This window comes from Bacillus sp. TH22 (genome assembly GCF_016651015.1).
In the GTDB taxonomy this organism is placed as follows: Bacteria; Bacillota; Bacilli; order Bacillales; family Bacillaceae_G; genus Bacillus_A; species Bacillus_A mycoides.
In genome coordinates this window covers 2,825,906-2,940,129 of sequence record NZ_JAEKER010000001.1, presented here as the reverse complement: position 1 = coordinate 2,940,129, position 114,224 = coordinate 2,825,906, and the positions used below count along the sequence as shown (strand labels likewise).

Below are 114,224 nucleotides of genomic sequence, written 5' to 3'. Positions count from 1 at the left end.
GCGGACTTGAATTAGTCGGTGTTGGTTACCGTGCTCAAAAACAAGGTGATAAACTTGTTTTAAGCGTAGGTTATTCTCATCCAGTAGAAATGACTCCAGAAGCAGGACTTGAAGTTGAAGTACCTGTACCAACTAAAATCGTAATTAAAGGTATCGACAAGCAACGTGTTGGCGAATTTGCTGCTAACATCCGTGCTGTACGTGCTCCTGAGCCATATAAAGGTAAAGGTATTCGTTACGAAGGCGAAGTTGTTCGTCGTAAAGAAGGTAAAACTGCTAAGTAAACCCGTTAGGTGAAAGAAAGGAGTGACAAGAATGATCACTAAAGCTGCTAAAAATGCGACTCGTAAGAAAAGACATGCACGTGTACGTGCTAAACTTACTGGTACTGCAGAACGTCCACGTTTAAACGTGTACCGTTCTAACCAACATATTTACGCTCAAGTTATTGATGATGTAAATGGTGTAACATTAGTAAGTGCATCTACTCTTGATAAAGACCTTGCTCTTAACGGTACTAGCAATACTGAAGCTGCTACGAAAGTTGGAGAATCAGTTGCTAAGCGTGCTGTAGAGAAAGGCGTTAAAGAAGTAGTATTTGATCGCGGTGGTTACTTATACCATGGCCGTGTTAAAGCTCTAGCTGAAGCTGCTCGTGAGGCTGGATTACAATTTTAATGGTCAAAGGAGGGAAAATTGATGCAACGCATTGACCCAAGTAAATTAGAACTTGAAGAACGTGTAGTTACGATAAATCGTGTCGCGAAAGTTGTTAAGGGTGGTCGTCGTTTCCGCTTTGCTGCACTAGTTGTAGTTGGCGATAAAAACGGTCATGTTGGATTCGGTACTGGTAAAGCACAAGAGGTACCAGACGCAATCCGTAAAGCTATCGAAGACGCTAAGAAAAACCTAATCGCTGTACCATTAGTTGGTACAACAATTCCACATACAATCAACGGTCATTTTGGAGCTGGTGAAGTATTCTTAAAACCTGCTGCTGAGGGTACTGGTGTTATTGCTGGTGGACCTGTTCGTGCGGTACTAGAATTAGCTGGTGTACAAGATATTCTTTCGAAATCTCTTGGTACTAACACACCAATCAACATGATTCGCGCTACTGTGAACGGATTAAGCGAACTTAAGCGCGCTGAAGATGTTGCAAAATTACGCGGTAAATCTGTAGAAGAGCTACTAGGTTAAGGAGGGAAAACAAATGGCGAAAAAGTTAGAAATTACCCTCACTCGTAGTGTAATTGGTCGTCCACAAGATCAACGTGCGACGGTAGAAGCTTTAGGTCTTAAAAAGTTGAATTCAACTGTAGTTAAGGAAGAAACTCCTGCTATTCTTGGTATGATCAACAAAGTTTCTCACCTTATCTCTGTAAAAGAAGCTTAAGGATAACTCATTAATATAAGGAGGTGCCTGGGAATGAAACTTCATGAATTAAAACCTGCAGAAGGTTCTCGTAAAGTACGTAACCGTGTCGGTCGTGGTATCGGTTCTGGTAACGGTAAAACTGCTGGTAGAGGTCATAAAGGACAAAACGCACGTTCTGGCGGCGGTGTTCGTCTTGGCTTCGAAGGTGGTCAAACTCCACTATTCCGTCGTTTACCAAAACGCGGCTTCACAAACATTAACCGTAAAGAGTTTACTATTGTAAACTTATCAACGTTAAATCGTTTTGAAGATGGTACAGAAGTAACACCTGAATTATTGCTGGAAACTGGCGTTATCAGCAAGTTAAACGACGGTGTTAAAATTCTTGCAAGCGGAGCAGTAGAGAAAAAATTAACTGTTAAAGCGCACAAGTTCTCTTCAAGTGCTAAAGAAGCAATTGAAGCAGCTGGCGGATCAGTTGAGGTGATCTAATGTTTCGTACAATCTCCAACTTTATGCGCGTTGCTGAGATAAGACGTAAAATATTATTCACTTTAGCGATGTTAGTCGTATTCAGGATTGGCACGTTTATCCCAGTGCCATTTACAAATGGAGACGTACTGAAAGCACAAGATCAATTAAATGCCTTAGGTATCCTAAATACATTTGGCGGTGGCGCCTTGAAGAACTTCTCCATCTTCGCGATGGGAATCATGCCGTATATTACAGCATCCATCATCGTGCAATTATTGCAGATGGATGTTGTTCCTAAATTTTCGGAATGGTCGAAGCAAGGCGAAATGGGCCGTCGTAAACTAACGCAATTCACGCGTTACTTTACAATTGTTCTTGCGTTTATTCAGGGGTTTGGTATGTCAATCGGTTTTAACGGTATGGTAGGTGGGCAATTAATTTTGAATCCAGGTTGGAGCACTTATTTATACATTGCTACGGTACTGACTGCTGGTACTGCATTTTTAATGTGGTTAGGTGAACAGATTACATCTAAAGGTGTAGGTAATGGTATTTCCATTCTTATCTTTGGTGGTATTGCCGCAGCGATCCCAAGTGTTATATCTCAAGTGTATCAACAACAGTTTCAAAATATCGGAGATCAATTGTTCATGAGTATCGTTAAAGTTGCATTGATTTTACTAGCTGTGCTAGCAGTTATTGTTGGTGTTATTTTCATTCAACAGGCTGTTAGAAAGATCCCAATTCAATACGCGAAGCGTGTAACAGGAGGGAATGGGAATCATGCTGGAGCACAAAACACTCATTTACCACTTAAGGTAAATAGTGCGGGTGTTATTCCAGTCATTTTTGCTGTTTCATTCTTAATTACGCCTCCAACTATTGCACAGTTCTTCCCGAAACATGATGTATCGCAGTGGATTATTGCAAACTTTAACTATTCTCACCCAGTGGGAATGATCATATATGTTGCGCTCATTGTAGCCTTCACATACTTCTATGCATTTGTTCAGGTTAATCCAGAGCAAATGTCAGAGAATCTAAACAAGCAAGGTGGATATGTTCCAGGTATTCGTCCGGGTAAGAATACAGAACAATATCTAACAAAAATCTTGTATCGTTTGACCTTTGTGGGATCAATTTTCCTAGCAGCGATTGCAATCTTACCAGTTATCTTTACGAAATTGGGAAATCTTCCTCCATCTGCACAGATTGGTGGAACGAGTATGTTAATCGTTGTCGGCGTTGCTTTAGAAACAATGAAGCAGCTAGAAAGCCAATTGGTAAAACGCCATTACAAAGGGTTTATCAAGCAGTGAGTAAGTGGGAAGAACTGTCTTCCCTACATGCTCATGTACTGAGGGGGAACAAGGATGAACTTGATTTTAATGGGGCTTCCTGGTGCTGGTAAAGGTACACAAGCCGAACAGATTGTTGCCAAGTATAACATCCCTCACATCTCAACAGGAGATATGTTCCGTGCAGCTATGAAGGCTGAAACTGAACTTGGTTTACAAGCAAAATCTTTTATTGATAAAGGTGCGCTTGTTCCAGATGAAGTTACAATTGGAATTGTTCGTGAACGTTTAAGCCAAGAAGACTGTATTAAAGGCTTCTTATTAGATGGTTTCCCACGAACTGTTGCACAAGCATCAGCTCTTGAAGAGATTATGAAAGATCTTGGCAAAAAAATCGACTATGTTTTAAACATTAATGTGGATTCAGGATTGTTATTAACACGCCTTACAGGCCGTCGCATTTGTAAAGAATGCGGTGCAACTTACCACTTAGAATTCAATCCGCCAGCAAAAGCTGATGTGTGCGATAAATGTGGTGGCGAATTATATCAACGCTCTGATGACAATGAAGAAACTGTAGCAAATCGTTTAGATGTAAATATTAAGCAAACAAAACCTTTGCTTGATTTCTACGAGGAGCTTGGCTACTTACAAAGCATTAATGGTGAGCAAGATATCAATAAAGTATTTGCTGATATCGATGTTCTCATCGGAGGCTTAGCGTAATGATCATCTGCAAAACTCCTCGCGAGATAGAAATCATGCGAGAAGCTGGCAGGATCGTTGCTTTAACTCATCAAGAGTTGAAACAACATATTACTCCAGGAATTACAACGAAAGAGCTCGATCAAATAGCGGAAAAGACGATTCGAAAATATGGTGCTACGCCATCTTTTAAAGGATACAACGGATTTCCGGGGAGCATTTGTGCTTCTGTAAATGAAGAGCTTGTACACGGGATTCCAGGGAAGCGTAAGCTCGAAGAGGGCGATATCATCAGTATCGATATTGGTGCGAAATACAATGGGTACCATGGAGATTCTGCATGGACGTATCCAGTTGGAAACATTTCTGAATCTGTTCAAAAGCTACTTGATGTCACAGAAAAATCGTTGTATCTTGGTCTAGAACAAGTAAAACCAGACGAAAGATTATCAAATATCTCGCATGCGGTTCAAACACATGCTGAAGAGAATGGGTTCTCGATCGTTAGGGAGTATGTTGGTCACGGAATCGGGCAAGACTTACATGAGGACCCTCAAATCCCGCACTATGGTCCACCAAATAGAGGCCCTAGATTAAAGCCGGGAATGGTCATCTGTGTTGAGCCGATGGTGAATCAAGGAAGACGATATGTAAAAACACTATCTGATGACTGGACAGTGGTAACGGTAGATGGTAAATGGTGTGCCCATTTTGAGCACACGATTGCTCTTACAGAAGCAGGATACGAAATCCTTACCACTTTATAAGTAGCTGGCTCTCCGGGATTTCAGAGCAGTGTAAAATGTTACTGATTTGAAGAAGGGAGAACTATTGAATGGCTAAAGATGATGTAATTGAAGTCGAAGGTACCGTTCTTGAAACGTTGCCAAATGCTATGTTCAAAGTAGAATTAGAGAATGGGCATGTCGTATTGGCTCACGTTTCTGGTAAAATCCGTATGAACTTCATTCGTATTTTACCAGGAGACAAAGTTACGGTAGAATTATCTCCGTACGATTTAAATCGTGGTCGTATTACGTACCGTTTTAAATAATATAGCACTCCGTAATCTTTAAGGAGGTTCGAGACATGAAAGTAAGACCGTCAGTTAAACCAATCTGCGAAAAATGTAAAGTTATTCGTAGACGTGGAAAAGTAATGGTTATTTGTGAAAACCCTAAACATAAACAAAAACAAGGTTAATCAGAAGGAGGTGCATTCAGAATGGCACGTATCGCAGGTGTAGATATTCCTCGTGACAAGCGCGTTGTTATTTCTTTAACTTACGTATTCGGCATTGGTCGCACAACTGCTGAAAAAATTATTACAGAAGCTGGTATTTCTTCGGAAACACGAGTTCGTGATTTATCGGAAGATGAATTAGGACGTATCCGTGATATCATCGATCGTATTAAAGTTGAGGGAGACCTTCGTCGTGAAGTATCTCTTAACATTAAACGTCTAATGGAGATCGGTTCTTACCGTGGTCTTCGTCACCGTCGTGGTTTACCAGTTCGTGGTCAAAACTCTAAAAACAATGCTCGTACACGTAAAGGTCCACGTCGTACAGTAGCAAATAAAAAGAAATAATAAGTAAAGGAGGTTGAACTAACAATGGCACGTAAAACAAACACTCGTAAAAAACGTGTGAAAAAGAATATTGAAGCTGGTATAGCTCATATTCGTTCTACTTTCAACAACACAATCGTAACACTTACAGATACTCATGGTAACGCACTTTCTTGGTCTAGTGCTGGTGCACTTGGTTTCCGTGGATCTCGTAAATCTACTCCATTCGCTGCGCAAATGGCTGCTGAAGCTGCTTCTAAAGTTGCAATGGAGCATGGTTTAAAAACTTTAGAGGTTACTGTTAAAGGTCCTGGTGCTGGTCGTGAAGCTGCAATTCGTGCTCTTCAAGCGGCAGGTCTAGAAGTAACAGCAATTAGAGATGTTACTCCAGTTCCTCATAATGGATGTCGTCCACCAAAACGTCGTCGTGTGTAATTTTTCTGTATAGAATTTTCCCTTTTGTCTATAATGGATATGATGCATTATCGAGAAATTTCGTACAGAAACATCGCTTGTTGTGCACAATCGGGAACTGCCTAAGGGGGACTTTCGGTTAAACAGAGGTTCTTCCTTTGTTTAACCGGGGTTTCGACGTTTTGAAGGAGGGTTTAGTTAATGATTGAAATCGAAAAACCGAAAATCGAAACGGTTGAACTTAACGAAGATGCTAAGTATGGCAAATTCGTGATTGAACCGCTTGAGCGTGGATATGGTACTACTTTGGGTAACTCCTTACGTCGTATTCTTTTATCCTCACTCCCTGGTGCCGCTGTAACTGCTATCCAAATCGATGGCGTTTTACACGAATTTTCAACAGTTGAGGGCGTAGTAGAAGACGTTACGACGATGATCTTAAACTTGAAAAAGTTAGCTCTTAAAATCTACTCTGAAGAAGAGAAGACGTTGGAAATCGATGTACAGGGCGAAGGTATTGTCACAGCTGCTGATATTACTCACGATAGTGATGTTGAAATCTTAAATCCAGATTTACACATTGCGACGTTAGCAAAAAATGCGCATTTCCGCATGCGTTTAACTGCAAAGCGTGGCCGTGGGTATACGCCAGCTGATGCAAATAAAAGCGAAGATCAACCAATAGGAGTAATTCCTATTGATTCTATTTATACTCCAGTATCACGTGTGACTTACCAAGTGGAAAAGACACGTGTCGGACAAGTGGCTAATTATGATAAGCTTACGCTTGATGTATGGACGGATGGAAGCATCGGGCCAAAAGAAGCTATCTCTTTAGGTGCCAAAATCTTAACTGAGCATTTAAATATCTTTGTTGGTTTAACTGACGAAGCACAAAATGCTGAGATTATGGTCGAGAAGGAAGAAGATCAAAAAGAAAAAGTTCTTGAGATGACTATCGAAGAACTAGATCTTTCTGTTCGTTCTTATAATTGCCTAAAACGTGCAGGAATTAATACTGTACAAGAGCTTGCGAACAAAACAGAAGAAGATATGATGAAAGTTCGTAACTTAGGACGTAAATCCTTAGAAGAAGTTAAACATAAACTTGAGGAATTAGGTTTAGGTTTACGTAAAGACGACTGAGGATTTAAACCCATCAACAAAGGAGGGAACTACGAATGGCATACAGAAAATTAGGCCGTACAAGTGCGCAACGTAAAGCTATGTTACGTGATTTAGCTACTGATTTAATTATCAACGAGCGCATCCAAACGACAGAAACTCGTGCAAAAGAACTTCGTTCTGTAGTGGAAAAAATGATCACTTTAGGTAAACGCGGAGATCTTCATGCTCGTCGTCAAGCAGCAGCTTTCATCCGTAATGAGGTTGCTAACGCTGAGACTGGTCAAGATGCACTTCAAAAATTATTCGCTGATGTAGCTCCACGCTATGCTGAGCGCCAAGGCGGATACACTCGTATTGCAAAAATTGGTCCACGTCGCGGAGACGCAGCACCAATGGTAATTATCGAGTTAGTATAATGATGATTAAAAGGGCAGGACAGTTCTTTTCAAGTAACTGGTCATGGCCCTTTTTTTTTAAGTATAAAAATAGGCTAACTTGATGAAAGAAAGGGTGCCTTGTATTGAAAAAAGAGAAACTTCGGACAGAAAATATATCATTTCAATATCCTGGGGCAGCCTCTTATGCATTAAAAGATGTTTCGTTTTCCTTATATGAAGGAGAATGGGTATCTGTTATTGGACAAAATGGTTCAGGGAAGTCTACACTTGCAAAATTATTGAATGGCTTATTTTTACCGGAATCAGGGAAAATTACTTTAAATGATACAATGATTTTATCAGAGGAAACAGTATGGGATGTTCGAAAGCAAATTGGCATGGTATTTCAAAATCCAGATAATCAATTTGTTGGAACGACAGTACAAGATGACGTTGTATTCGGCCTAGAGAACATCGGAATGCCAAGGGAGCAGATGATAGAAAGACTAGAACAAGCTCTGCAACTTGTCCGTATGGAAGATTTTTTAAATGAAGAACCCCATTCATTATCTGGTGGACAAAAGCAGCGAGTCGCAATAGCAGGTGTTCTAGCACTTCAACCATCTATTTTAATACTAGATGAAGCAACTTCAATGTTAGACCCTCAGGGGAGACGTGAAGTAGTAGAAACGGTCAGACAACTTGTTGATCAAAAGGGTATTACGGTATTATCGATTACGCACGATTTAGAAGAAGCGGCACAGTCAGACCGTATTATTATTTTGAACAAGGGAGAAATATTAGAGGAAGGTACTCCAGAGCAAATTTTCAAATCCTCTCATATGCTCCAAGAGATTGGATTAGATGTACCTTTTTCGGTGAAAATAGCAGAATTATTAAAAAGAAATGAAATTCACTTGCAAAATACGCATCTTACAATGGAAAGCTTGGTGAACGAACTTTGGAGATTACATTCCAAAAAGTAGAACATCGTTATCAATATAAAACTCCATTTGAAAGACGCGCACTTTATGATGTAGACGTGTCGTTTCCAAGTGGGGGCTATTATGCCATTATCGGTCATACTGGTTCAGGTAAGTCGACGATGATTCAACATTTAAATGGTTTATTGCAGCCGACAAATGGTACGGTTCAAATTGGTGAACATTTAATTTCAGCAGGGAAGAAAGAGAAAAAGCTTAAGCCGCTACGAAAAAAAGTAGGGGTTGTCTTTCAGTTTCCAGAACATCAACTATTTGAAGAAACAGTTGAAAAGGACATTTGTTTTGGACCGACTAATTTTGGTGTATCTGAAGAAGAGGCAAAACAAAAGGCGAAAGATGCGATCCAGCTTGTTGGATTGGACATAGAGTTATTAGCACGTTCTCCGTTTGAATTAAGCGGTGGGCAAATGAGGCGTGTTGCAATAGCAGGCGTACTTGCGATGGAACCCGAAGTGCTTGTATTAGATGAACCTACAGCAGGGCTTGATCCAAAAGGACAGCACGAGCTCATGGAGATGTTTTACAATTTGCATAAGGAACAGGGGCTTACAGTCATTCTTGTTACCCATAATATGGAGGATGCCGCTAAGTATGCAGATCAAATAGTGGTCATGCATAAAGGAACGGTCTTTTTGCAAGGAAGAGCAGAGGAAGTATTTTCATATGCTGATGAATTAGAACAAATCGGTGTGGATCTTCCAATGTCTTTAAAGTATAAACGTGCAATTGAAGAGAAGTTTGGTATTTCAATTTCGAAGGCTACCTTATCTTTAGAGGATCTTACTCATGAAGTTGTACAGGTGTTACGAAAAGGTGGTCATGAATCATGCAGCAGTTGATTATTGGGAGATATATTCCAGGTCAGTCACTCATTCATCAACTTGATCCTCGTACGAAGCTGTTGATTGTCTTTTTATATGTATTTGTTGTTTTCTTAGCAAATAATGCGATTTCATATGGATTTTTATTTTTATATGCACTCATTGCTTTATTTTTTGCAAAAGTGCCGATTCGTTATATACTTTCGGGCTTAAAACCAATTCTGTGGATTTTTCTTTTTACATTTTTCCTGCATATTTTTACAAATAAAGAAGGGGAAGTACTATTCCAGCTTGGTTGGTTTTCGATACATGAAAAAGGATTAGAGCAAGGGATATACATTTCTATACGATTCTTCGTTATTATTTTGATGACGACATTATTAACGTTAACGACGACACCTATTGAAATTACAGATGGGTTGGAGACGTTATTAAAGCCGTTCAAGCGTATAAAAGTTCCTGTTCATGAAATCGCATTAATGATGTCAATTTCACTACGTTTTATCCCGACATTAATGGATGAAACGAGTAAAATTATGAAAGCACAAGCGTCACGTGGCATTGATTTCGCCGGGGGACCGATAAAAGATAGGATGAAAGCTATTATCTCACTACTCGTTCCATTATTTATCAGTGCTTTTAAGCGTGCAGAGGACTTGGCGATTGCGATGGAATCTCGTGGATATAAAAGTGGCGAAGGACGTACTAAATTTAGGCAACTACGCTGGAAAATAAGTGATACAGTAACAATTGTAAGCTTACTTTGTTTAGCTTGTATTTTGGCATGGGTGCGGTCGTAATGGAGAATAGAGAAATGGAAAGAATAAAATGTACAGTTGCATATGATGGCATTCATTTTTGTGGTTACCAAATTCAACCACAGCATCGGACTGTTCAACAAGAAATAGAGAAAGCATTGCAGAAGTTGCATAAAGGAGAACTTGTTCGTGTGCAGGCATCAGGCAGAACGGATTCTACCGTTCACGCCAAAGGACAAGTGATACACTTTGATACACCTTTGTCTCTTGAAGAGTGGCAATGGAGTAATGCTTTAAATACAATGTTGCCGGATGATATTATTATCAGGCAGGTAGAGAAGAAAACAGAAGAATTTCATGCACGTTACGGTGTCGAGAAAAAAGAATATCGCTATCGTGTATTATTATCAAAGACTGCGGATGTATTCCGTAGAAATTACGTATATCAATATCCATATCCGCTCGAAATAAACTCTATAAGAAAAGCGATTCCTTATTTTATTGGAACGCATGACTTTACTTCTTTTTGTTCGGCAAAAACTGACAAAAAAGATAAAGTGCGAACAATTTATGAAATTGAATTAATTGAGCAAGACGATGAATTAATTTTTCGCTTTGTAGGTAATGGATTTTTATATAATATGGTCAGAATTATTGTTGGTACGTTACTTAGCGTAGGTCAAGGAAAGCTTGATCCGGATAGTATTCCAGAGATTTTAGCGAAACAAAATCGCCAGTTTGCTGGAAAGATGGCTCCAGGTCATGGACTTTACTTATGGCAGGTAAACTATAACAACTAATCCTGGTGTAACATTTGCTTGACATTAGAAACTCAAAAGTATATCATAACATATGGTATTGTTTCTAAAACCACGATTAGCCCCGGAAGGAAATCGTGTTTAAGATAAACAATAGATTTTTTCTATGGAAAAGATAACGAGGAGGGAAACACATGCGTACGACTTTTATGGCAAAAGCTAACGAAGTTGAGCGTAAATGGTATGTGGTTGATGCTGAAGGTCAAACTTTAGGTCGCCTATCTACTGAAGTAGCATCCATTTTACGTGGTAAACACAAACCAACATTTACACCACACGTTGACACGGGTGATCATGTAATTATTATTAACGCTGAGAAAATTCATTTAACAGGTAATAAATTAAACGATAAAATTTACTACCGTCACACTAACCACCCAGGTGGACTTAAGCAAAGAACAGCTCTAGAAATGCGTACAAACTACCCTGTACAAATGTTAGAGCTTGCAATTAAAGGCATGCTTCCAAAAGGACGTTTAGGACGTCAAGTGTCTAAGAAATTAAACGTGTATGCTGGAGCAGAGCATCCACACCAAGCACAACAACCAGAAGTTTACGAACTTCGCGGATAATTAATTAAAGGAGGGCTTACTTTGGCACAGGTTCAATACTATGGCACTGGACGTCGTAAGAGTTCAGTAGCGCGCGTACGCCTAGTTCCAGGCGAAGGACGCGTTATTATTAACGGTCGTGATTTTGAAAACTATATCCCATTTGCTGCATTACGTGAAGTAGTGAAACAACCTCTAGTTGCAACAGAAACTTTAGGTAACTACAATGTACTTGTAAACGTAAATGGTGGTGGATACACTGGTCAAGCTGGTGCTATTCGTCACGGTATTTCTCGCGCTTTATTAAAAGCTGATCCAGAATACCGTCTAACATTAAAACGTGCGGGTCTATTAACTCGTGACGCACGTATGAAAGAGCGTAAAAAATACGGTCTTAAAGGCGCACGTCGTGCACCTCAGTTCTCAAAACGTTAATTTTTGCGAACTAAAAACCCCAACCATTTTGGTTGGGGTTTTTTTATGTTTAATTCTTCTTTTGTAATTTTTTTAGCTTGGAATATTTTAGTGCTACCGTCCTACGTATGCTTCTTCTTTAGAAGTTTAGACTAATACGTATTAGGGAGGTTTATAAGTACTATGAATGTCATTATCAGCTTACAAGAAAAACAAAAAGAAAAGCAGTTAAAATACGAGCGGAAGATGCTGCGAGAATTATCATTAAAAACATTGCGTTTAAATATTCGTGATGCCTTTCAGATGCAAGAACTTCATCGTCAGTATGAAGATTATTGCATTGAACTAGGGATAGAATCTTATTTATTAGGAGCGAGATACAGTAAATTTGGTTATCATGGCGAATCATTCTTTGATGTGAAATATAGGGCTTTAGAAGAAGAACAACAATTAACTGAAACGCTATTTCAATTTTTAACGAGTATGACTATACGTGAAATTAAGTTGCAAGACGAGGAATTGCTTTTTGAATCTTGCCAGCAGTTTATCGGCTTGTGGTGGCAGGAAGGCTATGAAAAAGGCGAAAGAAGATATCGATTAAAGCTACACTAAGACAAGCATAAACTTTCCTCTTGTCCCATATAAGTAATTAGAGGGACTAGCTGGAGGAGGAAAGGTATGAAGAGAATTCGAATTATCTCTTTTGCGCTCGCTGCGGTTATTTTGTTTTTTTTAGTTAAACAAGAATTTCAAATTACAAAATCGTGGCGAGCTTGGAATTTACCCTTATCAGGGAAAGTGATTGTGCTAGATGCTGGGCATGGTGGGCCAGACGGAGGGGCTGTTGGTGGAAAGGATATTGTAGAAAAAGATATTACACTTGAGATTACAAAAAAGGTACAAGATTATTTACAAGAACAAGGTGCTTTAGTTATTTTAACGCGTGAAGGAGATTATGATTTAGCTAATAAAGATACAAAGTCATATAGTAGACGTAAAGCAGAGGATTTAAAAAAGCGTGTTGAGATCATTAATAAGCCTGATGTAGATTTTTTTGCGAGTATTCATTTAAATGCCCTAACTAGTAGTGGATCTAAGGGCGCACAAACGTTCTACTATCGTTCTTCGATTGAAAATGAACGGGCTGCGAAATTTATACAAGCTGAATTGAGAACAAGCTTAGAAAATACGAATCGTTCTGCTAAAACAATTCCTCACGTGTATTTATTGAAGTATGCCAAAACACCAGGTGCTTTAATTGAGGCTGGCTTTTTATCGAATGTGAATGAAAGATATATGTTAAATTCGGAGAAATACCAACAAAAAGTAGCTGCTGCAATATATCGCGGTATATTACGTTATTTTACGGAAAAAGGAAATCCTCCAGAATAAGGAGGATTTTTTCGAGTTTCTCTCGTTAACGAAGTTTTCCGAAAATATGTTATACTGGAAATGTAAACGCATTTATTTCAAAAATAAAGAGAGATAAATTTAATTAACAATACGTTATTTTTCATACAGGGGGCTGGGCTAATTATGGTAACAAAAGAGCAGGTAGTGGAAGCATTGGAAGGGATTGTAGATCCGTTTATACATAAAACGTTAAAAGAAACAAATGCAATTAAAGAGGTGACAGTCAAGCCTGAGAAGGAACATGTAAGTGTTAAAATTGCAATTGTAAAGACGGGTACAGCGGAACAAATGCAGTTGCAGTCTGGAATTGTAAAGTTAGTAAAAGAACTTGGAGCAACAACAGTTGGACTTCGTTTTGCAGAATTTACAGAAGAGGAATTAGCTCAGTTTGCACCACCGCAAGAGGAAGAGAAAAGTGAATCCTTATTATCACCGAACTCAAATACAACATTTTTAGCAGTGGCAAGTGGAAAAGGTGGAGTAGGGAAATCAACTGTTTCTGTTAACCTTGCAATTGCTTTAGCTCGTTTAGGCAAAAAGGTTGGTATCATCGACGCGGATATTTACGGTTTTAGTGTACCGGATATGATGGGTATAGAAAAACGTCCAATCGTAAGAGGTGATAAGATAATACCAGTGGAGCGTCTAGGCGTGAAAGTAATCTCAATGGGATTCTTTGTAGAAGATAACGCACCTGTTATTTGGAGAGGACCGATGCTTGGGAAAATGTTAAATCACTTTTTCACAGAAGTAGAGTGGGGTGATTTAGATTACTTAGTATTGGACCTACCACCAGGTACGGGTGATGTTGCTTTAGATGTACATTCGATGTTGCCGGCTTGTAAAGAGATTATTGTAACAACGCCGCATCCAACAGCGGCATTTGTAGCAGCGCGCGCTGGAGCCATGGCTTTACGTACAGAACATAGTATTCTTGGTGTTGTTGAAAATATGGCGTATTTTGAAAGTAAAGCAACTGGTGAAAAAGAGTATGTGTTTGGAAGAGGTGGAGGAGATAAATTGGCTACGGAACTCCAAACGGATATACTTGGCCGAATTCCACTTCAACAACCTGATTGGAATAAAGAGGACTTTGCGCCTTCAGTATATGAAGATACACATACAACGGGTCTCATTTATCGTACGATAGCTGAGACAGTTATTGATAAAACAGCTGTCGCGCAAAACTAAAGTAGTAATGAGTGGACAATATATACATTGTCCACTCAGTGCTATAATTTTTATTATTGTTCTTTGTTCCCATCTTGAGAACCGCCTTCACCACCTGCGCCTTTCTTATCAGACCCACCTTTTTCGGCTTTTTGTACACCTTTACTAATGATGTCAATCATCTTAGCTTGGAAGAGAGGACTTTCGGCAGTTTCAGTTAGTACTTGCTGTAAATATTGACGATATTCTTTACTCTTCATTGTTTGTAACATAATTTTCTCTACTTCAGGATTTTTCATAATCTCTATAACACCTGATTGGTATTCAGGATCTTTTAGTAAAGTTTTCATTAAGTTTGTTTGTTCTTTTCCCATACTTTTAGCAAATTTCGATGAGAACTCAGGGTCTTTAAAGAGCTTTTCCCAGAATTGTTGCCCTTTTTCAGATACCAGTGCATCTTCAATCGTTTTCTTTACTACTGTTTCATCTAGTATGAGTGCTTGTTTCATTTTTTCATCAGTTAATACATCTTGGATCGCTTTTTTTCCTTGATCGGTTTTTAAAATATCAACAATCATTTTTTTTGTTTGATCATAATCAAGTTCGGATTTTGCTTCTTTTTCTTGTGCACATGCCGCTAGTGCTATAAATAGAAAAGAAGAAATCAAAACGAGCAGCATCCGTTTCATAAGTTGGAGCTCCTTTCAGCAAAGTTCTCTTTTTTTAATATAAATCTCTTTAAGGAATTTATACATTAACATGGCTAGCTTTTTGAAATTGTCATTGTTACAATTTAATTAGAAATATAAGAATAATGGGGGATGTGTTGTGAATAGCCGCAAGTGGGTACGACTATTTTTTAAGACGTTGTTTCTTGGTGGGATTAGCACAGTCTTTGTTGGTTTTGTTTTAGAGTGGGACAAGTACGCTAAATTTTTTCAAAATTTCGACGGAAAAGAGATTTTAGCAATTTCCTTTTGGTTGATGGGCGTAGGATTTATTTTTAGTGTTATAAGTCAAATGGGGTTCTTTGCGTATTTAACGATCCATCGTTTTGGATTAGGGATGTTTCGGTCATCTTCTTTATGGAATACAGTGCAACTGTTCTTTATTGCGTTCGTATTATTTGATTTCGTTTATTTAAGGTCAGTACTTGTTGCAAATGGGGAAGTTTCATTAGGGAATAACATACTTGTTGCTGGGATGTTATTTGTGTTTGGGGCAATTGTCGCTTATATAAAGAGTAAAGAAACGAATAAAAAAGCATTTGTTCCCGCTCTGTTCTTTATGGTTGTTGTAACAATTCTTGAATGGGTACCAGCGCTCCGGATTAATGATACGGATTGGTTATATTTAATGGTGATACCACTTTTATTATGTAATTCATATCAGTTACTTGTATTGCATCGCTTAATTGGACAAAAGAGTAAGTCAGCTTAATGAGGAGAGTGGATTTTTAATTATCCAGATTCTTATCGTCTGTAAATGCTAGGATAAAAAAGCTCTGCTATCTTAACAAAAGATAGCAGAGCTTTTTATGTGTGAAGAACCGTGTAGAAAGGAACTACTTAATATCTTCACTTTTTGTACTTGTGTTGGAAATAAGTTGTGATACAGATGTTTGTTCATATCCGTCGCTCTTTAATTTTTGTAAGAGTAATGGTAAAGCCTTATTTGTTTGAAGGGCAGAATCAGAAGCATGTAATAAGACGATATCTCCACCCTTTAAATTGCTAGAGACTGTGGAAATGATTTTATTTACGCCGGGATTTTTCCAGTCATTTGAATTGTTACTCCAATGAACGATGGTGTATCCGAGTGATTCCGCTATTTTAAGAGTTGTTTTGTTAAAATCGCCACTAGGTGGACGTAATAGCTTGACTTGTTTTACGCCAAGTTTCGTAAAAACATCTTGTGCCCGCAAAAGATCTCGTCGTATTTCATTTGCTTCTAGTGAAGTGTAGGATGTGTAATTATAGCCCATACTACCAATCTCATGTCCATCTTTCATGATGCGTTCGACAATATCAGGGTGTCTTTCAGCCCATGCAGCAGAGAGAAAGAAGGTTGCATTCTTAATTTCTCTTTCTTTGAGTGTATTAAGGATTGGAATAGCTTTTTTGTCCCCCCAACTAATGTCAAACGTGAATGCAACTTGTTTTTTTGCAGTGTCCCCTTTGTAAATCACTTTAGGGCCAGTAGCAGTTGAAAAAGCAGATTCATGTGAATATGTTTTTAAAAAGAGTAGCCATGCTGTAAATAAGGAAAGTACGATTATTAAGCTAATGTGTTTAAATGTTCTTTTACTCGTAATAAAAAAGAAAAACATAATATTACGCCCCTTTGTCCAATCCTTTTCAGTTACATATATGCTTTAAATTAAAAAAAGAGAACAAGGGATTAATATCGTAAGTGGTGGATATAATGAGGGATAGAATTTTGTTTTTTGATGATACATTATTGATAATTGAAAATGAGTGGGGCGTTTATCGGTACACGTAAGGAGTTATTGGGGTGATAATTTGCTTGGGATTATGTTGACGAAGGAAGAGAAAAAAGAAATGGAATACATACTGAAGAGAGAGTTAGAGGAACTTTTATTTGATTTTGAAGATGAGCGTATACATAGCGTTGTAAAAAAGGCGATGGAAGAAAGGTATAAAATCATTTTTTGTTTATTTCGGAGAGTTGCTAATAGGGAAGAATGTATTCGTTATGTAAGAAAAAGAATTTTTTATTAAAAAGTATTGACGTTAAGAATAAGTATATGATAAATTAATAAACGTCGCTGATGCAGAAACGCAGAAAACGGCAAAAAAGAAATTGAAAAACTTAGTTGACATCGAAAAATGAAGATGTTAACATAAGGAAGTCGCAAATGAGCGACCAAGTAGTTCTTTGAAAACTGAACGAAACAAACAACGTGAACGTCAATTTTTATTTTTAGATGCTAGACAAACTAACTTTATTGGAGAGTTTGATCCTGGCTCAGGATGAACGCTGGCGGCGTGCCTAATACATGCAAGTCGAGCGAATGGATTAAGAGCTTGCTCTTATGAAGTTAGCGGCGGACGGGTGAGTAACACGTGGGTAACCTACCCATAAGACTGGGATAACTCCGGGAAACCGGGGCTAATACCGGATAATATTTTGAACTGCATAGTTCGAAATTGAAAGGCGGCTTCGGCTGTCACTTATGGATGGACCCGCGTCGCATTAGCTAGTTGGTGAGGTAACGGCTCACCAAGGCGACGATGCGTAGCCGACCTGAGAGGGTGATCGGCCACACTGGGACTGAGACACGGCCCAGACTCCTACGGGAGGCAGCAGTAGGGAATCTTCCGCAATGGACGAAAGTCTGACGGAGCAACGCCGCGTGAGTGATGAAGGCTTTCGGGTCGTAAAACTCTGTTGTTAGGGAAGAACAAGTGCTAGTTGAATAAGTCGGCACCTTGACGGTACCTAACCAGAAAGCCACGGCTAACTACGTGCCGACAGCCGCGGTAATACGTAGGTGGCAAGCGTTATCCGGAATTATTGGGCGTAAAGCGCGCGCAGGTGGTTTCTTAAGTCTGATGTGAAAGCCCACGGCTCAACCGTGGAGGGTCATTGGAAACTGGGAGACTTGAGTGCAGAAGAGGAAAGTGGAATTCCATGTGTAGCGGTGAAATGCGTAGAGATATGGAGGAACACCAGTGGCGAAGGCGACTTTCTGGTCTGTAACTGACACTGAGGCGCGAAAGCGTGGGGAGCAAACAGGATTAGATACCCTGGTAGTCCACGCCGTAAACGATGAGTGCTAAGTGTTAGAGGGTTTCCGCCCTTTAGTGCTGAAGTTAACGCATTAAGCACTCCGCCTGGGGAGTACGGCCGCAAGGCTGAAACTCAAAGGAATTGACGGGGGCCCGCACAAGCGGTGGAGCATGTGGTTTAATTCGAAGCAACGCGAAGAACCTTACCAGGTCTTGACATCCTCTGAAAACTCTAGAGATAGAGCTTCTCCTTCGGGAGCAGAGTGACAGGTGGTGCATGGTTGTCGTCAGCTCGTGTCGTGAGATGTTGGGTTAAGTCCCGCAACGAGCGCAACCCTTGATCTTAGTTGCCATCATTAAGTTGGGCACTCTAAGGTGACTGCCGGTGACAAACCGGAGGAAGGTGGGGATGACGTCAAATCATCATGCCCCTTATGACCTGGGCTACACACGTGCTACAATGGACGGTACAAAGAGCTGCAAGACCGCGAGGTGGAGCTAATCTCATAAAACCGTTCTCAGTTCGGATTGTAGGCTGCAACTCGCCTACATGAAGCTGGAATCGCTAGTAATCGCGGATCAGCATGCCGCGGTGAATACGTTCCCGGGCCTTGTACACACCGCCCGTCACACCACGAGAGTTTGTAACACCCGAAGTCGGTGGGGTAACCTTTATGGAGCCAGCCGCCTAAGGTGGGACAGATGATTGGGGTGAAGTCGTAACAAGGTAGCCGTATCGGAAGGTGCGGCTGGATCACCTCCTTTCTATGGAGAATTGATGAACGCAGTTCATCAATAAACGTTGACTTGTTTTGTTTCGTTCAGTTTTGAGAGAACTATCTCTCAAGTTTAAATGTATGTTCTTTGAAAACTAGATAACAGTGTAGCTCATATTTTTTTTAGTTTGGTTAAGTTAGAAAGGGCGCACGGTGGATGCCTTGACACTAGGAGTCGATGAAGGACGGGACTAACGCCGATATGCTTCGGGGAGCTGTAAGTAAGCTTTGATCCGAAGATTTCCGAATGGGGAAACCCACTATACGTAATGGTATGGTATCCTTACCTGAATACATAGGGTATGGAAGACAGACCCAGGGAACTGAAACATCTAAGTACCTGGAGGAAGAGAAAGCAAATGCGATTTCCTGAGTAGCGGCGAGCGAAACGGAATCTAGCCCAAACCAAGAGGCTTGCCTCTTGGGGTTGTAGGACATTCTATACGGAGTTACAAAGGAACGAGGTAGACGAAGCGACCTGGAAAGGTCCGTCACAGAGGGTAATAACCCCGTAGTCGAAACTTCGTTCTCTCTTGAATGTATCCTGAGTACGGCGGAACACGTGAAATTCCGTCGGAATCTGGGAGGACCATCTCCCAAGGCTAAATACTCCCTAGTGATCGATAGTGAACCAGTACCGTGAGGGAAAGGTGAAAAGCACCCCGGAAGGGGAGTGAAAGAGATCCTGAAACCGTGTGCCTACAAATAGTCAGAGCCCGTTAATGGGTGATGGCGTGCCTTTTGTAGAATGAACCGGCGAGTTACGATCCCGTGCGAGGTTAAGCTGAAGAGGCGGAGCCGCAGCGAAAGCGAGTCTGAATAGGGCGTTTAGTACGTGGTCGTAGACCCGAAACCAGGTGATCTACCCATGTCCAGGGTGAAGTTCAGGTAACACTGAATGGAGGCCCGAACCCACGCACGTTGAAAAGTGCGGGGATGAGGTGTGGGTAGCGGAGAAATTCCAATCGAACCTGGAGATAGTCTGGTTCTCCCCGAAATAGCTTTAGGGCTAGCCTTAAGTGTAAGAGTCTTGGAGGTAGAGCACTGATTGAACTAGGGGTCCTCATCGGATTACCGAATTCAGTCAAACTCCGAATGCCAATGACTTATCCTTAGGAGTCAGACTGCGAGTGATAAGATCCGTAGTCAAGAGGGAAACAGCCCAGATCGCCAGCTAAGGTCCCAAAGTGTGTATTAAGTGGAAAAGGATGTGGAGTTGCTTAGACAACTAGGATGTTGGCTCAGAAGCAGCCACCATTTAAAGAGTGCGTAATAGCTCACTAGTCGAGTGACTCTGCGCCGAAAATGTACCGGGGCTAAATACACCACCGAAGCTGCGAATTGATACCAATGGTATCAGTGGTAGGGGAGCGTTCTAAGTGCAGTGAAGTCAGACCGGAAGGACTGGTGGAGCGCTTAGAAGTGAGAATGCCGGTATGAGTAGCGAAAGACGGGTGAGAATCCCGTCCACCGAATGCCTAAGGTTTCCTGAGGAAGGCTCGTCCGCTCAGGGTTAGTCAGGACCTAAGCCGAGGCCGACAGGCGTAGGCGATGGACAACAGGTTGATATTCCTGTACCACCTCTTTATCGTTTGAGCAATGGAGGGACGCAGAAGGATAGAAGAAGCGTGCGATTGGTTGTGCACGTCCAAGCAGTTAGGCTGATAAGTAGGCAAATCCGCTTATCGTGAAGGCTGAGCTGTGATGGGGAAGCTCCTTATGGAGCGAAGTCTTTGATTCCCCGCTGCCAAGAAAAGCTTCTAGCGAGATAAAAGGTGCCTGTACCGCAAACCGACACAGGTAGGCGAGGAGAGAATCCTAAGGTGTGCGAGAGAACTCTGGTTAAGGAACTCGGCAAAATGACCCCGTAACTTCGGGAGAAGGGGTGCTTTCTTAACGGAAAGCCGCAGTGAATAGGCCCAAGCGACTGTTTAGCAAAAACACAGGTCTCTGCGAAGCCGTAAGGCGAAGTATAGGGGCTGACACCTGCCCGGTGCTGGAAGGTTAAGGAGAGGGGTTAGCGTAAGCGAAGCTCTGAACTGAAGCCCCAGTAAACGGCGGCCGTAACTATAACGGTCCTAAGGTAGCGAAATTCCTTGTCGGGTAAGTTCCGACCCGCACGAAAGGTGTAACGATTTGGGCACTGTCTCAACCAGAGACTCGGTGAAATTATAGTACCTGTGAAGATGCAGGTTACCCGCGACAGGACGGAAAGACCCCGTGGAGCTTTACTGTAGCCTGATATTGAATTTTGGTACAGTTTGTACAGGATAGGCGGGAGCCATTGAAACCGGAGCGCTAGCTTCGGTGGAGGCGCTGGTGGGATACCGCCCTGACTGTATTGAAATTCTAACCTACGGGTCTCATCGACCCGGGAGACAGTGTCAGGTGGGCAGTTTGACTGGGGCGGTCGCCTCCTAAAGTGTAACGGAGGCGCCCAAAGGTTCCCTCAGAATGGTTGGAAATCATTCGTAGAGTGCAAAGGCATAAGGGAGCTTGACTGCGAGACCTACAAGTCGAGCAGGGACGAAAGTCGGGCTTAGTGATCCGGTGGTTCCGCATGGAAGGGCCATCGCTCAACGGATAAAAGCTACCCCGGGGATAACAGGCTTATCTCCCCCAAGAGTCCACATCGACGGGGAGGTTTGGCACCTCGATGTCGGCTCATCGCATCCTGGGGCTGTAGTCGGTCCCAAGGGTTGGGCTGTTCGCCCATTAAAGCGGTACGCGAGCTGGGTTCAGAACGTCGTGAGACAGTTCGGTCCCTATCCGTCGTGGGCGCAGGAAATTTGAGAGGAGCTGTCCTTAGTACGAGAGGACCGGGATGGACGCACCGCTGGTGTACCAGTTGTTCTGCCAAGGGCATAGCTGGGTAGCTATGTGCGGAAGGGATAAGTGCTGAAAGCATCTAAGCATGAAGCCCCCCTCAAGATGAGATTTCCCATAGCGTAAGCTAGTAAGATCCCTGAAAGATGATCAGGTTGATAGGTTCGAGGTGGAAGCATGGTGACATGTGGAGCTGACGAATACTAATAGATCGAGGACTTAACCATATAATATGAAGCTAATGTTATCTAGTTTTGAAGGAATATATATTTAAAATTCCTTTTGACATTCTCAAAAGAATGTGTATAATGATAAAAGTCTGGTAATGATGGCAGAGAGGTCACACCCGTTCCCATACCGAACACGGAAGTTAAGCTCTCTAGCGCCGATGGTAGTTGGGACCTTGTCCCTGTGAGAGTAGGACGTTGCCAGGCTTATATTATTCCGCAGTAGCTCAGCGGTAGAGCTATCGGCTGTTAACCGATCGGTCGTAGGTTCGATTCCTACCTGCGGAGCCATTATGCTTCCATAGCTCAGCTGGTAGAGTACTTCCATGGTAAGGAAGAGGTCACCGGTTCAAGCCCGGTTGGAAGCTTGGGAAAAGTTTTGTTTTTTTTTTGGCCCGTTGGTCAAGTGGTTAAGACACCGCCCTTTCACGGCGGTAACACGGGTTCGAATCCCGTACGGGTCACCACTTTTGGAGGATTAGCTCAGCTGGGAGAGCACCTGCCTTACAAGCAGGGGGTCGGCGGTTCGATCCCGTCATCCTCCACCATATATTTTTAAATGTCGGAGGGGTAGCGAAGTGGCTAAACGCGGCGGACTGTAAATCCGCTCCTTTGGGTTCGGCAGTTCGAATCTGCCCCCCTCCACCATTTTCTTTAAAATAACCTGAGAGGGTTTATTTTTTTGAAAAGATAACCATACTAGTAAATATTAATGGGCTATAGCCAAGCGGTAAGGCAACGGACTTTGACTCCGTCATGCGCTGGTTCGAATCCAGCTAGCCCAGCCATTTACGAGCCATTAGCTCAGTTGGTAGAGCATCTGACTTTTAATCAGAGGGTCGAAGGTTCGAATCCTTCATGGCTCACCATTTTCGCGGAAGTAGTTCAGTGGTAGAATACAACCTTGCCAAGGTTGGGGTCGCGGGTTCGAATCCCGTCTTCCGCTTAATTACTAAGGGGCCTTAGCTCAGCTGGGAGAGCGCCTGCCTTGCACGCAGGAGGTCAGCGGTTCGATCCCGCTAGGCTCCATATAAATAGGAAAAGCTTACATCAAATGATGTAAGCTTTTTTTGTGTTTAAATTCCACTCAAAAAGGAAACTTTTCCGTATATCGTTTAAAATGAAAAAAAGGGATTGAATAAGGGGGGATAATTATGAAAGTTGTCATTGCATCGGATTCATATAAAGAAAGCCTGAAAGCTATAGAGGTATGTGAAGCTATTGAAAGGGGCTTTACAGCAATTTTTCCTAAAGCAGAGTATGTTAAAGTACCAATTGGAGATGGAGGCGAAGGAACGGTTGAATCTCTTGTTGGTGCTACAATGGGGGAAATTATATCACTTAATGTGACAGGGCCGCTTGGGGAGAGTGTGCAAGCCTATTATGGTATGTCTAAGGATAAGGAGACAGCATTTATTGAAATGGCGGCAGCATCAGGATTACAACACGTTCCAATTGAAAAGAGAAACCCACTTATTACAACGACAAAAGGGACAGGTGAACTGATATTACATGCATTAGATCAAGGAGCTAAACACATTATTTTAGGGCTTGGAGGAAGTGCTACAAATGATGGTGGGGCAGGTATGTTGTCTGCTTTAGGCGTAGAGTTTATTAATAGGAAAGGTGAAGTAATTGAGCCCTCTGGAGGAGCATTGCATTTGATTACTGCTCTTAATCTTTCTCGTATGGATACACGTTTGAAGGATATAAAGCTAGAAGCAGCATGTGATGTCGACAATCCATTAGTTGGACCAAGGGGAGCGTCTTTTGTATTTGGGAGACAAAAGGGTGCGAATGTAGAGATGATGAAAGAGCTAGACGGGAATTTAAAACATTATGCTAATATACTTAAACAGTACGTATCTTTTGATGTGTCCCTAATACCTGGTGCAGGGGCAGCTGGAGGAATGGGAGCCGCTGTCGTTGCAGTACTAAAGGGACAGCTAAGAAAAGGGATTGAAATTGTATTAGATTATACAAATTTTGATAAGTGTATAGAGGGTGCCGATCTTATTGTAACTGGTGAGGGAAGGATAGATGAACAAACAGCTTATGGAAAAGCTCCTGTTGGTGTCGCGAAGCGGGCGAAATGTCGTCATATTCCTGTAATTGCTATTGGTGGATCTGTATCCTCGAATTATACGACTGTTTACGAAAAGGGAATTGATGCAGTGTTTAGTATTACGGCTAGCCCAATGACATTAGAAGAAGCATATAAAGCTGCAGAAGAGAATATCGAAATGACAGCAAAAAATATTGCAGCAGTGTGGAAACTAGCATCAGAAAAACGCTTCTAAGTGTAGAAGTGTTTTTTAAATTCAGTTATTTGAGGATATTTTGTGTAATTCTAGGTATTGATGGAGAAAGGCACGGATAAAAATATTAGCTGATAGAAAAGTTAGTTGGTTCATTAAGTTAACTTTATACATAGAATAGTTTAAAAATCGGGAATCCAACGTAAATATAAGTGAATAAAATGTATATCCATGCAGAAAAATGTCGAGTTGAGTCAGACTATATAAAAGATTTAAAATATTTAGTGAAGGCATAAAAGGGGGATACTATCTATGAAAAAAGAAATCTCAGTTATTGGAGTTCCAATGGATTTAGGACAGATGCGTCGCGGGGTTGATATGGGACCAAGCGCAATCCGTTATGCAGGGGTAGTTGAAAGAATTGAACAAATTGGATATGACGTAAAAGATATGGGAGATATATGTATAGAGAGAGAAAAAGAAGTAGATGAAAATACAAAGTTACGAAACCTTACTCAAGTTGCAACTGTATGTAATGAACTAGCGACTAAGGTTGATCATATTATAGAAGAAGGTCGTTTTCCACTTGTATTAGGCGGTGATCATAGTATTGCTATCGGTACGCTAGCTGGCGTGGCGAAACATTATAAAAATTTAGGTGTTATTTGGTATGATGCACACGGTGATTTAAATACAGAAGAAACATCACCATCTGGAAACATTCACGGTATGTCACTTGCTGCAAGTTTAGGTTATGGACATTCTTCACTTGTAGATTTATACGGGGCATACCCGAAAGTAAAAAAAGAGAATGTTGTAATTATAGGTGCACGTGCATTAGATGAAGGAGAAAAGGACTTTATTCGTGAAGAAGGCATTAAAGTATTTTCAATGCATGAAATTGATCGTATGGGTATGACGGCTGTTATGGAAGAAACAATTGCGTATTTATCTCATACTGACGGTGTTCATTTATCATTAGATTTAGATGGGCTTGATCCTCATGACGCACCAGGAGTTGGAACACCTGTAATTGGTGGTCTATCTTATCGTGAAAGCCACTTAGCGATGGAGATGTTAGCAGAAGCTGATATTGTTACATCTGCTGAATTTGTTGAAGTAAATACAATTTTAGATGAGAGAAACAGAACAGCAACAACAGCGGTTGCTTTAATGGGTTCTTTGTTCGGTGAAAAACTAAAATAAATGTAAGAAAAGCAACTGAGAAGTTGCTTTTTTTATTTGAAAATAGGCGTATAATAATGACTTATATTATACTGTAGGATAAGAAAGTTTGACATCTTACCAATTTAAGCTAAAGGGGGGGCGTTTGTAATTGTCGTTTGGTTCATGTATGGTATAATTAACTAGTTGTTGGAAATACATACAGATAGAGCATAAAATAATATTTCAATATATGGATAGAATTGCTCGTAAGTAGGAGGAAGGGTTAGCATGCCTTTTGAAGATACGACCATTTTGAAATATCTTAGTACGGCATTAGATATTGCTGTTGTATGGTTTATTATATATAAGCTAATTCTTATAATTCGGGGCACGAAGGCTGTGCAACTTTTAAAAGGTATTACAGTTATTATTGTCGTCCGGATGATTAGTATTTTACTTGAATTGCATACGCTATATTGGCTAACGGAACAAGTATTAACGTGGGGATTTTTAGCCGTTATTATTATCTTCCAGCCAGAATTGAGAAGAGCACTTGAGCAGCTAGGACGGGGTAGCTTATTTTCGCGTGTGGGAAATCAGGGGGAAGATGAGCCTGAAATTGTTGCAACAGCGATAGCTAAAGCAACGGAATATATGGGAAAACGTAGAATTGGTGCACTAATTACTTTGTCAAAAGAGACTGGGATGGATGATTATGTAGAAACGGGTATTCCGCTAAATGCAAATGTATCATCGGAATTACTCATTAATATTTTTATCCCTAATACCCCTCTTCATGATGGAGCAGTAATTATGCAGGGAAGTACAATTAAAGCAGCAGCATGTTACCTTCCTTTATCAGAAAGCCCATTTATTTCTAAGGAGTTAGGAACTAGGCATCGCGCTGCAATGGGAGTTAGTGAAGTCACCGATAGTATTACAGTAGTTGTGTCGGAAGAAACAGGCCAAATTTCTTTAACGAAAAACGGTGAGTTACATCGTGATTTGAAGACAGAACAGCTGAAGGACATGTTGTTAGCAGAATTTAGTGGGAATGAAAAAACGACTTCTTCGTCTTTATGGAATTGGAGGAGAAAGCGTCATGGATAAGTTAATGGAGAATCATTGGTTTTTAAAAGGAATCTCATTACTATTGGCGTGTATGCTTTTCATGTCAGCAACTTTAACTGAAAAAAATACGACATCGAGTATATTACCTTTCGTAAATGAAACGAAAGAAACATTAACTGATTATCCTATTACCCTGAAGTATGATGAAGAGAAATATATTGTAAGTGGTATTCCATCAGGTGGAGTTAAGGTGAAGTTGGAAGGTCCAAAATCAGCAGTTGCTACAGCAAAAGCAAAAAAACAATTTGATATATCAGTTGATTTGCGAGATAGTCAAAAAGGAACCTATGAAGTTTCTTTAAAAGCGAACGGGCTTCCAGATGATGTGAAGGGGACAGTTCAGCCAGCAACAATCAAAGTTACTCTTCATGAAAAAGCGAGAAAATATGTTCATGTAGACTTAAAATTATCAAATGAGGATCAGATGCCAGCGGGTGCTACTCTCGAAAAATCAAACATTAAACCTGATACTGTTGAGGTAGTTGGGACGAAAGAAGAAATCGAAAGTATTTCATCTGCTAAGGCGTATATTGATTTGAAAGGTGTTAATAAAACTGTTACAAAAACACCCGAAGTTACATTATACAATAAAGAAGGAAAACGTTTAAATGTAAGAACAAGTCCATCTAAAATTAGTGTAACGTTGAATGTGGCGACGCAAGCTACAGCAAATAACGTCGAAAAAACAGTTCCTTTAACATATTCGAAAAAAGGGAATTTACCAGAAGGTTTAGCTGTTACAAATATTAGTGTTGAACCAAAAGAAGTAACGATAGCAGGTCCAAAAGACATTTTGGATAATATACAATCTATAGAGGGGGTCGAGGTAGATTTTAGTCAATTGACGGATTCTACAACATTCGATGCCTCTGTTTTATTGCCAAAAGGTGTAACAAGTGCAAAACCAAATCAAGTGAAGGTTTCCGTAGGGGTACAAAAGGTAAAACAAACGAAAAGTAAAACTATTGATGGTATCCCGATTCAAAAAAGTGGAATTCCGAATGATGTTACTGCGCAGCTACTTTCGCCACAAGATGGAAAGATAAGCGTTGATATTTCAGGAGAAGCAAGTATAGTAGATAAAATAACAGCTGCTCAAATAACAGCGGCGATTAATCTGCAAAATGTATCTCCGGGGACGAAAGATGTTTCTATTCAAGTGAGTGGTCCTGGTAATATTTCGATAGAAGCAAAACAAAAAAGTGCTAAAGTCACAATTGTGAAGAAAGAAAAGCCGGATAAAGAAGTACAGGGTAATATTGAACAACCAGATTCAAAAAACAATCAAGAAAATCAAACTGAAAAACCAAAAAATCCTGAACCAGATCCAGAAAAGGATCAGGAAAAAGATAAAGAAAAAGAAAAAGAAAAAGAAAAAGAAAATGGCCAAGAAACGAGCCAAGAACCAACAGTAGATAATCAAAAAGAGAACGAAAAAGGAGCGAATAATAATGGGTAAATATTTTGGTACAGACGGAGTACGCGGGGTTGCAAATAAGGAATTAACACCTGAATTAGCTTTTAAAATAGGACGTTTTGGCGGCTATGTATTAACAAAAGATACAGATCGTCCAAAAGTAATTATTGGCCGTGATACACGTGTATCTGGACATATGCTAGAAGGAGCTTTAGTAGCAGGCCTATTATCAACTGGAGCGGAAGTAATGCGCCTTGGTGTTATTTCTACACCAGGTGTGGCTTATTTAACAAAAGCTTTAGGGGCGCAAGCAGGTGTTATGATCTCTGCATCTCATAACCCAGTACAAGATAATGGAATTAAGTTCTTCGGTTCAGATGGATTTAAATTAACAGATGAGCAAGAAGCAGAAATTGAAGCGTTATTAGACAAAGAAGTTGATGAGCTACCACGTCCAACAGGTACTAACCTTGGACAAGTGAGTGATTACTTTGAAGGTGGACAAAAATATTTACAATACATTAAACAAACTGTAGAGGAAGATTTCTCTGGTTTACATATTGCTTTAGATTGTGCACATGGTGCTACATCTTCTTTAGCTCCATATTTATTTGCAGATTTAGAAGCTGATATTTCAACAATGGGAACTTCACCGAACGGTATGAATATTAACGCTGGAGTAGGTTCTACACATCCAGAAGTGTTAGCTGAATTAGTAAAAGAAAAAGGTGCTGACATTGGTCTTGCTTTTGATGGTGACGGAGACCGTTTAATCGCAGTAGACGAAAAAGGAAACATCGTTGATGGCGATCAAATTATGTTTATTTGCGCGAAGTATATGAAAGAAACTGGTCAATTGAAACATAATACAGTTGTTTCAACAGTTATGAGTAACTTAGGTTTCTACAAAGCGCTTGAAGCAAACGGTATTACAAGTGATAAAACAGCAGTTGGTGATCGCTACGTAATGGAAGAGATGAAACGTGGTGGATATAACCTGGGCGGAGAACAATCAGGTCATATTATCTTACTTGATTACATTACAACTGGTGATGGAATGTTAAGTGCACTTCAACTTGTAAACATCATGAAAATGACGAAAAAACCATTATCTGAGCTTGCAGGTGAGATGACAAAATTCCCACAATTACTAGTAAACGTTCGTGTAACAGATAAAAAACTAGCATTAGAAAATGAGAAAATTAAAGAAATTATTCGTGTTGTAGAGGAAGAAATGAATGGAGACGGTCGTATTCTTGTTCGTCCATCTGGAACAGAACCACTTATTCGTGTAATGGCAGAAGCACCGACACAAGAAATTTGTGATGGGTATGTACATCGTATTGTAGAAGTTGTGAAAGCTGAAGTTGGCGCTGAATAATTAGCTGGTTTTATTTAAAAGGAGCACAAAAAGTGCTCCTTTTTCATATGTTTTATAGACAATGAAAAAAATTTCATTGACGATTTATATTGTTTGTTATACGATGGTCTTGTTCTTTTTCTCAAAGGAAATATTGTAAATTATAAAAGCGCCAGAACTACAAGTAGTGTAGTTGACGAGGTGGAGTTTATCGAGATTTCGGCGGATGACTCCCGGTTGTTCATCACAACCGCAATCTTTTACTTAAAACATTAAGGTGACTTAGTGGACAAAGGTGAAAGTGTGATGAGAGAAAAGGAACGGATGAATACTAGCTGTATAAGTATATACGGACTTTAACCCAATCGAGAGGAAGGTGAAAGCCGTTACAAGCTTACAGGGCTAGCAATATGTAATCCGTTTTTTTAATATAAATAAATGGTATCGGACTATGTCGTTACATGTTCGCAAAGCAGTGTAAGCATTTGTAACGGCGACTAAACATGTGTGGAATCGTAGGATTTATTGGAGAGCAAGATGCAAAGGAAATTTTATTAAAAGGTTTAGAAAAGCTAGAATATCGCGGATATGATTCAGCAGGTATTGCAGTACAAGCAGAGAACGGTGTTGTTGTATACAAAGAAAAAGGCCGTATTGCAAAACTTCGCGAAGTCGTAGAAGAGAACGTAGCAGCAAGCGTGGGAATCGGTCACACACGCTGGGCTACACACGGTGTTCCAAGCAAACTAAACGCGCATCCGCATCAAAGTACATCAAAACGCTTTACACTAGTTCATAACGGTGTAATTGAAAACTATGAGTTAGTGAAAAAGGAATATTTACAAGATGTAACGTTCGTAAGTGAAACAGATACAGAAATTATCGTGCAACTTATGGAACAACAAGTAAGTACAGGACTAAGTGTAGAAGACGCGTTCCGTCAAACGTTATCTCTTTTACATGGTTCTTACGCAATCGGACTACTTGATGCTGAAAATCCAAACATGATTTATGTTGCTAAAAACAAAAGCCCGCTATTAGTAGGTGCTGGTGATAACTTTAATGTTATTGCAAGCGACGCTATGGCGATGTTACAAGTTACAGATCAATTTATCGAGTTAATGGATAAAGAAATGGTAATCGTAACAAAAGAAAGCATTACAATTAAAAACTTACAAGGTGAAACGATTGAACGTGCACCGTTTACAGCGGAATTAGACGCAAGTGATATTGAAAAAGGAACGTATCCTCATTTCATGCTAAAAGAAATCGACGAGCAACCACTTGTAATCCGTAATATTATTCAAAAGTACCAAGATGAAAATGGCGAAATTGAATTAGATCAAGATATCCGTAACGCAATTTTAGATAGCGATCGCATTTACATCATTGCATGTGGAACAAGTTATCATGCAGGTCTTGTTGGAAAGCAATTCATTGAGAAATTTGCGAAAGTACCAGTTGAAGTACATGTAGCAAGTGAATTCTCTTACAACATGCCATTATTAACAGAAAGACCATTCTTCATTTACATTTCACAAAGTGGTGAAACAGCTGATAGCCGTGCAGTACTTGTGCAAACAAATGAAATGGGTCATAAAGCATTAACAATTACAAACGTACCTGGTTCTACGCTTTCTCGTGAAGCTGATTATACACTTCCGTTATATGCGGGACCAGAAATCGCAGTTGCATCGACGAAAGCATACACAGCACAGCTTGCAGTACTTTCAATCTTAGCGGCTGACATTGCAAAAGCAAAAGGTGAGGTTCTTGATTTCGATTTAACACATGAATTAGGACTTGTAGCAAATGCAATGGTAGTACTTTGTGATCAAAAAGAAGAGATGGACGCATTAGCAAAACAATTTTTAGCAACAACGCGTAACTGCTTCTTCATCGGACGTAGCGTAGACTTCTTCGTAGGTTTAGAAGGTGCGTTAAAACTAAAAGAAATCTCTTACATCCAAGCAGAAGGATTTGCTGGAGGAGAATTAAAACACGGTACAATTGCCTTAATCGAAAACGGTACACCAGTTATCGCACTTGCTACACAAGAGCACGTAAACCTTGGAATTCGTGGTAACGTGAAAGAAGTAGTAGCACGCGGGGCTAACCCATGTATCATCTCAATGAAAGGCTTAGAAATGGAAGGAGACAGCTTCGTATTACCAGCTGTACACGAAGCACTAGCACCGCTAGTAGCAGTTATTCCATTCCAACTTATCTCATACTACGCAGCGCTTCATCGCGAATGTGACGTTGATAAGCCACGTAACTTAGCTAAATCTGTTACTGTTGAGTAGGAGATTGGTAGAGTAACTAGATTATTGTAAATTTAAAATAAAGTCACGACGTTTATAAAAAAGTTGTGAAGCTTTGCCCCTTTGGATATGATTATCTAAAGGGGCATTTTTGTGTCGAAAAAAAGAACATCTAAAATCGATAAGTGGATTAAAGAGGGGCAAGGAACTGGCAGTGGGAGAGATTATCAGCCTTGTCTTGAAATTCAAGATGATCCCTCATTAGATCGGTCAGTGGGATTTAAAAAGTATAAAAACCGGCAGACAGCATGAGGTTTTATCGGATTTGGGACGGAACTACTTTTATTTAACTGAATTTTCTGTTGTTATTTCGGATATTCGTTGATGGAAAAAAACACTGATTAAAGTTTCACTTTATTGAACAAATTAGATTACTAGACATTACAAGGGGGTTTATTAATGAAGGTGAAAGAAAAAACATATTTAAGTATAGAAGAGATTATTTCATTACCAACCTTATCAGGTGCAAATATAAGTGATGACGGCAAAGGCGTAGCATTTGTTAAGAAGACAGCTAACTGGAAAGACAATACATATAGGAATCATATATGGATATATGAAAAAGATAAGGAGCAGAGTTACCTATTAACAACTGGGGATATAGATAGTATACACCCATTATGGTCCCCAGATTCTAGGGATATCGCATACCTTAGCCCAGTTGATGACGGAGATAATAAGAAAAATCAAATCTTTGTTAAGTCAATAGATGGTTATAGTGAGTTACAAATTACTGATGAGAAAGAAGGGGTCAGTACATTCAAATGGGGGCCTACTGGTAAAGGTTTTTATTATGTTGCACAGTCAAAAGAATGTGAGGAAATAAAGAAACGTAAGGAACTATATGGGGATTTCCAACATATAGGTAAGGAACATCAGAATAATTGTTTATATTACATTGAAATAGAAAAAGTGATACAAAATGATAAAGAGGAACGCGAGATTAGCGGTGTTTATCAATTAACTGATGGTAAGGATTTTCATATCCATGAATTTGATATTTCAAATGATGGGAAAAAGGCTGTATTTATGGCTACACCAAGCTCAAATATGGGAGATTATATGAATGGTGATCTATACATATTAGATATTGAAGCTGGAGAACTACAAAAGATGAATATAGATAAGTTGTTGGGAGGGAGCGTTTGCTTTTCTCCTGAAGGCAGCAAAATATGTTACTCAGCAAGCATAAGAGAGAAGGATTACTATAGAAACCATATACAAGAAAGTACATTAGAGATATATGATATGAATACTGGAGAGGTAATTCAGCCTCTAACAAACTTTGATAGTACGGTTATGCCATTACAGTGGACAGATAAGGGGATTTTAATTAGATGGCAGGATAAAACTAACTATCGTATTGGATTGCTATGTGAGGATGGCACTGTGGAAATGTTAAGTGACAAAGTAGATGGCTTTATAATGGATGCTTCTATAACAAGGGATGGAAATCATATATCCTATAGTAAGGCTATAACAAATGAAACCTTTGAAATCTATTTAGACAATAAAAAAATAACGGATGAAAATAGCTTTTTTAAAGGGAAGCTGAAAAGTAACAGGGAAATAATCTCATGGAAAAGTAGTGATGGTTTTGAAATAAAGGGTGTTTTATCAACCCCAGTAGATTTTGATGCCAACAAAAAATATCCCTTATTAGTAGTAATCCATGGTGGTCCGGCTTGGGCATCTTTTCCGATATTCTCAGACTGTTTTAATGAGAAATATCCGATTGAGCAGTTTATCGAAAAAGGCTTTATAGTTTTAGAGCCAAACTATAGAGGAAGTTCTGGCTATGGTAATGAGTTCTTAAAAGCCAACTATAGAAAACAGGGAATTGCTGACTACGATGATGTTATATCTGGAGTGGATAAACTAGTTGAGCAAGGGATTGCAGATAAAGATAGAGTAGGGGTTATGGGATGGAGCAACGGGGGATATATATCAGCTTTCTGTTCTACATTTAGTAATAGATTTAAAGCTATTTCAGTTGGAGGTGGAATTACTAACTGGAGTACCCATTATGTGAATACAGATATACCTTACTTTATTAGAATGCATTTAGGAAATACTCCATGGAATGATCCAGAGATATATACGAAAACATCACCAATGACGTATATTAAATCAGCCTGTACGCCTACCTTAATCCAACATGGCGAAAAGGATGCAAGGATTCCAACTTCCAATGCATATGAGCTATATCAAGGGTTAAGGGATATGGAAGTTGATACAGAATTAATTATTTTTAAAGGAATGGCATATAGTTCTGATCAGCCAGGAATTAATGTGGCTATTATGAAGCAGAATTTGATGTGGTTTTCACACTATATTCTTGGAGAAAGTATGAAAGGTTTTAGGGTTTTATAATGGCTTGTTTTAGTCTTTAAGCTTTTTAGCTGTCTGAAATAAAGTCGTACACATTTATCCGGTTATATATGATTGAGCTTAACATTTCGGATAAGGCAAACTGTGAAATATTTTGGTGTAAATGAGAAAAGAGCCTGAATGTAGGCTCTTTCCTTATTTATATTTAAAAGATGAACTATTCTTATGCAGTTTTACTTAATTTATATGCTTCACGGTTATTTTTTTTGAAAAGTTTTGGGAAAACATAACCATCTAATCCAATACGTCCAGCATTATGTCCTGCAACTAAAATGAACATAGTTAAAATAAGTAGGTTTGGGTTTACACTAACAGTTCCGCTTAATAAAAATGAAAGGTTCATTATGATGCCGAAAAATGCAGCTGTTTTTGTTAATCCACCTAAAATCAAACCTAGACCTACTAAAATTTCTCCCCATTGAACTAAAAAGCTAAATAGGTCTGCGTTTGGAAGAACAAAATGTTGAAGAAAATCTGCCCACCAACCTTGTACTGCAGGGTGGTCACCTGATGCTTGAGCGATAGCTCCTTTTAGAAAACCACTTGCATCAAAAGACTGTCCAAAAACTTTTCCTATTCCAGCAGCGAGCCATGCATATCCTATGTAAAGTCGTAAAAATAATAATATGAAAGTAGCGCGTTTATCAGTTCTTAAAAAATTGATAACCATTGAAATCCCTCCAATGTATTGTATTTACATGTTTATTATATATCCATTGTGAATAAATTCACAATGAAGGAAATGTGAACAAAGATAGGTTAGGAGTAATTGTTTTATTTTTTGTAACATTTCATCTATTTTGCTAGACTAATAATGGAGATATATCAAAAGGAGGCAAAGAATAGATATGTGGATGAACTTGTAATGATTAGAAATTAGATAGATGAATTTTTCTCTCGTAAGTGAGGGTTTATTTAGCTATCTGTAAATCATTCAAGGAATGCATATTTAGCTTGTACATCCCCTTTGTAAGGATAGATGCCTATGTGGGGAAATTTATATCTCTTATATAAAATATGCGTCCTTTAAACTTGGAGGAGTATATGATGAATCAATTGAAAAATAAAGTAGCTGTTGTTACAGGTGTTAGTCGTCTAGACGGTATAGGAGCAGCTATTTGCACGGAGTTAGCAGAGGCTGGATACGATATATTTTTTACGTATTGGACAGAATACGATAAAGAGATGCCTTGGGGCGTTGATAAAAATGAACAAATACAATTAAAAGAAAAGTTGATACAAAACGGTGTCAAAGTATCGAGCATGGAGTTAAATCTAACTCAGAATGATGCATCAAATCAGCTTATAAATAAAGTTACTGAACAATTAGGGTACCCCCATATATTAATTAATAATGCAGCATATTCTACAAATAATGATTTCTCTAATTTGACTGCTGAAGAACTAGATAAGCACTACATGGTAAATGTTCGTGCGACTACATTGTTAAGTAGTCAATTTGCCCAAGGTTTTGATAAGAAATCTGGTGGTAGAATTGTGAATATGACGTCGGGACAATTTAAAGGACCTATGGCAGGAGAATTAGCGTATGCAACAACGAAGGGAGCAATTGACGCTCTTACTAGTACGTTGTCAGCGGAAGTGGCCCATTTAGGGATAACAGTGAATGCAATTAATCCAGGTCCAACTAGTACAGGATGGATGACTGAGGAGATAAAGCAAGGATTAAGACCGATGTTTCCTTTCGGCAGAATTGGTGAGCCAAAGGATGCAGCAAGACTTATTAAGTTTTTAGTGAGCGAAGAAGCCGAATGGATTACAGGGCAAGTTATTCATTCAGAAGGTGGATTTAAGAGATAATTTTATAATTAAAAAGAAGGTATCTCATTTCAATGAGATACCTTCTTTTTAATCTTTCTTCAATCTTCGTGCAACACCATTCCCTAAAGACTGTAATCCTTGAACGAGGATAATCAAAATAAAGACTGTTGCATACATTACTTCAGGTTCGTAGCGTAAATGTCCGAATCGATATGCTAAATCACCAAGGCCGCCAGCACCTACAAGTCCGGCCATTGCTGTTGCACCGATTAAGCCGATCGTTGCGATTGTTAATCCAAGTACGAGAGACGGGCGAGCTTCTTTAACCATAACGTGCCAAATGATTTTTAAAGTAGAGACTCCCATTGCTTGATATGCTTCAATGACACCGCGATCCACTTCTAATAAAGCAGTTTCCATTAAACGGGCAATGTAAGGGGCTGTGAAGACAACAAGTGGTACGATAACACCTTGCACGCCAATGGACGTTCCCATTAGAAACTTTGTAAAAGGTAAAATGAAGAATAATAGAATGATAAATGGAAGAGAACGAATGATATTAATAACTGTATTAAGAATAGGATAGATAATTTTATTTTCTCGCTGTCCACCAGGTCTCGTTAAAACAAGTGTGACGCCGAGTGGTAATGCAATAAGAATAGAGATAAGTAGTGAAATAGATGTCATTTGAAATGTTTGAATTGTTGCTTCCCATATTACGTTACCCCACTCATCCAAAAAGGACTTGTTTCCCATAATCTGTTCTACCTCCTTCTACGATGATCCCTTGTTCTTGTAAAAATGATAAGGCACGGTGTACTTCACTTTTTTCACCTTGCATATGAACGGTCAGTTTCCCATATGCCTCATGTTTTAACTGCGTAATATTGCCTGATAAAATATTCGGATATACGTGGAAACGTTTTGTAGCGACAGCTAACGCTGGTTCTCCTGAAGCGGTTCCTATAAATGAAAGTGTTACGATTTCCCCGGTGCTTTGTAGTTCTTTCTGTACCTCTTCTGGAATTTTAGCTGCAAACGCGCTATTTACAAATTTCTTCGTAGTTACATGTTGTGGATTTGTAAAAATGTCCTTCACTGTTCCACTTTCAACGACAGATCCATGTTCCATTACAGCAACTTGGTCACAAATACGCTGGATGACATTCATTTCGTGTGTAATTAGCAAAATCGTAATTCCGATTTCTTCGTTGATCTTTAATAATAAATCAAGAATAGAATCGGTCGTTTCTGGATCTAATGCGCCCGTTGCTTCATCACTTAATAAAACTTCAGGCTCATGAGATAGTGCGCGAGCGATCGCTACACGTTGTTTTTGACCACCAGATAATTCACTTGGATAGGCATCTTTTTTATTAAAGAGATCAACAATGCGTAAATACTTTTCTACCCTTTTTTCAATTTCATTTTTGGGAAGACCAGATAGACGTAAGGGTAGTGCAATGTTTTCATAAACGGTAACGGTTTTAAGTAAATTGAATCCTTGAAAAATCATGCCGATTTTTTGTCTCGCCTTTGCTAGTTCTTTTGTCGATAAGGTTGTTAAATCTTGTTCGTTTATAATGATATTTCCTGTCGTTGGTTTTTCTAATAAATTTACACAACGAATTAATGTACTTTTACCAGCGCCGCTATATCCAATGATTCCAAATACTTCTCCCTTTTTTACTTCAAGGGAAGTTGGTTTAAGGGCCTCAACATTCCCTTTTTTTGTTGAGAATACTTTGGAGACGTTTTTTAATTCAATCATTATAGTCAACTCCTACCAAGACGGTAAAACAGAACCATCGAATTTTTTCTCAATGAAATCTTTTACTTCTTTAGATTGATAAGCTTTCTTCAATTTATTTACAACTGCATCATCTTTATTTTCAGTACGAACAACGACCCAGTTCACATATGGTGAATCTTTTCCTTCGCGGAAAATCGAATCTTTTGCTGGACTTAATTTTGCACCTAATGCAAAGTTTGTATTAATCGCAGCTGCTTTCACTTCACTTAGCTGCGTTGGTAATTGAGATGCCTCTAATTCAACAATCTTTAAATTTTTCGGATTTTCAATTACATCTTTTGCAGTCGCTTTTTCTGTAGCTTTTGGATCCACTTTTAAAACCCCTGCTTTTTCAAATAGCTTTAAAGCACGAAGCTCATTTGTTGGATCGTTTGGGACAGCAATTGCGTCGCCCTCTTTTAGTTCTTTTACATCTTTTAAGTTTTTAGAGTATATGCCCATAGGGAATGTTACTGTGGAAAATACTTCAGTTAATTTCATATTACGTTCAGCTTTAAATACGTCTAAATAAGATTTAGTTTGGTAGCTGTTTACATCGAGACTTTTTTCATCTAAAGATACGTTTGGCGCTACATAATCATTAAATACCTTTACATCAATTTCGAGACCATCTTTTGCTGCCACTTCTTTTACCTTTTCAAAAATTTGTTCATGCGGTCCGCCTGTTACGCCGACAGTAATCTTTTTCTCATCTAATGCTTTTACCTCTTTATCAGAATTAGCACCACATGCACCTAACAATAATACCGCTCCACTTACAATACTTAATAACACCTTTTTCATCTATAATTCCCCCTTAATATACGTTCCAAAATAAAAAGCACCTCTCAAAAATAAGAGAGGTGCCGAATAGACGAAATAGGTTCCTCTCTTATCTTCCAAAACGAAAATCGTTCTGCAGGAATTAGCACCTTAGCTTATACGTTATAAGCTCGGTTGCCGGGCATCATCGGGCCAGTCCCTCCGCCACTCTTGATAAGAGTATGTGTATGTAGTTTTTTAATATGGTACTAATAGTAAATCTTACAAAAAGAATTGTCAATATTATTTTCAGAATATATTTTATTTTAAGGTAATCGAAACGTTCCCTTTTTTATGTCCCTTTTCCACATACATATGAGCTTCAGCAATTTCTTCTAATCGGTAAGTTCTATCAATAACGGGCTTTAGTTTTTCCGTTTCGACTAGTTTTTTTAATAGAATCATATCCTCTTTACTTACCTTGGCCATCATTCCATTAACAGATACATATTTTCCATTGGGTGTTAATGTATTTGTACAAAGGGATTTTTTATACTTCCCAACTGCATCAAATATAATATCGTAGCATTTGCCTTGCTTAGTAAAATCTTCTTGCGTATAATCAATTACTTTATCAGCTCCTAAAGATTGCACGAGTTCAAAATTTGAATTACTACAAACAGCCGTAACGGTCGCGCCGAAATATTTAGCAAGTTGTACAGCAGCTGTTCCTACTGATCCGGAGGCACCATATATGAGCACTTGTTGCCCTTTTTTTATACGGCCCTTTCTCAGGAAATGTAATGCTGAAGTTCCACCAAAAGGAATAACTGCCGCTTCTTCATACGTCACATTGGTAGGTTTTAATGTTATTAATCCACTTTCATGTACGCATGTGTACTCGGCATAACCACCGAGGTTTAGTTCTGTTAATGCAAAAATTGGATCACCTTTTTTAAATTGAGTTACATCTGTTCCTACTTCTTCGATTTCACCGGATAACTCTACGCCGAGTACAGGTTTTCTCGGTTTTCTGAAACCTAATATGATCCGCATAGGAATCCAAAATAAGAGGGGGCTATTAAAGCCGCGTATTCTACAATCTCCAGTCGTTACACTTGTTGCGTGAATTTTAATTAATACTTCGTTCTTTTTAGGTGTAGGTTTCTCTATATTTTGAAGCTGAAGAACGTTAGGTGGTCCATACTGTGTGCAAATGATCGCCTTCATAATGACCTCCTGAAATGAGTTGTTGTTATTTACATCATATTTAAAACCTTCATTAAACATGTCGCTATATAGCGAATAAAGATTAAAAATTATATAGATTTCGTAGGAAAAGAGGTGATATTATTTTGGGAAAGGGGGCGACATTATGAAAAAAACTATTATTATTTCAAGTTTAGTGCTTGCAATCAGTCTAGGGGTAGGGTGTAGCAATGAGAAAACAACAAAGACTGATGAACCGAAAAAAGAAGCCATGCAGAAAGAAAAGGAATTAGCAGCGAAGGGTGTTTTCAAGAAAACGAACGAAGCTTTTAAAAATGAAGAAAATGTAACGATGACATATGAGGTAGGGATAAAAGCTGAGGGAACAGAGATGGATATATTAAAGGCTAAGATGCAATTAGAGCCAAAGACAAAGAATTCTCGTTCTGAAATGAATATTTCTGGTACAGATGTTGTAGTGTATACTGTGGATGGTAAAGTTGCTGGTGAGGTGAAAAACCCTAATACAGGAGAAGTTATAACCGTACCAGAGGAGCAATTAAACGCTGGTGGAATGAAAGCGACTCAAGATATTATAGATAATTTAGAAGTACCAGCAGTAGTTTTAGATAAAATGAAGATGGAGAAAAGCGGAGATAAATATAAACTGAAATTTACATTAAAAGGGCAAGAAACAGAAAGTATGTTAACTAGCATGGATGAAACGCAGAAGAAAATGTTACAAGCACAAAATGCGAAGATAGAAGAAGTGGATGCAGAATATATCATTACAAAAGATTTTAAATATGAATCAGCAAAGATAGACATGATTATGAGTAGTAACGGCAAGGATAAAGCACATATTATTACGAACGCAAAATATACGTCGTACGAAAAGTTTGACCCAATACAATTGCCGGCAGCAAAGTAACAGTTTTGATCAGGGGGGACCTAAAATAAGGTGCCCTCTCTTTTTTATACTTTCTTCTTGGGAAAATAGGTACAATATGAAGAGGGAAAACTGTGGAAGAGGAGAGTGTCATTTGAAAAAAAGAAAGATAGTGGTGGTCATTGTAGCTTATACAGTGTTGCTTGCGACATCTATAAATACATATAAAGAGCAACTAGAGCATCCTATTATGAGCGATGTAGGAAAGTTGCTTCCAACGAAAATTAAACGTGTTGAAAATGCTGAGGATGAACGTTCATTAAAACAGTTAGTGCAAGATGCAAATGTTTCTGGAGAGAAGATTTCTATTGCAGGTATGCAACATAGCCAAGGTGGGCAGACGTATTATCCGAACGGTACGATGCTTGATATGAAAGGGTATAATGAAATATTAGAATTCGATCCGGAGAAGAAGAGGATTAGGGTACAAAGCGGTGTCACATGGAATGACATTCAAAAGAAAATCAATCCATATGGTCTTGCAGTTCAAGTAATGCAATCTCAAAATATTTTTACTGTGGGTGGTTCATTAAGTGTAAATGTACATGGGCGTGATATTCGTCATGAAGCATTGATTGATACAGTAGAGTCGTTCAGATTGTTAATGGCAGATGGTACGGTGCGTAATGTAAATAGAGAAGAAAATGCTGACTTGTTTCCATATGTAATTGGGGGATATGGATTATTTGGTGTGATTTTAGATGTGACGCTACAGTTAACAAACGATGAATTGTATGAAACGCATACGAAAGTACTAGATTATAAAGAATACTCTTCATACTTTAAGAATAAAGTGCGAAGGGATGAGAATATACGTATGCATTTAGCACGTATTTCTGTTGCCCCAAATTCATTTTTAAAAGAAATGTATGTAACAGATTATGTACTGGCAGAAGATCAACAGAAGCTGGGAGAGTACAGCAAATTAAAAGAAGAAAATATTATAGCTGCGCCGAAATTTTTACTTGGGTTATCACGTTATAGTGACTGGGGAAAGGGCGCATTTTGGGATATACAAAGAAGTTATTTTGAACGTACAGATGGTAAGTACGAAACTCGAAATAACGTAATGAGATCTGATAGTGCTTTTATGGAATACGATAATCCAAACTTGACCGAAGTTTTACAAGAGTACTTTGTACCGATAGATGGTTTTGCAGAGTATATAGATGATTTGCGAAGCGTTTTAAATGAAGAGGAATTAAACCTTCTTAACATTACAATCCGCTATGTAGAAAAGAATGAGAATGCGGTGCTATCTTATGCGAAAGATGATATGTTTGCGCTTGTGCTTCTAATTAATCAAGGGCGTTCTGAAGATGAAATAAAGAAAACAAAAGTGGTCATTCAAAAGATGATTGATGTTACGTTAAAGCATAATGGAAGTTATTATTTACCGTATTATTCTTATCCGGAAAAGGAGCAACTAAAGAAAGCGTATCCTCGCATAGAAGAATTCCTTCAGAAGAAGAAGGAAGTAGACCCAGAGGAAAGGTTTGTGAATTTATTTTATAAGGAGTATAGCAAATGACATATAGAAGATTTGTAGCCTCACAAAGCATTATTATGATGGCAGGTAGTATGGTATTTCCTTTTTATATACTATTGCTTCGAAATGTAGGAAATAGTTTCTCGCAATTTGGCTGGGCGTACGGCTTATTTGCCTTAACTTCAGCTCTAGTATATCCGTTAGTTGGAAGAATCTCTGATAGGGTAGGTGATAGAAAGTTATTAATTATATATGCATGGTCCATGGCTATATTAATGCTTTTTTTCCCTATTGCAACAGAAGTTTGGCATGTATACATTCTCCAAATTTTAATGGGTATTTTAGGTGCTGTGCAGCGTAATACGGAGAAGACATCGTTAGCACGAAAGGTAGAACAGAAAAAAGCTGGTTATGAGATTGGAAAATATCATGTGTGGACATCGGTTGGAGGAGCAGTAGCAGTTATTGCAACGGGATATTTAGTAGATTTCTTTACGATTGGCACCATTTTTTATATAGCATCTATTTTATATGCAGTGAGTGGAATTGTATTAAGTAGCAAAAAAATATAATCATACCCATTTTTACCTGATTACCCTTTATTTGTTATACTTATGGAGAAGATAAAAGAAAAGGGGACATTGCCTTTGATGAAATTTATAGTTTTAGCTATTCTCACTTTGTTTTTGATTCCATGGACTAGAAGCGGTAATAAAATTCGCGCGGTGGATAAAGGAGGAAATGAGAAAGTTGTAAAGGGTAAGAAATCATCTATTTTAGTTATTCCTGTTTTATTTTGGATAGGTATTGCAATCTATGAATATTTCTGGCTAATTGATGATCGAGCAGATTCTATTCTTACTCATTATTCTGTTGCAGTAGCGATTTTAATTGGTCTTGTTTTATTCTCACAAGAGCAGGTAGGGAAATTAGAAGGTACGCTAAAAGGACTTCTAATGTTCGTTTTACTCGCAAGTTACGGCTATTTTGGTTATTTGCACGATATAGTAATCTCGCAAAAGAAATATGATTCGGTCGTGAAGGTAGAGAAAGATATTTCAGAGCCATTTACTGAAAATGACCAACCGTTTACAGTTCCGCCTAAAACAGCGGAGAATAAAATGAAAAAGGTATTTGGTGATATTCCGAAAGTGGCTTATTTTGAGCTAGGGGAATTAACGCCACAAATGGTAAATGGTGAAGCCTTGTATGTAGCACCGATAGAAGTTTCGGGATTTTTTAAAGCACGTAAAGCGGAAACAATTCCAGGTTACGTAACAATGTCAGGTACAAATCCTGATGCGGAAGCGAAATTACATCTTGGATATAAAATGAAGTATGTACCAAGCATGTTTTTCGGTAATAAATTAGAACGTGTCGTTCGAAAAGCAGAGCCAGATTTAGTTTTTAAAGGGAAACCAAAATTTGAAGTTGATGATAAAGGAAAACCGTATTATACAATGACATACGGTGAGTTTATTTCAGGAAGATCAGGGTTTGAAGTAGAAGGCGTTGTCGTTGTTGATGCACAAACAGGTGATGTGAAACGATATGATAAAGGGAATGCACCTAAATTCGTTGATGGTGTATTAAATCATGAAACAGCATCTACGTTAAATACGTACTTCGGAAAATATATTCACGGATTTTGGAATACGAAATTCTCACAAACTGACATGAAGATGCCGACTGAGTGGGGGACGAAGGAAGGCGTTACGCCAATCTTCGGGAAGGATGGTAAATTGTATTACTTTACAGACTTTACCTCTCCGAAAGAAGGAGTAGATTCTGCTCTCGGTTACTCATTAGTTGATGCACGTACAGGAAAGTTGTATTACTATAACGGAAAAGAAGTGAAGGGAATTATGGACGGTTCGGCTGCTACAGAAGTAGTGGATAATTCCTTTAAGAGAGAGAAATGGCATGGAACAATGCCGGTTATTTATAACGTATATGGTAAACCTTCTTGGATTGTACCGGTTATTGATGACGGCGGATTAGTACGTGCTCATACTGTCATATATGCTTCTAATGCAAAAGTGTTTGCAACAGGTTCAACGCAAAAAGAAGCACTTGAGAATTATAAAAATGCGCTGAGCGGAAGTGGTGATTCATTTAGACCGACTTCAAATGGGAAAGAAGCGCAAAAAGAAGGTACTGTACAACGTGTGTATAAAGAAAAATCAGGTGAAAATACGATTGTGTACGTACTATTAGAAAACGAGCAAAAAGTATTCATGGTACCGGCGAAGAAATTCCCATATGCAATGTTTACAGAAGTAGGAGATCCAATTCAAATCACATATTTAGACACAGGAGAAATGATGGCATCTGTATCTAAATTTACAAATAGTAATTTGAAAAAGTAAAGCGATAGAGATTCTATCGCTTTTTTTACATTATTAAACAGGAAAATACGGTATACTTGACGTATATTCATGTTGTAACTATAATTGTTACGATTAAGTGTTTATATGAAAGGGTGAATGGAAAAAGTGAATGGAGTTAATCACGAAATATATAAACCTGTAAAGACAAACAGGTTATGGATGATTCTTGTATTAGGGACACTTACGGCAATTGGGCCATTATCTATTGATATGTATTTGCCTTCTTTACCAAAGTTAACGGATGATTTACAAACGGGTGCATCCCTCGCGCAGCTTACATTAACTGCTTGTCTGCTTGGGCTTTCAGTAGGGCAGTTATTTATTGGTTCAATTAGTGACATTTACGGAAGACGCAAACCTCTTATTATCGCTCTTATTATTTATGTTGCTTCTTCTTTACTTTGTGCTGTTGCACCATCTATTTGGAGTTTAGTGCTTTTACGTTTCTTACAAGGTGCTTCAGGATCTGCTGGTATCGTTATATCACGTGCAATGGTACGTGATATGTATTCAGGTTCTGAAATGACGAAGTTTTTCTCATTACTTATGTTAGTAAACGGGGCAGCACCTATTTTGGCACCGATTATTGGAGGGCAATTATTACAGTTTACATCATGGCGCGGCGTTTTTATCGTTCTTGGAGTAATTAGTGTATTCATGCTAATATCAGCTACTTTCGTATTACGTGAAACATTACCTCCTGAAGAAAGAGAGACAGGTGGATTATCAGGAACGCTGGCAACATACGGAAAGCTTTTGAAAGATCGTTTATTTATGGGATATGCATTGTCGCAAGGATTAGTAACAGCTGCAATGTTTGCTTATATTTCTGGTTCACCGTTCGTGTTGCAAAATATATACGGGGCATCACCACAACAGTTTAGTTTGTTCTTTGCGATTAACGGTATTGGTATTATTATTGCTAGCCAAGTTACTGGCCGCTTAGCAGGGAAAGTTAATGAGAAAACTTTATTTGTTGCTGGTATTATTATTGCGGCTGTTGGCGGTCTATCATTACTACTTACAATCGCACTTGGAATAGGGCTAATCGGTGTTTTATGCTCGCTATTTCTTGTTGTATCAAGTGTTGGGGTTGTATCAACAACCGGCTTCTCGTTAGCGATGAGAAATCAAAAACAAGCAGCAGGAACAGCATCAGCTTTACTAGGTTTATTACAGTTCATTTCAGGAGCACTTGTTGCACCATTAGTAGGTATTGGTGGAAGCGATACAGCACTTCCTATGGGTGTTGTTATAGCTCTTTGTGAAATTGGTGCTGTATTATGTTATCTATTTATGGCCAGAAGAAGTGAGAAGCAGTTTGAACTGCAACAAAATAAAAAGTTAGAAGCTTAATACAAAAGAGCTGATTCAAACATTTCTTTGAATCAGCTCTTTTTTTCATTTCTTTGAAATAACTCATACATATTATTCATGATTGCATCATATAAGAAAGCAAGTTTATCCCATACCCAGCGGTTACTGTCGACCTCTTTCTCCCCGCAATCAATAATATCAGTATGATCTGTAATTCTATATGCCCTCTCAACGATAATAGGAGCAATCTTCGGTATGCGTGGAATTTCTTTTAAGACATCTGCAAAATTTCCAATGTAGACATGACCGATAATCTCGATTGTTAAAGATTTATCGGATATATTTAGCACAGTATGAAATTGATTTATATGTTGTTTCTTTAAATATTGGGCCAGCTTAAATGGAGCATGCTTCTTCTTTAATACACGGCGAAGGCTCTCTGTATTTTCAATATGAAGTGACTTTTCGCGAATAAGGACGCGAATATCTTCGCCCATAAAGGGTATTGTATTGTACATTGATGATTCTCCTTACAAACTGAACTACGCTTACTTTATGCATATGTAAGTCTAGCATGGTTTGTTCTCTATGTGTGCTTACAGTTTTGTAAGGTGATGCAAAAGTTATTTGCATAAAGTGACGATACTGTGACAAAAATGTTGGTATGTATATTAAGATATCGTCTTAAGTGTAAAAAGTGGGGCGTTCTCGGTATAATAACAAGTGGAGATAAAAGAAACTATAATTAGTAGTAGCTGTAGATAAAAGGAGAATTCGAGATGAAGAAGGTTTTGGGTATTGCTGTAATGGGAAGTATGATCCTTCTAGCAGGATGTAATGGAAATAAAGATACGAAAGAACCGAAAGAAAAGGTAGAGCAATCCACTGAGCAAACAGAAGAAATGAAAGAATACAGCGCAGTACATGAAAAATATGATGCGAAAATAAATAAAGAAATTAATAAGGCGTTACAGTTATTTGAAGTGGCAAAAGAAAAGGGCGGTAAGGAAATAACGAATGCTACATATAAAGAAGATGTGCAAAAGGTAACAACGAGCATGTTAGAAGATATTGATAATATACGTAAAGAAATTCGTGTTCCAAAGTCGAAAGAGCAAGAACATGAGGTATATGTTGGTTTCTTGAATGAATCGGAACAAGCGATGAAAAAATTACAGAAGTTAGCTAAAGAAGAAGATTCATCATTAATTCGTGATATAGAAATTAATTTTGCAACAGCATCGACATACTATAAACGTTTTCAAACAGAAGCGAAAAAATAACCTTGCGCATGCGCAAGGTTATTTTTTCTTTTTACCATCTCCGTCTTCATCCTCGGATACTAATACCTTCTGTTCTTCGTGAAATTCTGAAATTGTTTGGCCAGTAATATTATCGAATGGAGTGTAAAAAGAAGTGATGCTTTTCTTTTTAATGAAGAGTTTATCCCGCATTAACGGGCAGTAAGACCCCCACCTCAAAGTTCAGTGAAAGCAAAGAAGTTAGGTAGGGGATCAACTGCCCGTAAAAGCCCGATTGGTGAGGGCTGATAATCAGTGGGGGATGAACAAAACCCCCACTGATTAAAGTTTCACTTTATAGAAGCCGATGATGACAAGTACAAGTATTACGATTGTTAATGGTAATCCTATAGTAGCAAGAAGTAAGGGATCCATCTTATAACGCCTTTAATACAATTTCTTTTTATTATAAGCGAAAGATTGTAATTTCAATAACTAATATAACAGAAAACTGATTTTTCTAAATATATCCAATTTGATTGACTTTTCATTTTTTCAGAATTATAATTCGAAATATACAATTTGAACCAAATAATAATATAGCAATTTACTTATCCAGAGAGGTAGAGGGACTGGCCCTATGACACCTCAGCAGCGGGTTCTGTAACAGGAACACCGTGCTAATTCCAGCAAGCAAGTCTTGAAAGATAAGTGATGGGCCTTCGTTTATTAAGCCTTGATCTTATTTTTTAAGATCAAGGCTTTTTGTGTTTTAAGAATTAGAGAAGGAGTAATGGCAACAAATATGCCAATAAAACAAAGTAAATTCATTTGTTTAGGGGGTTATTGAAGTGTATGTTATTAAAAAACTATCGGTTATGGTATTCACGCTATGGGTCATTACGACAGTAACATTTTTAATTATGCATATTATTCCAGGTGATCCATTTTCATCAGATGCGAAAATCTTTCCTGAAGAAGTAATACAAAACATGAGAGCGAAGTATCACCTTGATGAACCGTTATGGAATCAGTATGTTGCTTATTTGGATGGGGTAGTTCATTTTGATTTTGGCGAATCTGTTCAATCGACAGGTCAAGGTGTATCGGAAATTATAACAACTGGTTTTGGACCATCGGCAATTATTGGTTTACAAGCACTTGTTATTTCATTGTTAGTCGGAATTGCCGCAGGTACATTTGCCGCGCTATATCATGGGAAAGTGATTGATTATAGTGTGAGCTTGCTTGCGATTCTCGGTATTTCTATTCCTAGTTTTATTTTAGCACCACTATTTATACAAGTATTCGCCATACAATTTGAATTACTACCAGTGGCGTCTTGGGGAACATTTGAGCATACTGTATTACCCTCCTTCGCATTAGCGTTAGGACCAATCGCAGTTATTACAAGATTTGTTCGCTCTAATATGATTGAAGTGTTGCAGAGTGATTATATTAAGCTAGCGAGAGCGAAAGGTATACCAATTAAGAAAATCATTATAAGACATGCTCTTCGAAATGCGATTGTTCCGGTACTTACATTTGTTGGCCCATTAATGGCTGGACTTTTAACAGGGACTTTCGTTATTGAAAAAATCTTTTCAATTCCTGGTTTAGGAAAATATTTTGTAGACAGTATTTTCAACCGAGATTATCCGGTGATTATGGGAACAACCATTTTCTATAGTGCGCTATTAATTGTATGTATTTTTATTACAGATATCATTCATCGTATTGTTGATCCGCGCATTCGTTCTATTACTTAAGGAAGGTGATGTTTAAATGGGGGCTTATGAAATTAATGACCAGTTATTAACGAATGAAGAGAAAAAAGAATTAACGATAAATAAAGATCAGCAAACGATTAGCCGGAAAAAGGAAGTGTTTCGCAAGTTTATATCAAACCCTATAGCAGTTTTAGGGGCAGTGACGTTATTACTAATTATTGTTTTCTCGCTTATTGGCGAAAGTTTAACGCCATTTACTGCGAGTGAACAAGTAAAAGAAGCAACTAATTTACCGCCTAGTGGTGAGCATTGGTTCGGAACAGACGATTTAGGGAGAGATATTTGGGCGCGTACTTGGGCTGGTGGGAAAATTTCATTAACAGTTGGATTGGTAGCAGCAGCTCTTGATATAGGGCTTGGTGTACTTATCGGTGGCTTTAGTGGATATGTGAGAGGACGTAATCGTCTTGGAACGTTAATTGATGAGTGGATTATAAGAGGGATTGAAGTATTATACGGTATCCCATATTTACTGATTGTTATTTTACTATTAATCATTATGAAACCAGGACTTTTTACAATTATTATAGCTCTTGCGTTAACGGGATGGATTGGCATGGCACGTCTCATTCGGGCGCAAGTACTTTCATTGAAACAAAGAGAATTTGTTATTGCAGCAGAGCGATTAGGTACACCTCATATGAAAATTATATACGGACATTTAATTCCAAACTTAACAGGGATTATTATCGTAAATTTATCATTTACAATTCCAGCAGCTATTTTCTCAGAATCATTTTTAAGTTTTATCGGACTTGGAGTACAATCACCAGCAGCGAGCTGGGGCACGATGACAAACGATGCACTCGGGACATTACTAAGCGGAGAGTGGTGGCAACTTTTCTTCCCGGCAATCATGATTGCACTCATCATGTTCGCATTTAATGCGATTGGTGATGGTTTGCAAGATGCGATTGATCCGAAAATCGTAAAACGTAATCGAAAGGAGAAAAAACATGGCACGAATCTTATCTTTAGAAGACGTAACGTTGGCCGTTGAAAAAGAGAATAGTAAGCAAGCAATTGTGAAGCATGTTTCCTTTTCTATTAACGAAGGTGAAATAGTTGCACTTGTCGGAGAAAGTGGTTCAGGGAAAAGTGTTACAGCACAATCAATTATCGGCTTAAATCAAGAATCGATTCATATTGATGATGGAAATATATCTTTCCAATCAAAGGAATTAACGGATTTACAAGAATCAGAATGGAATCAAATTCGCGGGAAAGATATTTCCTTTATCTTTCAAGACCCGCTTTCATCTTTAAATCCGACGATGAAGGTTGGAAGACAAATTACAGAAGTAATTGTGCAGCATGAAAAGAAATCGAAAAAAGAGGCAAAAGAAATTGCAATTAACTTACTAAATGATTTAGGGATACATGAAGCAGAGAAACGCTTTGAACAATACCCGTATCAGTTGAGCGGAGGTATGAGGCAGCGTATTTGTTTAGCAATTGCATTTGCTTGTCACCCGAAGCTCGTTATTGCAGATGAACCTACAACAGCATTAGATGTAACGATTCAAAAGCAAATTATGGAGTTGTTAAAAGAAAGAAAGGAAAAACGAAATACGAGTATTTTATTAATTACACATGATTTGGCACTTGTACGTGAAGTAGCTGACCGAGTAGTAGTTATGTACGGGGGACGTGTTGTTGAAAAAGGAACGATTCAAGAAGTAATTGGCTCACCTAAGCACCCTTACACAAAAAGTTTATTGCAAGCAATTCCGAATATGGATGATTCAGAAAAGGTACTTAGAGCAATTGAGGGAACAACACCTTCAATTGAAACGTTAAATAGTTTTGGATGCCCGTTTGTGAATCGTTGTCCTGTAGCGATAAAAGAATGTATTCATCGCTTCCCAGAGAGAACAACATATTCTGAGGAGCATAGTTCACATTGCTGGCAGCATATTCTGGAGCATAATAAAGCGAAATCAAAAGAGAGGGTGAATGCCTCATGACGACAGATTTAATTACTGTAAAGCAAGTAACGAAAACGTATGGAAGTAAAAATAAAGAAATCGCAGCGTTAAAAGGTATATCACTTTCTATCCCAAAAGGAACAACGCTTGGCATTATTGGAGAAAGTGGTTCTGGAAAGACAACACTTGGTAAGCTCATAGCTGGGATCGAGCGTCCAACGTCTGGTGAAATTGATTATAACGGTCAAGTTGTTCACAAGCTGAAGTCAGCTCATAAGCGGGATTTCTTACAGAAAGTACAGTTCATTTTTCAAGATTCCACAGCTGCATTAAATCCGCGCTGGAAAGTACGCGATATTGTAACAGAAGGCTATATTTCATTCGGTTTAGGCGATAAAGGATTGAAAGATAAGGTCGCAGGTGATGCACTAGAGCGTGTTGGATTAGATAGACGATATATTGATCGCTATCCACACGAATTTAGCGGAGGACAACGTCAACGTATTGCCATTGCAAGAGCGCTATTATGTGAGCCAGAAGTATTAATCCTTGATGAACCAATTTCAGCATTAGATGTTTCACTGCAAATCCAAATTGTACATTTACTGCAAAAGATTCAAAAGGAACAAGGCTATACATATTTATTTATCGCACATGATTTACCGATGGTTCACTATTTATGTGAAAAAGTGGCTGTCTTATACAAAGGAGAACTTGTTGAATTTGGATATACGGACGAAGTATTCCGTAATCCACAACATTCTTATACAAAAACATTATTAGCATCAACACCAAAAATTTCAGGTTAAAGGAGAATGTAGGATGAAGAAGTTTTTATTATTTGTCATTATGACTGTTTTAGCAATAACTTCTGTTGCTTGTGGTAAGAAAGAGACGCAAAAGGCGAGTGCTGGTAAGGGAGAAGGGGATCGATTAGTAACGAATATTAGCAGTGATCCGTATACGCTTGATTCTGCCATTGCGACAGATAGCACGTCAGGTTATGTAATTGGACATTTATTCTCAAGCTTATATACGCAAGATAGTGATGGGAAATATCAAAATGAATTGGCAGAGAAAGAAGAAGTAAATGCAGATGGAACTGAATATACAATCCATTTAAAGAAAGATATTAAATGGTCAGATGGTTCTCCTATTACAGCAAATGATTTTGAATTTGCATGGAAGCGATTATTAAACCCGAAAACGGGTTCTATGAATGGGACAGAAATGTACTTTATTAAAGGAGCAGAGGCATATAATACTGGAAAAGGTGAAGAAGGACAAGTTGGTATTCAAGTCGTTGATCCTCAAACATTAAAGGTAACACTTGAGCACCCAGTTGCTTCTATTAAACAAAAATTAGCAAGTTCATTATTTATTCCATTATCTAAAAAATCAATTGATGATAATAATAAATTAAAAACAGATCCAAAAGAGTTAATTACGAACGGACCATTCACGTTAAAGGAATGGAAGCATAACCAAGCTATTACAGTACAAAAAAATAAAGAATACTATGATAAAAAGGTAACATTAAAAGAAATTGAGTTTCGTATTATTCCAGATTCTAAAACAGCGTACCAATTGTACAAGTCAAAAGAATTAGATTTGCTAAGTAGCTTACCACAAGAGATGATTGAAAAAGAAAAAGGAAACAAAGAATATAAGCGTGTTGCAGGATTCTCATCTTATATTTATTCGTTTAACGTAGAAAAAGAGCCGTTTACAAATGCAAAGGTACGTAAAGCATTTTCATTAGCGGTTGATCGTAAGTTTATCGTTGAAAAACTGTATAAAAATAATGCACAAGAAGCATATGCTTTTGTTCCAGAAGGAGCAAAAACACAAGGTGGTCGTGATTTCCGTAAAGAAAAAGGTGATTACGTAAAATTCGATTCAGCAGAAGCGAAAAAATTATTAGAAGAGGGCATGAAAGAGCAAGGTTGGTCTACATTACCTGAAGTAACATTAAAATTCACTACAGATACACAACATAAAAAAGTAGCAGAAGCAATGCAAGAAATGTTTAAGAAAAATCTTGGTGTAGATATTAAATTAGAAAATAAAGAGTGGAAGAGTTACATCGACACATATAAGCAAAGTGATTTCCAATTAGCTTATATGGGATGGGGCGGCTCTCTATTGGATCCGATTACTAAACTAGATTTATATGCAGGTGATGGTCCAAACAACTATGCAAAATGGCATAATAAAGAATTTGATGCTTTAGTAAAAGAAGCAGAAGTTGAACAAAACGAAGATAAGCGTTTTGACTTATTGCATAAAGCAGAAGATATTATGTTTGATGATACACCATTAATCCCAATTATTTTCCCAAGCTCTTCGTATTTACAAAAATCATCAGTATCTGGCGTTCAATTCATTATTGGTTCTAGTCCAGAACTAAGATACGTAAAAATTAAAAAATAAAGAAGTAGGCAATCGCCTACTTCTTTATTTTATTTCTCTTTTATATTCTTTTTTCGTTCCATCAGAGAATATAACTTCTAAAGCGAATTTTTGGTAATCTTTATCAAGTTTGAACACGTTTACTACTTGATCAATTACTTCTTGGTCAGGAGTATCTTTATCAAATTTTAATTCTTGTAGAAGTGGGCTTAATTTTGTAATAGCCTCGTCGCCTGTTAATTTTACATCTGCTTTATGGTCTTCAACTTTTGCTTCCATTTTTTTATCGGCTGCTACATTTTTATAATCAGCTTCGTAGTCTTTCTTCGTATCTTGATAGTCTGCTTTTAAATCAAATTCATTAAAGTTTAGTTTTAAATCTGCAGGAGTCTCATTTTTTGCTTCTTCAGTCGTTTTCTTATTAGAAGTTGTATCTTCTTTTGCAGGAGCTTTACATCCTGTTAATGCAGGTACTAGCATAAGAGCTAATAAAATTGATAGTAAAATTCTCATTATAAATTCCTCCTTATGTAACTTCTTTCTATACAAGTTTTTCCTAATTTTATGTAATTATGTATGTGTTGAAAATAAATTATTTTCTCATAGCTTTAAGGGTAAACGCGCAATTTAAATCAAAAATGATTTGTATGTATATGGTAAATTAAAGTTATAAGGAGGTACTGAAATGCATGAAGAATATAAAGAGATGATAAAAAAAGCAATCGAATATATAGAGAATCATTTACATGAAGAGCTTACAACAGAAAGAGTGGCATTTCACGGTGCAGTATCGATGTACCATTTTCATCGTATTTTTCAAAGTTATATTGGGATGAGTGTAACGGATTATGTTCGTAAGAGAAGATTAACTCATGCTGCACAGGCTTTAGTATCGACTGAAAGAGCAGTCATTGATATTGCAGTGCAATATGGCTTTTCCTCACAAGAGGCATTTACTAGAGCTTTTAAAAGAATGTTTCAATTACCACCAAAAAAATATCGAAAGTATTTCCAGTCATTTTATATAGAAAGAGAGGGCGTTTCAATGGAAAAAGGTATACCAAAAGGATGGGTATTCAGCGGAAGTCATCCGGCTGAATATGAAATGGGTTTAGATTACGAAGTTGTTCATCAAGGAAAAGTATCTGCATACATAAAAGCAAAAGAGAACGTTACGCATGGAGGCTTTTCAACATTAATGCAAATGTTCCGAGCGGATAAATATGTAGGTAAGAGATTACGTTTAACAGCATTCATTAAGAGTGAGAATGTAAAAGATTGGGCAGGATTGTGGATGCGAGTAGACGGAAAAGATACAGAGCCTATTGCTATGGATAACATGCAAAATCGTCCAATTAAAAATACGAATAACTGGCAATCATACTCCGTTGTACTAGATATAAAAGAAGAAGCACTTGGTATTGCATTTGGTGTTTTATTATCAGGAGAAGGCTGTGTGTGGCTAGATAGTATTCGTTTTGATGAAGTTGATGAAAAAATTCCATCAACAGATCTAGCAGAAAACTTTTATGAAACACTCCTAGAAGAGCCGGTGAATCTGCAATTTGAAGAAATAAAAAATTAAAAAGTAAGGAGAAAAGATATGCTCAAATATGTAAAACTAATAAGTATTAGTTTAGTAGTATCGTCTTGTATTATGGGAATCAACTATTTAATTAGCTATCTTTGGTCAGGGCATATACCTTCTTTGACGTGGAGAACATATTTGATGTTTGTGTTTATATTTATGATGAGTTTTGGTTCAATACAAAAAGAGAGCTATGAAGAGAGTTGATAATCGTCCTTTTATTCTTCTTAGTATTAATACATATGTATTTATCACTGCATTGGAAAAACAGGTTTGCCGTTTGGGATTATTTCCCGCAACATATGCAGCAAATGGTTATTATACAATAATATTCGGCGGAGTTAGTTTGGAGAAAAACATTATTTCATTATTACTTATTATACTAGTTACACAATTGGTAGCGGGAATCACTATAGGTATAAAAGGAATAGTAAAGAGGAGAAGTTCTGTAGTTAAAGAAGCATAAAGTAAAAAAGGTATCCTTCGTGGGATACCTTTTTTACTAGCGTTTATTATTTTACAACTTCTGTCCACTTGTAGTTAAATTCACCGCCGAAGTCTGTTGTTACAAGTCCTTTAATAAATCCGCGTTGTAGGTAAGAACGGCCTTGTTGGTATAAAGGAGCAACAGCACCATCTTGTAATAAGATTTTTTCAGCTTGCTTCATTGCTTCCCAGCGACCTTTTTCATCACCAGCTAAATCAGTTTTTACTTTACGAATAAGCTCGTCGTACTCTTTGTTAGAGTATTTATCGAAGTTATAAGCACTATCTGTTGTGAATAGATCTAAGAATGTAATAGGATCTGCGAAGTCAGGGCCCCAGCCATCAATTCCGATTTCGTAATCACCACTTAATAGTAGTTTTAACTGTTGTTTACGTGGTTGAGGTTTTAAAGTCACTGTTAATCCATCTAGATTCTTTTCTAGTTCACCTTTTAAATATTCGCCAGTCTTTTTAGCTAAAGCATTATCGCTTGTTAATAGTTCAATTGTTACTTTGTCAGTACCAAGTTCTTGTTTCGCTTTTTTCCAGTTTTCTTTCGCTGTTTTCACATCATCTTTGACTAAATTTCCATTTTCTTTACGGAAGTCATTACCGTCTGGACTTTTTGCGAATTTCGCAGGAACCATTCCTTCTGCTGGGATTGCACCGTTATTTAAAATTGTTTCTACGTACGCTTTTTTATTCATTGCTTCGTTAATAGCGAGGCGTGCATGTTGATTTTTTAATACTGCATTTTTCTGATTTAGTCGTAAGAATTGGATACCGACTTCAGCGCGTTCCTTGAAGTTGGAATCGTTCTTATACTTATCAACAAACTCCGCAGTTAAAGCAACACGATCAATTTGTCCTGAATCATATAAGTTAACTTCTGTAGATTTATCTTTAACGACATTGAAGTTGATTTCTTCTAGTTTTACAGTTTTAGCATCCCAATAGTTAGGGTTCTTCTTCAATTGGAAGCTTTGTTCATGTTTCCAGTTATCTAATGTGAAAGCCCCGTTGTAAATTAAATGATTCGTTTCTAAACCGTATTTATCACCTTGAGATTTTAAATACTCTTCATTGATTGGTAAGAATGTTGCAAATGTCGTTAAGCTTAAGAAGTAGGGAACAGGGCGGTCCAGTTGTACTTCTAAAGTTTTATCGTCAAGAGCTTTAACGCCTAATTGATCGATTGCTGCTTCTTTTTGGTTTATTTGTTTCGCATTTTTTATATCAAAGAATAAGAATGCATATTCAGCAGCTGTTTCAGGGTTAACGGCACGTTGCCAAGCGAAAATAAAATCTTTTGCTGTAACAGGAGTACCGTTTGACCATTTCGAATCACGAAGATGGAATGTATATTTTGTTTTATCGGGACTAATGTCAACTGACTCAGCGACACCAGGGATTGGTTTATTATCTTCTCCCATTGCATACAAACCTTCAAAAACATTTCTCATTACATTCATGGATTCCCCATCTGTCGCTTTTGCAACATCCATTGTTGGAATTTCTGAAGCAAATGATAAGTTAATCGCTTGTTTATCAGGTGCTTTATCGTTCGCTTTTGCTCCGCCTGCATTATCTTTATTTCCCCCGCAAGCAGTTAGTAGTAGACTTGCCCCTAAAACAGATGCAACAACAGGTACAACTTTTTTCTTCATTGTTCTTTCCTCCCTAAATGTGTTGTTCGTAACGTCATAATGTCCATGTCTTGAAGTGTAGCTATAGAAGAAGAGAAAACCTATTATAAATATGTGTATATAGGTAATCGGGTGTTCTATATGTATATACATGTTGAACTATAATCTATCGTTATATGTTTCAACTTAGTAGACATTACATTTTGATGGTGAAATATTTTGTTTATTTTATTATTTAGAATATTAACACTGGAAAGAACTATATGTCAATAATAAAAAGTGGAGTGTTAATTTCTTGGAATAATATATTGAAAAAGCAGATTTCCTCATATTAGGGAATCTGCTTTTAATATATTTTACTAAAAAAACAATGGGTGTGGGTGGGAACACGATGATCCAAGTTGCATTTTATCCCGCATTAACGGGCAGTAAGATCCTCACCTCAAAATTCAGTGAAAGCAAAGAAGTTAGGGGGGATCAACTGCCCGTAAAAGCCCGATTGATGAGGGCTGATTAAAGTTTCACTTTATTTTTCAATTTTTGCCCATTTGAAGTTTAATTGACCAGCAAAGTCTACTTGCACAATGCCTTTTACAAAGGATCGCTCTAAATAAGATTCGCCTTTTTGGTAAAGAGGAGCGATAACAGAGTCTTTAAACAATATTTTTTCTGATGCTAGTAACGCTTCCCAGCGAGCTTTTTCATCACCAGCCAAGGTAGTTTTAACTTTTTCAATTGTGTCATCAAACTCTTTATTAGAGTAATGATCTAAATTGTAAGGGTTATTCGTCGTAAATAGTTCAAGGAATGTAATTGGATCAGCAAAGTCAGGGCTCCAACCGTCAATTCCAATCTCGTAGTCACCTTTTAATAAGAGTGAAACTTGTTGTTTACGTGGTTGCGGTTTTATATTTACCGTTAAGCCATCTAAATTCTTTTCTAGTTGTCCTTTTAGGAACTCACCAGTTTTCTTCTCAAGGTCACCATCACTTGTTAATAATTCTAATGTTATCTTTTCAGAACCAAGTTCTTTTTTTGCTTTCTTCCATAATTCTTGTGCAGATGTTGTATCAACTTTTGTTAAATCGCCGTTTGCAGTACGGAAGTCTTTTCCATCAGGCCCTTTTGCAAAGTTTTTCGGCACGAGACTAAAGGTTGGTGTAGAGCCATCATTTAATAACGTATTTACAAAAGATTTTCGATCAATTGTTTGATCGATTGCTTGGCGTGCAGAAACGTTTTGAAGTACTTTGTTTTGCTGATTCATACGTAAAAACTGTACCCCTACGTTCGGACGTTCTTTAAAGTTAGCATCCTTTTTATATTTATCAACGAAGTCAGATGTTAGTTTTATACGGTCTAATTGTTTGGATTCGAATAAATTTACTTCTGTTGATTTCTCTTTCACAACGTTGAAATTGATTTCTTCGAGTTTGACATTATCTTTATCCCAATAGGTAGGGTTTTTCTTAAATTTAAAGCTTTGTTCATGCTTCCAATCACTTAGTGTAAAAGCTCCGTTGTACAAGATTTTGTTATCTTCTAAAGCGTACTTATCACCTTGTGCTTTAAAGAATTCCTCGTTGATTGGTAGAAATGTTGGGAACGCCGTTAAGCTAATAAAATACGGAACAGGGCGCTCTAATTCTACTTCAAACGTATGGTCATCAACTGCTTTTATACCAAGTTGATCGGATGGGAGTTCTTTGCTATTAATTTTTTTAGCGTTTTTAATATCCAGGAATAAAAAAGCATATTCAGAAGCTGTTGCTGGATCGACAGCTCTTTGCCAAGCAAAGACAAAATCTTTCGCTGTTACAGGTGTGCCGTTCGACCATTTTGAATCTCGTAAATGGAATGTGTATTTCGTTTTATCAGCACTTACTTCATGAGATTTCGCAACGCCAGGAACAGGTTTATTACCTTCACCAAGATTGTATAAACCTTCAAATACGTTTCTCATTACTTGACCAGAATCAGTATCTGTAGCACGAGCCGTATCCATTGTTCGAATCTCAGTAGGTGAAGATAAGTTTAAAACTTGCTTACTAGGTGCCTCATCTTTTGCATTTGCTCCGCTCGCTTCGTTTTTATAACTACCGCAACCAGATAATAAAATACTTACTCCTACAACTGATGCAATACCGGGTACAAACTTCTTTTTCATTTGATTTTCCTCCTAAATAGTTAATAAGATTGGATGATGATGAGGGAAATGAAAAACAAAAAATCCCTCTTTTCGTATTGAGAAAGAGGGATTTTTACGTACAAGTTATGCACCCGTATATAAACGAAGTCCCTCATTCTATCTTTCAAGCACAAAGCTTGCAGGAAGTGGCACAGTATTCAAAATGAACCTGCTGCCGAGGTTTCAAAGGGCCAGTCCCTCCACCTCTCTTGATACAATGAGTAAACAAATAAATTTTATTAATTTTTGTGTTTCTTTGATAATTCAAAATCTTACACCTTAGATAATGAAGTGTCAATCAAATGGAATGTAGTTTAAATTTTCAGTTTTATTAAAAATAAAAAAACCACTGCATATGGCAGTGGTTTCCCTACTAGAAGTTAAAGTTATCTGGATCTGGACCAACGCGATGATTTTCATTTAAAGCTTGAATTGCTTTCATATCATCCGAGCTTAATTCAAAGTCAAAGATGTTTGCATTTTCAATAATGCGGTGCTCTTTAATAGACTTAGGGATTGTTACAACTTCATTTTGTAGATCCCAACGTAAAATAACTTGTGCAGTCGATTTATTATATTTCGTAGCGATTTCTTGTAATGTTGGGTGATTAAGTAGCTGCCCCTGCATTAATGGTGACCAAGCTTCAAGCTGGATGTTATGTTCTTTACAGAAGGCATGTAATTCTTCTTGTGCTAAACGTGGGTGGTATTCCACTTGGTTAACCATTGGTTTAATTTCTGCAATTTCAAATACGTCTTGCAAATGGTGAATATGGAAATTACTCACACCGATAGCACGAACACGACCATCTTTATAAAGCTGCTCTAAAGCTTTCCATGATTCAGTGTATTTTCCTTTTACAGGCCAATGTACTAAATATAGATCTAAATATTCTAGACCTAATTTTTCTAATGTAGTTTCAAATGCTTGTAGTGTTGACTCGTAACCTTGATCACTATTCCACACTTTTGAAGTGATGAATAACTCTTCACGAGGAATACCAGATTCTTGAATTGCCTGTCCAACGCCTTCTTCGTTTTTATATATCGCAGCAGTATCGATACTACGGTATCCATTTTTTATAGCTGCTTTTACAGAATCAATTACTTCTGTACCATCTTCAACTTTAAAAACACCCAAGCCGAACCAAGGCATTTTCACGCCGTTATGTAATGTTGTACAGTCGTTTAAACTTGTTAAAGTCATATTAATTCCCCCTAGCTTTTTTATTGGTCGCTTCAACTGCTTGTTGAATGACTTCTGAAAAATTATTTTCATATAGAACTTTTAAGCCTTCAGCCGTTGAACCTCCTGGTGTTGTTACTTGTTCGCGGAGCATAGCTGGATCCTGATTTTGCTGGAGCATAGCGGCAGAGCCAGCAATCATTTGAATGACAAGGTGTTTTGCTGTTTCCTCATCAATACCATAGCTTTTCGTTGCTTCAATTAAACCTTCAGCAAAGTGATAGAGAAAAGCGGGTGCACTACCAGTAACTGCGGTAAGTTGGTGAACTTCCTCTTCGGTACAAAACTGTGAGGTACCGATACCTTTTAAAAGAAGTTGTAACGTTTTTTGATGTGTTTCATCTACAGAATGTCCCGTCGTATATAAGGAGATAGACTTTCCAATCCCAGCAGCTGTATTTGGCATAATCCAAGCAACAGGTGTCCCTTGGGGAAGTCTTTCTTCTAGATAAGATGGTCCGATTCCGGCAGCAACTGTCACGACAAATTGATTAGTTAGAAGAGGGGATAGATCCGCTAATAGCTGTTCATGTGCGACAGGCGGCATTGCTAAAACGATTGTATCTACAGATTTAATATGCTGTTTCCAATCTGTTGTAATCGATAGATCATATTGAGTTTGTAATTGCGTTAGTTTTTCTATGTTACTTCGGTTGGAAACAATAATTTCTTCGATGTATTCTTTACTTGTTGTAAGTAGTCCAGCAAATATAGCTTCTGCCATACGACCGGCACCAATAAATAAAATTCGATGTTTATTAGGCATATCCTTTATTCCTTTCTGATGAGAATATGTTATAAAAAACGATACCATTTTTAAGAGAATTTTGTAAAAAGAAACGGCTTATCGTAAGTGGAATAGATGAGTGGCGAGTTTTACAGGAGAAAATTTATAGTAAGTATAAGAGTTATTTCTTATACTGTTGATAGGGAGTTTATTACATATCTGGGGAGAGATAAATATGGTTAGAAGTCCACTTTTTTTACTCATTTCTAGTATTATTTGCATATTAGTTGGATTCTATATCCGATCAAGTTATATTGAAATTTTCGCATCGGTTATGGGGATTATTAATGTTTGGTTACTTGCAAGGGAAAAGGTATCAAACTTTTTATTTGGGATGATTACAGTTGCGGTATTTCTGTATATTTTCACTACACAAGGCTTATACGCAATGGCAGTATTAGCAGCCTTCCAATTTATATTTAATGTGTACGGTTGGTATTACTGGATTGCGCGTAGTGGGGAGGAGAAGGTAAAACCGACAGTTCGCTTAGATTTGAAAGGATGGATTATTTATATACTTTTTATTTTAGTTGCTTGGATTGGTTGGGGATATTATCAAGTCCGTTATTTAGAATCGACAAGTCCATATTTAGATGCTTTAAACGCTGTATTAGGATTAGTAGCTCAATTTATGCTGAGCCGAAAAATCTTAGAAAATTGGCATTTATGGATTTTGTATAACATATTTAGCATTGTGATTTATATTTCAACGGGCTTATACGTCATGTTAGTATTAGCTATTATTAATCTATTTTTATGTATCGATGGCTTGCTAGAATGGAAGAAAAACCATAAAGAGCGAGAATGTGTAAATAATTATATTTAGAAAATAATTGTAATCAAAAACCCCCCTGAAGCATATACGTTTCAGGGGGGTTAAATATAGTGTGAATTTATGCTTTTGTCATACCAAGCAATACAGCGCCGCCGATAATTAAAACACTACCTAGAGCAATAAAGATTAATTGACGTTTTGTTTTCTTTTCACCTAAGAAGACAATCGCACCGAATGTTGAGATAACGATTCCAGTTTGAGATAATGGGAAGCTTGTCGCTACTCCGACACGTGGTAATGAAAGAAGTAAGAATAAGTTTCCTGTTCCCCAAAGTAAACCAGATACAGCATTACGAATTGCATATTTGTTAAATGGTTTATGTTTAGACGTCAGTACAACCGCACCAACGAACATACCAACTGCCTGTGGTAAAATAGCAGACCAACCATCGATATTATACCAACGAATAATAATTACATATACAAGATAGCCGAAAGTAGAAACAATTAAAGTAAGAAGTCCCTTTTTCAATTGTCCTGGTGGCTGTGCATTTTCTTTATCATCTAGTGATGTGAATACTACACCAACTACGATTAATAGGATTGCAATCGTTCCCAGAACAATCGTTGTAGTAGTAGTCCACTCACGAAAAGCGATAACTCCAAAGATAGAAGTTGCAACAAGTTGCATACCAGTAGAAATAGTTACAGTAGTTGAAACACCTAGTTTTTCAACTGTTTTTAATTGGTTTACTTGTCCTAAAGCCCAGAATAAACCTGAAATAAAGCCAACAATCAAGACTGTCATTGTTAAAGTTGGTTGAGTAAATACATACATAGTTGTTGCGAAGAATAGAGCACCGATTGTCATACCTACCGTTTGGCTATATGCACCACCGCCCATTTTTACGCTTACTAATAAGATGTTTCCCCATGCGATTGCAGGAAGAAGCGCTAATAAAATGTCCATTACAAGACTCCCTTCGGTTTTCTATACCAATATAATTACATAGCGTTCTAACGATCGGTAATGCCCCACTAATAGAGTAGAAGATTACCGATCGCTAAAACAGGATGAAGAATTTACGATATAAATGCGTTTTCATTTCTTCATTTTTTGAAACACTTTCATATAATAACAGGAAATTACCTATTTTAGAAAGTGAATTCAAATAAAATGTATATTTAAATAAGGGAAAAAATTCAGTTATTATTTAGGTCATTTTATTTTTCGGGAAATAAAAAAAGCAGCTTTTGTCGAAAACTGCTTTAGGAAGTGGTAATTCGCTTGTTAATGATTTGAATACATAATAAAAATAGTAATGACATGCTAATTGTTATGATGACAAGAGTCCAAGCGAGTTGCATATTACTTGCATCAATAGCCATATAAATTGCAGTTGGAATCGTTTGTGTTTTGCCAGGTATATTTCCTGCAAACATTAAAGTAGCACCAAATTCCCCGAGTGCGCGAACGAAGCTTAAAATCATACCGCTAAGTAGCGCGGGGAATGCAAGTGGGAGTGTAACGTGTAGAAAAACTTGATATTCACTCGCACCAAGGTCGCGCGCACCATCTTCAATTTGCACATTCGCGATGGAAAATCCTGTTTTTGCTGATTGATACATGAGCGGAAATGCAACGACTGTAGAAGCAATGATAGCAGCAGTAGATGTAAACATAATGGACTGCTGAAATAATGATTCAATCCACTTTCCAATGGGACTGTTATTTCCAAAAATGATAATTAGAAAAAAGCCGATAACAGTTGGTGGAAGCACCATTGGTAATAAGAAAATAGTTTCTAGTAGTACTTTATATCGCCACGAGGAGCGCGCTAATGCTCGTCCAATAATCGTTCCTAAGATCGTAACGATAATGGTGGCGCATGCAGCTACTCGCAAGGATAGAAAGACAGGTGACAAAATTGTATCAAAGCTCATAGAAATTATGGCAGGATTGTAAATCCATATTTCTTAAAGATAGATTGTGCATCTTTTGATTGCAAATACTCATAGAATGAAGTCGCCTCTTTCTTATGCTTAGATTCCTTTATAACACCTAAAGGATAGTGGATTGGCTCATGAGAATTAGCCGCTACCGCCTCTACAATTTTCACCTTGTCTGAAACGAGAGCGTCTGTTTTATATACAATACCAGCATCAACATTACCTGTTTCTACATATGTTAACACTTGGCGAACATCTTTTGTAAATACGATTTTATTTTGAACGTCATTCCAAAGATTTTCATGTGTGAGAGAAGCTTTTGCATATTTTCCTGCAGGTACAGATTCGGGTGTACCAAGTGCGATTTTCTTGATTTTCGCATCCTTTAAATCTTGAAATTTTGTAAGAGAACTATCTTTTGGAACGACTAGAACTAGTTCATTTCCAAGAAGGTTTTTCCCTTCTTTTTCATTAATGAATTCTTTTTTAACAAGGGTTTGGAATTTATCTTCTGCTGCAGAGAAGAATAAATCAGCAGGTGCACCTTGTTCGATTTGTTGTTGAAGTGCACCAGAAGCACCGAAGTTAAAAGAAAGTTGAATAGTTGGTTCTTTCTCTTTATATTGTTTTTCAATTTCTTTTAGTGAATCTTGTAAACTTGCAGCCGCTGATATAGTCAGCTCCACTGATTTTCCCTCTTTAGCAGCTGACTTTTCTTCGCTTGAACAAGCTGCACTGAATATAAGAAGAAAAGAAAGTATAAGTACCCCAATGGATCGTAATGTAAATTTGTTCATAAAAAATCCCCCTTCGTTTACTAAACTAATTATAACTAATTATAACTAATTATAACTAATTATAACTAAATATAACTAGTTATAATTGAATATAATTTGAACGATATAGTTGTTTTTAAAAACTAGGAGAAATATTCTTTTCTTTGTTACAATGAAGGAAGAAAGTGAGGAATCGTCTATGGATCATCATTCCTACACAACGGAAGAAGTAGCAAAGCGATTAAAAGTATCAAAACTAACTGTATACGACTTAATTAAAAAAGGAGAACTGCCTTCTTATAGAGTTGGTAGACAGATGCGCATTGATGCAGCTGATTTAGAACAATATATAAAGCAAATGAAAACAGGGAAGGTACAATTTACTCCTGTAAAGAAGGACGAAATTAGTAGTTCGAATACACGCATCATTAGTGGTCAAGAACTAACGTTAGATATGTTGGCAAAGCATATAGAAAATCGATTGCCAAATTTTAATATATTGAGAGCGTATCAAGGTAGTTTAACGAGTTTAGTGAAGATGTACCAAGGAGAAGGAAGTGTCGTTAGTTTACACTTATTTGATGGTGAAACGGGTACATATAATGTTCCTTACGTAAAACGTATTTTAGTTGGACAACCATATATTATGATGAATTTATTAGCAAGAAATGTTGGGTTTTATGTGCAAAAAGGGAATCCACAAAATATAAAAACATGGGCTGATTTAGCTCAGTCATCTATACGATTTGTAAATCGAGAAAAAGGTTCTGGTATTAGGGTGTTAGTGGATGAGCAATTGCGAATTCAAAAATTAAGTAAAGAAGATATTAACGGGTATGAATGGGAAGAATCGAATCACCTTGGCGTTGCCTCGCAAGTCGCGAATGGAAAAGCTGATATTGGGGTAGGATCAGAAAAGTTTTCCCAAATTGTGAACGTAGACTTTATTCCAATAATGAAAGAGCAGTATGATTTAGTACTTCTGAAGAATAAAGAAAATGAGGAACTTATTGAGGTTATAAAAGAGGTTTTGCAATCTGAAGAGTTTCACAATGAATTAAAAGCAATTGGTGGATATGATATAAGCAAAACAGGCCAAATTATATATGAAACAAACTAAAAGGCTGCTTGTCTATAAGACGAGCAGCCTTTTCTATATATAAAGGGGTTGGGGGAAACAAAGTGTTAAATAAGACTTTGAGCAAGTGCATAAATGAATGCAGTAAGAAGAGTAGCTCCACTTGCAAGTCCGATAAAGTGAAACTTTAATCAGTGAGGGCGGGGTATCCCTCGTTGATTATTAGCCCTCACCAATCGGGCTTTTACGGGCAGTTGATCCCAAACCTAACTTCTTTGATTTCGCTGAATTTTGAAGTGGGAGTCTTACTGCCCGTTAATGCGGGATAAAGTCTGATTTGTTGAAAGTAATGTTGTTCATTATAATCTCTCCTTATTTGTTTAATGTAGTTGCAACTGCTTTTGCATCGACAAGTGCGGATAGCACCATGCCCATTGTATTGAAAAATTTGTTTGATTTCATTTTGTTCATCATGCGTATCCGCTCCTTTTCGAATTGTTGTTGCCCTGCTTTCTGTCTTAATTATATGAAATATGGCTGCCTGCAACTATCGAATTAGCTTACGGGAGGATTACACTTTTGTAAGAAAAAAAGACATTCATGTAAGAATGTCTTTTAAAGCATATTGATATGATGATGTGCTTCAATTGTTTTTAAAAAGCTTCGCATCGAATTGGTCATGTAACTATCTTTACGGCGTATGAAAACAGTTGAAATACTACCATATTTCTCCGGAATTGGATGACAGTGTACTTTACCTGCTGTAGAAAGGTGCTGCACCGCAGACTGGGGGACGAGTGTAATCCCAAGACCGAGCGCTACGCTATTTAATATAGTTTCTAATATGTTAAACTCCATAATTCTTTTTGGTAACAAACCTTCATCTTTAACCCATCGTTCAAGCTTGGAACGGTATCCACATCCTTGATTAAAAACGAGTAGGGGCGTCGTAGTAAATTCCTCTATATGAAAAGCTTTATTTTGTGTAACAAGCATTAATTTCTCAGTACTAACATCGTATTGTTCAATTAGTGGATGTTTAATAGGACCTGATATAAAGGCGCCATCTAATTGATGATCGAGTACTTCTCTAATAAGCTCTTCCGTTATACCAGCTTGTAATGATAAATCGACATTTGGATAGCTTTTGTAGTAAGAAGACAAAATGGTAGGCAATGTACTGACTGTTTCGACTGTACCAATTTTTAATATGCCAGATGGTGTTTCACTATCTAAAAACACTTGTTTTAGCTCTTCAACATCTTGCAAAATTTTATGAACGTAAACGAGCATTTTTCTTCCTTCAGCTGTTAAAGTCATGCCTCGCTTATGACGGTAAAAGAGAGGTGTTTTCAGCTCGTTTTCTAATTGTTTAATACGTGCGGTTACATTTGATTGTACATAATTTAATTCCTTTGCTGCGCCGCTTACACTACCGCGGTCGGCAACGCTCTGGAAGATTTGTAAGTCTCGTAATTCCATTTTATGCTCCTCCTTGATGTTAACTATCATTATAAATGATAGTTAACATCATTTTGAATCATTTTACGTGATATATTTTTTCTTTTACAATTCTCTTTGTGCAAATAGAAAGAAGCGGGGGATTGTGGTGAGAAAAGGTCAAATGATAATAGGTGCTTTGGCATGTTTAATTGCAAGTATGTCATGGGGAGCGATGTTTCCGGTTGCTGATCATGCTCTAGAATACATAGATCCATTTTATTTTTCGTTTATTCGTTATGGAGCGGTAGCAATTGTATTGATTGCATTATTGCTAATGAAAGAAGGAAAGAAGGCATTTCGCTTAGAAGGAAGAGGAAAGTTACTCGTCTTTTTTGGAACAATGGCTTTTACCGTATATAATGTATTAATTTTTCTAGGACAAATGTTAATGGGAAAATCAGGTGTGATGGTAGCTTCTATTATGGAGGCGCTTATGCCGATGATTTCAATTTGTATTTTATGGGGATATAAAAATATAAAGCCGAAGAAGTATATGATAACGAGCATGATTATCGCGTTTGTAGGGGCTATATTTGTTATTACGAAAGGTGATATGAGTTTCTTTTTAACATTGAAAGATAACATGTTTTCGCTAGCATTTATATTTGTTGGTGTTGTAGGATGGGTAATTTATACGATGGGTGGTCAAACGTGTAGCGATTGGTCAACATTACGCTATTCTACTTTGACATGTGTATTGGGTACAACTGTCACAGGAATTATAACTATAATCATTACGTCACTTGGATATGTATCTGTTCCAAGTATGGAAACGATTTCTATTGTGAAATATGATTTATTATTTATGATGACATTACCAGGTATTGTAGCGCTACTTGCTTGGAACTACGGTGTGAAAATCTTATCATCAATTAATGGTATTTTATTTATTAACTTTGTGCCAATTACTACTTTAGTTATTATGATGATACAAGGATATAAAATAACGACATTTGATGTATTAGGAACATTATTTGTTATTGCAGCGCTTATTCGTAATAATGTTTGTCAGAGAAAAGAAGAAAATATAAATAAACAAATTTTGCAAGAAAAGCAATTGCGTCAAGCTGTTTAATAGGCAACTGGAGGATTTTATATGTTAGAAAGTTTATTGTTTTTCTTTGCTGCTGGAGTTGCCTGCGAGCTTGCAGCAATTAATCGAAACGGTCGTAAAAATATAAAACAACAAGCTGAACTGATACAGCTTTTAAAAGACTTGAAGGAAAGAAAAAATTAAAAAGACGACCGGGCATTGATATGATCCCCTTATAGTAGACAGGAAAAAGAAAGCACATTAACCTGTTTACTATGGAGGGGATTTTTTTATGGGAAAAATTAGAGTCACTTACGATGTAGAATTTAAGAAAAAAGCTATAGATTTATACTTAAAAGAAGGCATGAGCTATAAAACCATTGCGAAAGAATTGGGTATTCATCACTCGGTTGTAAGTCGTTGGGTGAAATACTTTGAAGCTGAAGGAATCAAAGGACTAGAAGAAAAACGCGGTAAAGCGAAAGGACCAGGTTTAGGTAGACCAAGGGTTAGACCCGAAGATCCTGAAGCTAAGATCCGACGATTAGAAGCGGAAAATGAAATGTTAAAAAAGCTCTTAGGAATGTAAAAGGAGGAATGAAAGTCGTATCCAAAACGAAAAAATTCGAAGTCATCCATGAAATGACAAAAACAGGTTATACAGTGACCATTCTATGCGATATTGCTGGTGTAACCAGAAGTGGGTACTACAAATGGATAAAACGGCATACGACGCCTTCAAAAAAACAATCAGAGGATATCGAAATTAAGAAAAAGATATTGGAGTGTCATAAAAAATTAAGAGGAATTTATGGATATAGAAGAATACAAGTGTGGCTGAAAGCCACATATAACCTTCATTTGAATCATAAACGCATCCAAAGATTGATGAGTGAACTAGGTATCAAAGCCGTAATTAGGAAAAAACGACCTTATTACGGAAAAAAAGAAGCTTATGTGATTTCAGAGAACCATCTAAATAGGGAGTTTCAAGCTTCAAAACCGAATGAGAAATGGGTAACCGATATTACCTATTTGATTTTCAATGGACAGCGCTTGTACTTATCCGCTATTAAGGATTTATACAATAATGAGATTGTTGCCTATGAAACCAGTCGTAGAAACGACTTAAAACTTGTGTTAGATACACTTAAAAGGGCAAAGAAAAAACGAAATATGAAGGGAATCCTCTTACATAGTGATCAAGGGTCCCAGTATACATCTCGTCAATATAATCAATTACTTAAAAAATATCAGATGAAGGCAAGTATGTCTCGAAGAGGCAACTGTTGGGATAATGCTTGTATGGAAAACTTCTTCAGTCACTTTAAGGCAGAGTGTTTTCATTTACACTCCTTCCATAAAGCGAATGAGGTCAAACTTGCCGTGCGTAAATATATGCACTTTTATAATCATCAAAGATTTCAAAAGAAATTAAATAACCTGAGTCCATATAAATATAGAACTCAGGTTGCTTAGTTGCGCTTTTTTAATACTGTCTACTTGACAGGGGTCACTGCACATAGACGGTCGTCTTTTCTATTATTATTTATATAAAGGGGAAAGGGGACACAAAGTTATATAAGCGTAGCAGCGTAAATGAAAGCAGTAAGAAGAATCGAGCCGCTAGCTAGTCCTAAAAAATCTAATTTATTAAAAGTCATGTTATTCATTATAAATTCTCCTTACTTGTTTAATGTAGAAGCAACAGCTTTTGCATCGATAAGAGCGGAAAATACTATGCACATTGTATTTAAGAAATTGTTCGTTTTCATTTTGTTCATCATATAGATCCGCTCCTTTTCAAATGGTTGTTGTTACTTTCTGACTTAATTGTATAAGATAGTGGAGGGAGCCACTATCGAATTAGCTTACAAGAAAATTACACTTTTGTAAGAATTGAAATTTAACAATAAATACTTATTTTTATTACCAACTCCTAAAACTTAGTGTTATAATCGTTGTAAGAAAATGATTATACTTCGGATATTCAGAAAGGAACGAAACAAATGTATAAACCAATTACATTTTCGTTGAAATATATATTTAAAATGGCTGGGAAGGTAGAAGTACAAGGGAGAGAGAAATTACCGGAAGATGGCCCTTACGTTGTTGCGTGTACACATACAAGTTTTATGGATGTTTTAATGTTAGCGGCAGGAATGTACCCAACCCAAATTCATTACATGGCAAAAAAAGAATTGTTTGAAGGGAAATTTAAAAATTGGTTTTTTAAAAATGTAAATGCATTCCCTGTAGACCGTGCGAATCCAGGGCCAAGCACATTAAAAATTCCATCACGTTTATTAAAAGAAGGAAAAGTAGTAGGGATTTTCCCGAGTGGGACGAGGTCATCAGAAGACGTTTCACTAAAAGCTGGGGCTGTTACGATTGCAATGCGTTCTAACGTTCCGTTAATACCGGCAGCTTATGTTGGTCCATCAAGTATAAAAGAATTGATAAAAGGAAAAAAAGCGCGATTAGTTTTTGGAGACCCAATTCAAATCGATGCTGAAGAACAAATAGATCGAAAAACGGCTATGAAAATGATGACAGATGAATTAAATGCAAAGTTTGAAGAACTAAAGGAAGTTTTGCAGCCAAATCAAAAATAAGAAAAGACGATCGTGCATAGACGGTCGTCTTTTCTATTATTAGTTGAACCAATCGGGATTTTACAGGCAGTTGATCTCTCGCCTAACTTCCTCGCATTCGCCGAATTCTGAGGTGGGAGTCTTACTGCCCGTTAAAGCGGGATAAAGGGGAAAGGGGACACGAAGTTATAGTGTAGCAGCGTAAATGAAAGCAGTAAGAAGAACCGTGCCGCTAGCTAGTCCTAAAAAATCTAATTTATTAAAAGTGATGTTGTTCATAATGCATTCTCCTTACTTGTTTAATGTAGAAGCAACAGCTTTTGCATCGATAAGAGCGGAAAATATCAAGCTCATTGTATTTAAGAAATTGTTCGTTTTCATTTTGTTCATCATATAGATCCGCTCCTTTTCAAATGGTTGTTGCCCTGTTTCTGACTTAATTATATGAAATGTTGCGGAGAGTCACTATCGAATTAGCTTACAGGAAAATTACACTTTTGTAAGAAAAACGAATGAAAGTGTCATGATGAGAAGATTTGACATATGTTCATGTGATTCATTAAGTTAAAAGTAGAGGTGAGTGTATGGCTAATATTAAAGATATTGCAAAGATGGCTGGGGTTTCAGTTACGACTGTTTCGAGGGTATTAAATGATCATCCATATGTAAGTGAAGAAAAAAGGAAAGTTGTTTTAGAAATAGTTGAGAAATTGAATTACTCGCAAAATGCAAATGCTGTTCATTTATCAAAAGGGAAGACGAATATTGTTGGCGTGATTTTACCTTATATTAATCATCCGTCTTTTGATGCGATGGTGGGTGGAATGATGGAAGTTGCGTTAGCTCATAATTACAGGGTGCTTCTTTGTCAAACGAACTACAATAAAAAAGAAGAAATGAAAAGTTTACATATGTTGAAAACAAAGCAACTAGACGGTCTTATCATTTGTTCTCGTGCTAATGAGTGGGAAACTATAGAGCCTTATGCAGCGTATGGGGCGGTTATTGCTTGTGAGGATAATGATATTGAAAGCATATCGAGTGTATATACAGATCATTTTAATGCCTTTCAATTAGGGATGAGTTACCTTATTGAAAAAGGTTATAAGAAGATTGGATATTGTACGGGAAGAAAGTTAGGGCCAAGTAGTAAGAAACGTTTTGATGCTTATAAACAACAGCTACAATTAATAGATGAAGAAGTGATGGAAGATCGGATTTTCACAGAATGCTTTACGTTAGAAGATGGTGTAAGAGTTGCACATCAATTCAAGGAGATGGAGAATCCTCCTGAAGCATTAATAGTGGCAGGAGATGAGGTCGCTATTGGGATCATGACAGAAGTTGAAAAATTAGGTATTAAAGTTCCGGAGGATTTAGCGATTATTGGTTTTGATAACCAACCGATTTCTCAAGTTTTACAACTGACAACCATTGACCAAAATTTAAAGGGAATAGGTAAGACGGCTTTTGAAATGTTTTATAGGCAAGTAAGTGATGAGAGTTCTAAACAAGAAAAGATGGAAATTCCGTATAAACTTGTAGAACGCTCGACGGTTTAGTATTTATCCGTTATGTGTATAATCACATAACGGATTATTTTTTGAAATGTCTTTGACAGGAAACGCGTTTCATACTTTATAAAAGAGTTACACCGGTCTGTAATAATCCATGGATTCTTTTCAAGTGTTAAAACAATGAATAGAATTTGGAGGAATATGCATGAATGAACTTTTATTAAGTATGAAAAAATATGTAGAGGATGACGAAAAGATTTTAGCGTTTGTCGTAGGGATATTTGAAAAGGATGACTTTACTTTATGTTATCAACATGGGATTTTTGTTGCCACTACTAGACGTCTTCTATTTTACGGGAAATTTTCGTGCTATCCTGCGATATTTGAAGAGTATTCGTATTTGCATATAGATGACATAGATTTCCGTCCATATTTCGAATGTACTTGTAATCGTGAAACCATTAGAGCTAAGTATATTCAGAGTGGGAATGTGGAGCGCTTTGTCCGTACAGTTAGAGCGAATATGAATAATTAATCACCCCTTTGTTTAAACATAATATCTTGGTCTTTGTGAGGGGAAATGCGGAATAAAAACAACTTCTAAACCTCTAGGAGATAGTGATACAATGTCAAATGGGGGGAGGTATGAACTATGGTTAATCAACGTATAAAGGAAATAACACTAATTACAATTGGTTCATTATTATTCGCAATTGGTATTAATTACTTTGCAATTCCAAACCGTTTATCAGAGGGTGGAATTATTGGTTTAACGGTTGTTACGTACTATTTATTTGATTGGTCACCAGGAATTGTGAATTTTGGTTTGAATGCAATTTTATTAGCTGTAGGTTATAAATTTTTTGATAAGAAAACGATGGTTTACACAATTATAGGTATTGTGGAAACCTCTTTGTTTTTATATGTTACAGAACATATCGAATATCAAGTAAATAGTGATACGTTACTAGCAGCTTTATTTGCTGGTGTATTTGTAGGTATCGGATTAGGCTGTATGTTCAAAGCTGGAGGTACATCAGGAGGATCGGCAATTTTAGCTCGACTAGCAAATCAATATTTAGGTTGGAGCGTTGGTAAAGGCGTACTTATTATTGATATCGTTGTAATTGCGGGTTCTGTATTTATAATAGGACAAGAAAAGGCAATGTATACACTTGTAGCTGTATTTGTCGGAGCGAAAGTAATTGATTTCATCGTGGAAGGTATGGATACAAAAACAGCTGTTACAATCATTTCAAATCAACCGGATTTAATACGTGAAACTATTACAAAAAACATGACACGCGGTGTCACTGTATTAGAAGGACGCGGCGGATATACTGGTAAAAATAAAGAAGTTTTATATATCGTTATTAATAAACAAGAGCTTGTTAAGTTAAAGCAAGTTATTAGTAGAGTGGATGAAGATGCCTTCGTTGTCATTCACGATGTGCGTGATGTACTTGGCGGTGGCTTTAAAGCAAGCTAAAAGGTGAACGAGAAAATTCGTTCATCTTTTTTTTTATTCTTACAAAAATGTAAGGGTAATGTAATGGGATTGAATGGTAGATTAAATTCCTGCTCTTTAGAATGGATGTATAAGTATCCTGCAGAGGAGGAAGATCAGTATTATGAAGAAAAAAATAATTACTACTGTAATAGCTATGGTAGTGATAGTAGTAGTATTACTACCTACGAAACTTGGACCAGTTATTGATAAATATAATCCGCTTTATACGACGAAAGAATACTATACAATTGTGGATGCGATTGGTCAGCATGTCGGTGATGAATGGTATGAATATGAATTTATTGCATTTGATGAACGTGGAAGAGAACAAAAAATAAAGAAGACTGTTAAGCATATGTTAAAGAGAGATGAAGCATTAAAGGTGTACGCAAAAGGACGCTACGGCGAGGCAATTGAAGAAATTGAAGCTGTAAATATTCCTATTAATGCGAAGAGTAAACTTTTAACGATGAGATAGCGAATTATACCCCCGCCTATTTTTTGTCGAAAATAAAAATACTAGGTAGGGGTATTTTAGGTTCGTGAAAAAGCCTTAGTCCATATGGACTAAGGCTTTTCTTATTATATAAAGGGAAAGGGGGTACATTGTAGTAGCATGAGTGAAAGGTATAAGAAGAGTCGGCTACTAGCAATGTAATTTGGTTATGTGAGTGTTCTTCTTATTTGGCTTACTTTCTAACTTTATTGTACGAAATATAGGTAAGGGAAACTATCGAATTACATTACACATAGCTTACAAACATGTAAGCCTTCTGTAATGTAATTCGATGGTTAAAATATAGTAAATTTCATATAGTGTAACTAGAAAGTCTCACTGTATCACTTTCTGTTTGTAATGTTAATGAAGAATGAAAAACCAACTAATTTTTAATAGCCCTCATCTCTATTTAGATGAGGCTCTTTTTCAAACCTTACAACATTGTAAGGTTTACGTAAGTTAATTCGATAGTAATTTTGTCATATTTTTTGCATAATAGATACAAATAGATAAAAAATAATTAGGGATATATTAAGAAGGGAGAAAACTGGGATGCGTAAAGAAGAAGTAGTGAAGTTTCCAATTAAAGATTTCTGTAGCTACTTTACTGTTGCCGTAGTATGTATTGGATTATTTGATATAATAACAAATTTAATTGTTAACTAATATAGATGATAAAACAAGAAGGAAGACCCTTTCTTGTTTTTTTTATGGGGGCATAAAGATGAAATGGATTGATAGTCATATACATGTTGATCAATATGAGAATGAAGAGAAAAGTAGATTATTTATAGATGTGGAAAACAGTAAAGAGATACAAGGGCTTATTGCAGTATCTATGAATTATCAATCATGTCTAGAAACTTTATCTTTAGCAAAGCGATATCCTTTTGTACATCCAGCAATAGGTTTTCATCCGGAGCAGCCGATTCATAAAGAGGAATGTGAGCAAATTTATAAATTAATTGAAGATCATGTAGATGAAATTGTTGCGATTGGTGAAGTGGGACTCCCATATTATTTAAGGAAAGAAGATGAAAATATTGCTATTGATCCATACATAGCGGTGTTAAAAAAGTTTGTGGAACTAGCTAGTAAATACGATTTACCAATTATATTGCATGCGGTTTATGAAGATACTGACACTGTATGTGATTTACTTGAAGAATATAAAGTTTCGCGTGCACACTTTCATTGGTTTAAAGGAAGTGAAGAGACAATGAAACGGATGATGAGGAACGGTTATTATATTTCTATCACACCGGATGTTTTACATAAGGAGAAAATTAGAAAAATCGTTTCGTATTATCCGCTTGAATATATGATGGTAGAAACAGATGGGCCGTGGGAATTTCAGAAGGATACGATGACACATCCTTATATGATAAAAGATGTATTACAAGAAATTAGTATAATAAAAAAAATATCAGTAGAGAAAGTTACTGAGCAAATATATGCGAATACGGTGCGATTTTATGACTCTAATTTTTTCGCACGTCTTAATAATAAAAGAAAGACAATTATAATGAACCCAATTATAAGGAAGAACCCATATTGTTTTATATAATCAATTATGTCATTCGCACTTGTTGGTTTTTCAACGTGAATGCCGTCTTTATTAGTAGTAATATGAATATCTTTCATTTTTACTTCATTCGTTTCTTTTTGTAAATCAATCCACTCTATGTTTGGAATACTTTCTAGTTCTTTTAATACTTCTTTTAATGGTTCAACGCCCAAGTAAGGATGATAAAATGCACCGATAATTCCATCAGATAGTTTAGTGATAGATAAAGCACGTTCTTTCATTTTTGCTATAGCTTGTGGCTTACCTTCTTCAATAAAGCCAACAGTTTCAGGAATTAATTTCATCCCATGTAAAAATGACGGTGTACTTATATAAGCCGGTGAGTGCATTGATTTCCAAGTTGTATCGTTTAGTTGTATTTGTCCTACATAAGTTGAAAAATATTGTGATAGTATTTCATATCCTGTTTGAGACATTGTATAGTGCGGAGCTTCAAAGACAACTGGATATAATTTAGCTTCTACAAGCTCTGTAATCCCTTTTTCAATATGATCTTTAATATATTTTTCTTCGAAGGCTTTCCCGTTTTTTACGTATTTATTATAGTCTTCTGTAGACTGAAAATCTTTTTTGTTTTTGATTTTTCATGGTTTGGTTGGCGAATTGGTTGATCTGTTTTTACATCCCAAAATTCAAAGCCTTCGCCAGTTTCACTATCATAAAACTGATGTGTGTAACCATGCATAACGATAGAGCCACCATTATCTTGCATAAAGTGTAAAACATCGATTAATTCAGAGTTATCCTTTAAATGTACTGTTTTTCCTGTGTCTGGATCTTTGTAAACAGGGATAACGGTAATCATATAAGGGAGCTTTTTCTCTTTTAGTAATTCAGCGATTTCTTTTAATTGCTTTACATCTACAGCTGGATGAACGTCTTCAAGGCGTAAATAAGCTGAAGTTTTATTTGTTTCAGGTTTTTGTCCGAAATAAGAAAATAACATTTCACCGACGTAATGAGACATCCAATCGAAAAGGTTTGGGGTTGCAACATAATAGGATGTTCCTTGCTGAATGATTAACGGATGAGTTCCATCAGCACTCAAGGCGTAAGCAAGAGTTTTTCCTTTTGTTTCAATTTTCTTCATTAAGCGTTCTTCATGTAATTCATTTTTTAACTGGTTAGTCGGATATTCTATAGTGTGAATTCGTATATCGGTTTCTTTCGAGGTAATGAAAGAAAAACGATTAGATAATTGTTCAACATTTTGTCCTAAAACTAATATGGGACCTGAGAAGTTTTCTAGAAATTGTTTTGCTGCAATAGAAAAATCTTCTTTTTTCTCTCCGATATAAACAATATGTGTATAAGAAGATGATTCAGTACGTTCCTTTACTTCCTTTAAGCTTTTTACTGTTATATCTTTTGTAAAGTGCCCTAACTGAGTATTAAGGATTTGTACATTGTTTGTAATTTTGTTGTCTTCTGTACTATACAAAACGAGTACTTTTGATTTTGATGATGTTTGTGCAGAGGTATGTATAGGAATAAGTAGTAAAATGCTGAAAAAGATTAGTAGAGTTCTTTTCATTTATTTATTCTCCTATTATATATATAGAATTCAATTTACAATTATATACAAAAAAAAGTTATAGTCCATGTAAGTTACATTTTTGCACGTATTTACCATATGTTTTTTCGCAAAATCGGTCTAAAGCATGATGATAATATGTATAGTAATTTGCTATGATTGAAAGGTAAGAGAATGATAGAGTGTTGGTAATTGTAAAAGGAAGGCTGAAAGGGGACAAATTTCAGCGGAGAAAGAGGTAGAGGTAGTGAAGAAATTCTTTGTAGGATTTTTAGTTGTTCTTGGAGTGTATTTATATTTCCAAGGAAAGTCTGAAGGAATGGGTAAGCTAATGAATGAAACAAGCTATGTTGATTCAGAAGAAGCAAAACAGATGAAACAAATCATTATAGAGGAAGCAAAGAAAGTAAACCTTCCGGAATGGATACCTCTTACAATTGCCGAACATGAAAGTAGGTTAAATCCAAGAAGTGTTGGAGATAACGGAACTTCATTCGGATTGTTTCAATTACACCGCGGTGGTGGGCTTGCGCCAGATCATTTAACTGATGAAGAGCTGAAAGATCCACGTACAAATGCGCAAATTGCAATGCCGCATTTAATGAAAGGTTATAAGCGCGGGGTGCAAAAAGGTTTGACTGATTTTGCATTACTGAAATATATAGCGAATACATCTGGATGGCCAGGGAATTTAGGACCAGAGTGGACGGATAACAATATGAAGTATAACATCGGATTAGAGGATGTATACTATCGAAATAAAGGTGTAATCAAAGAGTAGGTTTTCTATACCTACTCTGTTTTTTTATGAATAATTTCATCCTTTTCTTGCGTGAAATACTGCGCTAGTTGTATTTTCACATCTTCTAGTTTTGTAGAAACTTGCGGTATTTTATATCCTACATACAACGGTGAAACGACAAACCTAGGAACAACTTTACAAATGATTTTCCTGTTTAAGTAATAGAAGAATAAGTTATAACTACTACATCCTTTATGGAAATCTGTCAGTATGTAACGTACAGTTTGCTGAATATAATTGGCCATTTCATCTATAAATGCAATATCTTCAATGATGATATTAAATTCAGTAAAGCCGATAATAGGACGCTCTGAAATATTGAGTTCAATGCGTTCATTTTTTTGAACAATTACCCCTTGGAAATTTGCTTCCTCAATATTTTCAAGATAGTCTACATGTTTCATTCCGATAATTTGCATATGTGCATGATGCAAACTTCCGCCTGAAAATGGACCATGATTTTTGTATAAAATCACAGAAGTGAATTCTTCATTTTCCTGTAAGTTTAACCAATGGAGAATAGAGAAGCGAATTAGTTTTCTCATATGTTCTTCTGTATATGTTGCGATATGGTCTTCGCAATTATCTGTTTCGATTAGCACGGTTTGAAAGGTATCCTTTAATGTAGGAAATTTATTTTTTAACCAAATAATAGAGCCCTCAGTTGCTAAAATATCCGTTAAATTTTCTCTGTCACAAAAAGGACATACAGCGCTTCTGTTCCGAATGCTTTCTGGTTTTTGTTTACCGATATCGTTTAAAAAATATAGTTGTTGTGTATCCATTTGTATATGCCCCTTTAAAATATATGTAAAAATCCCGCTTAATACATTCGGGAAAAGGAGAAGGAAATCCTTTAAAGGGAATAGGGAAAAATAAAAGACAAGATATCCTCATTGCAATAGGGTACCTTGTCTTTTATTTTTTCTTTAATAGTGTGTATGGATAATATAGAGCATTTTCATTTTGTTTCTTTTTTCTATTTTTTATTGTGTATAAGGCAATTGCTGTACTTGCGATTACAATAATGGCTTTCTTCATATTCATATACCCCTTTTTATTGTTGGTTTAATTCTTGGCTAACTGCTTTCGCATCAACTAAAGCATGTAAGATCATTTTTACCATGTTCATCATAGTTCTTTCCTCCCTTTTATAGTTCGTTTAGTTCTTTTACAACTGCTTGTCCGTTCACTAATACCTCAAAGATTGCTTTTACGATTTCTTTCATCATGATTGTTTCCTCCTTGTTTTTGTCTCTCTTGTTTATATCTTTATTGTATAGGGAGGCATCTTTTCGTACTATCGCTTTCCATTACGTGAACATAACAGTTTTGTAAGATTTGATGTCACTTATTGAAATGTTTAGTCTATCTTCATTATTTTCAGAAAAATGACTATTCAAACATAAATCGGGGAAGTATAATAAAGAAGTAAGTATTAAATTCCGTACGAAAGGAGTGAATGAGATGAAATGTTCTTTAGCTACGCGCGCAAAATTTTTAGATTATATCTATATTTGTCGTGCGATTTTTCATGATGCAGTTGTTAACGGGATACGTATGCCCTTTTTTAACAATTGCATAGTAGCTATTGAACGATAGAAGTCTCTTCACCCATTTTTGATAAACGTGTGAAAAGGGAGCTATTTGGCTTCCTTTTTCTATGACAAAAACCATGGGGAATGTTTCTTTCCCATGGTTTTTTATATTGAAAGGAGTACGGAAAATGACAATTTGTAGTGTAAATAATGTAAAGAAATCTTTTGGTGGAAACATCATATTTGAAAATATATCGCTTGAAATAAAGAATGGAGAACGTATTGGATTAGTTGGTCGTAACGGTAGTGGGAAGACAACTATCTTTCAGCTTTTAACAGGAATTGAGGGTTTGGATGCAGGGGCTATTCATGTGAAGAAAGGTACGCGCATTGGTCATGTAGCACAAATTCCAAAATTTAATAATGAAATGAATGTATATGATGTATTAAGCTCCGCTTTTAAAAAGGAAAAAGAGTTGGAGATAGAAATGCATGCTTTAGAAAAAAATATGGCGGAAGAACAGGAATCATCTGCTTTACAAAAATTGATGGAGAGATACGGAGTAATTCAAGAAAGGTACGCGTTTCTCGGTGGTTATGAAATAGAAGCGAATATTATGAAGGTAGCAAATGGTCTACAGGTGACGGAACTATTTCGAAGGTCATTTATGGAGATAAGTGGTGGAGAACAAACAAAAGTAAGCCTTGCGTATATGCTATTGCAGAAACCAGATCTACTTTTGTTAGATGAACCAACAAATCATTTGGACTTATTTGCAGTCGAGTGGTTAGAGCAATTTCTAAAAGAATATACAGGAACAGTTATGGTCATTTCGCATGATCGCTATTTCCTTGATGAAGTTGTAACGAAAATTTTTGATTTAGAAGATGGAGAAATTCACGTATATCATACGAACTATTCACAGTTTGTTGAGGAAAAGGAAGAAAGGCTGCTTCAAGAATTTCAAGCGTATCAAGAACAGCAAAAGAAAATAAAGAAAATGAAAGAAGCAATTAAGCGCTTGCGAGAATGGGCAAATCAAGCGAATCCGCCGAATGAAGGATTGCATAAGAGAGCCAGAAATATGGAACGTGCATTAGAGCGCATAGAGAAACTAAAGAGACCCATTTTGGATAGAAAACAGATGGGACTTCAGTTTGAAGGGCAAGAGAGAAGCGGGAAAGATGTTGTTGTAATGAAAGAAGTGAGTAAAGGATTTGATGAACGATCTTTATTCGAGAAAGTAAATTTGCATATTCGTTTTCAGGAGCGCGCAGCTATCGTTGGACGTAATGGTACAGGAAAGACTACGTTATTAAAACTATTACTAAAAGAAATGCAGCAAGATGCTGGAGAAATTCGGATTGGTAGTAGTGTGAAAATCGGTTATTTATCGCAACATGCGTACGGGAATATGAAGAACAATGTATTGGAAGCTTTCAGAGATTGCGTGGCTGTAACAGAGGGGGAAGCAAGACATATATTAGCTCGTTTCTTATTTTATGGTCCAGCTGTTTTTAAGAAAGTAACACAACTTAGCGGTGGGGAAAAAATGAGGTTAAGGCTCGCGCAACTTATGTATCAAGATGTTAACTTTCTTATTTTAGATGAACCGACGAATCATCTTGATATTGAATCAAGGGAAGTTTTAGAGGAGGCCCTTGAACAATATAATGGGACGATTTTAGCTGTTTCACATGATCGTTATTTCTTAAATAAATTGTTTGAAAAGACATATTGGATTGATGAGCACAAATTATTTGAGTTTGCAGGGAACTATGCATGGGCTCGTCAAAAGTGGGAAGAAAGAATTGAGAAACAAGTAGTAAAACAGAAGCAGCAACAGCAAGGGAATAAAGCGTTAGAAGTAATGCCTATAAAAAAGAAGAAGTCTAGGGATTTAGAGGCAGTTGAAAATGAGTTAATGCATATAGAAGAAGATATATATGCACTCGAATGTAAAATGGAACATGTAGTTGATGTTGAAATGCTTGAACAATTATATGAAGAAAAAACGAAAAAAGAGTTTTTACGAGCGGAGTTATATAATGAGTTAGAGAATATTGTGGAGTAAAGAAAATAGAATGAAAAAGAGCAAGTTGTTTCCTCATATTTTGGGGGAGGGCTTGCTCTTTTTAGTATAATGAAAGTAGAAAAATTGGTATAATTTTCTTGATGCTGTGATGATAGAATGAACTTTAGGTCACTAAAACGTGGGGAGAATTTTATGTTAGGATATGCGCGGATTGCTACAATCGTCATGATTTGCTTAGTTTACGCAAATCATGTTTCACGTGAAACAGAAAATTTACAAATTTTTGTCGGTATTGCACTTTTTATTTATATTGTGAATCATATTTTGCTTGTAAAAGCAAAAGGGAGTAGGAAACTTGTTTTTTATACCTTGCTCACAAACGGTATTGTCACAGCGTTATTAGGTTTTTTATTTCCCGAGACATGTTTGTATTTAATTATATTTGGAATTGATGCGGTAGGATTATTTATTCATGATTGGCGTAAAAGGATGACTTATTTTTTTATCGCTTTTTTCTTTCTTTGTTGGTTTATAAATATACTACATACGTATCAACATACAGAGAGTCTGGAATTGGAGAGTAATGCAATTAACTTTATGTTTATCATTTTCAGTGCTTTAGCTGGAAACTTAATAAAAAAACTTACAGCTGCTCGGCAAATGGTAGATGAGCAATATGGGGAATTAGCATTATCTCATACAGCTTTAAAAGAAGCACATGAGCAATTACGTCTATATGCAAAAGAGGTAGAAGAATTGACAGCTGTTCGGGAGCGAAATGATATTGCCCGAGAAATTCATGATACTGTTGGTCATAATATGACAGCATTACTTGTTCAGTTACAACTGGCAGAGGTTTTATGGAAACAAAAGTCGGACGCTACAGAAGAGGTTTTACATACATGCCATGGGTTAGCTAGAAAATCACTTCAAGAAGTGAGAGCTTCTGTGCATGCCTTAAAAGAGGAAAGTAAACTAGGGAACATAATAGAGAATATGCGTGAAATGTTACATGGATATTCTAAAGTGACGAAAGTACAAGTATCTTTTCAATTACAAGGAGATCCGGTTTTGATTCCGTTGTCACTACAGCCTACGTTGCTTCGGATTATGCAAGAGTCTTTAACGAATGCAAAACGTCACGGAAAAGCTAGTTTATGTGAAGTAAGTTTAGTTTGTTCAGTGGAACAAGTTAAGTTATGTATTTTGGATAATGGTATGGGAGTAAATGAAGTAAGCCCTGGATTTGGCTTACTTAATATGAAAGAACGTGTAGAGGAGCATGGTGGAATCATTCAATTTGAAAGTGAAATAGAAAAAGGTTTTCGCCTAAAAATCGAATTTCCACTCCGAGAAAAAACATGGGTAATAGGGGGAGCGTTATGATTCGAATTATGATTGTTGATGATCAATCACTGATTCGTGATGGATTGGCAATGATATTAAATTTACGTCCGGAACTGGAAGTGGTAGGGACGGCTAGTGATGGGGATGAAGTCGTACAAAAGGTGAAACAATTACAGCCTGAAATTATTTTGATGGATATTCGGATGCCTCGTATGAATGGTGTTGAAGGAACTCGTTTAGTTAGAGAAAAGTTTCCTTATATAAAGGTTCTTATGTTAACAACTTTTAGTGATAGTGAGCTTATTTTTGAGGCATTAGAGCAAGGAGCGAGTGGTTATTTATTGAAGGATATGGAGACAGATGCAATCGCGCAAGCAATTTTAACGGTGCATAGTGGCGGGGTTGTGCTCCCTCAGGATATAACAGCGCAAATTATAGAGGAATTAAAAAAGACGAAAGTGGCAGTAGAGTGTAACCCACCAGAACAACTAAAACAATTAACTGAGCGAGAAGTAGATGTTTTAAGAGCAATTGGACTGGGGTTAAATAATAAAGAGATTGCCGAAAAGCTATTTATTACAGAGGGAACTGTTAAGAATCACGTTTCTAATTTGATTAGTAAGCTAGAACTGAGAGATCGAACGCAAGCAGCGATATACGCAGTAAGGTATGGCGTCACGATGTACACATGACTTTTGGCATATATAAGTGTGAAAAAGCAGCGGAATTTGCTGCTTTTTTATTTTGTATTTCTATCTTAAGGGTGATGGAGAGAAGAAGAAATTTTTCTACAATGAAAGTGTAGATGAATACAAAGGGGCTGAATCAATATGTTAGTCATAGATCATATTACGAAATCATTTGGCAAGAAGGAAATCGTAAAGAATGTTTCTTTTGAAGTGAAAAAAGGTGAAACATTTGGATTGCTTGGACCAAACGGAGCGGGGAAATCAACGACGATATCAATGATTTGCGGGTTAATTCCATACGATAGTGGTGATATAAAAGTTGGTGGGAAATCTGTAAAAGAGTATCCATTAGAAGCGAAAAAGAAAATCGGTATTGTCCCGCAAGACATTGCGCTGTATCCGACACTTTCAGCAAAGGAAAATTTAATCTTCTGGGGAAAGATGTACGGTTTAAATGGAAAAGTTGCAAAAGAGCGGGCAGAGGAAGTGTTAGCTTACGTCGGTTTACAGGATCGGGGAAAAGATAAAATTGAAACATTTTCAGGTGGAATGAAAAGGCGTATTAATATTGGTGCAGCACTTATGCACGAACCAGAGTTATTAATTATGGATGAACCGACAGTCGGGATTGATCCGCAATCGAGAAATCATATTTTAGAGACTGTTAAAAAGTTAAATGAAAAAGGTATGACGGTCATTTATACGAGTCATTACATGGAAGAAGTTGAGTATTTATGTGAGCGAATTGCCATCGTTGATCATGGAAAGGTAATTGCACTAGGAACGAAAAGAGAGCTATGTAATCGTCTAACAGATGGGTTTATGGTGAAATTGCAATTAAATCGCTACAGTACGGAACTGCTACAAAAGTTGAAGGCACTACCTGTTGTTGAGCGGATTATTTTTGACGAAGATAGTAGCACGATTGATATTGGACTAAATGGTGGCGAGGCAATTGGCATAGTTGTTTCAGAAGTTGTTGAAAACAAAGCTCAAATTTTAAAACTGGAAGTAAAAGAACCGAATTTAGAGGCACTTTTTCTACAATTAACAGGACGTTCACTTCGTGATTAAGGGGGTTAGTACGAGATGAGAAGTTTCATTATTGCATGGAAAGATTTAAAAATCCGTTTAATTGATCGGCGCGGATTTATGATGATGTTAATTATGCCACTTGTATTAACGGCCATTTTAGGTTCAGCATTAAGTAATGTATTTGAGAGTGGTGGACTACCGAAAACAGTAATTGGCTATTATCAAGAGGGAACGGATGAGTTTGCAGATGTCTTTCAAAAAGATGTATTGCAATCTAAAGAAATAAAAGATGATGTGAAAGTAAAGGTAGTTAACTCTCGGGAAGAGCTTGAAGATATGTTAAAGGAAAAGAAAATAGATGTAGGAATTGTCATCCCAAATAAATGGAGCGAACAAGTACAAGATGGAAAATTAAAAGAACCAAAGGTGCTTATAGACCCATCAAAAGATATACAAGCAAAAATTGCTGAGTCAATGATCCGCTCTTTTTCAGAACGTGTTCAAACAGTCACAGTATCTACTAAAAGTGTTGTAACAGAATTAGCAAAATCTCAGCAGAGTGATGTAGCACAAGTTGCAAAAGAGGTAAGTGGAAGTCTACAGACGATAGCAACTGCAAGTGTGGGTAACATCCAAAAAGGAACGGTAGGCAAAAAAACAGTTGCAGCGATGCAATATTATGCAGCAGCAATGTTAGTCATGTTTTTACTATATAACATAACAGTAGGTGCAAAGTCAGTTGTAACAGAGCAACGAACTGAAACGTTGGCGCGTTTGTTCAGTACACCGACGAGCTCATTTTCAATTTTATTCGGGAAGTTTTTAGGTACATTACTATTTGCCTGTATACAATTTGGAATATTTATAGTTGCTACACACTTTATGTTTCATGTGGAATGGGGCGCAGATGTGTCTCAAATAGTAGTGTTGGGAATTTCTTATGCAATTTGTGTTTCTGGTTTATCTATGTTAATCGCCGCTTTTATTCGTGAGGAAAAAACGGCAGACTTAATGGGGGGAATCGGTATTCAAATACTAGCTATATTAGGAGGATCAATGTTACCGATTTACGTATTTCCCGATACACTTCAAACAGTTGCAAATATTGCTCCGAATAAATGGGCACTTACGAGCTTTTTAAATATTATGTCGGGAACATCTTGGGATGTGCTATTCCCTGTCATTTTAAGTTTATGTAGTGCAGGAATTATCTCCGTTATGATTGGAACGTTACGTTTACGTACGAGATAGGAGGGGAAATGATGAAGAAAGTTTGGGCGCTTTGTTGGCTAGAATTAAAACAAATTTTAATTAAGCCACAAAGTTATATACTCATGTTTGGAATGCCTATTATTTTTACACTCATTTTCGGTGGACTTTTAGGCGGAAGTGGGAATGAGAAAGTAAATATTAGTTTAGTAGATAAAGATGGTTCTGTATTATCTGGCAAGTATTATGAGGAAATAAAGAAAAGTGATTTAATTTCTATAGAAAAGGTAACGTATAGGGAAGGGACACAGAGGATCGAAGATAAGAAATCATCTGGTATAATCATCATTCCGAAAGATTTTCAAAAGAGTATGCTAGATGGAAAAGTAGAAAATATTCAATTTCAAGCCAGTGCTGATTTTACGGGTGTAACTTCTGTAGAGCAAGTATTAGCAAGTGCATTAAAAAAGATGGAGATAGAAGTTAGTGCAGCAAGAGATTTTGAGAAGAAAAGTAACACTTCGTGGGAAACGATGTATGAAACAATTTATACAAAAATAGATCCTGTTTCGATTCAAAAAGAATTGATTTTACACGATGATCAAAAGTTAAATAACGTTACAGGTCGAGCGGCAGGTTTTTCAATTCTATTCGTCATGATTGTCATGTTAAGTGCGACGGGAACTATTTTGAAAGCTAGACAACTTGGGGTTTGGTCTCGTTTATTAGGGGCACCAGTTTCAAAAGTTCAAATACTAGCAGGATATATCCTTTCCTTCTTTTTAATAGGGTGGATTCAATTTGGTGTTTTAATGATATTAACGCATTCATTATTTGATGTGCAGTGGGGAAATTTATTAGGGGTTATTACACTCGTTTCAGTATTGCTATTAACGGTTATTGGTCTAGCTTTATTATTGGCAAGTATCGTGAAAACAACAGAACAGCAGTCCGCACTAGGGAATATCGTTGTAATTTCAACGTGTATGATTGGTGGTCTTTATTGGCCAATTGAAATTGAGCCTTCATGGATGCAAACGGCGGCAAATTTTGTTCCGCAAACGTGGGCGATGCGTGGCTTTACTGAGTTAATTGTAAGGGGAGGTACATTAGCAGATATAGGAGGATATATTGGTATACTCATTTTATTTGCAGGAGTATTTTTCGTAATTGGTTTAACAAGAATACGTTATGACTGAAAAAAGAAAGCAGAGTTACAGCTTTACGCGCTGAACTCTGCTTTCTTTTTGTGTGGTATCTTCCCTTGTTGAAATTATAATAGCGATCCCGAGCATAATAAAAAAAGCTAAAAAGAGGACGAACTTTGGGAAGAAAGGGAATAGTAATAACGCCCCGACTATCATGATTGTTAATAATACATAGTGCAGGACATATTGGAATAGGTTGTCCATATTTTCGCCCCCTTTTTGGTAGTTGATTGTTATTATTCTATGTGGGGCTATTAGGTAATAGAATGAATTTTTTGCTAATCTTACTTAAATTAAAGATTGATCAATAATTTTTAAAAAATTCTTAAAATATTTATATAGAAATAATTGACAAAATATACTGAAAGATATAAGCTAATAACCATAAAGTCTACCGGAAAGGTCGGAATAAGATTGTTACCCCTCAAAAATATCTTTTTTTACGTTTAAAACCGACTTTTCCGATTGGCTATAGAATGTTGCTGTGGGAGGCATACATTAGGCAAGCAGTTCATAAGGTGTAATTATTAAAAAAAGTTAGGGTGGGGACAATGAAGAAAAAGACAAAAAAATGGGCTGGTGTATTTTCGGTATTACTGAGTAGTTCGCTTGTGTTATCTGCTTGTGGGGGACAGGAGGATACGGCTTCTACAGAACCAGTAAAACAGCAAGATTTAAAAAATATAAAAGTTGAAAATATTGCTGCGACAGATAAGACGAAAGTACCAGATAAAGCGAAGAATAGAAAAGATACGTTAGTAGTTGGCATTAGTAAACCAGGCGGCGTATTTTTACCATATTTCCAACAAAATGGTTGGGATGGAAACGTCACTTCAGTTATTTTTGCATCCCTTGTATCTACAGATAAACAAGGAAAACCAACTCCAGAATTAGCTGAGAAGTGGGATATTTCCTCTGATCAGTTAACATATACATTCCATTTACGTAAAGATTTGAAATTTAGCGATGGTTCACCATTAACAGCAGATGATGTAGCGTTCACATTGACGCTTTTACATGATAAGGCATATGAGGGTGACAAAGACATTTCTCAATATGCTGTTAAAGGTGGTAAAGAATATAAAGAAGGAAAAGCAACTTCTATTGAAGGAATTCAAGTTGTTGATCCACAGACAATTAAAATTACAACTGAAAAAGTTAATTCACAGGCACTAACAGCCTTAGGTGGAGAGGTATTATCAAAAGCTTATTATGGAAAAGATTACAAACAAAATACAAGCTTAGATTACTTAAAAGCGTTATATGAAAAACCGATAGCTGCGGGTCCATATAAATTTGAAAAGTATATCCCAGGGCAAGAAGTGCGATTTGTAGCAAATGAAAATTATTATGCGGGTAAACCAAAAATTCCAAACTTCATTTATAAAATTACTTCTGGTGATACGAAGCTTCAATTATTCCAAACAGGTGAGGTTGACTACACTGGCCTAGGTACTGGTGACGAAGTTCTTGAACAGGCTAAGGCTTTAGAATTTGCAAATATCCAAATCGAAACAGCAGCGTCATTTAGCTATATTTATATGAATAATAATAAGCCGTACTTAAAGGATAAAAAGGTTCGTCAAGCACTTATTTACGGATTAGATCGTAAAAAATATGTTGATACAGCATTGAAAGGATACGGTACGGTAGCTAATGTACCAATTCATCCAACTTCTTGGGCTTATACGGAAGAAGGAGTTAATAAATATGAATACGACAAAGAAAAAGCGAAAAAATTATTAGATGAAGCAGGATGGAAAGTTGGTTCGGATGGAATTCGTGAAAAAGATGGTCAAAAATTAAAGCTTTCTTATTTCGGCCCAAGTTCGGCTAAAGATAGCGATTTATTAATTCCGATTGCAAAAGAGAATTATAAAGAAATAGGTGTAGAATTTAACCCTGAATTTATGGACTTTAATACTATGCTTTCGAAGGTAAACAAAGGTGATTATGATTTAGCTTCTGTTTCGACACCAATTACAAGTGATCCGAGTGAAACAGCTGGTGAATATTTGTCGGGTGTCAATGAGAAGAGTCTTGGTTATAAAAATGCAAAAGTAGATGAGTTAATTCAAAAGGGTATTGAAACGGTAGATATTGAAAAACGTAAACCAATCTATAAAGAACTGTATAAAGAATTAAGTGATGATCCACCAGTAATTCTATTAAACTATCGTAGAACAATTACTGGTTATAACGGGAATATAAAAGGAATTGACCCTGAAAAATACAATAGTATTAGTGCAAACTTACCAGCTCTATCTATCGAAAAATAACGAGAAGAATGTATAAGTAGAAGACATTTTTTCATTCGGCAAGTAGTGTGCCGCTTTGAAAAAATGTTCTTCTATTTTAAGCATAAGATTGGAGAGAAAAAGGGTGAAAACATATATCATTCGTAGGCTGTTACAAATGATTCCTACACTGTTGGGGACATCAATTATTATCTTCTTCCTGTTCGCACTTCTTCCAGGAGATTATATTGATTCAAACCCGAAGATTACACCGGAAAGAGCAGCTGAACTTAGGGAATTGTATGGATTGAATAAACCAATTGTTGAGCGATATTTTCACTGGCTAGGTAATGCATTGCAGGGGGACTTTGGTTTTTCTCTTCAATATCAAGAATCTGTAACGTCATTATTAAATAAATTTATATGGAATTCGTTTATTGTTGCGATTATTGCATTGTTCTTTATTTGGCTAATTGCACTTATTATCGGTGTGTTTTCAGCGACAAAGCAACATTCTTTATTCGATAAGCTTGTAACAATTGGTGTATTTGCAGCGATGTCATTTCCTTCATTCTTTATCGGTTTGTTTTTAATTAAAGTGTTTGCGGTTGACTTTAAGCTGTTACCGATAGGCGGGATGATTGATGTTGGGAGTAATTCAACTGGGCTTGCTTACGGAATAGAAGTTGCAAAGCATATGGTTTTACCCGTATTTATTTTAACTCTTCTTGGAGTTGGCTCATTAACTCGTTATTTTAGAACGAGTATGTTAGAGGTTGTACGGCAAGATTACATTCGAACGGCTAGAGCAAAAGGTTTAAAGGAGAAGACCGTTATTTATAAACATGCATTAAAAAATGCAATTTTGCCGGCTATTACATTGCTTGCATTTGAATTACCAGGGTTGTTTTCAGGGGCAATTATTATAGAACAAATTTTCAACTGGCCAGGTATCGGTAATATTCAATTAGAAGCATTAAATTTTCGTGATTATACGGTATTAATGGCATTTACGATGTTTCTTTCGTGTTTGACAATTGTTTCAAACTTTTTAGCGGATATTGTATATGCAGTTGTTGATCCACGTATTCGGTTGAAGTAAGGGGGGGAAAGAGATGGAAACTGTTACAGCAACTACGGAAAAAAAAGAAAAAAAGAAAAGAAGGAATGAATCATCGCCGTGGAGGCAAGCTTTTAAAAGGATAAAGAAAAATAAAATGGCACTTATAGGATTTTACGCATTAGTTTTTATGTTTTTATTTTGTTTTATTGGTCCATTCTTTTCACCGTATGCATCAGGAAAAATACAAGTTACGCTAATTAACAAACCACCTAGTTTTTCTCATTGGCTTGGCACAGATCAATTAGGAAGAGACATTTTAACGAGGCTTATGCAAGCAGGACGGATTTCATTAACAATTGGCTTAGCCTCAATGGTGTTATCCGTTATACTAGGTGCTTTATTAGGAGCGATTGCAGGTTTCTACCGTGGTATCGTCGATAATATTATAATGCGTCTTGCGGATATTTTAATGTCGATGCCAGGATTACCGTTACTTATTATAATGGGAGCTATTTTATCAGAATGGAAAGTACCATCTGATTATCGTCTTTATGTCATTATGATCATTTTAAGTTTAGTAGGTTGGCCAGGACTTGCACGCCTCGTACGAGGTCAAATTTTATCGCTGCGAGAACAATCGTTTATGCAAGCTGCTGATGTACTCGGGATAAACGATTACCGGAAAATTGTATATCATTTAATCCCAAATGTTCTGCCGATATTAATTGTTGTATCCACATTAGGTGTTGCAGGTTCTATTTTAGGAGAGTCTGCACTAAGTTACCTAGGACTTGGCGTTGTCCCGCCTACACCATCGTGGGGAAATATGATTAGTGCAGCAAACTCATTAATCGATTTCCAAAAGCGTCCGTGGTTATGGATCCCGCCTGGTTTTGCAATCTTTATAACAGTTGTATCAATTAATATACTTGGCGATGCACTTCGTGATGCATTAGATCCAAAGATGAAGCGGTAGGTGAGAAAGCATGAGTAGAGCGGTAGTAGAGCTAAAGGATTTACAAACACACTTTCAGACGGAAGAAGGTACAGTAAAGGCTGTCAATCATGTTAGCTTTTCAGTTCGAGAAGGTGAAACAGTTTGTGTAGTAGGCGAATCAGGTTGCGGGAAAAGTGTAACGGCTTTATCTATTATGGGACTTATTGCTGAATCTGGCGGCATCGTTGGTGGTGATATTCTTTATGAAGGAAAAAGTCTTTTAGGAATGAAAGAGAAAGAACTTCGTAGTTTAAGAGGAAATGATATCGCCATGATTTTCCAGGAACCGATGACATCGCTTAATCCGGTCTTTACTGTTGGAGAGCAAATTGTTGAGACGTTAAGAGAGCATGAACTACTTAGCAAAAACGAAGCATACAAAAAAGCAATTGAATTAATTCGTAAAGTTGGTATTGCTCGTGCTGATGAAATTGTCCATTCTTATCCGCACGAATTAAGCGGTGGTATGTTACAACGTATTATGATTGCTATTGCACTTAGTTGTAATCCAAAGTTATTAATTGCAGATGAACCGACAACAGCTCTGGACGTTACGATTCAAGCGCAAATATTAGACTTACTAAGGCAAGTAAAAGAGGAATTTAAAACATCGATTTTATTAATTACACATGATCTAGGTGTTGTAGCAGAAATGGCCGATTATGTTGTCGTTATGTATGGTGGAAAAGTTATTGAAGAGGCACCGGTACTAGAGATATTTCAAAATCCGAAACATCCATATACGCAAGGGTTGCTAAAATCAAAACCAGTAATGGGGAAACGAACAGATAAACTTTATTCTATTCCAGGGCAAGTTCCAAATTTAGTTGGCTTAGATGAGTTTTGCTACTTTAGTGGTCGCTGTGAACATTGCATGGAAATATGCAAAAATGAAGCGCCAAATCTTAATGTGCATGACGAGGATCATAAAGTAGCTTGTTGGTTATATGAGGAGCGTGCTGGGCAATGAGTGAACCATTATTAGAAGTGAAGAACTTAAAAACGTATTTTCCGATTAAGGGCGGCGTATTTAGTAGAACGATTGGACATGTGAAAGCGGTAGATGGGGTAAGCTTTACGATTGATAAAGGAGAAGTGTTTGGCCTTGTAGGAGAGTCTGGAAGTGGGAAAACGACGATAGGAAAAACAATTCTCCGTCTCGTTCAAAAAACAGAAGGCGAAGTGAAATTTAAAGGTCAAGATGTTCATGCTTTATCAAAAGAAGAGCTGAGAAAGCATCGTCCTAATATGCAGCTCGTCTTTCAAGATCCATTTAGCTCATTAAATCCAAGAATGAGAATTGGAGAAGCGCTTGGTGAGCCAATGTTGGCTCACGGACTAGCGACGAAAGAAAATGTCCGTGCAAAGGTGATAGAAGTATTGGAGTTATGTGGTTTAGCGCCGTATCATATTGACCGGTACCCTCATGAGTTTTCCGGTGGGCAACGTCAACGTATCGTTATTGCAAGGGCGATGGTATTAGATCCAGAATTTATTGTAGCTGATGAGCCTGTTGCAGCATTAGATGTATCTATTCAAGCGCAAATCATTAATTTGTTTAGTGAATTACAGGAGAAAAGGGGATTATCCTATTTATTCATTTCACATGATTTAAGTGTTGTGGAGCACTTATGTACGAAAATTGGAATTATGTATTTAGGAACTATTGTGGAAACAGCACCACGTGATGAGTTATTTGCGAATCCGCTTCATCCATATACAAAAGCATTGTTATCAGCAGTGCCAATACCGGATCCAACGGTTAAGCGAGAACGGATTATTCTAGAAGGGGATATTCCAAGTCCTGCAAATCCACCATCAGGTTGCCGTTTTCATACACGTTGTCCCGTTGCTACAGATATTTGTAAAACGAATGTACCAGAATTCCGTAATGTGGGTGAAGATCATTTTGTTGCTTGTCATCATGTGTAAAAGAAAAGGACTCTTTCAAAATGTGAAAGAGTCCTTTTTTTACCCCGCTATTTGTGGGCAGTAAGACTCCCACCTGAAAATTCGACACATGCGGGGAAGTTAGGTGGGAGATTAACTGCCCGTAAAAGCCCGATTGGTTCAACTAATAATCAGAGGAACCCCGCCTCTGATTAAAGTTGAACTTTATTTACTAGATGAAGTTTGTTTCAATACAAATTGCTCGATTGCATGAGCAACACCATGTTCATTGTTTGTTAATGTTACAACGTCACATAGTTTTTTGACATCTTCTTCGGCATTTCCCATTGCAACTGATAAGCCGGCTACTTGTAGCATTGGCACATCATTAAAGTTGTCACCGATTGCAACAGTATCTTCAATTGGTATATTGAAATAAGCTGCCATTTCTTGTAGGCCGTTCCCTTTATGACCATGCTTATCCATAATTTCTACATTAGTAGGAGCTGATGCCGTAACTGAAATATCCGTATCTTCTTGTAAAGTTTGCAATAGCTGCGAACGATGAGCAGCATTAAATGTCAAAATAAAGAATTTAGATATTTCTAATTCTGGATTATTTACAACATCTTCGATTTTTTGGAAATCAGTAATTAAGTTTGATTTCTTTTGTTTTTCTGTAATTCTTTCAAGTTCCTCAAGTGTAACATCTAGTGTATGCTTGTTTTCTTCGAATGCCTGCATAACTTGATCTTGCCATGTATAAGGAGAGTAAACCCCTTTATTTGTGTACAACTTATATGGAAAACCTTCAGATTCTAGTAACTTTGCAAGCTTGTATACTTTATCATTTTGTAAACAACGCGAGTTAATTACTTTTCCATCCACATAAACAATTGCCCCATTGCTTGCTCCAACTGGAAGAGATAGTTTATATTCTTCCAATAATTTTAAAGCGTCCTCTTTCGCGCGGCCAGAACAAATCATTACAATATGACCAGCTTCTTTTGCGGTTTGGATAGCTTGTAAGTTCTCTTTGGAGATTTCAAGATTAGATGATAGTAGTGTACCATCCATATCTAGTGCGATTAATTTCAAAATGACCACCTCTTTGTTTCCATTATACATAGTTATATAGAGGAAACATATAAACTTATCTTGGAAAGATAGTATTTTATCCCGCATTAATTTCTAGTAAAAGTGCGATTGGTGAGGGGAATAATTAGTAGGGAATGGAACTCTCGTTGATTAAAGTTTCACTTTGGTTTTTAACAAAATAGAGATGAATAATATTATATTTCGCTTTATGACCTTAATGTTACACTAGTGTTACAAATGTGATTGTAGTAGAAAACGCATTAAAACAAGGTTTTTGAGTGTTTATTTAAAAAAACGTAAAAAAAGTGTAATAAAATTTACGTAATTATATTGCAACGTAATAATAGTTATGTTACATTAGTGTTACAAACGTTACGTAATTAATTTCAATGTAACGTTAACATGAAAACTATGAACTAATCATTTCTTAGTAATTACATATAGATAACTTATAAAAAAGGAGAATGAATGATATGAAAAACGAGCAAGTATTAAACGTAACAAAAGGTGACTTCTTAGGATCAGCAAGCGGAGCAGTAGTATTAACAGCATTAATCGTATTTCTTTCAAGCGTATTAGTATAATAGAAGTTTTGTAACAAAAATAAGAGAAGGGAGAATGAAAATTATGAAAAACGAGCAAGTATTAAACGTAACAAAAGGTGACTTCTTAGGATCAGCAAGCGGAGCGGTAGTATTAACAGCATTAATCGTATTTCTTTCAAGCGTATTAGTATAATAGAAGTTTTGTAATAAAAATAAGAGAAGGGAGAATGAAAACTATGAAAAACGAGCAAGTATTAAACGTAACAAAAGGTGACTTCTTAGGATCAGCAAGCGGAGCGGTAGTATTAACAGCATTAATCGTATTTCTTTCAAGTGTATTAGTATAATAGAAGTTTTGTAACAAAAGATAAATGAAGGGAGAATGAAAGATATGAAAGAGCAAGTATTACAAGTAACAAAAGGTGATTTATTAGGATCAGCAAGCGGAGCAGTAGTATTAACAGCATTAATCGTATTTCTATCAAGCGTATTAGTATAATAAAAGTTTTAAATTGTACAAAATGAAAGGAGAATGAGGAATATGAACAGTGAACAAGTGTTACAAGTAACAAAAACAGATTTATTAGGATCATTAGGCGGAGCGGTAATATTAACATCATTTATTCTATTCCTTGCAAATATATTAGTATGAAAAATATAAATACAATCATTCAAAAAAATAAAGACTCTAACGTATTAGTAAGTAGTTAATATGTTGGAGTCTTTTTTGTTTTCCTCTCATATATACCTTCAAGTATTAATATTTACCCCTTACTTTAAAGAGAAAAAAGTCGAATTTTATATGTAAGAAAAAAAGAGGAATTTGACAGAAAAGATAGAAAATTTTAAAGGTCGGAAATTGTTAGCTTGCTAACTAATTTCTATTAATTGATGTTGGAAGCGTTTTCGGTTGGTTTTAAGTATGGACCATTTAATCTATTTACAGGGGGATGAAGATATTATGAAACAAAAATCTATGGATACGCTAGCTGCACAAATGGAGGACTTTTTTCCAGTACGTGATGTAGATCATTTGGAATTTTACGTAGGGAATGCAAAGCAATCAAGTTATTACCTTGCAAGAGCGTTTGGATTCAAAATTGTAGCCTATTCTGGATTAGAAACAGGAAACCGTGAAAAGGTATCTTATGTTCTTGTGCAAAAAAATATGCGTTTTGTTGTGTCTGGAGCTTTAAGTAGCGATAGTCGTATTGCAGAGTTTGTAAAGACTCATGGTGATGGAGTGAAAGATGTGGCTTTACTTGTTGATGATGTTGATAAAGCATACTCTGAAGCTGTAAAACGTGGCGCTGTTGCGATTGCTCCTCCTGAAGAGTTAACAGATGAGGAAGGTACCTTGAAGAAAGCGGTTATTGGTACGTATGGTGATACAATTCATACGCTTGTAGAGCGTAAAAATTATAAAGGAACATTCATGCCAGGATTTCAAAAGGTAGAGTTCAATATTCCATTTGAAGAATCCGGTTTAATTGCTGTAGACCATGTCGTTGGTAACGTTGAGAAAATGGAAGAATGGGTTAGTTATTATGAGAACGTCATGGGATTTAAACAAATGATTCACTTTGATGATGACGATATTAGCACAGAGTATTCGGCATTAATGTCAAAAGTTATGACGAATGGAAGCCGTATTAAGTTTCCAATTAATGAACCAGCAGACGGAAAAAGAAAGTCACAAATTCAAGAATATCTAGAGTTCTATAACGGAGCGGGTGTACAGCATCTTGCTTTATTAACAAGTGACATTGTAAAAACAATTGAAGTGCTTCGTGCGAATGGCGTGGAGTTTTTAGATACGCCAGATACGTATTACGATGAGTTAACTGCACGAGTGGGGAAAATTGATGAAGAAATTGATAGATTAAAAGAATTGAAGATTCTAGTAGACCGTGACGAAGAAGGTTATTTATTACAAATCTTTACGAAACCAATTGTAGATCGTCCAACTCTATTTATTGAAATCATCCAACGTAAAGGTTCTCGTGGATTTGGCGAAGGGAACTTTAAAGCGTTATTCGAATCAATTGAAAGAGAACAAGAGCGTCGCGGAAATTTATAAAATTTGTATCCACCAGCAAGAGTTCCTTTGTTGGTGGAAATTTCATTTTCATAGGGAGGAATCACGATGAAATTTGTTACATTTCGTCTCCCATCGAAAGAAATGCGAGCTGGATGGATTGAAGGTGACAAAGTAATCGATATGAATCTTGCGAGTGATGGACAATTACCTTCTTCTATGTTCGCCTTTTTAGAGAAAGCAGATGAGTGTGTAGAAGTATTGCGTAATATTAAGAATCCTGAAAAGGGTATATATTCCTTAGAGGAAGTTCAATTAGCAGCGGCAATTCCTAATCCAAGTAGCATTCGAGATTTTTATGCATTTGAACAGCATGTAAAAACAGCCCGCGGGAGAAGAGGGCTAGATGTTGTACCTGAATGGTATGATATACCGGTTTTTTATTTTACTAACCACCGTGCTGTTATTGGTCCAGATGATTTTGTTATTGGTCCGAAGAAGTCTAAAAAGCTTGATTATGAGTTAGAGATTGCTTGCGTAATTGGGAAAGAGGGACGAAACATTTCTCGTGAACAAGCAGAGGAATATATTTTTGGTTACTGCATTATGAACGACTGGAGTGCAAGGGACTTACAAGCAACAGAAATGAAAGTGGGACTCGGTCCAGCGAAAGGAAAAGATTTTGCAACTTCATTAGGAGCGTATCTCGTTACGAAAGAGGAATTAGACGTTTATCGTAACGGTGATCGTTATGATTTAGAGATGACTGCTCATGTAAATGGAAAGATATTATCAAAGGGAAACTTCCAAGATATTTACTATACATTTGCTGAAATGATTGAACGTGCTTCGGAAGACGTTACGTTATATCCAGGAGATGTGATTGGTTCTGGGACAGTAGGAACAGGATGTATTTTAGAACTTGGTACAGAAGAGTGGCTACAAGATGGAGATGTTGTAGAGCTGTCGATTACTGGTTTAGGTACGTTACGTAATACGGTCAAAAAAGACATGAAAGCAGGTGATGGGCATGTTTTATCGTCACATGGGGGAGCTACCTCATAAACGACATGTACAATTTCGTAAAAAAGATGGATCGCTTTATCGTGAGCAGGTAATGGGGACAAAAGGTTTCTCTGGTACCCAATCTATTTTGTATCATCATTATATGCCAACAGAAGTAGGGCACGCGGCATTATCGCATTCTTGTCAGTTACAGTATGAAGAGGATGCCCTTCTTGCTCATCGCCACTTCCGTACGAAAGAAAATAAAAAAACTGGTGATGCAGTAAGCGGAAGAAACTTTATGCTTGGGAATGAGGATTTATTAATTGGAGTAGTGAGTCCAACAGAAAAAATGGATTATTTTTACCGTAATGGTGATGGCGATGAAATGTTATTTGTTCATTATGGAACAGGAAAAATTGAAACGATGTTTGGAACGATTCACTATAGAAAAGGTGATTATGTAACAATTCCAATTGGAACGATTTATCGTGTTATTCCAGATGAGGTAGAGACTAAGTTTCTTGTTGTAGAGGCAAATAGCCAAATTACAACACCAAGTCGCTATCGCAATGAATATGGGCAATTGTTAGAACATAGTCCGTTTTGTGAAAGAGATATGCGTGGACCGGAGAAATTGGAGACATATGATGAAAAAGGTGAGTTTGTCGTAATGACAAAGTCGAGAGGTTATATGCACAAGCATGTGTTAGGGCACCATCCGTTAGATGTTGTTGGGTGGGATGGTTATTTATATCCGTGGGTCTTTAATGTGGAGGATTTTGAACCAATTACAGGTCGTATTCATCAGCCACCACCAGTACATCAAACATTCGAAGGACATAATTTCGTCATTTGCTCTTTCGTACCGCGTTTATACGATTATCATCCAGAATCTATTCCGGCACCATATTATCATAGTAATGTGAATAGTGATGAAGTACTGTACTATGTAGAAGGTAACTTTATGAGCCGAAAAGGTGTAGAAGAAGGTTCTATTACGCTTCATCCAAGCGGGATCCCGCATGGGCCACATCCAGGGAAAACAGAAGCGAGTATAGGGAAGAAAGAGACACTTGAACTGGCCGTTATGATAGATACATTCCGTCCGCTTCGTATTGTAAAACAAGCACATGAGACGGAAGATGAAAAATATATGTATAGCTGGATTGAAGAGGGTTCATATACTGTGAAATAAGTAAAAAGAGGCATGCTCACTACGGGAGCATGCCTCTTTTATGGAATCGACATGTATAATAATACCAAAAAAAGTTATGAAAATATATATAGATATGATTGTCTGAATCTTTTTATCGAAAGGATGATAAGAGTATAGTATGTATCTCGATAGTTTTCTGTTTATTTCGACAAAAGTATTGACTAAAAAACATGCCGTGGGTAAAATGAGAAAAGTAAATTAAATTTTCAGAAAAATAAAATCATGGAGGAGCACAGTATGAAGCAAATTTTTCAAAAGAAGCCGATTTCAACGTTACTGCAAGAAAGTCAACAAAAGACATTATCGAGAACGTTAGGGGCACTTGATTTAACAATGCTTGGAATCGGAGCAATTGTTGGAACTGGTATTTTTGTTCTTACTGGCGTTGTAGCAGCGAAACATTCTGGACCAGCTATTATATTATCATTTGCTATAGCTGCATTAGCTTGTGCCTTTGCTGCATTTTGTTACGCTGAATTTGCTTCTTCAGTTCCTGTCTCAGGGAGTGTTTACACGTACACGTACGCGACGATGGGAGAAGTATTTGCATTCTTAATTGGATGGGATTTAATGCTCGAGTATTTATTAGCCACATCTGCTGTAGCCAATGGATGGTCAGCGTATTTGCAATCGTTATTAAAGGGATTTGGGATTCATATTCCCACCATTCTCTCCTCGGCCCCTGGTACTGGAAAGGGTGGAATAATTGATTTACCTGCAGTTCTAATTATTCTAGTTATGACGGTTCTTTTATCTAGAGGTGTTCGTGAAAGTGCACGTGTAAATAATATAATGGTATTTATTAAACTAGCAGTTGTTCTCATTTTTATCTTCGCCGGATTTAATTATGTAAAACCTGAAAATTGGACACCTTTTATGCCATTTGGGTTAGATGGTGTAATGGCTGGAGCAGCTACAGTTTTCTTCGCATTCATTGGATTTGATGCTGTATCAACAGCCGCAGAAGAAGTGAAGCGCCCACAACGCGATTTGCCGATTGGAATTATTGCATCGTTACTAGTTTGTACGGTTCTTTACATTGTTGTTTCACTTATTTTGACAGGGATTGTTCCATACGGTCAGTTGAATATATCAGATCCAGTTGCTTTCGCACTTCAATTTATTGGACAAGATAGTTTGGCGGGAGTGATATCAGTAGGAGCAATTACAGGAATTACAACTGTAATGCTAGTTATGATGTATGGGCAAGTTCGTGTTTCATATGCAATGAGCAGAGATGGATTGTTACCGAAGCGTCTTGCTAAAGTTCATCCGAAATTTAAAACACCATTTTTAAATACATGGACAACAGGTATTATTGCAGCACTTATTTCAGGATTAATAGATTTAAATGTTTTAGCACATCTTGTAAATATGGGAACTTTGTCAGCATTTGCACTTGTAGCTGTTGCTGTCATTGTGATGAGACGAACTCATCCTGATTTACCAAGGGCGTTTAAGGCGCCGCTCGTACCATTTTTACCAGCATTAACAGTTATCTTTTGCTTATATTTGATGCTTCAATTATCAGCGACAGCTTGGATTAGTTTTGGTGTTTGGATGGTTATCGGTATAGTAGTTTATTTCGCCTATAGTAGAAAGCGTAGTGTTTTAAATAATAGTAAAAAAGAAGAAGATGTAGCAAATTTATAAGTGGAAAAATCCATTCTAATTCTGTTAGGATGGATTTTTTATTTTGAAAATTTACATTTTTCTGAATTTGTTATAAGATAATTGTTGGCGAACTAAAGGGGTGAAAATGTGAAAAATACATGGCGTGAGCTAAGAGAGATGGATCGTAACGTATGGATTCGATTTATCGGTGAGACATTGAACGGAATTGCGATGATGATGTTAATGCCTTTTTTTGCACTATATTTAAAAGATAAGGTAGATTCTTTATTACAAGTTGGAATCATTATGGCGCTTTCTCCAATAGCTGCAAGTTTTGGTTCGCTTATAGGCGGAAGAATAGCTGATATATATGGAAGAAAGCCAATTATGATATTTTCAATGGCGAGTAATGCATTACTAATGCTCGGTTTTTTATTTATAGAAGGGTTTATTCCATATGCCATTTTATCTATTTTTTTAGGGTTAAGTAATTCGCTATTTCACCCAGCGGCATCAGCGATGGTTGCAGATGTGACGGCGCCAGAAAAAAGAACAGAGGCATATGGTTTATTGCGAATGGGACACAATATTGGTGCTGCAATTGGACCGATAATGGGAGCATCAGTAGTTGTTTTATCAAAGAACCTCGTGTTTATTATTGCTTCATCCGCTATGTTGTTTTATGCGCTACTAGTGTTAGTACTTATTAAAGAAACAATGCCAAAAATTACGGATATGACGGAAAAAAATAAAGAGAAGGAATCCGGAGCAGTTTGGAAAATTTTAATGAGAGATAAGGCGTTAATGATTTATTTGTTAGCGGGGATCATTATTTCTATGGGGTTTTCTCAAACAGAAGGCATGTTACCGCTTCACTTTGATAACGAAATGAAGGATATTTTTGGAGTCAACAATCCATACCCATATTTAATGGCATTAAATGGTCTATTAGTTGTTTTATTTCAATTTCAAATTTCAAAATGGGCGACAGATAAACCTGTTGGAAAGACGATGTTATACGGTGCGTGTTTGTTCGGAATTGGTTTGTTTTTTATAGGATGGTTACCGAAGTGGTTTGGAGAATATGATACAAATGCTACAATTATTTTAATGACGTTAATGTTTGTTTATGCCATATATACGTTAGGCGAGATGATTATGTCGCCTGTACAGATGACGTTTGTAGCGAATTTGGCCCCTGAGCATTTGAGAGGAACCTATATGGGGGCGGCGAGTTTGCAGTGGATTACAGGAAGTGCATTCGGTCCACTTCTTGGTGGTTTTCTATTGGATCGTTTGCTTGGTCACTACTTATTTACAATTTTAAGTGTAGGGTGTGTAGTTGCAGGCTTTGTATATGTTTCTTTAGATCGTCTTGTTGAGCAGAGGCAAAAAGATACGCCTACAAAACAGTCTTCTTAATAAAATGAAACTTTAATCAATGTTTTTTCACCCTCCACAAATGGTAGGGTAATATAGATGACATACACACAAAGTGGATTTTTACATATTTTAGGTACATAACTAGATTAGATAGCAATTTTTCTCTAAAGTTTAATTTTGTTTAGGTGTGTAGAAATTAAAGAAAAAAAGTGTAGAAAACCAATAAGTGGTGTCTTTTAATTATTTGTGGAAGTTACATTTTATTTCAAATAGGAACTACCTATTTTTATAAAAAGTGCTAAAATAGAAAAATGAAAACAATTGGTTAGGGTGATTTCAGTGACAAAAATTAAATTAGGTTTATTATACGGTGGAAAATCAGCTGAGCATCAAGTTTCGTTACAAACGGCTCTTGCTGCTATTAAAGCATTAAATCAAGATAAATTCGAGATTCATCCAATTTATATTACAGAACAAGGCCAATGGATGCGTGGAGAGCGTATTGAAGGCGAAGTAACAAATGTTGAGGCATTACAAATGAGTGGGGAAGAGAATACAATCTCTCCTGTATCATTAAGTACAGAAATTATCCCAACTGCAACTTCTAAACAAGAAGATGCAATTGATGTTATTTTCCCATTATTACATGGACCGAATGGTGAAGATGGAACAGTACAAGGGTTATTAGAATTACTAAACATTCCATATGTAGGTAACGGTGTATTAGCATCATCTGCTGGTATGGATAAAGTTGTTATGAAAAATATCTTTGCAGAAGCTGGATTGAAACAAGCGAAATATGCATCTTTCATTCGTAGCGCATGGGAAAAAGATCGTGAAACAGCGTATGAAAAAGTAGAAGAAGTATTAGGATATCCTTGCTTCGTAAAACCAGCAAACCTTGGTTCAAGTGTTGGTATTAATAAGTGTAATGATCGTGAAGAGCTTGAGAATGCATTCGAAGAGGCATTCCAATTTGACCGTAAAATTATTGTAGAAGAAAATATTGTAGGTCGTGAAGTAGAAGTTGGTGTATTAGGTAATGATGAGCCGAAATGTTCAGTTGTAGGTGAAATTGTACCGAAAAAAGATTTTTATGATTACAAATCGAAATACATCGATGGTGATACAGCGTTAATTATTCCAGCTGAAATGACAGAGGAAGAGTCTAATGTAATTAAGCGAGATGCAATTATCGCATTCCAATCATTAGATGGTTCGGGCTTAACACGAGCTGATTTCTTCTTAACGAAAGATGGAGAAGTATATATTAACGAAGTAAACACAATGCCAGGATTCACGCCGTTTAGTATGTTCCCTCTATTATGGCAACATACAGGGTTACCGTATCCGGAATTAATTGAAGAGCTAATTCGCTTAGCGATTGAGCGTCACGAAGAAAAACAAAAAATTAAATATACAATCTAACAAAAAAGGAGGAAGCACTATTCGAAGGAATAGTGCTTCCTCTATGTAAGGAGTGTTTTCATGATAAATCGAACGTTAAAACAAGTAGAGCAGATGATAAATGGTACTGGATTAGCAGAGCGGTATGAGGGAATTACTATACAAGGAGTGTCTATTGATACGAGGAAAATTGAAAAAGGAAATTTATATGTTCCAATTCAAGGTGAACGTTTCGATGGACATGCTTTTGTAGACAAAGCTGTTGAAAATGGGGCGATTGCTACATTATGGATGAAAGATGTAGAAAACCCACCTGAAAATCTTCCGGTTATTTTTGTAGAAGATACACTAGCAGCATTGCAAATGTTAGCGAAAAACTATCGTGATCAATTGGATGTAAAAGTTGTTGGTGTAACGGGTAGTAATGGTAAAACATCTACGAAAGATATTGTAACAAGTATTCTTGCGACTAAATTTAAAGTTCAAAAAACAGAAGGTAATTTCAACAACCACATCGGTTTACCTCTTACTATTTTAAATTTAGAGGAAAATACAGAAGTAGCTGTATTAGAAATGGGCATGTCAAGCCGAGGAGAAATTGAATTTCTATCTAAGTTAGCTCGTCCTAATGCAGCTATTATCACGAACATTGGTGAGGCACACTTAATGGATTTAGGCTCTCGTGAGGCGATTGCTGAAGCGAAGTTAGAAATTGTTACAGGTTTACAAAAGGGTGGCGTGTTCGTATATAATGGAGATGAGCCGCTATTAACGAATCGTGTTCCAGAAATGAATTTAGCAGCTGAAACAGTTACATTTGGTGATGCGAGAGCAAATGATTACTATCCAACTACTGTAACATTGCAGGCTACTGGGACACACTTTAAGATGAACAGGGATGAAACTTTGTCATTCTATTTGCCAGTACTAGGAAAGCATAATGTATATAATACGCTTGCTTCAATGGCAATTGCAAAACATTTTGGTGTAACGTGGGAAGAAATGAAAAAAGGTTTAGTAACACTTCAAATGACAGGTATGCGTATGGAAATTGTAAAAACAGATAGTGGTTTAACAATTATCAATGATGCTTATAATGCTAGTCCAACAGCTATGGAAGCTGCGTTCCACCTAATGAATGGTTTAGATGGATTTGCTAAAAAAATTGTTGTACTTGGTGATATGTTAGAACTTGGAAATCAAGAAGTGCAATTTCATTATGAAGTAGGTAAATTAATTGATCCAGCAAAGATCTCATATGTATTCACATATGGTAGATTAGGGGCTCAAATTGCTGAAGGTGCAAAAATTAATTTCCCTAAAGACCGTGTAAAAGCGTATGATAGTAAAGAAGAGTTAATAAAAGAGTTGCAAGCAGTAGTTGATGCAAAAGATGTTGTGCTAGTAAAAGCGTCTCGCGGTATGAAATTAGAAGAAGTAATTACGATGTTGAAATAATTGGTGTATATAAATAGGGATGATAGCCACGAAAATAGTGGAAACTTATAATAAGCGCTTACAGTAAATGATAAAAAAATAAAAGTAAAGAAAAAAGCTCTGAATATGAAATAAGGTAACAGTTGGGGTTTGCTTTTTACACCTACAAAACTTATAATTGATAAAGTGTAATAACGTTTAGAAGTATTTTCGTGAAGAATATACGCCCGGTTATACGTCAGTATTCAGGAAAAGGGCTTTTCCGCAAGTTCGGAAAACGCCTTTTTTTAAATGATAAGTATAGGATAGAAAAGGAGAAGTAACATTGACAACATTTCGAGAATTAGGATTAAGTGAGTCTTTACTACAATCTGTTGAAAGTATGGGTTTTGAAGAGGCTACGCCGATTCAAGCTGAAACAATTCCACATGCATTGCAAGGTAAGGATATTATTGGGCAAGCGCAAACAGGTACAGGGAAAACAGCAGCATTCGGATTACCACTATTAGATAAAGTGGATACAAATAAAGATGCAGTTCAAGGTATTGTTATCGCGCCAACGCGCGAATTAGCAATTCAAGTTGGAGAAGAGCTATACAAACTTGGTAAACATAAACGTGTTCGTATTCTACCAATTTATGGTGGTCAAGATATTAACCGCCAAATTCGTGCTCTAAAAAAACACCCACACATTATTGTTGGTACGCCGGGTCGTATTTTAGATCATATTAACCGTAAAACACTTCGCCTGCAAAACGTAGAGACAGTTGTTCTTGACGAAGCAGATGAAATGTTAAACATGGGCTTCATTGAAGATATTGAAGCGATTTTAACAGATGTACCAGAAACACATCAAACATTATTATTCTCAGCGACAATGCCAGACCCAATCCGTCGCATTGCTGAGCGTTTCATGACTGAGCCTCAACATATTAAAGTAAAAGCAAAAGAAGTAACAATGCCAAACATTCAGCAGTTCTATTTAGAAGTGCAAGAAAAGAAAAAGTTTGACGTGTTAACACGCTTACTAGATATTCAATCTCCAGAGCTTGCAATCATATTCGGTCGTACAAAGCGTCGTGTTGATGAATTATCAGAAGCATTAAATTTACGTGGTTATGCAGCAGAAGGTATTCATGGTGACTTAACACAAGCAAAACGTATGTCTGTATTACGTAAATTTAAAGAAGGTGCTATCGAAGTTCTTGTTGCAACAGACGTTGCTGCACGTGGTCTTGATATTTCAGGCGTAACACACGTATACAACTTCGATATCCCGCAAGATCCAGAATCATACGTTCACCGTATCGGTCGTACTGGCCGTGCCGGTAAAAAAGGTATTGCAATGTTATTTGTAACACCACGTGAATCAGGACAATTAAAAAATATCGAGCGTACAACAAAACGTAAGGTTGATCGTATGGAAGCACCGACACTTGACGAGGCATTAGAAGGTCAACAACGTTTAATCGCTGAAAAACTTCAAAGCACAATTGAAAGTGATAACTTATCATACTACAAGCGTATTGCAGAAGAAATGTTAGAAGAGAATGACTCTGTAACAGTAGTAGCTGCTGCTTTAAAAATGATGACAAAAGAGCCGGATACAACTCCGATCGCTTTAACATCAGAACCACCAGTTGTTTCAAGAGGTGGCGGTGGCGGTTCTAAAAAACGCGGTGGTAACGGAAGTGGATACCGTGATGGTAACCGTAATCGTAGTCGTGATGGACGCGGCGGTGGCGATGGTCGTAACCGTGATCGCAATCGTGATGGACGTGGAAGCGGAAGTGGCGATGGTCGTAACCGTGATCGTAATCGTGATGGCGGTAGCCGTGATGCTGGTAGCCGTGATGGCAACCGTGGTCGTAAAGGTGAAGGTCGCCCTGGATCTTCAAATGGACGCGGCGAAAGAAAACATCATAGCCGTCCACAAGCTTAATAAAAAAGAGAATGCCCTTTGCCGGCATTCTCTTTTTTTATTTCTATAATTGTGCATACTACATAGTAACTCGTATAGGAATGAGGTGCTATATGCTTGTAAGACTTGGGTATGTTGCGATGAGTGTACATTTGAAGAATGCTTCTCCATCTCAAACGATGACGTATGCACAGTTTCAGCGGATTGATGATCGAGAGGCTGCGATTCGTAAACTTGAAAGAATCGCTAATTCGAATTTGGAAAATTGCTTACGGTTATTAAAACATAATAAAGGGCATGATATATCTTTCTTTCGACTTAGTTCCAAGCTTATTCCTTTAGCGAATCATGAGGAGTTGTTAGATTGGAACTATATTCGTCCGTTAAAAGAAAATCTGAAAGAATTAGGTGAATATGCAATTCGTATGAATATGCGAATTGACTTCCATCCAGATCACTTTGTTGTACTAAATTCACCTGAGGAGAGTATTTTCAAACAATCTGTAAAGACATTGCAGATGCACAAAAAATTGTTAAAGGGTATGGGAATTGAACATAAGCAACGATGTGTATTACATGTGGGAGGAGGTTATAAAGATAAGGAGCTTGCATTAGAACGCTTTATAGAAAATTGGTCAACTGTTCCAAGAGGTATTCAAGAGATGATTATATTAGAAAATGATGACACGACCTTTTCTTTAGAAGAAACATTGTATTTAGGTGAGAAATTAGACATTCCAGTCGTGTTTGATTTGCACCATCATATGATGAATAATGACCAGGAAGATTGGCATGAAGATTGGGCGCGTGTTGTACATACGTGGGAATCGTCTTTGTTACCGGTTAAAATGCACATCTCCAGTCCTAGAGATGGAAAAAACCCGAGAGCACATGCAGATTTTATTGATGTAGATACTTTCTTATCTTTTTTGAAAAAGATAAAGGGGAGTGTTCCGCGAATTGATTGTATGATTGAGGCGAAGAAAAAGGACGAGTCTTTATTTCAACTAATGAGAGAGTTAAGTAAACAAACAGATGTGGAAATTATCGATGGTGCGAGCTTCTATATTAAATAAGCTCTGCGCCATCGTTTTTTTTTGTCCCGCTATTTGTGGGCAGTAAGACTCCCGCCTCAAAATTCGGCGAATTGCGAGGGAGTTAGGTGGGAGTCGGGCTGCCCGTAAAAGCCCGATTGGTGCGGGCTAATAATCAGTGGGGGATGGAACCCCCCCACTGATTAAAGTTTCACTTTATTAAAAAAGGGGTGCACATGCCGCCGATGATCAGTCCTGTTAAATGGCTTATAGGATTGGCAGAGGGATTAAAGAAAGTAAATAGTAGTAATATAAGTATCATTATTGAAAAAATAGCGATGTCTCTTGGTTTTGAAGAACAATATCGACTATACAATAAAAATAATTGGGCGCCTAGTAATCCGAAAATACCACCAGATGCTCCGGCGTGAATATATTCAAGAGGCATAATAATATAAGAAGAAATATTCCCGAGAATGCCAGAAAGGAAAAAAATAATGATGAAAGAAAAGTGTCCTAGTTGTTTTTCGATGGAAGAACCAAATACGAATAAACAAATACTATTAGAAAGGAAATGTTGTAAGTCTACGTGTACAAGTAAGGAAGTTATGACACGCCACCATTCTCCTTTAGCGATATATTCATTGTAGGCTGCCAGGTGAAAGAGGGAAAAGTCGCTCAATATAATCATGACTAATTGTATAAGAAGTAAAGAAATGATAATCGGTTGTAAGGAAATGCGAGTGGATGGTATTAGCATGTTGTTAGTATCACTCCTTTTGCATCAGAAAGATTCTCTGTTATTCTTACAATATGAATGAAGAAAGCTAAATAGAAGAAGGGGATTTTGAAATGATTGTAGGGATTGGAATCGATATTATCGAGTTAAATCGAATTGAAAAAATGCTAGATGGAAAGCTTAAATTTATGGAACGTATTTTAACTGAAAGAGAACGTGGTGTTGCCGAGGGGCTGAAAGGAAGTCGTCTTACAGAATTTGTAGCTGGAAGATTTGCAGCAAAAGAGGCGTATTCTAAAGCGGTAGGGACCGGTATTGGGAAAGAAGTGAGTTTTTTAGATATTGAAGTAAGGAATGATGATAGAGGTAAGCCGATTATCATTACAAATACAGAGCATATTGTTCATTTATCAATTAGTCATAGTAAAGAATTTGCCGTTGCTCAAGTTGTTTTGGAAAGCTCGTCACGCTAGTCTGCATATTTTATATCTTTGTCTCATATATTTGAGGTAGCGATAAGGAAGGCATATCTTCCATTCATTTATAGGGGCAAAGGGGCTGAAGTGATGAAAAGGCGTCTGTTTTTAGTTCTTGTCGGTTTATTGACCGTTTTTGTATTGGCGGGTTGTATGGAAAAGAAACAGGAAGATGTTGTGAGAGATTTAGAAACGAAAGTTAAAAGTATGAAGAGTTATCAAGCTGAAGCGAAATTATCTATTAAAACAGGAAATGAACCTCAAGAGTACAATGTAGAAATTTGGCATAAAGAACCTTCGTATTATCGTGTGAATTTGCAGAATGCGAAAAAGGATCAGAGTCAAATTATTTTAAGGAATGATGAAGGTGTATTTGTATTAACACCGGCACTTAATAAGAGTTTCCGTTTTCAAAGTGATTGGCCGCAAAATAGTAGCCAGGCTTATTTATATGAATCACTTGTAAGAGATATTTTGCAAGATAAGAAAAATCTCTCTTTCGAGAAAACAGATAAGTATTATGTGTTTAAAACAAAAACAAATTATCAACATCAAAATATGTTGCCGAAACAAGAAATTAAGCTGAATAAAAGTGATTTAACACCAGTTTCTGTGAAACTGATGGATAATGATCAAAATGTCCTTGTAAAAGTAGATTTCACTAAAGTAAAGTTTGATGCAAAGTTTGATAAAGGTGCATTTGATACGAAACAAAATATGTCTAGAGCACAAGTGGATGTTCAGACGGCAGCGAAAGAAGACAAACCGTTTGCTATTTTGTATCCACGTGATACACCGCAAGGTATGACTTTGAAAGAGGAAGAAGAGTTGAAGACAGACAGTGGCAAGCGTGCAATACTCACATACACTGGAAGTAAGAAATCCTTTACTTTAATACAAGAAAAGTCAAAAGTTGCAGAGGCCTCATCGGCGGTAAGTGTAAGTGGAGAGCCGGTTGATCTTGGTTTCACGATTGGTGCATTGACGAAAGACTCTGTAACGTGGTCACATAACGGAGTAGAATATATGCTCGTGTCTAAAGGTTTAGAGACGAATGAGTTGTTGATGGTTGCTCGTTCGGTTACAGCGAAGCAGGTGAAGTAAACTTCTTAGACGTGGTGATATATGTGCACCACGTCTTTTCTTAGTTTGAAGGTGGATTTCATAAAAGAAGCATATAAAAGAATAAGCTTCGCATATCGTGTATAAGGAAGTGTATTTATGGAAGAAGCACCGTTTTACCGTGACACGTGGGTGGAAGTGGATTTAGATGCGATCTATAACAATGTTACACATATTAAAGAGTACATTCCAAGTGATGTAGAGATTTTTGCTGTAGTTAAAGCGAATGCATATGGGCACGATTATGTACCGGTGGCTAAAACTGCATTAGAAGCAGGAGCAACAAGATTAGCAGTTGCTTTTTTAGATGAAGCTTTAGTGCTTCGGAGGGCTGGTATTACTGCACCGATTTTAGTATTAGGTCCTTCCCCACCCCGTGATGTAAATGTAGCTGCTGAAAATGATGTAGCATTAACTGTTTTTCAAAAAGAATGGGTGGAAGAAGCGATAAAGCTCTGGGATGGTTCATCAATAATGAAATTCCATATTAATTTTGATAGTGGTATGGGGAGAATCGGAATACGTGAACGAAAAGAATTAAAAGGGTTCTTAAAGAGTTTAGAAGGTGCGCCATTTTTAGAGTTAGAAGGAGTATATACGCATTTTGCAACAGCGGATGAGGTTGAGACTTCTTACTTTGATAAGCAATATAATACATTTTTGCAGCAGTTACGTTGGTTGAAAGAATTTGGAGTGAATCCTAAATTTGTCCATACGGCCAATAGTGCCGCAACGTTAAGGTTTCAAGGGATTACATTTAATGCGGTGCGAATTGGTATTGCGATGTATGGATTATCCCCATCTGTAGAAATACGTCCTTTTTTACCATTTAAATTGGAACCGGCGTTGTCACTTCACACGAAAGTTGCTCATATTAAGCAAGTGATTAAAGGAGATGGGATTAGTTATAATGTCACATACCGAACGAGAACTGAAGAATGGATTGCGACAGTTGCAATTGGATATGGAGATGGCTGGCTTAGAAGATTGCAAGGGTTTAAGGTACTTGTAAACGGTGAAAGAGTACCGATTGTAGGGCGAGTGACAATGGATCAATTCATGATACATCTTCCTTGTGAAGTGCCACTTGGTACGAAAGTTACACTCATTGGGAGACAAGGTGATGAGTATATTAGTGCTACCGAGGTTGCTGAATATTCCGGGACTATTAATTATGAAATTATCGCAACGATAAGCTTCCGTGTACCGAGAATATTTATACGACACGGTAAAGTTGTAGAAGTAATCAATTATTTGAACGATATATAGAAGAAGGTATTATTACTCAGCATCTCGTCATTTGGAGGAGTTTCACTAATAAAGAATAGGTTCTTTTTCGCTGGGGAGCTTCTTTTTATACTTGTTATTAATATAAGTAGCAATGAAATATTACTGAAGGATTGCTTTATTTCTTGTTTGAAAGAGATAAAAAGTAAAAGAAGATGAATGTTTTATTTATGAATTGGAAAACATAAGCAAGGAATAAGGAAGTCTTTGCAACAGGCTCCATACAATGGTATTATTACAATAGGTGTCATATATATATTTGGGTGTGTAGTTGACGGTGGAGGTGTATTTTTGTGTCCGAATCAAGTGTAACTACTGAAATCGTGGTTCGGTTGCCAAAGCAAATGGTAACGGAATTGGACGGAATTGGAAAACAAGAGAATAAGAATCGCCATGAACTAATTTGCCAGGCAACACAACTGTTATTGCGTCAACATAAGACGAAGAAACGCTACCAACATGAATCAATGCGACGTGGGTACATTGAAATGGGAAAAATTAATCTTGGTATTGCATCTGAAGCTTTCTTAGCAGAGTATGAAGCAGCTCATACAGTAGAACGCTTAGTTAGCGGGGGGTAATATTTTGATTGTAAAACGCGGCGACGTGTATTTTGCAGACCTTTCCCCAGTTGTTGGTTCTGAGCAAGGAGGCGTTCGTCCGGTTCTTGTCATTCAAAATGACATCGGAAATCGTTTTAGTCCGACTGTGATTGTAGCGGCTATTACTGCACAGATTCAAAAAGCGAAATTACCCACTCATGTGGAAATTGATGCGAAAAAGTACGGTTTTGAGAGGGATTCTGTTATTTTACTTGAGCAGATTCGAACAATCGATAAGCAACGCTTAACGGACAAAATCACTCATTTGGATGAAGTGATGATGAGTCGTGTAGATGAAGCGTTACAAATTAGTTTAGGACTAATAGATTTTTAAATCGGCAGTTTAAGTTGCTCTCTTTACAGGGCAACTTTTTTTTATTATAGAGGAGGTTACGGTTGGATATGGAAATGGTAGATAATCGACAAGGGTTAATGAAAATGTTAGTGAAAGAATTAGGCTTTACAGAAAAGCAAGTTCGTCATGTTATTCAATTAACAGAAGAAGGTAACACAGTTCCATTTATCGCTCGTTACCGAAAAGAATGGACAGGGTCTCTTGATGAGGTGCAAATTCGTGCAATCTTAGAAAGATGGCAATATATGATGCAACTAGAAGATAGGAAAGAAGAGGTTCTTCGTCTTATTGGTGAAAAGGGTAAACTAACCGAAGAGTTGCGTCGTCATATTGTTGCTGCAACAAAACTTCAAGAAGTAGAAGACTTATATCGTCCATATAAAGAAAAAAGAAGAACGAAAGCTACAATTGCTAAAGAAAAGGGATTAGAACCGTTAGCTGAGTGGCTATTATTATATAAAAAAGAAAATCCAGCAGAGAAGGCTATGGAATTTGTTAATGCAGAAAAGGAAGTGGCGTCTGCAGAAGATGCGTTGCAAGGTGCGCAAGATATTATTGCGGAACTTGTTTCGGATAATGCGGCATATCGTAGTTGGATTCGCAATACTACTTTCCGAAAAGGGATTATGTCTTCATCTGTAAAAGATAAAGAAAAAGATGAAAAGAATATATATGAAATGTATTATGGCTATGAAGAACCGTTGCAAAAAGTAGTGCCGCATCGTGTACTAGCTATGAATCGTGGTGAAAAGGAAGACGTATTAAGAATTTCTGTTATCACGCCAATTGAAGAAATTCTTCAGTTTTTACATAAAAAAATGATTCTTGATGAAGCTTCTAAAAGTGCGCATTATGTACAATTAGCGATGGAAGATGGATATAAGCGATTAATTCAACCTTCAATAGAAAGAGAAATTCGTAAAGAATTAATGGAAACGGCCGAAGAACAAGCGATTCATATTTTCTCTGAGAATTTACGTAATTTATTATTACAACCTCCGATGAAAGGGAAAGTTGTGTTAGCGGTAGATCCAGCATATAGAACCGGTTGTAAATTAGCTGTAGTAGATGATACAGGAAAAGTTCTTCACATAGATGTTATTTATCCGCATCCGCCTGCTCGTAAATATGAGGATGCAAAAACGAAAATCATTTCAATTATAGATAAATATGAAGTTGAAATGATAGCGATTGGAAATGGTACAGCTTCGAGGGAAACGGAAGAATTTATAGTAGATGTATTACAAAATGTAGAGCGAGATGTATTTTACATTATTGTAAATGAAGCGGGTGCTAGTGTGTACTCAGCATCTGATGTAGCTCGCGAGGAGTTTCCAAATTTACAGGTTGAAGAAAGAAGTGCTGTTTCAATTGGGAGACGTCTACAAGATCCACTTGCAGAACTTGTGAAAATTGACCCTAAATCTGTTGGGGTGGGACAATATCAACATGATGTATCTCAAAAGAGATTAAATGAATCATTAACATTTGTAGTAGAGACAGCAGTTAACCGAGTTGGTGTTAATGTAAATACAGCTTCAGTTGCATTGTTGCAATATGTTTCGGGATTATCAAAAACAGTTGCGAAAAACATTGTAGCTAAGCGTGAGG

At 37.0% G+C, this 114,224-nt stretch carries 118 protein-coding genes, 9 tRNA genes, 3 rRNA genes, 4 pseudogenes and 3 riboswitches (2 of these 137 running past the window's edge); of the genes and pseudogenes, 106 read left to right on the top strand and 28 right to left on the bottom strand.

Translation table 11 applies throughout. The annotated features are described in order from the left end of the window. The 23 genes from rplF to JFU18_RS14765 form a co-directional block, all read left to right on the top strand. Positions 1-284, top strand: partial view of a 50S ribosomal protein L6 gene (rplF, locus tag JFU18_RS14875; protein WP_002063425.1) — the 3' portion only. 256 nt of this gene lie to the left of the window's left edge; only the last 284 of its 540 coding nucleotides appear in the window; its start codon lies off the left edge, out of view; its stop codon occupies positions 282-284. Positions 285-315: 31 nt separating this feature from the next. After that, the gene (rplR, locus tag JFU18_RS14870) at positions 316-678 is read left to right on the top strand and encodes a 50S ribosomal protein L18 (RefSeq protein WP_002009761.1); all 363 of its coding nucleotides are present in this window, start codon (positions 316-318) and stop codon (positions 676-678) included. A 21-nt stretch (positions 679-699) separates the two neighbouring features. Continuing rightward, positions 700-1,200: a 30S ribosomal protein S5 gene (gene rpsE / locus JFU18_RS14865; RefSeq protein WP_002063426.1), complete on the top strand. Its 501-nt coding sequence runs from the start codon at positions 700-702 to the stop codon at positions 1,198-1,200. Between the two features lie 13 nt (positions 1,201-1,213). After that, complete coding sequence (gene rpmD / locus JFU18_RS14860) at positions 1,214-1,396, top strand: 50S ribosomal protein L30 (protein ID WP_002009757.1); 183 nt, start codon at positions 1,214-1,216, stop codon at positions 1,394-1,396. 33 nt (positions 1,397-1,429) lie between these two features. After that, positions 1,430-1,870, top strand: coding sequence for a 50S ribosomal protein L15 (gene rplO / locus JFU18_RS14855; protein WP_002009754.1), 441 nt, complete (start codon positions 1,430-1,432; stop codon positions 1,868-1,870). Beyond that, positions 1,870-3,171, top strand: coding sequence for a preprotein translocase subunit SecY (gene secY / locus JFU18_RS14850; RefSeq protein WP_002091534.1), 1,302 nt, complete (start codon positions 1,870-1,872; stop codon positions 3,169-3,171). Before rplO ends, secY begins: the two co-directional genes overlap by 1 nt. Positions 3,172-3,225: 54 nt before the next feature. Beyond that, positions 3,226-3,876 (top strand): adenylate kinase, encoded by a 651-nt coding sequence (locus JFU18_RS14845; RefSeq protein WP_002063428.1) that lies wholly within the window; start codon positions 3,226-3,228, stop codon positions 3,874-3,876. Beyond that, positions 3,876-4,622 carry a type I methionyl aminopeptidase gene (gene map / locus JFU18_RS14840; protein ID WP_016094046.1) on the top strand — a complete coding sequence of 249 codons (747 nt, stop codon included), beginning with the start codon at positions 3,876-3,878 and terminating at the stop codon, positions 4,620-4,622. The genes JFU18_RS14845 and map overlap by 1 nt, the downstream gene beginning before the upstream one ends. Before the next feature lie 68 nt (positions 4,623-4,690). Next, on the top strand, positions 4,691-4,909 hold the full coding sequence (gene infA, locus JFU18_RS14835; protein ID WP_001029884.1) for a translation initiation factor IF-1: 219 nt from the start codon (positions 4,691-4,693) through the stop codon (positions 4,907-4,909). A gap of 35 nt (positions 4,910-4,944) precedes the next feature. Beyond that, positions 4,945-5,058: a 50S ribosomal protein L36 gene (rpmJ, locus tag JFU18_RS14830; protein WP_000868344.1), complete on the top strand. Its 114-nt coding sequence runs from the start codon at positions 4,945-4,947 to the stop codon at positions 5,056-5,058. A 21-nt stretch (positions 5,059-5,079) separates the two neighbouring features. Next, positions 5,080-5,445 carry a 30S ribosomal protein S13 gene (gene rpsM, locus JFU18_RS14825; protein WP_002063431.1) on the top strand — a complete coding sequence of 122 codons (366 nt, stop codon included), beginning with the start codon at positions 5,080-5,082 and terminating at the stop codon, positions 5,443-5,445. A 24-nt stretch (positions 5,446-5,469) separates the two neighbouring features. After that, positions 5,470-5,859, top strand: a complete 390-nt coding sequence (gene rpsK, locus JFU18_RS14820) for a 30S ribosomal protein S11 (RefSeq protein WP_002009745.1) — start codon at positions 5,470-5,472, stop codon at positions 5,857-5,859. 180 nt (positions 5,860-6,039) lie between these two features. Further along, positions 6,040-6,984: a DNA-directed RNA polymerase subunit alpha gene (locus JFU18_RS14815; protein WP_002009743.1), complete on the top strand. Its 945-nt coding sequence runs from the start codon at positions 6,040-6,042 to the stop codon at positions 6,982-6,984. A gap of 35 nt (positions 6,985-7,019) precedes the next feature. Beyond that, positions 7,020-7,382: a 50S ribosomal protein L17 gene (gene rplQ, locus JFU18_RS14810; protein ID WP_000331490.1), complete on the top strand. Its 363-nt coding sequence runs from the start codon at positions 7,020-7,022 to the stop codon at positions 7,380-7,382. Between the two features lie 104 nt (positions 7,383-7,486). Further along, positions 7,487-8,329, top strand: coding sequence for an energy-coupling factor ABC transporter ATP-binding protein (locus JFU18_RS14805; protein WP_002009740.1), 843 nt, complete (start codon positions 7,487-7,489; stop codon positions 8,327-8,329). Beyond that, complete coding sequence (locus JFU18_RS14800) at positions 8,305-9,186, top strand: energy-coupling factor ABC transporter ATP-binding protein (RefSeq protein ID WP_002124690.1); 882 nt, start codon at positions 8,305-8,307, stop codon at positions 9,184-9,186. The genes JFU18_RS14805 and JFU18_RS14800 overlap by 25 nt, the downstream gene beginning before the upstream one ends. Beyond that, positions 9,174-9,968: an energy-coupling factor transporter transmembrane component T family protein gene (locus JFU18_RS14795; protein WP_201032304.1), complete on the top strand. Its 795-nt coding sequence runs from the start codon at positions 9,174-9,176 to the stop codon at positions 9,966-9,968. The genes JFU18_RS14800 and JFU18_RS14795 overlap by 13 nt, the downstream gene beginning before the upstream one ends. A 14-nt stretch (positions 9,969-9,982) precedes the next feature. Beyond that, complete coding sequence (truA, locus tag JFU18_RS14790; protein WP_002124694.1) at positions 9,983-10,726, top strand: tRNA pseudouridine(38-40) synthase TruA; 744 nt, start codon at positions 9,983-9,985, stop codon at positions 10,724-10,726. A 152-nt stretch (positions 10,727-10,878) separates the two neighbouring features. Continuing rightward, positions 10,879-11,316: a 50S ribosomal protein L13 gene (gene rplM / locus JFU18_RS14785; RefSeq protein WP_002029337.1), complete on the top strand. Its 438-nt coding sequence runs from the start codon at positions 10,879-10,881 to the stop codon at positions 11,314-11,316. Positions 11,317-11,337: 21 nt separating this feature from the next. Beyond that, complete coding sequence (gene rpsI / locus JFU18_RS14780; RefSeq protein ID WP_002009728.1) at positions 11,338-11,730, top strand: 30S ribosomal protein S9; 393 nt, start codon at positions 11,338-11,340, stop codon at positions 11,728-11,730. 162 nt (positions 11,731-11,892) lie between these two features. After that, on the top strand, positions 11,893-12,321 hold the full coding sequence (locus tag JFU18_RS14775; RefSeq protein ID WP_085308596.1) for a DUF2521 family protein: 429 nt from the start codon (positions 11,893-11,895) through the stop codon (positions 12,319-12,321). A 66-nt stretch (positions 12,322-12,387) separates the two neighbouring features. Beyond that, complete coding sequence (cwlD, locus tag JFU18_RS14770; protein ID WP_085308598.1) at positions 12,388-13,101, top strand: N-acetylmuramoyl-L-alanine amidase CwlD; 714 nt, start codon at positions 12,388-12,390, stop codon at positions 13,099-13,101. A gap of 144 nt (positions 13,102-13,245) precedes the next feature. Continuing rightward, the gene (locus tag JFU18_RS14765; protein WP_002029334.1) at positions 13,246-14,313 is read left to right on the top strand and encodes an Mrp/NBP35 family ATP-binding protein; all 1,068 of its coding nucleotides are present in this window, start codon (positions 13,246-13,248) and stop codon (positions 14,311-14,313) included. A gap of 53 nt (positions 14,314-14,366) precedes the next feature. Here the strand turns inward: JFU18_RS14765 and gerD are convergent, their stop codons facing one another. Continuing rightward, the gene (gene gerD / locus JFU18_RS14760; RefSeq protein WP_002009716.1) at positions 14,367-14,981 is read right to left on the bottom strand and encodes a spore germination lipoprotein GerD; all 615 of its coding nucleotides are present in this window, start codon (positions 14,979-14,981) and stop codon (positions 14,367-14,369) included. Positions 14,982-15,120: 139 nt separating this feature from the next. Here gerD and kbaA point away from each other — a divergent pair, with 139 nt between their 5' ends. Continuing rightward, complete coding sequence (kbaA, locus tag JFU18_RS14755) at positions 15,121-15,732, top strand: KinB signaling pathway activation protein KbaA (RefSeq protein ID WP_137056948.1); 612 nt, start codon at positions 15,121-15,123, stop codon at positions 15,730-15,732. A gap of 124 nt (positions 15,733-15,856) precedes the next feature. On the opposite strand, the gene pdaB is transcribed toward kbaA, so the two are convergent. Beyond that, entirely contained in the window at positions 15,857-16,621 is a 765-nt protein-coding gene (pdaB, locus tag JFU18_RS14750) for a polysaccharide deacetylase family sporulation protein PdaB (protein WP_002091556.1), read from the bottom strand. Positions 16,622-16,814: 193 nt separating this feature from the next. On the opposite strand from pdaB, the gene JFU18_RS14745 reads away from it, so the two are divergent. The 21 genes and pseudogenes from JFU18_RS14745 (at position 16,815) to JFU18_RS14650 (ending at position 33,903) form a co-directional block, all read left to right on the top strand. After that, complete coding sequence (locus tag JFU18_RS14745; protein WP_002139933.1) at positions 16,815-17,033, top strand: hypothetical protein; 219 nt, start codon at positions 16,815-16,817, stop codon at positions 17,031-17,033. 224 nt (positions 17,034-17,257) lie between these two features. After that, positions 17,258-18,809, top strand: a 16S ribosomal RNA gene (locus JFU18_RS14740). Positions 18,810-18,950: 141 nt separating this feature from the next. After that, positions 18,951-21,873 (top strand): 23S ribosomal RNA (locus JFU18_RS14735). 91 nt (positions 21,874-21,964) lie between these two features. Next, positions 21,965-22,080 (top strand): 5S ribosomal RNA (gene rrf, locus JFU18_RS14730). The 16S, 23S and 5S rRNA genes sit together here with 9 tRNA genes alongside, the layout of an rRNA operon. 9 nt (positions 22,081-22,089) lie before the next feature. Continuing rightward, positions 22,090-22,164: transfer RNA gene (locus JFU18_RS14725), tRNA-Asn, on the top strand. Positions 22,165-22,168: 4 nt separating this feature from the next. Beyond that, positions 22,169-22,241, top strand: a tRNA-Thr gene (locus JFU18_RS14720). 24 nt (positions 22,242-22,265) lie between these two features. Continuing rightward, positions 22,266-22,340, top strand: a tRNA-Glu gene (locus tag JFU18_RS14715). A 5-nt stretch (positions 22,341-22,345) separates the two neighbouring features. Next, positions 22,346-22,421: transfer RNA gene (locus JFU18_RS14710), tRNA-Val, on the top strand. A gap of 16 nt (positions 22,422-22,437) precedes the next feature. Further along, positions 22,438-22,521, top strand: a tRNA-Tyr gene (locus JFU18_RS14705). Positions 22,522-22,586: 65 nt separating this feature from the next. Continuing rightward, positions 22,587-22,661: transfer RNA gene (locus JFU18_RS14700), tRNA-Gln, on the top strand. Positions 22,662-22,666: 5 nt separating this feature from the next. Continuing rightward, positions 22,667-22,742, top strand: a tRNA-Lys gene (locus tag JFU18_RS14695). A gap of 5 nt (positions 22,743-22,747) precedes the next feature. Next, a tRNA-Gly gene (locus JFU18_RS14690) sits at positions 22,748-22,819 on the top strand. A 10-nt stretch (positions 22,820-22,829) separates the two neighbouring features. Further along, a tRNA-Ala gene (locus JFU18_RS14685) sits at positions 22,830-22,902 on the top strand. Between the two features lie 125 nt (positions 22,903-23,027). Continuing rightward, positions 23,028-24,173 carry a glycerate kinase gene (locus JFU18_RS14680; protein WP_085308602.1) on the top strand — a complete coding sequence of 382 codons (1,146 nt, stop codon included), beginning with the start codon at positions 23,028-23,030 and terminating at the stop codon, positions 24,171-24,173. A gap of 270 nt (positions 24,174-24,443) precedes the next feature. Next, positions 24,444-25,337: an arginase gene (gene rocF, locus JFU18_RS14675; RefSeq protein WP_002029355.1), complete on the top strand. Its 894-nt coding sequence runs from the start codon at positions 24,444-24,446 to the stop codon at positions 25,335-25,337. 249 nt (positions 25,338-25,586) lie between these two features. Continuing rightward, on the top strand, positions 25,587-26,408 hold the full coding sequence (cdaA, locus tag JFU18_RS14670; protein WP_002091475.1) for a diadenylate cyclase CdaA: 822 nt from the start codon (positions 25,587-25,589) through the stop codon (positions 26,406-26,408). Next, on the top strand, positions 26,401-27,888 hold the full coding sequence (locus JFU18_RS14665) for a CdaR family protein (RefSeq protein WP_201033560.1): 1,488 nt from the start codon (positions 26,401-26,403) through the stop codon (positions 27,886-27,888). Before cdaA ends, JFU18_RS14665 begins: the two co-directional genes overlap by 8 nt. Further along, entirely contained in the window at positions 27,881-29,227 is a 1,347-nt protein-coding gene (glmM, locus tag JFU18_RS14660) for a phosphoglucosamine mutase (RefSeq protein WP_085308606.1), read from the top strand. The genes JFU18_RS14665 and glmM overlap by 8 nt, the downstream gene beginning before the upstream one ends. A 285-nt stretch (positions 29,228-29,512) precedes the next feature. Continuing rightward, positions 29,513-29,697: pseudogene (locus JFU18_RS30515) on the top strand (hypothetical protein). Positions 29,698-29,709: 12 nt separating this feature from the next. Continuing rightward, positions 29,710-31,512, top strand: coding sequence for a glutamine--fructose-6-phosphate transaminase (isomerizing) (gene glmS, locus JFU18_RS14655; RefSeq protein WP_002091471.1), 1,803 nt, complete (start codon positions 29,710-29,712; stop codon positions 31,510-31,512). Between the two features lie 417 nt (positions 31,513-31,929). After that, positions 31,930-33,903 (top strand): S9 family peptidase, encoded by a 1,974-nt coding sequence (locus JFU18_RS14650; RefSeq protein WP_201033561.1) that lies wholly within the window; start codon positions 31,930-31,932, stop codon positions 33,901-33,903. A 181-nt stretch (positions 33,904-34,084) separates the two neighbouring features. Here the strand turns inward: JFU18_RS14650 and JFU18_RS14645 are convergent, their stop codons facing one another. Beyond that, positions 34,085-34,591: a DoxX family membrane protein gene (locus JFU18_RS14645; protein WP_002029373.1), complete on the bottom strand. Its 507-nt coding sequence runs from the start codon at positions 34,589-34,591 to the stop codon at positions 34,085-34,087. A 374-nt stretch (positions 34,592-34,965) separates the two neighbouring features. On the opposite strand from JFU18_RS14645, the gene JFU18_RS14640 reads away from it, so the two are divergent. Then, positions 34,966-35,742, top strand: a complete 777-nt coding sequence (locus JFU18_RS14640; protein WP_201033562.1) for an SDR family oxidoreductase — start codon at positions 34,966-34,968, stop codon at positions 35,740-35,742. 48 nt (positions 35,743-35,790) lie between these two features. Here JFU18_RS14640 and JFU18_RS14635 read toward each other — a convergent pair whose 3' ends face one another. From JFU18_RS14635 to JFU18_RS14620, 4 genes are all read right to left on the bottom strand, one after another. Beyond that, complete coding sequence (locus JFU18_RS14635; protein WP_002124718.1) at positions 35,791-36,459, bottom strand: methionine ABC transporter permease; 669 nt, start codon at positions 36,457-36,459, stop codon at positions 35,791-35,793. Next, positions 36,434-37,474 (bottom strand): methionine ABC transporter ATP-binding protein, encoded by a 1,041-nt coding sequence (locus tag JFU18_RS14630; RefSeq protein WP_201033563.1) that lies wholly within the window; start codon positions 37,472-37,474, stop codon positions 36,434-36,436. Before JFU18_RS14630 ends, JFU18_RS14635 begins: the two co-directional genes overlap by 26 nt. 12 nt (positions 37,475-37,486) lie before the next feature. Continuing rightward, entirely contained in the window at positions 37,487-38,299 is an 813-nt protein-coding gene (locus JFU18_RS14625) for a MetQ/NlpA family ABC transporter substrate-binding protein (RefSeq protein ID WP_085308612.1), read from the bottom strand. 85 nt (positions 38,300-38,384) lie between these two features. Then, positions 38,385-38,498: riboswitch (SAM riboswitch) on the bottom strand. An 80-nt stretch (positions 38,499-38,578) separates the two neighbouring features. Beyond that, positions 38,579-39,487: an NAD(P)-dependent alcohol dehydrogenase gene (locus JFU18_RS14620; RefSeq protein WP_085308613.1), complete on the bottom strand. Its 909-nt coding sequence runs from the start codon at positions 39,485-39,487 to the stop codon at positions 38,579-38,581. Positions 39,488-39,632: 145 nt separating this feature from the next. Between JFU18_RS14620 and JFU18_RS14615 the strand changes: the two genes are divergently transcribed. From JFU18_RS14615 to JFU18_RS14595, 5 genes are all read left to right on the top strand, one after another. Next, positions 39,633-40,397 (top strand): hypothetical protein, encoded by a 765-nt coding sequence (locus JFU18_RS14615; protein WP_201033564.1) that lies wholly within the window; start codon positions 39,633-39,635, stop codon positions 40,395-40,397. Between the two features lie 112 nt (positions 40,398-40,509). Continuing rightward, a complete protein-coding gene (locus tag JFU18_RS14610; protein WP_085308617.1) occupies positions 40,510-41,946 on the top strand; it encodes an FAD-binding oxidoreductase in 1,437 nt (478 codons plus the stop codon). Beyond that, complete coding sequence (locus tag JFU18_RS14605) at positions 41,943-42,476, top strand: MFS transporter (protein WP_012260185.1); 534 nt, start codon at positions 41,943-41,945, stop codon at positions 42,474-42,476. Before JFU18_RS14610 ends, JFU18_RS14605 begins: the two co-directional genes overlap by 4 nt. A gap of 78 nt (positions 42,477-42,554) precedes the next feature. Beyond that, positions 42,555-44,273, top strand: a complete 1,719-nt coding sequence (locus JFU18_RS14600; protein WP_085308619.1) for a DUF3981 domain-containing protein — start codon at positions 42,555-42,557, stop codon at positions 44,271-44,273. 117 nt (positions 44,274-44,390) lie between these two features. After that, on the top strand, positions 44,391-45,650 hold the full coding sequence (locus JFU18_RS14595; protein WP_085308621.1) for a multidrug effflux MFS transporter: 1,260 nt from the start codon (positions 44,391-44,393) through the stop codon (positions 45,648-45,650). Between the two features lie 32 nt (positions 45,651-45,682). Here JFU18_RS14595 and JFU18_RS14590 read toward each other — a convergent pair whose 3' ends face one another. After that, positions 45,683-46,129 carry a hypothetical protein gene (locus JFU18_RS14590; RefSeq protein ID WP_002167144.1) on the bottom strand — a complete coding sequence of 149 codons (447 nt, stop codon included), beginning with the start codon at positions 46,127-46,129 and terminating at the stop codon, positions 45,683-45,685. A 261-nt stretch (positions 46,130-46,390) separates the two neighbouring features. Here JFU18_RS14590 and JFU18_RS14585 point away from each other — a divergent pair, with 261 nt between their 5' ends. Then, entirely contained in the window at positions 46,391-46,894 is a 504-nt protein-coding gene (locus tag JFU18_RS14585; RefSeq protein ID WP_002139912.1) for a hypothetical protein, read from the top strand. A gap of 18 nt (positions 46,895-46,912) precedes the next feature. Here JFU18_RS14585 and JFU18_RS14580 read toward each other — a convergent pair whose 3' ends face one another. Both JFU18_RS14580 and JFU18_RS30665 read right to left on the bottom strand, forming a co-directional pair. Beyond that, positions 46,913-47,065, bottom strand: coding sequence for a DUF3951 domain-containing protein (locus tag JFU18_RS14580; protein ID WP_002029357.1), 153 nt, complete (start codon positions 47,063-47,065; stop codon positions 46,913-46,915). Positions 47,066-47,209: 144 nt separating this feature from the next. Then, positions 47,210-47,287, bottom strand: a pseudogene (locus tag JFU18_RS30665) (DUF3951 domain-containing protein); the annotation flags it as partial. A 173-nt stretch (positions 47,288-47,460) separates the two neighbouring features. Further along, positions 47,461-47,566, top strand: a riboswitch (SAM riboswitch). Positions 47,567-47,703: 137 nt separating this feature from the next. On the opposite strand from JFU18_RS30665, the gene JFU18_RS14575 reads away from it, so the two are divergent. From JFU18_RS14575 to JFU18_RS14555, 5 genes are read left to right on the top strand one after another with little or no spacing between them, the layout of a single operon-like run. After that, positions 47,704-48,621 carry an ABC transporter permease gene (locus JFU18_RS14575; RefSeq protein WP_002140132.1) on the top strand — a complete coding sequence of 306 codons (918 nt, stop codon included), beginning with the start codon at positions 47,704-47,706 and terminating at the stop codon, positions 48,619-48,621. Positions 48,622-48,637: 16 nt separating this feature from the next. Continuing rightward, positions 48,638-49,642 carry an ABC transporter permease gene (locus tag JFU18_RS14570; protein WP_201033565.1) on the top strand — a complete coding sequence of 335 codons (1,005 nt, stop codon included), beginning with the start codon at positions 48,638-48,640 and terminating at the stop codon, positions 49,640-49,642. Continuing rightward, complete coding sequence (locus JFU18_RS14565; protein WP_201033566.1) at positions 49,599-50,609, top strand: ABC transporter ATP-binding protein; 1,011 nt, start codon at positions 49,599-49,601, stop codon at positions 50,607-50,609. Before JFU18_RS14570 ends, JFU18_RS14565 begins: the two co-directional genes overlap by 44 nt. Continuing rightward, positions 50,606-51,379 carry an ABC transporter ATP-binding protein gene (locus JFU18_RS14560; protein ID WP_002091442.1) on the top strand — a complete coding sequence of 258 codons (774 nt, stop codon included), beginning with the start codon at positions 50,606-50,608 and terminating at the stop codon, positions 51,377-51,379. The genes JFU18_RS14565 and JFU18_RS14560 overlap by 4 nt, the downstream gene beginning before the upstream one ends. Positions 51,380-51,392: 13 nt before the next feature. Then, the gene (locus tag JFU18_RS14555) at positions 51,393-53,003 is read left to right on the top strand and encodes a peptide ABC transporter substrate-binding protein (protein ID WP_201032333.1); all 1,611 of its coding nucleotides are present in this window, start codon (positions 51,393-51,395) and stop codon (positions 53,001-53,003) included. Positions 53,004-53,027: 24 nt separating this feature from the next. Here JFU18_RS14555 and JFU18_RS14550 read toward each other — a convergent pair whose 3' ends face one another. Beyond that, the gene (locus JFU18_RS14550) at positions 53,028-53,495 is read right to left on the bottom strand and encodes a YusW family protein (RefSeq protein ID WP_201033567.1); all 468 of its coding nucleotides are present in this window, start codon (positions 53,493-53,495) and stop codon (positions 53,028-53,030) included. Between the two features lie 172 nt (positions 53,496-53,667). On the opposite strand from JFU18_RS14550, the gene JFU18_RS14545 reads away from it, so the two are divergent. The 3 genes from JFU18_RS14545 to JFU18_RS14535 are packed head-to-tail and all read left to right on the top strand — an operon-like array spanning position 53,668 to position 55,036. Beyond that, positions 53,668-54,567, top strand: a complete 900-nt coding sequence (locus JFU18_RS14545; RefSeq protein WP_201033568.1) for a helix-turn-helix transcriptional regulator — start codon at positions 53,668-53,670, stop codon at positions 54,565-54,567. Positions 54,568-54,585: 18 nt separating this feature from the next. Continuing rightward, complete coding sequence (locus JFU18_RS14540) at positions 54,586-54,777, top strand: hypothetical protein (RefSeq protein WP_201032336.1); 192 nt, start codon at positions 54,586-54,588, stop codon at positions 54,775-54,777. Beyond that, the gene (locus tag JFU18_RS14535; RefSeq protein ID WP_201033569.1) at positions 54,764-55,036 is read left to right on the top strand and encodes a hypothetical protein; all 273 of its coding nucleotides are present in this window, start codon (positions 54,764-54,766) and stop codon (positions 55,034-55,036) included. Before JFU18_RS14540 ends, JFU18_RS14535 begins: the two co-directional genes overlap by 14 nt. A 46-nt stretch (positions 55,037-55,082) precedes the next feature. Here the strand turns inward: JFU18_RS14535 and JFU18_RS14530 are convergent, their stop codons facing one another. Continuing rightward, positions 55,083-56,723, bottom strand: a complete 1,641-nt coding sequence (locus tag JFU18_RS14530; RefSeq protein WP_201033570.1) for a peptide ABC transporter substrate-binding protein — start codon at positions 56,721-56,723, stop codon at positions 55,083-55,085. A gap of 370 nt (positions 56,724-57,093) precedes the next feature. Between JFU18_RS14530 and JFU18_RS30215 the strand changes: the two genes are divergently transcribed. Beyond that, positions 57,094-57,219, top strand: coding sequence for a hypothetical protein (locus JFU18_RS30215; RefSeq protein ID WP_274606768.1), 126 nt, complete (start codon positions 57,094-57,096; stop codon positions 57,217-57,219). A 9-nt stretch (positions 57,220-57,228) separates the two neighbouring features. Here JFU18_RS30215 and JFU18_RS14525 read toward each other — a convergent pair whose 3' ends face one another. The 3 genes from JFU18_RS14525 to proC form a co-directional block, all read right to left on the bottom strand. Further along, positions 57,229-58,869 (bottom strand): peptide ABC transporter substrate-binding protein, encoded by a 1,641-nt coding sequence (locus JFU18_RS14525; protein WP_201032339.1) that lies wholly within the window; start codon positions 58,867-58,869, stop codon positions 57,229-57,231. 135 nt (positions 58,870-59,004) lie between these two features. Continuing rightward, a riboswitch (SAM riboswitch) is annotated at positions 59,005-59,109 on the bottom strand. A 154-nt stretch (positions 59,110-59,263) separates the two neighbouring features. Then, a complete protein-coding gene (locus JFU18_RS14520; RefSeq protein WP_201033571.1) occupies positions 59,264-60,097 on the bottom strand; it encodes an aldo/keto reductase in 834 nt (277 codons plus the stop codon). A gap of 1 nt (position 60,098) precedes the next feature. Beyond that, entirely contained in the window at positions 60,099-60,902 is an 804-nt protein-coding gene (gene proC, locus JFU18_RS14515; protein ID WP_201033572.1) for a pyrroline-5-carboxylate reductase, read from the bottom strand. Between the two features lie 196 nt (positions 60,903-61,098). On the opposite strand from proC, the gene pnuC reads away from it, so the two are divergent. Next, entirely contained in the window at positions 61,099-61,749 is a 651-nt protein-coding gene (gene pnuC, locus JFU18_RS14510; RefSeq protein WP_201032340.1) for a nicotinamide riboside transporter PnuC, read from the top strand. A 67-nt stretch (positions 61,750-61,816) separates the two neighbouring features. Here the strand turns inward: pnuC and JFU18_RS14505 are convergent, their stop codons facing one another. From JFU18_RS14505 to modA, 3 genes are all read right to left on the bottom strand, one after another. Beyond that, complete coding sequence (locus JFU18_RS14505) at positions 61,817-62,668, bottom strand: GRP family sugar transporter (RefSeq protein ID WP_002009926.1); 852 nt, start codon at positions 62,666-62,668, stop codon at positions 61,817-61,819. 299 nt (positions 62,669-62,967) lie between these two features. Further along, positions 62,968-63,642, bottom strand: a complete 675-nt coding sequence (gene modB, locus JFU18_RS14500) for a molybdate ABC transporter permease subunit (protein ID WP_002169310.1) — start codon at positions 63,640-63,642, stop codon at positions 62,968-62,970. A gap of 5 nt (positions 63,643-63,647) precedes the next feature. Then, complete coding sequence (modA, locus tag JFU18_RS14495; protein WP_201033573.1) at positions 63,648-64,445, bottom strand: molybdate ABC transporter substrate-binding protein; 798 nt, start codon at positions 64,443-64,445, stop codon at positions 63,648-63,650. Positions 64,446-64,596: 151 nt separating this feature from the next. Between modA and JFU18_RS14490 the strand changes: the two genes are divergently transcribed. Next, positions 64,597-65,544 (top strand): helix-turn-helix transcriptional regulator, encoded by a 948-nt coding sequence (locus JFU18_RS14490; RefSeq protein ID WP_201033586.1) that lies wholly within the window; start codon positions 64,597-64,599, stop codon positions 65,542-65,544. Between the two features lie 65 nt (positions 65,545-65,609). Here the strand turns inward: JFU18_RS14490 and JFU18_RS14485 are convergent. Both JFU18_RS14485 and JFU18_RS14480 read right to left on the bottom strand, forming a co-directional pair. Then, positions 65,610-65,690: pseudogene (locus JFU18_RS14485) on the bottom strand (DUF3948 family protein); the annotation flags it as partial. Between the two features lie 427 nt (positions 65,691-66,117). Beyond that, positions 66,118-66,984: a LysR family transcriptional regulator gene (locus JFU18_RS14480; RefSeq protein WP_201033574.1), complete on the bottom strand. Its 867-nt coding sequence runs from the start codon at positions 66,982-66,984 to the stop codon at positions 66,118-66,120. Positions 66,985-67,111: 127 nt separating this feature from the next. Here JFU18_RS14480 and JFU18_RS14475 point away from each other — a divergent pair, with 127 nt between their 5' ends. The 4 genes from JFU18_RS14475 to JFU18_RS14460 all read left to right on the top strand — a co-directional run bounded on the left by JFU18_RS14475 (position 67,112) and on the right by JFU18_RS14460 (position 69,517). Beyond that, positions 67,112-68,080, top strand: coding sequence for a DMT family transporter (locus tag JFU18_RS14475; RefSeq protein WP_201033575.1), 969 nt, complete (start codon positions 67,112-67,114; stop codon positions 68,078-68,080). Positions 68,081-68,101: 21 nt separating this feature from the next. After that, positions 68,102-68,242: a YrzO family protein gene (locus JFU18_RS14470; protein WP_002063481.1), complete on the top strand. Its 141-nt coding sequence runs from the start codon at positions 68,102-68,104 to the stop codon at positions 68,240-68,242. Positions 68,243-68,330: 88 nt separating this feature from the next. Continuing rightward, positions 68,331-68,627, top strand: a complete 297-nt coding sequence (locus JFU18_RS14465; protein WP_002170592.1) for a transposase — start codon at positions 68,331-68,333, stop codon at positions 68,625-68,627. Between the two features lie 8 nt (positions 68,628-68,635). Then, positions 68,636-69,517: an IS3 family transposase gene (locus JFU18_RS14460; RefSeq protein ID WP_201050228.1), complete on the top strand. Its 882-nt coding sequence runs from the start codon at positions 68,636-68,638 to the stop codon at positions 69,515-69,517. Between the two features lie 98 nt (positions 69,518-69,615). Here JFU18_RS14460 and JFU18_RS14455 read toward each other — a convergent pair whose 3' ends face one another. Continuing rightward, the gene (locus tag JFU18_RS14455) at positions 69,616-69,711 is read right to left on the bottom strand and encodes a DUF3948 family protein (protein ID WP_002124767.1); all 96 of its coding nucleotides are present in this window, start codon (positions 69,709-69,711) and stop codon (positions 69,616-69,618) included. A 336-nt stretch (positions 69,712-70,047) separates the two neighbouring features. On the opposite strand from JFU18_RS14455, the gene JFU18_RS14450 reads away from it, so the two are divergent. Next, positions 70,048-70,653, top strand: coding sequence for a lysophospholipid acyltransferase family protein (locus tag JFU18_RS14450; RefSeq protein ID WP_002091412.1), 606 nt, complete (start codon positions 70,048-70,050; stop codon positions 70,651-70,653). 165 nt (positions 70,654-70,818) lie between these two features. Here JFU18_RS14450 and JFU18_RS14445 read toward each other — a convergent pair whose 3' ends face one another. Beyond that, complete coding sequence (locus JFU18_RS14445) at positions 70,819-70,911, bottom strand: DUF3948 family protein (RefSeq protein WP_012260201.1); 93 nt, start codon at positions 70,909-70,911, stop codon at positions 70,819-70,821. Positions 70,912-71,216: 305 nt separating this feature from the next. On the opposite strand from JFU18_RS14445, the gene JFU18_RS14440 reads away from it, so the two are divergent. The 5 genes from JFU18_RS14440 (at position 71,217) to JFU18_RS14420 (ending at position 75,725) form a co-directional block, all read left to right on the top strand. Beyond that, on the top strand, positions 71,217-72,194 hold the full coding sequence (locus JFU18_RS14440; RefSeq protein WP_085308652.1) for a LacI family DNA-binding transcriptional regulator: 978 nt from the start codon (positions 71,217-71,219) through the stop codon (positions 72,192-72,194). 160 nt (positions 72,195-72,354) lie between these two features. After that, complete coding sequence (locus JFU18_RS14435) at positions 72,355-72,684, top strand: PH domain-containing protein (protein ID WP_002091410.1); 330 nt, start codon at positions 72,355-72,357, stop codon at positions 72,682-72,684. Positions 72,685-72,801: 117 nt separating this feature from the next. After that, positions 72,802-73,638, top strand: coding sequence for a YitT family protein (locus JFU18_RS14430; protein ID WP_002009911.1), 837 nt, complete (start codon positions 72,802-72,804; stop codon positions 73,636-73,638). A gap of 142 nt (positions 73,639-73,780) precedes the next feature. Then, entirely contained in the window at positions 73,781-74,137 is a 357-nt protein-coding gene (locus JFU18_RS14425) for a YxeA family protein (protein WP_002029403.1), read from the top strand. 745 nt (positions 74,138-74,882) lie between these two features. Beyond that, positions 74,883-75,725 (top strand): TatD family hydrolase, encoded by an 843-nt coding sequence (locus JFU18_RS14420; RefSeq protein WP_242486436.1) that lies wholly within the window; start codon positions 74,883-74,885, stop codon positions 75,723-75,725. On the opposite strand, the pseudogene JFU18_RS14415 reads toward JFU18_RS14420, so the two are convergent. After that, positions 75,632-77,280, bottom strand: a pseudogene (locus JFU18_RS14415) (DUF2334 domain-containing protein). The gene JFU18_RS14420 and the pseudogene JFU18_RS14415 sit on opposite strands and share 94 nt — an antisense overlap. 247 nt (positions 77,281-77,527) lie before the next feature. Between JFU18_RS14415 and JFU18_RS14410 the strand changes: the two are divergent. Then, positions 77,528-78,061, top strand: a complete 534-nt coding sequence (locus tag JFU18_RS14410; protein WP_000713256.1) for a transglycosylase SLT domain-containing protein — start codon at positions 77,528-77,530, stop codon at positions 78,059-78,061. A gap of 11 nt (positions 78,062-78,072) precedes the next feature. Here JFU18_RS14410 and JFU18_RS14405 read toward each other — a convergent pair whose 3' ends face one another. Continuing rightward, positions 78,073-78,867 (bottom strand): DUF4931 domain-containing protein, encoded by a 795-nt coding sequence (locus JFU18_RS14405; protein WP_201033577.1) that lies wholly within the window; start codon positions 78,865-78,867, stop codon positions 78,073-78,075. A gap of 133 nt (positions 78,868-79,000) precedes the next feature. Then, the gene (locus JFU18_RS14400) at positions 79,001-79,129 is read right to left on the bottom strand and encodes a hypothetical protein (RefSeq protein WP_002029408.1); all 129 of its coding nucleotides are present in this window, start codon (positions 79,127-79,129) and stop codon (positions 79,001-79,003) included. 420 nt (positions 79,130-79,549) lie between these two features. On the opposite strand from JFU18_RS14400, the gene JFU18_RS30340 reads away from it, so the two are divergent. The 7 genes from JFU18_RS30340 to JFU18_RS14370 all read left to right on the top strand — a co-directional run bounded on the left by JFU18_RS30340 (position 79,550) and on the right by JFU18_RS14370 (position 87,135). Continuing rightward, the gene (locus JFU18_RS30340; RefSeq protein WP_000650295.1) at positions 79,550-79,684 is read left to right on the top strand and encodes an RAxF-45 family protein; all 135 of its coding nucleotides are present in this window, start codon (positions 79,550-79,552) and stop codon (positions 79,682-79,684) included. A 124-nt stretch (positions 79,685-79,808) separates the two neighbouring features. Beyond that, positions 79,809-81,695, top strand: a complete 1,887-nt coding sequence (abc-f, locus tag JFU18_RS14395; protein WP_201032346.1) for a ribosomal protection-like ABC-F family protein — start codon at positions 79,809-79,811, stop codon at positions 81,693-81,695. Positions 81,696-81,848: 153 nt separating this feature from the next. Beyond that, complete coding sequence (locus tag JFU18_RS14390; protein ID WP_000902013.1) at positions 81,849-83,042, top strand: sensor histidine kinase; 1,194 nt, start codon at positions 81,849-81,851, stop codon at positions 83,040-83,042. Then, the gene (locus tag JFU18_RS14385; RefSeq protein WP_000619338.1) at positions 83,039-83,695 is read left to right on the top strand and encodes a response regulator; all 657 of its coding nucleotides are present in this window, start codon (positions 83,039-83,041) and stop codon (positions 83,693-83,695) included. Before JFU18_RS14390 ends, JFU18_RS14385 begins: the two co-directional genes overlap by 4 nt. Positions 83,696-83,833: 138 nt before the next feature. Next, positions 83,834-84,766, top strand: coding sequence for an ABC transporter ATP-binding protein (locus JFU18_RS14380; RefSeq protein WP_000960163.1), 933 nt, complete (start codon positions 83,834-83,836; stop codon positions 84,764-84,766). A 15-nt stretch (positions 84,767-84,781) separates the two neighbouring features. Further along, on the top strand, positions 84,782-85,978 hold the full coding sequence (locus JFU18_RS14375) for an ABC transporter permease (protein WP_201033578.1): 1,197 nt from the start codon (positions 84,782-84,784) through the stop codon (positions 85,976-85,978). Positions 85,979-85,989: 11 nt separating this feature from the next. Then, the gene (locus tag JFU18_RS14370; RefSeq protein WP_201033579.1) at positions 85,990-87,135 is read left to right on the top strand and encodes an ABC transporter permease; all 1,146 of its coding nucleotides are present in this window, start codon (positions 85,990-85,992) and stop codon (positions 87,133-87,135) included. Between the two features lie 15 nt (positions 87,136-87,150). Here JFU18_RS14370 and JFU18_RS14365 read toward each other — a convergent pair whose 3' ends face one another. Continuing rightward, a complete protein-coding gene (locus tag JFU18_RS14365; protein ID WP_000369259.1) occupies positions 87,151-87,348 on the bottom strand; it encodes a hypothetical protein in 198 nt (65 codons plus the stop codon). A gap of 347 nt (positions 87,349-87,695) precedes the next feature. Here JFU18_RS14365 and JFU18_RS14360 point away from each other — a divergent pair, with 347 nt between their 5' ends. From JFU18_RS14360 to JFU18_RS14340, 5 genes are all read left to right on the top strand, one after another. Continuing rightward, the gene (locus JFU18_RS14360; protein WP_000730686.1) at positions 87,696-89,423 is read left to right on the top strand and encodes an ABC transporter substrate-binding protein; all 1,728 of its coding nucleotides are present in this window, start codon (positions 87,696-87,698) and stop codon (positions 89,421-89,423) included. 103 nt (positions 89,424-89,526) lie between these two features. Then, positions 89,527-90,483, top strand: coding sequence for an ABC transporter permease (locus JFU18_RS14355; protein WP_002091399.1), 957 nt, complete (start codon positions 89,527-89,529; stop codon positions 90,481-90,483). Between the two features lie 13 nt (positions 90,484-90,496). Further along, positions 90,497-91,420, top strand: a complete 924-nt coding sequence (gene opp4C / locus JFU18_RS14350; protein WP_000451066.1) for an oligopeptide ABC transporter permease — start codon at positions 90,497-90,499, stop codon at positions 91,418-91,420. 10 nt (positions 91,421-91,430) lie between these two features. Further along, positions 91,431-92,411, top strand: coding sequence for an ABC transporter ATP-binding protein (locus tag JFU18_RS14345; protein ID WP_002091396.1), 981 nt, complete (start codon positions 91,431-91,433; stop codon positions 92,409-92,411). Beyond that, positions 92,408-93,373: an ABC transporter ATP-binding protein gene (locus JFU18_RS14340; protein ID WP_078185470.1), complete on the top strand. Its 966-nt coding sequence runs from the start codon at positions 92,408-92,410 to the stop codon at positions 93,371-93,373. The genes JFU18_RS14345 and JFU18_RS14340 overlap by 4 nt, the downstream gene beginning before the upstream one ends. A gap of 183 nt (positions 93,374-93,556) precedes the next feature. Here JFU18_RS14340 and JFU18_RS14335 read toward each other — a convergent pair whose 3' ends face one another. Continuing rightward, positions 93,557-94,429 (bottom strand): Cof-type HAD-IIB family hydrolase, encoded by an 873-nt coding sequence (locus JFU18_RS14335; RefSeq protein WP_000766416.1) that lies wholly within the window; start codon positions 94,427-94,429, stop codon positions 93,557-93,559. Positions 94,430-94,902: 473 nt separating this feature from the next. On the opposite strand from JFU18_RS14335, the gene JFU18_RS14330 reads away from it, so the two are divergent. From JFU18_RS14330 to uvsE, 14 genes are all read left to right on the top strand, one after another. Next, positions 94,903-95,013, top strand: coding sequence for a DUF3948 family protein (locus tag JFU18_RS14330; protein WP_002139869.1), 111 nt, complete (start codon positions 94,903-94,905; stop codon positions 95,011-95,013). Positions 95,014-95,056: 43 nt separating this feature from the next. Then, entirely contained in the window at positions 95,057-95,167 is a 111-nt protein-coding gene (locus JFU18_RS14325; protein ID WP_002139869.1) for a DUF3948 family protein, read from the top strand. Between the two features lie 43 nt (positions 95,168-95,210). Next, positions 95,211-95,321, top strand: a complete 111-nt coding sequence (locus JFU18_RS14320; RefSeq protein WP_002139869.1) for a DUF3948 family protein — start codon at positions 95,211-95,213, stop codon at positions 95,319-95,321. Positions 95,322-95,356: 35 nt separating this feature from the next. Beyond that, a complete protein-coding gene (locus JFU18_RS14315; RefSeq protein ID WP_201033581.1) occupies positions 95,357-95,473 on the top strand; it encodes a DUF3948 family protein in 117 nt (38 codons plus the stop codon). 42 nt (positions 95,474-95,515) lie between these two features. After that, positions 95,516-95,626, top strand: coding sequence for a DUF3948 family protein (locus tag JFU18_RS14310; RefSeq protein ID WP_001083697.1), 111 nt, complete (start codon positions 95,516-95,518; stop codon positions 95,624-95,626). Between the two features lie 309 nt (positions 95,627-95,935). Continuing rightward, a complete protein-coding gene (gene hppD, locus JFU18_RS14305) occupies positions 95,936-97,054 on the top strand; it encodes a 4-hydroxyphenylpyruvate dioxygenase (RefSeq protein ID WP_002140158.1) in 1,119 nt (372 codons plus the stop codon). Positions 97,055-97,120: 66 nt separating this feature from the next. Beyond that, positions 97,121-98,077 carry a fumarylacetoacetate hydrolase family protein gene (locus JFU18_RS14300; protein ID WP_085308674.1) on the top strand — a complete coding sequence of 319 codons (957 nt, stop codon included), beginning with the start codon at positions 97,121-97,123 and terminating at the stop codon, positions 98,075-98,077. Continuing rightward, a complete protein-coding gene (locus JFU18_RS14295) occupies positions 98,043-99,215 on the top strand; it encodes a homogentisate 1,2-dioxygenase (RefSeq protein WP_201033582.1) in 1,173 nt (390 codons plus the stop codon). Before JFU18_RS14300 ends, JFU18_RS14295 begins: the two co-directional genes overlap by 35 nt. Positions 99,216-99,473: 258 nt before the next feature. Next, entirely contained in the window at positions 99,474-100,889 is a 1,416-nt protein-coding gene (bcaP, locus tag JFU18_RS14290) for a branched-chain amino acid transporter BcaP (protein WP_201033583.1), read from the top strand. A gap of 108 nt (positions 100,890-100,997) precedes the next feature. Continuing rightward, on the top strand, positions 100,998-102,272 hold the full coding sequence (locus JFU18_RS14285) for an MDR family MFS transporter (protein ID WP_002124811.1): 1,275 nt from the start codon (positions 100,998-101,000) through the stop codon (positions 102,270-102,272). Positions 102,273-102,572: 300 nt separating this feature from the next. Further along, the gene (locus tag JFU18_RS14280) at positions 102,573-103,661 is read left to right on the top strand and encodes a D-alanine--D-alanine ligase (RefSeq protein ID WP_002009961.1); all 1,089 of its coding nucleotides are present in this window, start codon (positions 102,573-102,575) and stop codon (positions 103,659-103,661) included. Between the two features lie 60 nt (positions 103,662-103,721). Then, entirely contained in the window at positions 103,722-105,098 is a 1,377-nt protein-coding gene (murF, locus tag JFU18_RS14275) for a UDP-N-acetylmuramoyl-tripeptide--D-alanyl-D-alanine ligase (protein WP_085308680.1), read from the top strand. Positions 105,099-105,402: 304 nt separating this feature from the next. After that, a complete protein-coding gene (gene cshA, locus JFU18_RS14270) occupies positions 105,403-107,019 on the top strand; it encodes a degradosome RNA helicase CshA (RefSeq protein ID WP_085308682.1) in 1,617 nt (538 codons plus the stop codon). A gap of 92 nt (positions 107,020-107,111) precedes the next feature. After that, positions 107,112-108,074 carry a UV DNA damage repair endonuclease UvsE gene (gene uvsE, locus JFU18_RS14265; protein ID WP_002029436.1) on the top strand — a complete coding sequence of 321 codons (963 nt, stop codon included), beginning with the start codon at positions 107,112-107,114 and terminating at the stop codon, positions 108,072-108,074. 169 nt (positions 108,075-108,243) lie between these two features. Here the strand turns inward: uvsE and JFU18_RS14260 are convergent, their stop codons facing one another. Next, positions 108,244-108,792, bottom strand: coding sequence for a rhomboid family intramembrane serine protease (locus JFU18_RS14260; protein WP_003186998.1), 549 nt, complete (start codon positions 108,790-108,792; stop codon positions 108,244-108,246). 92 nt (positions 108,793-108,884) lie between these two features. Between JFU18_RS14260 and acpS the strand changes: the two genes are divergently transcribed. The 6 genes from acpS to JFU18_RS14230 form a co-directional block, all read left to right on the top strand. Continuing rightward, complete coding sequence (acpS, locus tag JFU18_RS14255; protein WP_002009969.1) at positions 108,885-109,244, top strand: holo-ACP synthase; 360 nt, start codon at positions 108,885-108,887, stop codon at positions 109,242-109,244. A gap of 156 nt (positions 109,245-109,400) precedes the next feature. Next, a complete protein-coding gene (locus tag JFU18_RS14250) occupies positions 109,401-110,351 on the top strand; it encodes a LolA family protein (protein ID WP_002124820.1) in 951 nt (316 codons plus the stop codon). A 117-nt stretch (positions 110,352-110,468) separates the two neighbouring features. Continuing rightward, positions 110,469-111,638 (top strand): alanine racemase, encoded by a 1,170-nt coding sequence (gene alr / locus JFU18_RS14245; RefSeq protein ID WP_002124821.1) that lies wholly within the window; start codon positions 110,469-110,471, stop codon positions 111,636-111,638. 311 nt (positions 111,639-111,949) lie between these two features. Further along, positions 111,950-112,237 carry an antitoxin EndoAI gene (locus JFU18_RS14240; protein WP_000004570.1) on the top strand — a complete coding sequence of 96 codons (288 nt, stop codon included), beginning with the start codon at positions 111,950-111,952 and terminating at the stop codon, positions 112,235-112,237. Positions 112,238-112,241: 4 nt separating this feature from the next. Next, positions 112,242-112,592, top strand: a complete 351-nt coding sequence (gene ndoA, locus JFU18_RS14235; protein ID WP_000635965.1) for a type II toxin-antitoxin system endoribonuclease NdoA — start codon at positions 112,242-112,244, stop codon at positions 112,590-112,592. Positions 112,593-112,660: 68 nt separating this feature from the next. Beyond that, positions 112,661-114,224 carry the 5' portion of a Tex family protein gene (locus tag JFU18_RS14230; protein ID WP_201033587.1) on the top strand. Its footprint extends 605 nt past the window's final position, so the window shows 1,564 of its 2,169 coding nt (coding positions 1-1,564); its start codon is at positions 112,661-112,663; its stop codon lies off the right edge, out of view.

Excerpts from the sequence above, each read along its gene's own strand:
- JFU18_RS14260 (WP_003186998.1), bottom strand. The coding sequence starts at position 108,792 with ATGCTAATACCATCCACTCGCATTTCCTTACAACCGATTATCATTTCT.
- JFU18_RS14325 (WP_002139869.1), top strand. The coding sequence starts at position 95,057 with ATGAAAAACGAGCAAGTATTAAACGTAACAAAAGGTGACTTCTTAGGA.
- JFU18_RS14625 (WP_085308612.1), bottom strand. The coding sequence starts at position 38,299 with ATGAAAAAGGTGTTATTAAGTATTGTAAGTGGAGCGGTATTATTGTTA.
- JFU18_RS14380 (WP_000960163.1), top strand. The coding sequence starts at position 83,834 with ATGTTAGTCATAGATCATATTACGAAATCATTTGGCAAGAAGGAAATC.
- JFU18_RS14375 (WP_201033578.1), top strand. The coding sequence starts at position 84,782 with ATGAGAAGTTTCATTATTGCATGGAAAGATTTAAAAATCCGTTTAATT.
- JFU18_RS14525 (WP_201032339.1), bottom strand. The coding sequence starts at position 58,869 with ATGAAAAAGAAGTTTGTACCCGGTATTGCATCAGTTGTAGGAGTAAGT.
- infA (WP_001029884.1), top strand. The coding sequence starts at position 4,691 with ATGGCTAAAGATGATGTAATTGAAGTCGAAGGTACCGTTCTTGAAACG.
- JFU18_RS14425 (WP_002029403.1), top strand. The coding sequence starts at position 73,781 with ATGAAGAAAAAAATAATTACTACTGTAATAGCTATGGTAGTGATAGTA.
- JFU18_RS14640 (WP_201033562.1), top strand. The coding sequence starts at position 34,966 with ATGATGAATCAATTGAAAAATAAAGTAGCTGTTGTTACAGGTGTTAGT.
- modA (WP_201033573.1), bottom strand. The coding sequence starts at position 64,445 with ATGAACAAATTTACATTACGATCCATTGGGGTACTTATACTTTCTTTT.
- JFU18_RS14445 (WP_012260201.1), bottom strand. The coding sequence starts at position 70,911 with ATGAACAACATCACTTTTAATAAATTAGATTTTTTAGGACTAGCTAGC.
- JFU18_RS14365 (WP_000369259.1), bottom strand. The coding sequence starts at position 87,348 with ATGGACAACCTATTCCAATATGTCCTGCACTATGTATTATTAACAATC.
- JFU18_RS14430 (WP_002009911.1), top strand. The coding sequence starts at position 72,802 with ATGGTTAATCAACGTATAAAGGAAATAACACTAATTACAATTGGTTCA.
- rocF (WP_002029355.1), top strand. The coding sequence starts at position 24,444 with ATGAAAAAAGAAATCTCAGTTATTGGAGTTCCAATGGATTTAGGACAG.
- JFU18_RS14420 (WP_242486436.1), top strand. The coding sequence starts at position 74,883 with ATGAAATGGATTGATAGTCATATACATGTTGATCAATATGAGAATGAA.
- proC (WP_201033572.1), bottom strand. The coding sequence starts at position 60,902 with ATGCCTAATAAACATCGAATTTTATTTATTGGTGCCGGTCGTATGGCA.
- pdaB (WP_002091556.1), bottom strand. The coding sequence starts at position 16,621 with ATGTTTTTCTTTTTTATTACGAGTAAAAGAACATTTAAACACATTAGC.
- JFU18_RS30340 (WP_000650295.1), top strand. The coding sequence starts at position 79,550 with ATGAAATGTTCTTTAGCTACGCGCGCAAAATTTTTAGATTATATCTAT.
- JFU18_RS14540 (WP_201032336.1), top strand. The coding sequence starts at position 54,586 with ATGCTCAAATATGTAAAACTAATAAGTATTAGTTTAGTAGTATCGTCT.
- JFU18_RS14470 (WP_002063481.1), top strand. The coding sequence starts at position 68,102 with ATGTTAGAAAGTTTATTGTTTTTCTTTGCTGCTGGAGTTGCCTGCGAG.
- JFU18_RS14565 (WP_201033566.1), top strand. The coding sequence starts at position 49,599 with ATGGCACGAATCTTATCTTTAGAAGACGTAACGTTGGCCGTTGAAAAA.
- alr (WP_002124821.1), top strand. The coding sequence starts at position 110,469 with ATGGAAGAAGCACCGTTTTACCGTGACACGTGGGTGGAAGTGGATTTA.
- truA (WP_002124694.1), top strand. The coding sequence starts at position 9,983 with ATGGAAAGAATAAAATGTACAGTTGCATATGATGGCATTCATTTTTGT.
- JFU18_RS14570 (WP_201033565.1), top strand. The coding sequence starts at position 48,638 with ATGGGGGCTTATGAAATTAATGACCAGTTATTAACGAATGAAGAGAAA.
- rplO (WP_002009754.1), top strand. The coding sequence starts at position 1,430 with ATGAAACTTCATGAATTAAAACCTGCAGAAGGTTCTCGTAAAGTACGT.
- JFU18_RS14590 (WP_002167144.1), bottom strand. The coding sequence starts at position 46,129 with ATGTACAATACAATACCCTTTATGGGCGAAGATATTCGCGTCCTTATT.
- glmS (WP_002091471.1), top strand. The coding sequence starts at position 29,710 with ATGTGTGGAATCGTAGGATTTATTGGAGAGCAAGATGCAAAGGAAATT.
- rpsM (WP_002063431.1), top strand. The coding sequence starts at position 5,080 with ATGGCACGTATCGCAGGTGTAGATATTCCTCGTGACAAGCGCGTTGTT.
- JFU18_RS14595 (WP_085308621.1), top strand. The coding sequence starts at position 44,391 with ATGGAAAAAGTGAATGGAGTTAATCACGAAATATATAAACCTGTAAAG.
- JFU18_RS14490 (WP_201033586.1), top strand. The coding sequence starts at position 64,597 with ATGAAGGAAGAAAGTGAGGAATCGTCTATGGATCATCATTCCTACACA.
- map (WP_016094046.1), top strand. The coding sequence starts at position 3,876 with ATGATCATCTGCAAAACTCCTCGCGAGATAGAAATCATGCGAGAAGCT.
- cwlD (WP_085308598.1), top strand. The coding sequence starts at position 12,388 with ATGAAGAGAATTCGAATTATCTCTTTTGCGCTCGCTGCGGTTATTTTG.
- rpmD (WP_002009757.1), top strand. The coding sequence starts at position 1,214 with ATGGCGAAAAAGTTAGAAATTACCCTCACTCGTAGTGTAATTGGTCGT.
- JFU18_RS14295 (WP_201033582.1), top strand. The coding sequence starts at position 98,043 with ATGTTTTATCGTCACATGGGGGAGCTACCTCATAAACGACATGTACAA.
- uvsE (WP_002029436.1), top strand. The coding sequence starts at position 107,112 with ATGCTTGTAAGACTTGGGTATGTTGCGATGAGTGTACATTTGAAGAAT.
- JFU18_RS14600 (WP_085308619.1), top strand. The coding sequence starts at position 42,555 with ATGAAATTTATAGTTTTAGCTATTCTCACTTTGTTTTTGATTCCATGG.
- JFU18_RS14845 (WP_002063428.1), top strand. The coding sequence starts at position 3,226 with ATGAACTTGATTTTAATGGGGCTTCCTGGTGCTGGTAAAGGTACACAA.
- JFU18_RS14340 (WP_078185470.1), top strand. The coding sequence starts at position 92,408 with ATGAGTGAACCATTATTAGAAGTGAAGAACTTAAAAACGTATTTTCCG.
- JFU18_RS14315 (WP_201033581.1), top strand. The coding sequence starts at position 95,357 with ATGAAAGATATGAAAGAGCAAGTATTACAAGTAACAAAAGGTGATTTA.
- gerD (WP_002009716.1), bottom strand. The coding sequence starts at position 14,981 with ATGAAACGGATGCTGCTCGTTTTGATTTCTTCTTTTCTATTTATAGCA.
- JFU18_RS14635 (WP_002124718.1), bottom strand. The coding sequence starts at position 36,459 with ATGGGAAACAAGTCCTTTTTGGATGAGTGGGGTAACGTAATATGGGAA.
- JFU18_RS14390 (WP_000902013.1), top strand. The coding sequence starts at position 81,849 with ATGTTAGGATATGCGCGGATTGCTACAATCGTCATGATTTGCTTAGTT.
- JFU18_RS14815 (WP_002009743.1), top strand. The coding sequence starts at position 6,040 with ATGATTGAAATCGAAAAACCGAAAATCGAAACGGTTGAACTTAACGAA.
- JFU18_RS14550 (WP_201033567.1), bottom strand. The coding sequence starts at position 53,495 with ATGAGAATTTTACTATCAATTTTATTAGCTCTTATGCTAGTACCTGCA.
- cdaA (WP_002091475.1), top strand. The coding sequence starts at position 25,587 with ATGCCTTTTGAAGATACGACCATTTTGAAATATCTTAGTACGGCATTA.
- JFU18_RS14405 (WP_201033577.1), bottom strand. The coding sequence starts at position 78,867 with ATGGATACACAACAACTATATTTTTTAAACGATATCGGTAAACAAAAA.
- JFU18_RS14460 (WP_201050228.1), top strand. The coding sequence starts at position 68,636 with ATGAAAGTCGTATCCAAAACGAAAAAATTCGAAGTCATCCATGAAATG.
- JFU18_RS14795 (WP_201032304.1), top strand. The coding sequence starts at position 9,174 with ATGCAGCAGTTGATTATTGGGAGATATATTCCAGGTCAGTCACTCATT.
- secY (WP_002091534.1), top strand. The coding sequence starts at position 1,870 with ATGTTTCGTACAATCTCCAACTTTATGCGCGTTGCTGAGATAAGACGT.
- JFU18_RS14450 (WP_002091412.1), top strand. The coding sequence starts at position 70,048 with ATGTATAAACCAATTACATTTTCGTTGAAATATATATTTAAAATGGCT.
- opp4C (WP_000451066.1), top strand. The coding sequence starts at position 90,497 with ATGGAAACTGTTACAGCAACTACGGAAAAAAAAGAAAAAAAGAAAAGA.
- JFU18_RS14320 (WP_002139869.1), top strand. The coding sequence starts at position 95,211 with ATGAAAAACGAGCAAGTATTAAACGTAACAAAAGGTGACTTCTTAGGA.
- JFU18_RS14560 (WP_002091442.1), top strand. The coding sequence starts at position 50,606 with ATGACGACAGATTTAATTACTGTAAAGCAAGTAACGAAAACGTATGGA.
- JFU18_RS14250 (WP_002124820.1), top strand. The coding sequence starts at position 109,401 with ATGGAAAAGAAACAGGAAGATGTTGTGAGAGATTTAGAAACGAAAGTT.
- JFU18_RS14360 (WP_000730686.1), top strand. The coding sequence starts at position 87,696 with ATGAAGAAAAAGACAAAAAAATGGGCTGGTGTATTTTCGGTATTACTG.
- JFU18_RS14310 (WP_001083697.1), top strand. The coding sequence starts at position 95,516 with ATGAACAGTGAACAAGTGTTACAAGTAACAAAAACAGATTTATTAGGA.
- JFU18_RS14580 (WP_002029357.1), bottom strand. The coding sequence starts at position 47,065 with ATGCGGGATAAACTCTTCATTAAAAAGAAAAGCATCACTTCTTTTTAC.
- JFU18_RS14645 (WP_002029373.1), bottom strand. The coding sequence starts at position 34,591 with ATGGTTATCAATTTTTTAAGAACTGATAAACGCGCTACTTTCATATTA.
- acpS (WP_002009969.1), top strand. The coding sequence starts at position 108,885 with ATGATTGTAGGGATTGGAATCGATATTATCGAGTTAAATCGAATTGAA.
- JFU18_RS14585 (WP_002139912.1), top strand. The coding sequence starts at position 46,391 with ATGAAGAAGGTTTTGGGTATTGCTGTAATGGGAAGTATGATCCTTCTA.
- JFU18_RS14440 (WP_085308652.1), top strand. The coding sequence starts at position 71,217 with ATGGCTAATATTAAAGATATTGCAAAGATGGCTGGGGTTTCAGTTACG.
- JFU18_RS14620 (WP_085308613.1), bottom strand. The coding sequence starts at position 39,487 with ATGAAGGCGATCATTTGCACACAGTATGGACCACCTAACGTTCTTCAG.
- JFU18_RS14300 (WP_085308674.1), top strand. The coding sequence starts at position 97,121 with ATGAAATTTGTTACATTTCGTCTCCCATCGAAAGAAATGCGAGCTGGA.
- JFU18_RS14665 (WP_201033560.1), top strand. The coding sequence starts at position 26,401 with ATGGATAAGTTAATGGAGAATCATTGGTTTTTAAAAGGAATCTCATTA.
- JFU18_RS14435 (WP_002091410.1), top strand. The coding sequence starts at position 72,355 with ATGAATGAACTTTTATTAAGTATGAAAAAATATGTAGAGGATGACGAA.
- JFU18_RS14630 (WP_201033563.1), bottom strand. The coding sequence starts at position 37,474 with ATGATTGAATTAAAAAACGTCTCCAAAGTATTCTCAACAAAAAAAGGG.
- JFU18_RS14400 (WP_002029408.1), bottom strand. The coding sequence starts at position 79,129 with ATGAATATGAAGAAAGCCATTATTGTAATCGCAAGTACAGCAATTGCC.
- JFU18_RS14370 (WP_201033579.1), top strand. The coding sequence starts at position 85,990 with ATGAAGAAAGTTTGGGCGCTTTGTTGGCTAGAATTAAAACAAATTTTA.
- JFU18_RS14505 (WP_002009926.1), bottom strand. The coding sequence starts at position 62,668 with ATGGACATTTTATTAGCGCTTCTTCCTGCAATCGCATGGGGAAACATC.
- JFU18_RS14615 (WP_201033564.1), top strand. The coding sequence starts at position 39,633 with ATGAAAAAAACTATTATTATTTCAAGTTTAGTGCTTGCAATCAGTCTA.
- glmM (WP_085308606.1), top strand. The coding sequence starts at position 27,881 with ATGGGTAAATATTTTGGTACAGACGGAGTACGCGGGGTTGCAAATAAG.
- JFU18_RS14650 (WP_201033561.1), top strand. The coding sequence starts at position 31,930 with ATGAAGGTGAAAGAAAAAACATATTTAAGTATAGAAGAGATTATTTCA.
- JFU18_RS14345 (WP_002091396.1), top strand. The coding sequence starts at position 91,431 with ATGAGTAGAGCGGTAGTAGAGCTAAAGGATTTACAAACACACTTTCAG.
- JFU18_RS14605 (WP_012260185.1), top strand. The coding sequence starts at position 41,943 with ATGACATATAGAAGATTTGTAGCCTCACAAAGCATTATTATGATGGCA.
- JFU18_RS14330 (WP_002139869.1), top strand. The coding sequence starts at position 94,903 with ATGAAAAACGAGCAAGTATTAAACGTAACAAAAGGTGACTTCTTAGGA.
- JFU18_RS14455 (WP_002124767.1), bottom strand. The coding sequence starts at position 69,711 with ATGAATAACATGACTTTTAATAAATTAGATTTTTTAGGACTAGCTAGC.
- modB (WP_002169310.1), bottom strand. The coding sequence starts at position 63,642 with ATGAGCTTTGATACAATTTTGTCACCTGTCTTTCTATCCTTGCGAGTA.
- JFU18_RS14545 (WP_201033568.1), top strand. The coding sequence starts at position 53,668 with ATGCATGAAGAATATAAAGAGATGATAAAAAAAGCAATCGAATATATA.
- JFU18_RS14480 (WP_201033574.1), bottom strand. The coding sequence starts at position 66,984 with ATGGAATTACGAGACTTACAAATCTTCCAGAGCGTTGCCGACCGCGGT.
- rplM (WP_002029337.1), top strand. The coding sequence starts at position 10,879 with ATGCGTACGACTTTTATGGCAAAAGCTAACGAAGTTGAGCGTAAATGG.
- JFU18_RS14535 (WP_201033569.1), top strand. The coding sequence starts at position 54,764 with ATGAAGAGAGTTGATAATCGTCCTTTTATTCTTCTTAGTATTAATACA.
- rplR (WP_002009761.1), top strand. The coding sequence starts at position 316 with ATGATCACTAAAGCTGCTAAAAATGCGACTCGTAAGAAAAGACATGCA.
- rpmJ (WP_000868344.1), top strand. The coding sequence starts at position 4,945 with ATGAAAGTAAGACCGTCAGTTAAACCAATCTGCGAAAAATGTAAAGTT.
- pnuC (WP_201032340.1), top strand. The coding sequence starts at position 61,099 with ATGGTTAGAAGTCCACTTTTTTTACTCATTTCTAGTATTATTTGCATA.
- JFU18_RS14775 (WP_085308596.1), top strand. The coding sequence starts at position 11,893 with ATGAATGTCATTATCAGCTTACAAGAAAAACAAAAAGAAAAGCAGTTA.
- abc-f (WP_201032346.1), top strand. The coding sequence starts at position 79,809 with ATGACAATTTGTAGTGTAAATAATGTAAAGAAATCTTTTGGTGGAAAC.
- JFU18_RS14385 (WP_000619338.1), top strand. The coding sequence starts at position 83,039 with ATGATTCGAATTATGATTGTTGATGATCAATCACTGATTCGTGATGGA.
- JFU18_RS30215 (WP_274606768.1), top strand. The coding sequence starts at position 57,094 with ATGATCCAAGTTGCATTTTATCCCGCATTAACGGGCAGTAAGATCCTC.
- JFU18_RS14530 (WP_201033570.1), bottom strand. The coding sequence starts at position 56,723 with ATGAAGAAAAAAGTTGTACCTGTTGTTGCATCTGTTTTAGGGGCAAGT.
- rpsK (WP_002009745.1), top strand. The coding sequence starts at position 5,470 with ATGGCACGTAAAACAAACACTCGTAAAAAACGTGTGAAAAAGAATATT.
- murF (WP_085308680.1), top strand. The coding sequence starts at position 103,722 with ATGATAAATCGAACGTTAAAACAAGTAGAGCAGATGATAAATGGTACT.
- JFU18_RS14555 (WP_201032333.1), top strand. The coding sequence starts at position 51,393 with ATGAAGAAGTTTTTATTATTTGTCATTATGACTGTTTTAGCAATAACT.
- JFU18_RS14765 (WP_002029334.1), top strand. The coding sequence starts at position 13,246 with ATGGTAACAAAAGAGCAGGTAGTGGAAGCATTGGAAGGGATTGTAGAT.
- bcaP (WP_201033583.1), top strand. The coding sequence starts at position 99,474 with ATGAAGCAAATTTTTCAAAAGAAGCCGATTTCAACGTTACTGCAAGAA.
- JFU18_RS14680 (WP_085308602.1), top strand. The coding sequence starts at position 23,028 with ATGAAAGTTGTCATTGCATCGGATTCATATAAAGAAAGCCTGAAAGCT.
- rplQ (WP_000331490.1), top strand. The coding sequence starts at position 7,020 with ATGGCATACAGAAAATTAGGCCGTACAAGTGCGCAACGTAAAGCTATG.
- JFU18_RS14465 (WP_002170592.1), top strand. The coding sequence starts at position 68,331 with ATGGGAAAAATTAGAGTCACTTACGATGTAGAATTTAAGAAAAAAGCT.
- hppD (WP_002140158.1), top strand. The coding sequence starts at position 95,936 with ATGAAACAAAAATCTATGGATACGCTAGCTGCACAAATGGAGGACTTT.
- JFU18_RS14520 (WP_201033571.1), bottom strand. The coding sequence starts at position 60,097 with ATGACTTTAACAAGTTTAAACGACTGTACAACATTACATAACGGCGTG.
- rpsE (WP_002063426.1), top strand. The coding sequence starts at position 700 with ATGCAACGCATTGACCCAAGTAAATTAGAACTTGAAGAACGTGTAGTT.